Source organism: Bradyrhizobium sp. 190, assembly GCF_023073415.1.
Taxonomy (GTDB): Bacteria; Pseudomonadota; Alphaproteobacteria; order Rhizobiales; family Xanthobacteraceae; genus Bradyrhizobium.
Map to the genome: position 1 here is coordinate 1 of NZ_JADPJL010000036.1, position 115,343 is coordinate 115,343.

90 protein-coding genes and 24 pseudogenes are annotated in these 115,343 nt (G+C 58.4%); 43 read left to right on the plus strand and 71 right to left on the minus strand.

Annotation, left to right across the window (positions count from 1 at the left end; genetic code table 11):
- Positions 1–123 precede the first annotated feature (123 nt).
- The 3 genes and pseudogenes from IVB22_RS21485 to IVB22_RS21495 form a co-directional block, all read right to left on the minus strand.
- A pseudogene (locus tag IVB22_RS21485) lies at positions 124–381 on the minus strand (transposase); the annotation flags it as partial.
- 914 nt (positions 382–1,295) lie between these two features.
- Positions 1,296–2,723: an MATE family efflux transporter gene (locus IVB22_RS21490; RefSeq protein ID WP_247519277.1), complete on the minus strand. Its 1,428-nt coding sequence runs from the start codon at positions 2,721–2,723 to the stop codon at positions 1,296–1,298.
- A 205-nt stretch (positions 2,724–2,928) separates the two neighbouring features.
- Positions 2,929–3,104, minus strand: a pseudogene (locus IVB22_RS21495) (aminotransferase class V-fold PLP-dependent enzyme); the annotation flags it as partial.
- A gap of 385 nt (positions 3,105–3,489) precedes the next feature.
- Between IVB22_RS21495 and IVB22_RS21500 the strand changes: the two are divergent.
- The 5 genes and pseudogenes from IVB22_RS21500 to IVB22_RS21520 all read left to right on the plus strand — a co-directional run.
- Positions 3,490–3,751, plus strand: a pseudogene (locus IVB22_RS21500) (chorismate-binding protein); the annotation flags it as partial.
- Positions 3,752–3,877: 126 nt separating this feature from the next.
- The gene (locus IVB22_RS21505; protein WP_247519278.1) at positions 3,878–4,402 is read left to right on the plus strand and encodes a hypothetical protein; all 525 of its coding nucleotides are present in this window, start codon (positions 3,878–3,880) and stop codon (positions 4,400–4,402) included.
- 363 nt (positions 4,403–4,765) lie between these two features.
- Positions 4,766–4,945, plus strand: a complete 180-nt coding sequence (locus tag IVB22_RS21510; RefSeq protein WP_247519279.1) for a terminase small subunit — start codon at positions 4,766–4,768, stop codon at positions 4,943–4,945.
- Complete coding sequence (locus IVB22_RS21515; protein ID WP_247519280.1) at positions 4,926–5,474, plus strand: hypothetical protein; 549 nt, start codon at positions 4,926–4,928, stop codon at positions 5,472–5,474. The genes IVB22_RS21510 and IVB22_RS21515 overlap by 20 nt, the downstream gene beginning before the upstream one ends.
- A 394-nt stretch (positions 5,475–5,868) precedes the next feature.
- Positions 5,869–6,174, plus strand: a pseudogene (locus IVB22_RS21520) (MFS transporter); the annotation flags it as partial.
- Positions 6,175–6,196: 22 nt separating this feature from the next.
- On the opposite strand, the gene IVB22_RS21525 reads toward IVB22_RS21520, so the two are convergent.
- Entirely contained in the window at positions 6,197–6,727 is a 531-nt protein-coding gene (locus tag IVB22_RS21525) for an ImmA/IrrE family metallo-endopeptidase (protein ID WP_247519281.1), read from the minus strand.
- Between the two features lie 15 nt (positions 6,728–6,742).
- A complete protein-coding gene (locus IVB22_RS21530; protein ID WP_247519282.1) occupies positions 6,743–7,138 on the minus strand; it encodes a helix-turn-helix domain-containing protein in 396 nt (131 codons plus the stop codon).
- A gap of 95 nt (positions 7,139–7,233) precedes the next feature.
- On the opposite strand from IVB22_RS21530, the gene IVB22_RS21535 reads away from it, so the two are divergent.
- The 7 genes and pseudogenes from IVB22_RS21535 to IVB22_RS21565 form a co-directional block, all read left to right on the plus strand.
- Positions 7,234–7,497, plus strand: coding sequence for a hypothetical protein (locus IVB22_RS21535; RefSeq protein ID WP_247519283.1), 264 nt, complete (start codon positions 7,234–7,236; stop codon positions 7,495–7,497).
- Positions 7,497–7,904, plus strand: a complete 408-nt coding sequence (locus tag IVB22_RS21540; RefSeq protein ID WP_247519284.1) for a hypothetical protein — start codon at positions 7,497–7,499, stop codon at positions 7,902–7,904. The genes IVB22_RS21535 and IVB22_RS21540 overlap by 1 nt, the downstream gene beginning before the upstream one ends.
- A gap of 14 nt (positions 7,905–7,918) precedes the next feature.
- Positions 7,919–8,416, plus strand: coding sequence for a Mov34/MPN/PAD-1 family protein (locus tag IVB22_RS21545; protein WP_247519285.1), 498 nt, complete (start codon positions 7,919–7,921; stop codon positions 8,414–8,416).
- Complete coding sequence (locus IVB22_RS21550) at positions 8,413–9,297, plus strand: ThiF family adenylyltransferase (protein ID WP_247519286.1); 885 nt, start codon at positions 8,413–8,415, stop codon at positions 9,295–9,297. The genes IVB22_RS21545 and IVB22_RS21550 overlap by 4 nt, the downstream gene beginning before the upstream one ends.
- Positions 9,298–9,558: 261 nt before the next feature.
- On the plus strand, positions 9,559–10,713 hold the full coding sequence (locus IVB22_RS21555; protein WP_247519287.1) for a Fic family protein: 1,155 nt from the start codon (positions 9,559–9,561) through the stop codon (positions 10,711–10,713).
- A gap of 67 nt (positions 10,714–10,780) precedes the next feature.
- Positions 10,781–11,263: an SAM-dependent methyltransferase gene (locus IVB22_RS21560; protein ID WP_247519288.1), complete on the plus strand. Its 483-nt coding sequence runs from the start codon at positions 10,781–10,783 to the stop codon at positions 11,261–11,263.
- A gap of 235 nt (positions 11,264–11,498) precedes the next feature.
- A pseudogene (locus tag IVB22_RS21565) lies at positions 11,499–12,535 on the plus strand (IS256 family transposase); the annotation flags it as partial.
- An 856-nt stretch (positions 12,536–13,391) separates the two neighbouring features.
- Here IVB22_RS21565 and IVB22_RS21570 read toward each other — a convergent pair.
- A complete protein-coding gene (locus IVB22_RS21570) occupies positions 13,392–13,964 on the minus strand; it encodes a hypothetical protein (RefSeq protein ID WP_247519289.1) in 573 nt (190 codons plus the stop codon).
- Here IVB22_RS21570 and IVB22_RS21575 point away from each other — a divergent pair.
- Positions 13,963–14,136, plus strand: coding sequence for a hypothetical protein (locus IVB22_RS21575; protein WP_247519290.1), 174 nt, complete (start codon positions 13,963–13,965; stop codon positions 14,134–14,136). The genes IVB22_RS21570 and IVB22_RS21575 overlap by 2 nt on opposite strands.
- A gap of 975 nt (positions 14,137–15,111) precedes the next feature.
- Here the strand turns inward: IVB22_RS21575 and IVB22_RS21580 are convergent.
- The 3 genes and pseudogenes from IVB22_RS21580 to IVB22_RS21590 form a co-directional block, all read right to left on the minus strand.
- Positions 15,112–16,072: pseudogene (locus tag IVB22_RS21580) on the minus strand (IS1595 family transposase).
- Positions 16,073–16,095: 23 nt separating this feature from the next.
- Positions 16,096–16,500: a GTP cyclohydrolase I gene (locus IVB22_RS21585; RefSeq protein ID WP_247519291.1), complete on the minus strand. Its 405-nt coding sequence runs from the start codon at positions 16,498–16,500 to the stop codon at positions 16,096–16,098.
- Between the two features lie 40 nt (positions 16,501–16,540).
- Positions 16,541–16,675: pseudogene (locus tag IVB22_RS21590) on the minus strand (Flp family type IVb pilin); the annotation flags it as partial.
- A 502-nt stretch (positions 16,676–17,177) separates the two neighbouring features.
- On the opposite strand from IVB22_RS21590, the gene IVB22_RS21595 reads away from it, so the two are divergent.
- Positions 17,178–18,296, plus strand: coding sequence for a branched-chain amino acid ABC transporter substrate-binding protein (locus tag IVB22_RS21595; protein WP_247519292.1), 1,119 nt, complete (start codon positions 17,178–17,180; stop codon positions 18,294–18,296).
- A gap of 117 nt (positions 18,297–18,413) precedes the next feature.
- On the opposite strand, the gene IVB22_RS21600 is transcribed toward IVB22_RS21595, so the two are convergent.
- A complete protein-coding gene (locus IVB22_RS21600) occupies positions 18,414–18,707 on the minus strand; it encodes a hypothetical protein (protein WP_247519293.1) in 294 nt (97 codons plus the stop codon).
- 806 nt (positions 18,708–19,513) lie between these two features.
- Between IVB22_RS21600 and IVB22_RS21605 the strand changes: the two genes are divergently transcribed.
- Positions 19,514–21,301 carry a ThiF family adenylyltransferase gene (locus tag IVB22_RS21605; RefSeq protein WP_247519294.1) on the plus strand — a complete coding sequence of 596 codons (1,788 nt, stop codon included), beginning with the start codon at positions 19,514–19,516 and terminating at the stop codon, positions 21,299–21,301.
- Positions 21,298–21,774, plus strand: a complete 477-nt coding sequence (locus IVB22_RS21610) for a Mov34/MPN/PAD-1 family protein (protein WP_247519295.1) — start codon at positions 21,298–21,300, stop codon at positions 21,772–21,774. Before IVB22_RS21605 ends, IVB22_RS21610 begins: the two co-directional genes overlap by 4 nt.
- A 40-nt stretch (positions 21,775–21,814) precedes the next feature.
- On the opposite strand, the gene IVB22_RS21615 is transcribed toward IVB22_RS21610, so the two are convergent.
- A complete protein-coding gene (locus IVB22_RS21615; protein WP_247519296.1) occupies positions 21,815–22,021 on the minus strand; it encodes a hypothetical protein in 207 nt (68 codons plus the stop codon).
- Position 22,022: 1 nt separating this feature from the next.
- Here IVB22_RS21615 and IVB22_RS21620 point away from each other — a divergent pair, with 1 nt between their 5' ends.
- Positions 22,023–22,502: a HipA domain-containing protein gene (locus IVB22_RS21620; RefSeq protein ID WP_247519297.1), complete on the plus strand. Its 480-nt coding sequence runs from the start codon at positions 22,023–22,025 to the stop codon at positions 22,500–22,502.
- A 413-nt stretch (positions 22,503–22,915) separates the two neighbouring features.
- On the opposite strand, the gene IVB22_RS21625 is transcribed toward IVB22_RS21620, so the two are convergent.
- Both IVB22_RS21625 and IVB22_RS21635 read right to left on the minus strand, forming a co-directional pair.
- Complete coding sequence (locus tag IVB22_RS21625) at positions 22,916–23,341, minus strand: hypothetical protein (protein WP_247519298.1); 426 nt, start codon at positions 23,339–23,341, stop codon at positions 22,916–22,918.
- Between the two features lie 760 nt (positions 23,342–24,101).
- Positions 24,102–24,389: a hypothetical protein gene (locus IVB22_RS21635; RefSeq protein ID WP_247519299.1), complete on the minus strand. Its 288-nt coding sequence runs from the start codon at positions 24,387–24,389 to the stop codon at positions 24,102–24,104.
- Between the two features lie 807 nt (positions 24,390–25,196).
- Here IVB22_RS21635 and IVB22_RS21640 point away from each other — a divergent pair.
- The gene (locus IVB22_RS21640; RefSeq protein ID WP_374207602.1) at positions 25,197–25,433 is read left to right on the plus strand and encodes a DUF3551 domain-containing protein; all 237 of its coding nucleotides are present in this window, start codon (positions 25,197–25,199) and stop codon (positions 25,431–25,433) included.
- A gap of 121 nt (positions 25,434–25,554) precedes the next feature.
- Positions 25,555–26,267 (plus strand): annotated as a pseudogene (locus IVB22_RS21645) (IS5 family transposase).
- Positions 26,268–26,361: 94 nt separating this feature from the next.
- Here the strand turns inward: IVB22_RS21645 and IVB22_RS21650 are convergent.
- From IVB22_RS21650 to IVB22_RS21730, 17 genes and pseudogenes are all read right to left on the minus strand, one after another.
- Complete coding sequence (locus IVB22_RS21650; RefSeq protein ID WP_247509319.1) at positions 26,362–26,565, minus strand: cold-shock protein; 204 nt, start codon at positions 26,563–26,565, stop codon at positions 26,362–26,364.
- A 485-nt stretch (positions 26,566–27,050) separates the two neighbouring features.
- Entirely contained in the window at positions 27,051–27,500 is a 450-nt protein-coding gene (locus IVB22_RS21655; protein WP_247519356.1) for a Rieske 2Fe-2S domain-containing protein, read from the minus strand.
- 581 nt (positions 27,501–28,081) lie between these two features.
- The gene (locus IVB22_RS21660) at positions 28,082–29,278 is read right to left on the minus strand and encodes a DegT/DnrJ/EryC1/StrS aminotransferase family protein (RefSeq protein WP_247519301.1); all 1,197 of its coding nucleotides are present in this window, start codon (positions 29,276–29,278) and stop codon (positions 28,082–28,084) included.
- Between the two features lie 2 nt (positions 29,279–29,280).
- Entirely contained in the window at positions 29,281–29,544 is a 264-nt protein-coding gene (locus tag IVB22_RS21665) for a hypothetical protein (RefSeq protein WP_247519302.1), read from the minus strand.
- Between the two features lie 34 nt (positions 29,545–29,578).
- Positions 29,579–29,938 carry a DUF3024 domain-containing protein gene (locus IVB22_RS21670; protein WP_247519303.1) on the minus strand — a complete coding sequence of 120 codons (360 nt, stop codon included), beginning with the start codon at positions 29,936–29,938 and terminating at the stop codon, positions 29,579–29,581.
- A gap of 13 nt (positions 29,939–29,951) precedes the next feature.
- Positions 29,952–30,191, minus strand: a complete 240-nt coding sequence (locus IVB22_RS21675) for a nitrogen fixation protein NifZ (protein ID WP_247519304.1) — start codon at positions 30,189–30,191, stop codon at positions 29,952–29,954.
- Positions 30,188–30,508, minus strand: a complete 321-nt coding sequence (locus IVB22_RS21680) for a nitrogen fixation protein NifZ (RefSeq protein ID WP_247519305.1) — start codon at positions 30,506–30,508, stop codon at positions 30,188–30,190. The genes IVB22_RS21675 and IVB22_RS21680 overlap by 4 nt, the downstream gene beginning before the upstream one ends.
- 2 nt (positions 30,509–30,510) lie before the next feature.
- Positions 30,511–31,131, minus strand: a complete 621-nt coding sequence (locus tag IVB22_RS21685) for a 4Fe4S-binding leucine-rich repeat protein (protein WP_247519306.1) — start codon at positions 31,129–31,131, stop codon at positions 30,511–30,513.
- Positions 31,128–31,656, minus strand: a pseudogene (locus IVB22_RS21690) (hypothetical protein). The gene IVB22_RS21685 and the pseudogene IVB22_RS21690 overlap by 4 nt, the downstream one beginning before the upstream one ends.
- Entirely contained in the window at positions 31,641–31,991 is a 351-nt protein-coding gene (locus tag IVB22_RS21695) for an iron-sulfur cluster assembly accessory protein (RefSeq protein WP_247519307.1), read from the minus strand. Before IVB22_RS21695 ends, IVB22_RS21690 begins: the two are co-directional and overlap by 16 nt.
- Positions 31,992–32,005: 14 nt before the next feature.
- Positions 32,006–32,230 (minus strand): 4Fe-4S binding protein, encoded by a 225-nt coding sequence (locus tag IVB22_RS21700; RefSeq protein WP_247509326.1) that lies wholly within the window; start codon positions 32,228–32,230, stop codon positions 32,006–32,008.
- 10 nt (positions 32,231–32,240) lie between these two features.
- Positions 32,241–33,803, minus strand: coding sequence for a nitrogenase cofactor biosynthesis protein NifB (gene nifB / locus IVB22_RS21705; RefSeq protein ID WP_247519308.1), 1,563 nt, complete (start codon positions 33,801–33,803; stop codon positions 32,241–32,243).
- Positions 33,804–34,055: 252 nt separating this feature from the next.
- Complete coding sequence (locus IVB22_RS21710; protein WP_247519309.1) at positions 34,056–34,919, minus strand: SIR2 family protein; 864 nt, start codon at positions 34,917–34,919, stop codon at positions 34,056–34,058.
- On the minus strand, positions 34,916–35,140 hold the full coding sequence (gene nifT / locus IVB22_RS21715) for a putative nitrogen fixation protein NifT (protein ID WP_247509329.1): 225 nt from the start codon (positions 35,138–35,140) through the stop codon (positions 34,916–34,918). The genes IVB22_RS21710 and nifT overlap by 4 nt, the downstream gene beginning before the upstream one ends.
- Before the next feature lie 4 nt (positions 35,141–35,144).
- On the minus strand, positions 35,145–36,329 hold the full coding sequence (gene nifS / locus IVB22_RS21720; protein ID WP_308200442.1) for a cysteine desulfurase NifS: 1,185 nt from the start codon (positions 36,327–36,329) through the stop codon (positions 35,145–35,147).
- 11 nt (positions 36,330–36,340) lie between these two features.
- The gene (locus IVB22_RS21725; RefSeq protein ID WP_247509330.1) at positions 36,341–36,631 is read right to left on the minus strand and encodes a NifU family protein; all 291 of its coding nucleotides are present in this window, start codon (positions 36,629–36,631) and stop codon (positions 36,341–36,343) included.
- Between the two features lie 19 nt (positions 36,632–36,650).
- Positions 36,651–36,971: an iron-sulfur cluster assembly accessory protein gene (locus IVB22_RS21730; protein ID WP_247519310.1), complete on the minus strand. Its 321-nt coding sequence runs from the start codon at positions 36,969–36,971 to the stop codon at positions 36,651–36,653.
- A gap of 281 nt (positions 36,972–37,252) precedes the next feature.
- On the opposite strand from IVB22_RS21730, the gene IVB22_RS21735 reads away from it, so the two are divergent.
- Positions 37,253–37,843 carry a hypothetical protein gene (locus IVB22_RS21735; RefSeq protein WP_247519311.1) on the plus strand — a complete coding sequence of 197 codons (591 nt, stop codon included), beginning with the start codon at positions 37,253–37,255 and terminating at the stop codon, positions 37,841–37,843.
- A 9-nt stretch (positions 37,844–37,852) separates the two neighbouring features.
- Here IVB22_RS21735 and IVB22_RS21740 read toward each other — a convergent pair whose 3' ends face one another.
- Positions 37,853–38,251: a Rieske 2Fe-2S domain-containing protein gene (locus tag IVB22_RS21740; protein WP_247519358.1), complete on the minus strand. Its 399-nt coding sequence runs from the start codon at positions 38,249–38,251 to the stop codon at positions 37,853–37,855.
- A 349-nt stretch (positions 38,252–38,600) separates the two neighbouring features.
- Here IVB22_RS21740 and IVB22_RS21745 point away from each other — a divergent pair, with 349 nt between their 5' ends.
- Complete coding sequence (locus IVB22_RS21745) at positions 38,601–38,816, plus strand: hypothetical protein (protein WP_247519312.1); 216 nt, start codon at positions 38,601–38,603, stop codon at positions 38,814–38,816.
- A gap of 230 nt (positions 38,817–39,046) precedes the next feature.
- On the opposite strand, the gene fdxB is transcribed toward IVB22_RS21745, so the two are convergent.
- The 11 genes and pseudogenes from fdxB to IVB22_RS21805 all read right to left on the minus strand — a co-directional run bounded on the left by fdxB (position 39,047) and on the right by IVB22_RS21805 (position 51,602).
- Positions 39,047–39,343, minus strand: a complete 297-nt coding sequence (fdxB, locus tag IVB22_RS21750; RefSeq protein ID WP_247519313.1) for a ferredoxin III, nif-specific — start codon at positions 39,341–39,343, stop codon at positions 39,047–39,049.
- 12 nt (positions 39,344–39,355) lie between these two features.
- Complete coding sequence (locus IVB22_RS21755; protein ID WP_247519314.1) at positions 39,356–39,556, minus strand: CCE_0567 family metalloprotein; 201 nt, start codon at positions 39,554–39,556, stop codon at positions 39,356–39,358.
- A gap of 10 nt (positions 39,557–39,566) precedes the next feature.
- Positions 39,567–40,040: a NifX-associated nitrogen fixation protein gene (locus tag IVB22_RS21760; protein ID WP_247509336.1), complete on the minus strand. Its 474-nt coding sequence runs from the start codon at positions 40,038–40,040 to the stop codon at positions 39,567–39,569.
- Between the two features lie 7 nt (positions 40,041–40,047).
- A complete protein-coding gene (gene nifX / locus IVB22_RS21765) occupies positions 40,048–40,443 on the minus strand; it encodes a nitrogen fixation protein NifX (protein WP_247519315.1) in 396 nt (131 codons plus the stop codon).
- A 21-nt stretch (positions 40,444–40,464) separates the two neighbouring features.
- Entirely contained in the window at positions 40,465–41,847 is a 1,383-nt protein-coding gene (gene nifN, locus IVB22_RS21770) for a nitrogenase iron-molybdenum cofactor biosynthesis protein NifN (RefSeq protein ID WP_247519316.1), read from the minus strand.
- Positions 41,848–41,856: 9 nt separating this feature from the next.
- Entirely contained in the window at positions 41,857–43,530 is a 1,674-nt protein-coding gene (gene nifE / locus IVB22_RS21775; RefSeq protein WP_247519317.1) for a nitrogenase iron-molybdenum cofactor biosynthesis protein NifE, read from the minus strand.
- 101 nt (positions 43,531–43,631) lie between these two features.
- Positions 43,632–45,191: a nitrogenase molybdenum-iron protein subunit beta gene (gene nifK / locus IVB22_RS21780; RefSeq protein WP_247519318.1), complete on the minus strand. Its 1,560-nt coding sequence runs from the start codon at positions 45,189–45,191 to the stop codon at positions 43,632–43,634.
- 67 nt (positions 45,192–45,258) lie between these two features.
- A complete protein-coding gene (nifD, locus tag IVB22_RS21785; protein WP_247519319.1) occupies positions 45,259–46,761 on the minus strand; it encodes a nitrogenase molybdenum-iron protein alpha chain in 1,503 nt (500 codons plus the stop codon).
- Between the two features lie 990 nt (positions 46,762–47,751).
- Positions 47,752–47,946, minus strand: a complete 195-nt coding sequence (locus IVB22_RS21795; RefSeq protein WP_247509395.1) for a 4Fe-4S dicluster domain-containing protein — start codon at positions 47,944–47,946, stop codon at positions 47,752–47,754.
- A gap of 1,661 nt (positions 47,947–49,607) precedes the next feature.
- Positions 49,608–50,942 (minus strand): annotated as a pseudogene (locus tag IVB22_RS21800) (dicarboxylate/amino acid:cation symporter); the annotation flags it as partial.
- A gap of 333 nt (positions 50,943–51,275) precedes the next feature.
- The gene (locus IVB22_RS21805; RefSeq protein ID WP_247519320.1) at positions 51,276–51,602 is read right to left on the minus strand and encodes a hypothetical protein; all 327 of its coding nucleotides are present in this window, start codon (positions 51,600–51,602) and stop codon (positions 51,276–51,278) included.
- A gap of 194 nt (positions 51,603–51,796) precedes the next feature.
- On the opposite strand from IVB22_RS21805, the gene IVB22_RS21810 reads away from it, so the two are divergent.
- Together IVB22_RS21810 and IVB22_RS21815 are read left to right on the plus strand one after the other, a co-directional pair.
- Entirely contained in the window at positions 51,797–51,982 is a 186-nt protein-coding gene (locus IVB22_RS21810; RefSeq protein ID WP_247509342.1) for a hypothetical protein, read from the plus strand.
- A 173-nt stretch (positions 51,983–52,155) separates the two neighbouring features.
- On the plus strand, positions 52,156–52,440 hold the full coding sequence (locus IVB22_RS21815) for a hypothetical protein (RefSeq protein WP_247519321.1): 285 nt from the start codon (positions 52,156–52,158) through the stop codon (positions 52,438–52,440).
- Here IVB22_RS21815 and IVB22_RS21820 read toward each other — a convergent pair.
- Positions 52,427–52,699 (minus strand): hypothetical protein, encoded by a 273-nt coding sequence (locus tag IVB22_RS21820; protein WP_247509344.1) that lies wholly within the window; start codon positions 52,697–52,699, stop codon positions 52,427–52,429. The genes IVB22_RS21815 and IVB22_RS21820 overlap by 14 nt on opposite strands.
- A gap of 116 nt (positions 52,700–52,815) precedes the next feature.
- Here IVB22_RS21820 and IVB22_RS21825 point away from each other — a divergent pair, with 116 nt between their 5' ends.
- From IVB22_RS21825 to IVB22_RS21835, 3 genes and pseudogenes are all read left to right on the plus strand, one after another.
- Positions 52,816–53,121 carry a histidine phosphatase family protein gene (locus tag IVB22_RS21825; RefSeq protein ID WP_308200443.1) on the plus strand — a complete coding sequence of 102 codons (306 nt, stop codon included), beginning with the start codon at positions 52,816–52,818 and terminating at the stop codon, positions 53,119–53,121.
- Positions 53,064–53,369, plus strand: a pseudogene (locus IVB22_RS21830) (cob(I)yrinic acid a,c-diamide adenosyltransferase); the annotation flags it as partial. The gene IVB22_RS21825 and the pseudogene IVB22_RS21830, both read left to right, overlap by 58 nt.
- Positions 53,370–53,392: 23 nt before the next feature.
- Positions 53,393–54,839, plus strand: a pseudogene (locus IVB22_RS21835) (cobyric acid synthase).
- Between the two features lie 10 nt (positions 54,840–54,849).
- On the opposite strand, the gene cobD reads toward IVB22_RS21835, so the two are convergent.
- Together cobD and cbiB are read right to left on the minus strand one after the other, a co-directional pair.
- Positions 54,850–55,809, minus strand: coding sequence for a threonine-phosphate decarboxylase CobD (gene cobD / locus IVB22_RS21840; RefSeq protein ID WP_247519322.1), 960 nt, complete (start codon positions 55,807–55,809; stop codon positions 54,850–54,852).
- A gap of 11 nt (positions 55,810–55,820) precedes the next feature.
- Positions 55,821–56,758: pseudogene (gene cbiB / locus IVB22_RS21845) on the minus strand (adenosylcobinamide-phosphate synthase CbiB).
- 122 nt (positions 56,759–56,880) lie between these two features.
- Between cbiB and cobU the strand changes: the two are divergent.
- The 3 genes and pseudogenes from cobU to bluB all read left to right on the plus strand — a co-directional run bounded on the left by cobU (position 56,881) and on the right by bluB (position 58,861).
- A complete protein-coding gene (gene cobU / locus IVB22_RS21850) occupies positions 56,881–57,384 on the plus strand; it encodes a bifunctional adenosylcobinamide kinase/adenosylcobinamide-phosphate guanylyltransferase (RefSeq protein WP_247519323.1) in 504 nt (167 codons plus the stop codon).
- 69 nt (positions 57,385–57,453) lie between these two features.
- Positions 57,454–58,243 (plus strand): annotated as a pseudogene (cobS, locus tag IVB22_RS21855) (adenosylcobinamide-GDP ribazoletransferase).
- A pseudogene (gene bluB / locus IVB22_RS21860) lies at positions 58,243–58,861 on the plus strand (5,6-dimethylbenzimidazole synthase). Before cobS ends, bluB begins: the two co-directional pseudogenes overlap by 1 nt.
- A 247-nt stretch (positions 58,862–59,108) precedes the next feature.
- Here the strand turns inward: bluB and IVB22_RS21865 are convergent.
- The 6 genes and pseudogenes from IVB22_RS21865 to IVB22_RS41985 form a co-directional block, all read right to left on the minus strand.
- The gene (locus IVB22_RS21865; RefSeq protein ID WP_247519325.1) at positions 59,109–59,489 is read right to left on the minus strand and encodes a type II toxin-antitoxin system PemK/MazF family toxin; all 381 of its coding nucleotides are present in this window, start codon (positions 59,487–59,489) and stop codon (positions 59,109–59,111) included.
- Complete coding sequence (locus IVB22_RS21870) at positions 59,443–59,685, minus strand: AbrB/MazE/SpoVT family DNA-binding domain-containing protein (protein WP_247519326.1); 243 nt, start codon at positions 59,683–59,685, stop codon at positions 59,443–59,445. Before IVB22_RS21870 ends, IVB22_RS21865 begins: the two co-directional genes overlap by 47 nt.
- 212 nt (positions 59,686–59,897) lie before the next feature.
- Positions 59,898–61,000, minus strand: a pseudogene (locus IVB22_RS21875) (IS30 family transposase); the annotation flags it as partial.
- Between the two features lie 49 nt (positions 61,001–61,049).
- A pseudogene (locus IVB22_RS21880) lies at positions 61,050–61,309 on the minus strand (HipA domain-containing protein); the annotation flags it as partial.
- A gap of 374 nt (positions 61,310–61,683) precedes the next feature.
- Positions 61,684–61,791: pseudogene (locus tag IVB22_RS41980) on the minus strand (SDR family oxidoreductase); the annotation flags it as partial.
- A 22-nt stretch (positions 61,792–61,813) separates the two neighbouring features.
- Positions 61,814–62,044 (minus strand): SDR family NAD(P)-dependent oxidoreductase, encoded by a 231-nt coding sequence (locus IVB22_RS41985; protein ID WP_374207604.1) that lies wholly within the window; start codon positions 62,042–62,044, stop codon positions 61,814–61,816.
- 41 nt (positions 62,045–62,085) lie between these two features.
- On the opposite strand from IVB22_RS41985, the gene IVB22_RS21885 reads away from it, so the two are divergent.
- Positions 62,086–62,823: a hypothetical protein gene (locus IVB22_RS21885; RefSeq protein WP_256467441.1), complete on the plus strand. Its 738-nt coding sequence runs from the start codon at positions 62,086–62,088 to the stop codon at positions 62,821–62,823.
- A gap of 615 nt (positions 62,824–63,438) precedes the next feature.
- Here IVB22_RS21885 and speD read toward each other — a convergent pair.
- Together speD and IVB22_RS21895 are read right to left on the minus strand one after the other, a co-directional pair.
- Positions 63,439–63,831: an adenosylmethionine decarboxylase gene (gene speD / locus IVB22_RS21890; RefSeq protein WP_247519328.1), complete on the minus strand. Its 393-nt coding sequence runs from the start codon at positions 63,829–63,831 to the stop codon at positions 63,439–63,441.
- Between the two features lie 99 nt (positions 63,832–63,930).
- Positions 63,931–64,441, minus strand: a pseudogene (locus tag IVB22_RS21895) (transposase); the annotation flags it as partial.
- Between the two features lie 1,868 nt (positions 64,442–66,309).
- On the opposite strand from IVB22_RS21895, the gene IVB22_RS21900 reads away from it, so the two are divergent.
- Entirely contained in the window at positions 66,310–72,777 is a 6,468-nt protein-coding gene (locus IVB22_RS21900; protein WP_247519329.1) for a non-ribosomal peptide synthetase, read from the plus strand.
- Positions 72,770–74,185 carry an MATE family efflux transporter gene (locus tag IVB22_RS21905; RefSeq protein WP_247519330.1) on the plus strand — a complete coding sequence of 472 codons (1,416 nt, stop codon included), beginning with the start codon at positions 72,770–72,772 and terminating at the stop codon, positions 74,183–74,185. The genes IVB22_RS21900 and IVB22_RS21905 overlap by 8 nt, the downstream gene beginning before the upstream one ends.
- Here IVB22_RS21905 and IVB22_RS21910 read toward each other — a convergent pair.
- Positions 74,166–74,560 (minus strand): annotated as a pseudogene (locus IVB22_RS21910) (YbgC/FadM family acyl-CoA thioesterase). The gene IVB22_RS21905 and the pseudogene IVB22_RS21910 sit on opposite strands and share 20 nt — an antisense overlap.
- 1,646 nt (positions 74,561–76,206) lie before the next feature.
- Between IVB22_RS21910 and IVB22_RS21915 the strand changes: the two are divergent.
- From IVB22_RS21915 to IVB22_RS21930, 4 genes and pseudogenes are all read left to right on the plus strand, one after another.
- Positions 76,207–77,682, plus strand: coding sequence for a coproporphyrinogen-III oxidase family protein (locus tag IVB22_RS21915; RefSeq protein ID WP_247519331.1), 1,476 nt, complete (start codon positions 76,207–76,209; stop codon positions 77,680–77,682).
- Positions 77,679–78,857, plus strand: a complete 1,179-nt coding sequence (locus tag IVB22_RS21920; RefSeq protein WP_247519332.1) for a hypothetical protein — start codon at positions 77,679–77,681, stop codon at positions 78,855–78,857. Before IVB22_RS21915 ends, IVB22_RS21920 begins: the two co-directional genes overlap by 4 nt.
- A gap of 84 nt (positions 78,858–78,941) precedes the next feature.
- Positions 78,942–79,433 (plus strand): GNAT family N-acetyltransferase, encoded by a 492-nt coding sequence (locus IVB22_RS21925; protein WP_247519333.1) that lies wholly within the window; start codon positions 78,942–78,944, stop codon positions 79,431–79,433.
- 923 nt (positions 79,434–80,356) lie between these two features.
- Positions 80,357–80,734 (plus strand): annotated as a pseudogene (locus IVB22_RS21930) (transposase); the annotation flags it as partial.
- A gap of 920 nt (positions 80,735–81,654) precedes the next feature.
- Here IVB22_RS21930 and IVB22_RS21935 read toward each other — a convergent pair.
- The 5 genes from IVB22_RS21935 to IVB22_RS21955 all read right to left on the minus strand — a co-directional run bounded on the left by IVB22_RS21935 (position 81,655) and on the right by IVB22_RS21955 (position 88,442).
- On the minus strand, positions 81,655–82,791 hold the full coding sequence (locus IVB22_RS21935) for an MFS transporter (RefSeq protein WP_247519359.1): 1,137 nt from the start codon (positions 82,789–82,791) through the stop codon (positions 81,655–81,657).
- Positions 82,792–84,096: 1,305 nt separating this feature from the next.
- Positions 84,097–84,948: a pantoate--beta-alanine ligase gene (gene panC / locus IVB22_RS21940; protein WP_247519334.1), complete on the minus strand. Its 852-nt coding sequence runs from the start codon at positions 84,946–84,948 to the stop codon at positions 84,097–84,099.
- Between the two features lie 14 nt (positions 84,949–84,962).
- Positions 84,963–85,835, minus strand: a complete 873-nt coding sequence (gene panB / locus IVB22_RS21945) for a 3-methyl-2-oxobutanoate hydroxymethyltransferase (protein WP_247519335.1) — start codon at positions 85,833–85,835, stop codon at positions 84,963–84,965.
- A gap of 1,427 nt (positions 85,836–87,262) precedes the next feature.
- Positions 87,263–88,342, minus strand: a complete 1,080-nt coding sequence (locus IVB22_RS21950) for an IS630 family transposase (RefSeq protein WP_247519336.1) — start codon at positions 88,340–88,342, stop codon at positions 87,263–87,265.
- A complete protein-coding gene (locus IVB22_RS21955; RefSeq protein ID WP_247519337.1) occupies positions 88,305–88,442 on the minus strand; it encodes a hypothetical protein in 138 nt (45 codons plus the stop codon). The genes IVB22_RS21950 and IVB22_RS21955 overlap by 38 nt, the downstream gene beginning before the upstream one ends.
- Before the next feature lie 907 nt (positions 88,443–89,349).
- Here IVB22_RS21955 and IVB22_RS21960 point away from each other — a divergent pair.
- Positions 89,350–89,640, plus strand: a pseudogene (locus IVB22_RS21960) (Dabb family protein); the annotation flags it as partial.
- A gap of 130 nt (positions 89,641–89,770) precedes the next feature.
- On the opposite strand, the gene IVB22_RS21965 reads toward IVB22_RS21960, so the two are convergent.
- The 5 genes from IVB22_RS21965 to IVB22_RS21985 are packed head-to-tail and all read right to left on the minus strand — an operon-like array spanning position 89,771 to position 92,492.
- On the minus strand, positions 89,771–90,583 hold the full coding sequence (locus IVB22_RS21965; RefSeq protein ID WP_247519338.1) for a hypothetical protein: 813 nt from the start codon (positions 90,581–90,583) through the stop codon (positions 89,771–89,773).
- Complete coding sequence (locus tag IVB22_RS21970) at positions 90,580–90,975, minus strand: phage holin family protein (RefSeq protein ID WP_247519339.1); 396 nt, start codon at positions 90,973–90,975, stop codon at positions 90,580–90,582. Before IVB22_RS21970 ends, IVB22_RS21965 begins: the two co-directional genes overlap by 4 nt.
- On the minus strand, positions 90,972–91,514 hold the full coding sequence (locus tag IVB22_RS21975; protein ID WP_247519340.1) for a hypothetical protein: 543 nt from the start codon (positions 91,512–91,514) through the stop codon (positions 90,972–90,974). Before IVB22_RS21975 ends, IVB22_RS21970 begins: the two co-directional genes overlap by 4 nt.
- Positions 91,511–92,158 carry a hypothetical protein gene (locus IVB22_RS21980; protein ID WP_247519341.1) on the minus strand — a complete coding sequence of 216 codons (648 nt, stop codon included), beginning with the start codon at positions 92,156–92,158 and terminating at the stop codon, positions 91,511–91,513. The genes IVB22_RS21975 and IVB22_RS21980 overlap by 4 nt, the downstream gene beginning before the upstream one ends.
- Entirely contained in the window at positions 92,094–92,492 is a 399-nt protein-coding gene (locus IVB22_RS21985; protein WP_247519342.1) for a DUF3618 domain-containing protein, read from the minus strand. Before IVB22_RS21985 ends, IVB22_RS21980 begins: the two co-directional genes overlap by 65 nt.
- Positions 92,493–93,874: 1,382 nt before the next feature.
- Between IVB22_RS21985 and IVB22_RS21990 the strand changes: the two are divergent.
- Positions 93,875–94,576 (plus strand): annotated as a pseudogene (locus tag IVB22_RS21990) (IS3 family transposase); the annotation flags it as partial.
- A 367-nt stretch (positions 94,577–94,943) separates the two neighbouring features.
- On the opposite strand, the gene IVB22_RS22000 reads toward IVB22_RS21990, so the two are convergent.
- Positions 94,944–97,778: a shikimate kinase gene (locus IVB22_RS22000; protein WP_247519343.1), complete on the minus strand. Its 2,835-nt coding sequence runs from the start codon at positions 97,776–97,778 to the stop codon at positions 94,944–94,946.
- Here IVB22_RS22000 and IVB22_RS22005 point away from each other — a divergent pair.
- The 3 genes and pseudogenes from IVB22_RS22005 to IVB22_RS22015 form a co-directional block, all read left to right on the plus strand.
- Positions 97,778–98,497, plus strand: a pseudogene (locus IVB22_RS22005) (coproporphyrinogen III oxidase); the annotation flags it as partial. The gene IVB22_RS22000 and the pseudogene IVB22_RS22005 sit on opposite strands and share 1 nt — an antisense overlap.
- A 231-nt stretch (positions 98,498–98,728) precedes the next feature.
- Positions 98,729–98,878: a hypothetical protein gene (locus tag IVB22_RS22010; protein WP_247519344.1), complete on the plus strand. Its 150-nt coding sequence runs from the start codon at positions 98,729–98,731 to the stop codon at positions 98,876–98,878.
- A gap of 1,277 nt (positions 98,879–100,155) precedes the next feature.
- Complete coding sequence (locus IVB22_RS22015) at positions 100,156–101,709, plus strand: carbohydrate porin (RefSeq protein ID WP_247519345.1); 1,554 nt, start codon at positions 100,156–100,158, stop codon at positions 101,707–101,709.
- 778 nt (positions 101,710–102,487) lie between these two features.
- Here the strand turns inward: IVB22_RS22015 and IVB22_RS22020 are convergent.
- The 3 genes from IVB22_RS22020 to IVB22_RS22030 form a co-directional block, all read right to left on the minus strand.
- Positions 102,488–103,417 (minus strand): TauD/TfdA family dioxygenase, encoded by a 930-nt coding sequence (locus tag IVB22_RS22020; RefSeq protein WP_247448929.1) that lies wholly within the window; start codon positions 103,415–103,417, stop codon positions 102,488–102,490.
- Positions 103,418–103,865: 448 nt separating this feature from the next.
- Positions 103,866–104,702 carry a right-handed parallel beta-helix repeat-containing protein gene (locus IVB22_RS22025; RefSeq protein WP_247519346.1) on the minus strand — a complete coding sequence of 279 codons (837 nt, stop codon included), beginning with the start codon at positions 104,700–104,702 and terminating at the stop codon, positions 103,866–103,868.
- Between the two features lie 118 nt (positions 104,703–104,820).
- The gene (locus tag IVB22_RS22030) at positions 104,821–105,162 is read right to left on the minus strand and encodes a hypothetical protein (protein ID WP_247519347.1); all 342 of its coding nucleotides are present in this window, start codon (positions 105,160–105,162) and stop codon (positions 104,821–104,823) included.
- A gap of 925 nt (positions 105,163–106,087) precedes the next feature.
- Between IVB22_RS22030 and IVB22_RS22035 the strand changes: the two genes are divergently transcribed.
- Complete coding sequence (locus tag IVB22_RS22035; protein ID WP_247519348.1) at positions 106,088–106,714, plus strand: FMN-binding negative transcriptional regulator; 627 nt, start codon at positions 106,088–106,090, stop codon at positions 106,712–106,714.
- A gap of 488 nt (positions 106,715–107,202) precedes the next feature.
- On the opposite strand, the gene IVB22_RS22040 is transcribed toward IVB22_RS22035, so the two are convergent.
- The 3 genes from IVB22_RS22040 to IVB22_RS22050 form a co-directional block, all read right to left on the minus strand.
- Complete coding sequence (locus tag IVB22_RS22040) at positions 107,203–112,752, minus strand: AAA family ATPase (RefSeq protein ID WP_247519349.1); 5,550 nt, start codon at positions 112,750–112,752, stop codon at positions 107,203–107,205.
- Between the two features lie 1,116 nt (positions 112,753–113,868).
- On the minus strand, positions 113,869–114,180 hold the full coding sequence (locus IVB22_RS22045) for a hypothetical protein (RefSeq protein WP_247519350.1): 312 nt from the start codon (positions 114,178–114,180) through the stop codon (positions 113,869–113,871).
- Complete coding sequence (locus IVB22_RS22050; protein WP_247519351.1) at positions 114,173–114,310, minus strand: hypothetical protein; 138 nt, start codon at positions 114,308–114,310, stop codon at positions 114,173–114,175. The genes IVB22_RS22045 and IVB22_RS22050 overlap by 8 nt, the downstream gene beginning before the upstream one ends.
- 161 nt (positions 114,311–114,471) lie before the next feature.
- Between IVB22_RS22050 and IVB22_RS22055 the strand changes: the two genes are divergently transcribed.
- Entirely contained in the window at positions 114,472–114,696 is a 225-nt protein-coding gene (locus IVB22_RS22055) for a hypothetical protein (RefSeq protein ID WP_247519352.1), read from the plus strand.
- Positions 114,697–115,343 lie beyond the last annotated feature (647 nt).

Below are 115,343 nucleotides of genomic sequence, written 5' to 3' on the forward strand. Positions count from 1 at the left end.
GCCTCGTCCTACGAGACGCGTTACCGGACGCGAGTGGTCAACAATTTGCATCGGCGTGCCAAGGCATTCGGCTTTGTTCTCCAGCCCTTGGAGCCGAAAAGTAGGTGCTGCCGTTTCTTAGGAATCATTCTCCAGCGTCAGCTCCCCGGTCTTGGCATGCAGCGACTTCACATCGGTCGCAGGCGTGGCCGGCACAGCGCTCCCATGTCCAAAAACTCCGGAAGCGCCACCCTCCAGCTGCGCCGTCCACGCCGTAATCTGATCGGGGTGCACTCGAACTGCTCGGCAAGCTGGGCTATCGTCTGCCGCCCTTGACGGCGGCAAGCGCCACCTTCGTCTTGAAGGCCGGTGAGTGGTTCCGGCGCGTGCTCGTCTGCTCATCGTCGCTCCTGATTCGCAGGCACTAGCGCGCCCGCTGCCAGGCAGAAACTCCACTCATCGACCTGTTCAAATTTGCGGACCCGGCTCTGTTGGTTGTGTCTGGGGTAGTCGCGCGCCGGATTAGGCCATTCGATTCGGATGTGGTTGGTCCGGGCCAAGAACCCGCAATCGAGATCGTGTAGGCCGCTTAACGAACAAGCCTCCTGTGAGCCTGCAAACGAGGGGTGTCTTACTTTTCGAGAACGGTCGTTTCGACGACTGCCGAGACCCTGAGGATTAGGCCCTTCACCGTTGTGGACCTCGACCACAATGCGTCCCTCTGACCCTCGGTACGTCAAGTCCTTAACTGCTTGACCGACCGAGCGCTTCCTTCCATGCGATGGTAGTGCTTGGCAGTTCCTCGCCAGCGCGTCTCTAAGGATGCCACTGGCATCGTGGAAATCGAAATAGAACCTTACATCAGCCGATCCACTTATCAGAGCGGCCAGACAATGAACGTATTTGGAGGTCCGTCTGTCAATTGGCCGACCAAGAACACGAACTAAGATGCCGAAAAACCCGACACGAATGCCGGGCTGATCGCAAATATACTTCGAGGATCGATAATGCGGATAGCAGATCAGCATCTGCTCGCGCCGTCTTCGCACCTATGAGGGCGAGATCATAAATCCACTGTGTACCGGTGGCCCAGAGGAAGCGGCAATCGGTGATCCACTCTAGAAACCACGCTTCAAAGTCAGCGCGGCCACAATGAGATTGGAACAGGATCGATGCGTGTGACAAGTAAGCTTAGCCAAAATGATGAGATTACCCGACAGCAGCATCGTCTTCCGAATCGAACGGGAAGGCGGAGCGAACCCTTAAGTAGCCTCGCATTACTGGATTCTCGCTCGCCAAAAACTGTGATTTACGGATCAAGTGACGGCTCTGAGGGCAAGCCTGCTCGCCAGCAGTTGGAAACGCAGGACGAGGAGCCCCGCGTAGATGGCTGTCCCGATTGACAAGCCAATCCAGATACCAATCGCGCCAAGCCCGATCTTCAGGCCGAGCACGTAGCCAAGTGAGAAGCCGATCAGCCAATAAGCAATACCGACGAACAGAAGCGGCACCCGAGTGTCCTTCAGTCCCCGCAGACCACCCGCCGCAATGCTCTGCGCGGCATCAGTGACAAAAAAGCTCGCGGCGACCATAAGGAGCTTTGTAGTCAGTCCGATCGTCGCGTCGGCATCTCCGGCCGATTTGTCCAGAAATACCTCGGCGATCTCAGAACGCGCGGCGATCACCGCAACCGTCAGCAATGCAGCGATTACGATACCGAGCAGCATCGCGACCAGACCTGCCCGCTTGATGCCGGGACCGTCGTTGCGGCCGACTGCATGGCCAACGCGCACGGCCGCCGCCATGCTGATGCCGAAAGGGATCATGGATATAATCACGGTGATCTGAAGCGCGATTTGATGGGCAGCGAGTGCGCTTGTGCTGATCAGGCCTGCCAGGAGCGCGGCAGCCGACAAAACTCCGTACTGCATCAGGGAGGCGATTGAGATCGGAGTTCCGATCACGATCAGCTGTCGCAAGAAGGGCCAATCGAATTGCCAGAGATCTGCAAGCACGTGGTAGTCACGGAAAGGGCGACGCATTGTGGCGAACCACAAACCGGCCAGGAACATCGCACAGTTCACCAGCGTGCTCGCAAGCGCCGCCCCGAACAGCTCAAGTCGCGGCAGCCCGAGCTTCCCATAGACCAGCAGATACACGAGAAGGGCGTTGAGGGGGATGGCCGCCAGCGTGATCCACAAGATCGGCTCCGGCCGGTTGATCGCGCCCATGAAGTTACGGATGACCTGAAGCCATAGCGCCGGCACCACGCCCAAGGCCAGTCCGAACAGATATTGCTGGGCGAGCCGCGCCGCGTCTGGGGCCTGACCGAAAGCGAGCAGTAGTTGCTCTCCGCGAAACGCAAACGCTATGATCGGGAACGATAGCATCAGCGCCGCCCACAGCCCCGTGCGCACCGCGCGCCGTACCATAGCAAGGTTCGCGGCCCCATACGCCTGCGCCGCCAAAGGTGCGATCGGCGCCAGCAGGCCCGCGCCGAAGGTGAAGCTGACGAGATAGAGCGTGACGGCCAGCGCGGCCGCGGCGAGCGCCTCAGGCCCGATGTGCCCGATAAAGGCAAGATCTGTCGTCATCATCGCGACCTGCGCAAGCTGGGTCAACACCATCGGCCACGCGAGCTTCGCAGTTTCGCTGAGCTCGATAGTGAGGTGATGGCCAGCCGCCCGTCTCGTCATTCCGTGCCGCAAAGCTGATACCGGTTTTGTTTCGGCTATTTTGTCCATGGAAATCATGCTGCTCGGTTTGCCTCGGCCGCAAACGACGTTTTGTTCCACCGAGAAGATGCTCTTCCCCGCCCTGAATTCGCGATAGCCTGCCGATGCGGACTCACGCGCACCCCTTGGGCAGCTCCGCGTCACAGACAAGGCGCGCCATCGGCTTGGATTGCCGTTGACCTTGGGGTCTGGCGGCCTGCTCGCCCGCTGATGAGGCCTTGATCAGTGCCTCCACCAGCGCATCGACTTTTTGGCGCGTGTTAGCGCAAAGAAGACGCGGCAGGTAGCTGGCACGCCGAAACGGTCGGTCATCGGCATCGCGCGATCGGTGCCGGCGCGAACCGCGATCGCGTCGTGGTCGATCACGGTGGCGAAATCGTGCGCGAGCGCGGCACTGAGACGGATACTGGCGTTGGGGCAGCCGAATTCATACGCGACGCATACGTGAACTGAGAGGCGACAATCTTATGAGCCATCAACTGCGATTCCTTCAGCATGCGATGCTGGGTGACATCTCCTTTTCAAGACTTATGCCAGCTGCGAGAGCTTGATTTGTAAAGGCTATTTGCTCAATCGGACGTGTCCTGGGCCCGACGGCATGTCGCAAATCCCACAGTCGGCGTCAGAGACGCGCCCAAAGCGCGCAGAAATTCGGCATTTTGCACCGCAGGAATCCCAACAGGCGGACGTCGACAAGATCGATATGACATCCTCCCCGAGCTCACCAACGCAGAAGCAGCTAAACTGAACTTTCGCATCGAATGGCATTGAAATACGTACTGCCATCCGGCTCCTGCAGCGCGCGCTCGACCGTGCTGAGAACATTATGATTGTCGACCTCCTGCGTAACGATCTCTCACGCGTTTGCGCTCCGCATATTCGGTCGAGGTTCCAGCGTTGTGCCACGTCGTATCCTATGCCTCAGTGCACCACCTCGTCTCGATCGTTACGAGTGACCTTGCAGGAGACAAGTCATCGTTACCTTACTTCGAGGATGCTTTCCCGGCGGCTCCAGTACGGGTTTGCCAAAGGTGCGATGAAATTATTATGGAAATCGACAATGTGTGCCACTGACTAAGAACTCAAAAGACCACAGATGAGAACGTCAGCAATTTCGAAAGAGATCTCCGCGACCTTGTCATCGCGGCCGACGACGAAGCTATTTGGATGAGGGAGCGGCTCCCAATCAGCGCGGCCTGCGAGTCACCTCCAAGGTGATGAAGAACCTCGGCTACGGTGGATACGTCCTATTCGGTAGCGGCGCTCATCCGATGGTCGCCGAAATCCTTTCCGTCCACTCCTCCAAGTATCGCCAGAAGGATCTAGGGATGGGCGGGGTGCACGGCGGCATCTTTATGTTCCGTGATGTATTCGCCCGCATCTACATTCCGTTTGCGTACGGAACGGTGAAGCTTGATCCGTTCACTCTGACCGACTTAACGAAAAACCAGCTCGCGTGGTTGGCTATCAGACCCGCTGACTATCAGAGCTTTTTGGATCAGTTTTCGGACACCATGTATTTTGCTGGGACACCTCGCAGCTATAAACGTCCACCCGACACAGCACTCGAGCTCTTCTGGCTTGCGGCCGTCCAACTCCAGGCTGCCGCCGCTACCTTGAGCGCCGCCTTCGACTTTAGAGGCGCAATCCAATCAGCCTTAATCGGAGCCGAACGGTCTCTTGGCTGACGGTGCCACGGAAAAGGAATATAGGCGACACGGACACGACCTCGGAGCGGCGGAGAGCCAATTCAAGGAGCAGCACAGCGCGTTCGATAGCGAACCGCGTATCGCAAATGATTGCGACCCTTCCCCGCTACGTTGAGAATCGTATTCCGCCGACCAGCCTGGACGAGTTGAAACCGGCCACATTGTGATGGGCTGTCAGTACATTGCCGGCGAAGTAATGCGACAGGTCACCGGATACACGATTCGTAGTGCATGGCCGGAGCAATTGCCCCGCGCGTACCCTCCGCGGGCTTGATGAATCCGCCCATCCCATCAATTCCCATGTAGGGAAATGCAGTAGTTGTTTGTGCGACAACTATTCGCGTGCCACGTCTCGCCGCCTGGCGGCTGACCGTAAAACAGCAGCGATTTGTCCAGGAATTTCTACTGGATTTGAACGCCACTCAGGCGGCGATATTTGGGAAGGCACATATCCCTCTGCGCTCGGCAAGCTGCAGCGAACAACAACTAGCTGCAGGCATTGTTGGGAAAAGACGTCGATGACCCTATGCCGCGGGATGTTTTTCTGCAGCTGAGCAACGAACTGCATCCCCACCTTTCTGAGTACATCATGCTGGTCGAGGGAAAGACCGCACTGAAGGGCACATTTCAAGACGAGACGAAGAGCCATTCAACTCCCCACCAAACTCCCAAGCAGTCTCTCCTCCATTTTCCAACACTTAATGAAGATCCGGAGGGTTACCTGAGGGAGCTGCGCAACCGTTCACTTTCGTTTGTAAAAGCGGCATTTTCCAGAAAGGCTAAAATAACGCAGTGTGAAAGCCGATTGATAGGAGCAGATATGGAATGGATGGTGTCCTGGGCCTCGTCAGATGATAGGTATGGTCGCTGTAGAATTGCTCCACGAAAGGCGCTTTTCTGGTCTTGGTCAGACAGCGAATGTCATTTTTGCGAATTGAGCCTTCTGGGCAATGCGCCGCCATATCGGCAGCGGCTGGAATCAGCAGCTTTGCATTTCCACTGTTGTCGCCCTGGCATCTTCTTTGTCCGACTTTCGCCGGGATCGTTCTGATTATCGCGGCGCGATCGACGATGGCGGGTATACGAATGGGCGATTGCTTCCCGCTTCTATTTTCGCGAGAAATTCGTCGGCCAGTAACTTTCGAGGTTTGCAACACAATCCGCCCGGGACCGGACACGTTCAGCGCAGTCGCGACGCGTCCGCTACTTGCCACTAATGGAGTCCCGCTAGGTCGACCTGGAGCCCGTTCGCCTTCAAGAACCGAATTAGGAAGATGTTCAAAGTAATCGGGATAGACAATCTTAGGATCACGCCGTGCGAAGGCTTCACGAAATTCGACCTCAAACGCCGGCAGCAATTTCGCCATAGACGTGAAAATGATCGGACGACATACCGACGTGAGCGCTTGCTGGTACCGGCCCTAGGTCAGGTAGGCCCGCTCGTCATCATCACTGCCGGCTACGCCGTATTCCAGACCGCCAACAACACAGTCGTCATGGCCGATATCCGCGCCAAAGAAAGAGGTGTGATTTCAGGGATGCTTTACATGTCCCGCAATCTCGGCCTCATCACCGGCGCATCGGTCATGGGCGCAGTATTCGCACTCGCATCCCAAACTTCTGACATCGCTGCAGCCGATCCGGCAGCCATAGCCAGCGGCATGCGCACAAGCTTCGCGGTCGCGGCCGCGCTGATTGCAGTTGCATTCGGCGCGAAAGCAGCGAGTCGCGTCCGGGTGACGGACCGCTAATGCGGCTGGGGGTTGATTGAGATCAGAAGAGGTCGTCGAGCACGTTCGTAATGCGGTGTGTCAGCGCCTGGACGCTGACCTGATACTTGTCCGCAAGCTCCTTCAGCTGCCCCTCATCTTCAATGTCGATATGGTAGTCTACGAGGTCCTTCACAATCATATCGTAAGGCATAAGCAATTCAGCCGCAAAACGGTTGGCTTCAATCTCTTCGGGGTCAATAGCTTGAGACGATTTCTCGTCCCGCTTGTTCACACGGAAAGAACGGTCGATATGGACATCTATGCCCTTGTGGAGCAACAGGTGCCCGCATTCATGCGCAATCGTGAAGCGCTGCCTGTTCATGTGGTGAAGTGAATTTACGCCGATGACGGTGCCTTCATCGCTGCGAATGAGCATCCCTGCAAGTTCACCGTCAAAAGGAGAATATTTTAGCCGCGCGCCCAGCGAGGTGGCGATCTTCTCGACGGGCACAGGCGGTTTCTTCACTCCGAATTCTTCGAGTATATTTGTCGCCTCATGTCGAAGTGTCTTCGCTGATTTGGCGCGTCGCATCAATCCTCCATATTGTTATTCGCCGACGAGCTTCTGAGCCCAGGCGGCTATTTTTTGATCAGTACCGGGCGGCAGCTTCATCTTAGCCCGCGCTCCCGCAGCGTCCTTGACTGCCGGAAGCAGAAGGCTCGGCGCAACCTCCAGCGCTTCGGCTATTGCGAATAACTGATGCAGCGAAACGTGCTGCCTACCCTTTTCGATGTTTGTGATTGAAGTACGGGAGAGGCCTACAAGTATGCCCAGCTTCTCCTGCGTCATTCCATCAAGTCGCTCACGGTGTTTGCGCACCAGCTTTCCGAATGCCTGGCAGAGGCCGTCAAGTGCTCCGTCCGTCATAGAATCATTGTAGCCCCGCAAACGCGGTAATGTCAACCTCTCAAACTGTTTATAATACAAACGTGTATACGTCATTAATTTTGACTTGTCACGCCGCTTGTGGTTTAATGGTGCACGATTGGCGCTGCTCAGAAGGCATCGCCAAAAGGCAAAGGCGAAAGGAAATGAACATGGAGATCGGAGCGACAGGTCAGGCGAAGGCCAAGCCGGAAAAGGGGCCGAAATACATACTCAACATCGAAGGGGAGGAATTTCCCTGGGACGAGGACACGATCACGACCGAGCAGATCGCCGAGCTGGTCGGCTGGGACATCTCGCAGGGCGTGATCGAGGTCGACCAGCACAACGTCGAACGGACGCTTGCGCCGGGCGAGGTCATCACGATCAAGCCGGGCCAGGGATTCGGCAAGAAGCACCGCTGGAAGCGCGGCTGATGCGCACGCGTATCAGCGATGAGCTGGCCCTGCTGCGCCGCCATTTCGGCGACGTCGAGCACGCGGAATCGAACGGGGAAGACTGGTTCAGGATTCCCCGTTACGTGCTGCCTGACGGCTGGCGAATTGGGGAAAAGGCGGTGAGTGAGCTGCCGGTCTGTTTTCTGGTGAAGGGCAACTACCCCGGCGATGCGCCTTACGGATTTCTCACGCCAGCCGGCCTGAATTTCAAAGGCGCCGCCTCGAATAACACGGGCGCTCCACCCTCGCCGCCGCCCTTCTCCGGCGAGTGGCTGCATTTCTCGTGGTCGGTGGAGAATTGGTCGGCAACCGCCGACGTGGGCAAGGGCTCGAACCTGCTCGCGTGGGTGCGGAGTTTCATGGTGCGATTGCAGGAGGGGGCATGAAGGCATTCTTGAAGTTGGAAAACGGCGCGCTGGACGATTTGATGACGCACCTGCTGCAGTCTGGCTCCGAAGAAGAGCAAGCAGCGTTCCTGTTCGCCCGCGCACTGCGCATCGATCATCAGCTCACTTTCGAGGTCGCGGAAACGAAGAAGCTCGGTCCCGGCGACTTCATCGTCCAGCAGGACGACTATCTGGAACTGGCCGATGAAACGCGCGCCGCGCTGATCAAGCGGGCGCATGATCTCGATACGTCCCTCGTGGAATTGCACTCGCATCCCGGCCCGTGGCCCGCCGGGTTCTCTTACGCCGATCGCCTCGGCCTGCAGGAGACGGTGCCGCACATGTGGTGGCGGCTCAAGAAGCGCCCCTATCTCGCCATCGTCGTCGCGAAGTCCGGGTTCGATGCGCTGCTCTGGCTGGACAATCCGAAGATCCCGCGCCCGCTGGATGGAATTGTCGAGGGCAGTCGCGTGCTCAAACCGACCAACTTTTCTCTGGGAGGCTGGGGATGAGTGATCTTCCTGCCCGTTACGACCGCAACATCCGCCTCTTCGGCGAGGAAGGCCAGCGAAAGCTGCGAGCGACGAACGTCGCGGTCATCGGCGTCGGTGGCCTCGGCAGTCCGCTCGTCCAGCACCTCGCCCTGCTCGGGGTCGGCGGCATCACGCCGGTCGACGACGAGGAGCTGGACGACACGAATCGCAACCGCTTCGTCGGCGCAAGACATGACGATCCTGTGCCTGGCAGTCCGAAAGTCGAACTGGCCGCGCGTCTCGTGCGCGAGATCGATCCCACCATTCGCGTCACGCCGGTGAGGGCAAGCCTGATTAGCAAGGAAGCGTTCGCTGCCGTGAGTCAGGCCGATTGGGTGTTTGGCTGCTTTGATGAGGATGGCCCGCGATCAATCCTGAACGAGCTCTGCGCGGCCTATGCAAAGGACTATGTCGATATCGCATCAGACGTGCCGGAAGCAGGCGTATACGGCGGGCGCATCTGCGTCGCGTGGCAGGGCGGCGGCTGCCTGCACTGCCTCGACGTGCTCGATCCTCGCGATGTCGAGGCATATCTGAGCACGGACACCGAGAAGGCGGGCCGCGCTGCGATCTATGGCGTGCCGGTGGATGCGCTGCGCGAGACCGGGCCTTCAGTGTCCCCCATCAATGGCGTCGTCGCCGCGCTCGCCGCAACCGAGTTCATGGTCGCAGTCACCGGTATGAGAGAGCCGCAGCGCCTTATCAACTACTACGGCCACGTACCCAAACTCACCACGGCGAAGCCGAAGCCGGACTGCTATTATTGCACCGCTATTCGCGGCAAGCCGGAAGATGCCGATGCCGAGCGTTTCCTGCGCATGCCGCAGCTTCGTGAGCAGCGGCTGAAGAAGGTGCGGTAGTGCAGCTCTGTGGGCTTCGCCCACGGGGCGCAAGATGATGATATTCACCGCGACTTATGCGGAGAATAGCGCCATATTCGCTGCATCACATGCGGAGAATGCCAAGGCAACAAGCGGCCAATTATCCGGCCAATATCAGATCTGTAAGAGGCCTGGAACTTGGCGTAAATTGCTGCTATCGTTGTAAAAATGAGCGGCATAAAACAGGACAAAGAACCGGCCAAATCACCGGTCCCAGACCGGGGCGAGAGCACCGGCCTGATGGAACCAATGCTGGTATCGGAGAGTTCCAGCCGCCGGACCCAGCTCGCAGACTTGACGGTAGAGCTGGCGGCAAAGTCAGCCGCTTTCAAGCACAGCCTGCCGAACGGCGTCATCACCTCGCTGGCCAAGTTGGTGCGCTCGATGAATTGCTACTACAGCAACCTGATCGAGGGCCACGATACGCATCCGGTCGACATCGAACGAGCCCTCAACAACGACTATAGCGCCGACCCCAAGAAACGCGACCTGCAGAAGGAAGCTATCGCGCATATCGCTGTGCAGGAGTGGATCGATGAAGGAGGCCTGAACGGGCGCGCCACAACGCAGGAAGGCATCATCGAAGTTCACCGCCGCTTCTGCGAGCTGCTTCCCGAAGAACTGCTGTGGGTCGAAAATCCAGACACCAAGGAACGCATCCAGGTCATCGCCGGCAAACTGCGCGACCGCGACGTGGCGGTAGGCTGCCATGTGCCGGTCAGTCCTGGCGCGCTCCCACGCTTCCTGACGCGCTGCGAAGAAGCCTACGCAAAGCTCGGCAAGACCGACGCGATCATTGCCTCGGCCTGCGCTCACCACCGCCTGCTCTGGATTCACCCGTTCCTTGACGGCAATGGCCGTGTCGCCCGGCTCATGTCCTATGCCATGCAGCGGGAAACGCTCGATACCGGCGGCATATGGTCGATTGCGCGCGGCCTTGCCCGCAACGAGGCGGCCTACAAGCAACACCTTACTGCGTGCGACATGCAGCGCCGCAATGATCTCGACGGACGCGGCACGCTGAGTGAAGAAGCGTTGGCGGAATTCGCGATCTTCTTCCTGCAGACCTGCATCGATCAGGTAGCCTTCATGCAAGGCCTCGTGCAGCCTGATCAGCTGCGCAACCGCATCCTGATCTGGGCCGAAGAAGAAACGCGCGCCAACCGCCTGCCCCAAAAATCCGGTGCGGTGCTGGAAGCGCTTTTATTCCGGGGTGAGTTGCCACGCGGCGATGTCACAACGCTGCTGCAAACAAGCGAGCGCAGTGCCCGCAGGGTCACATCGGCCTTGCTTGATGCCGAAGTGCTGACCTCCGAAAGCCCGCGCGCGCCGCTCTATCTTGCCTTCCCTGCTCGCCTCGCGTCCCGCTGGATGCCGGGGCTATTTCCGGGATAAGCGTTAAGTTAAAGCGACATGACGAAGGATTTTTTTGCATACATACGTAGAGAACGGAAAAAGATACTTGCCAAACATGGTGGCTCAATTTGCTTTTTGCGGAAAATTGGCGACCGAAATTGAGCAGCTCTCTTTGCTGGAGAAGATTGCTCATGACTTTGCAACGGCAGAGCCCGACGAGCGCGACTACGCCATAGCAAGCGCATACTCGTTGCTCATCGGCGAAAAGAAACGGCAGCAACTCTCAGCTTATTTCACACCTCCTGTTCTGTCGCAGGCTGTGATGGAAGCCAGCGCACACATACTGGGTCGATTTGACCATCCAATAGTATTGGACCCAGCCTGCGGCGGCGGGTCGTTTATCACACCTATCGTACGCCATCTGGTTAGTAAGAGTATTGAGCGTGGTTGTTCGGTGGAAAACGCCTGCAAAGCGCACTCAAGAGCGTGCATGGAATTGAGATCGATGCAGGTCTCGCGACGTTGTCGCACGCATTGCTTCGCAAAATGCTGGCTCGCGAATACGGGTTCAAGATTAGAGGGCGGCTAGGCGTAGTGCATTGTGGGACGCGCTGAATGAAATCCCCAATAATCGTTTTATCTGTAGCGCAGCCGGTCGTGTCCCAGAGAGTGGTGTAGCTGATTAGCAAAGCCGCTCGCGACGCGCGCCCCACATAGCGCCGTAGCGAGCGAGCGGCTTTGCGGGTGGTCACCGATGATTCGTCGGTAAGGTTTGGGTTGCGACACCAACCTGATTCGAGGAACCACCGATGACCGACGACATGATGAACCTGCGCGCGCTCGTGGAGAAGGCCCCTGATGCCGATCTGTTGCGCGAGATGATCGGCTTTGCCGCCCACCGGCTGATGGAGCTGGAAGTCGAAGGCCTGACCGGAGCGGGTTACGGGGAGAAGAGCCAGGAGCGCTTGGCTCAGCGCAACGGCTACCGCGACCGGAGCTGGGAGACCCGGGCCGGTACGGTCGAACTTCGCATCCCCAAGCTGCGCAAGGGCTCCTACTTCCCTGGCTTTTTGGAGCCGCGCCGTATGGCCGAGAAAGCGCTGACCGCCGTTGTGCAGGAAGCCTATGTGCAGGGCGTCTCCACCCGCTCGGTCGACGATCTGGTGCAGGCGATGGGCATGACCGGCATCTCCAAGAGCCAGGTGAGCCGGCTTTGCGGTGAGATCGACGACAAGGTGAAGGCCTTCCTCAATCGCCCGATCGAGGGCGACTGGCCCTATCTGTGGATCGACGCCACCTACGTGAAGGGGCGGCAGAACGGGCGCATCGTCTCGGTCGCCGTGATCATCGCGGTCGGGGTCAACAGCGATGGTCGGCGCGAGGTGCTCGGCATGGACATCGGTCCGTCCGAGGCTGAGACGTTCTGGACCGCGTTCCTGCGCAAACTTGCCCGCCGCGGCCTGCGCGGCGTCAAGCTCGTCGTCTCCGACGCCCATGAGGGGATCAAAGCCACGGTCGGAAAGGTGCTCAACGCCACCTGGCAGCGCTGCCGCGTGCACTTCATGCGCAACGCACTGGCGCACGCCGGCAAGAGCGGGCGGCGCGTTGTCTCCGCCTTCATCGCCACCGCCTTTGCTCAGGACGATGCCGAGGCGGCGCGGGCACAATGGCGACGTATCGCCGATCAGTTGCGCCCCAAACTGCCGAAGCTCGCAGCCTTCCTCGACGAAGCCGAGACCGACGTGCTGGCCTACATGAGCTTCCCGACCGCGCAGGCGCCAAGTTGCATTCGACCAATCCGCTCGAACGGCTCAACGGCGAGATCAAGCGGCGAACCGAGGTGGTCGGCATCTTCCCCAACGAGGATGCCATCACCCGTCTGGTCGGTGCCATCCTGCTTGAACAGAACGACGAGTGGGCCGTCCAGCGCGGCCGCTACATGACACTGGAAACGATCGCCCCGTTGGGCGATGATCCCGCCGTCAGCTTCCCGGCTATCGCCAGCTGACCGATCCGGCCCATGCCGGCGAACGTGGTGACCCGCACTCAGCTACACCACGCCACGGGGCACGATCGCGCAGCCTTGATGCGGTTGCCTCACAACATCTCTCCTATCTCGTGACCGAGTTCGGCAAGGCGCACACGGCAAGCGGCTTTGGCAACAAGTTCAAGGACTAGTGCCGTCAGGCCGATCTGCCCCACTGCTCGGCACATGATCTGCGCAAGGCGGCGCCTGCCGTCTTGCCGAACGCGGCGCAACCGCGCACGAGATCATGGCGATCACTGGCCACCAGAGTCTTGAAGAGGTCGAGCGCTACACACGCGCCGCGCAGCGCCGCAGGCTCGCCGACTCCGGAATGGAAAAGCTCAGAAAGTGAACATCATTGTCCCCCCAACGGCGAGTGGGACAATTTCCGGCGAATTCTTCAGGAAAACCAGATCAGATTTTGAAGGATGGCGCTCGCTAAGAACTTATAACCTCATAGATTCAAGTCCTTCTCTGCCAGGTGGGACAATTTCCTTCTTTGTATGGCCGTCCACGCCCGCCAGCCGTGGCGCCGTCGACCCAGCCCGCCAAGAGCCCGGCAGCCCCCGTTATGCGCCAGCTCCGATAACCTCATTTTATGCGTTCTAGCTAGCGCACATTATAACCTAGATCAGTAGTTCAGAGGCCGCCCCGGCAACTTCTGGGGGATGGCGCGCCCGGACAAACGGAACTACTTACCGATTCTGTGAAAAACGACCTGGAGACCGCGAGTATGTCCGCTCATGACGTGCATGAAGAACTCGGGTTTCGGCATGATCTTGACCTCTTCAATGGTTTCAACTGGGAAGCCTTGAAGAAAGTTTTTCATAGCCCCTTCGACCATTATTTTGGGGTTGTGGATAGTAAGCCAGATTAGGAAGGCCTTTTCTTCTCCTCCCAGCTTGAGGCCCATTGTCTCAATTCCAAGAGATGAAAAGAGGAAAAACATCTCCGAAAGCTGCGGCACGAATTCCACGGTCCCGATTGGGTCCTTATCGGCGTGTTTAAAGAAGTTTGGCGCCCTCTTTACGAGCTTGTTGAAGTCAGAACGAAATTCGTCCTTGATCGAATCACTATCGAAAATCAGCTTGTCTTGCCTGTTTGCCTGTCTGCTCAGGACGTGAATGACTTCGTAAGCAGCGTAGCTAAGGGTATGTATTGATACGGGGTCGCCATCTGCAAACCAAAGCCGAATTGCTGTAGAAAGGTGTCTCCGAGCGGCATCCAGTTTGGTAACGGTCATAAGTTCAGATGAGCTAATCATGGCAAAAGCCCCAGAGAGGGAAATTGAGTTTCACCCCGACGCGATGCAGCGCTTTGAGCGCGCCGTGAAGGTGGTGGCGAAAAGCCCGCCGCAGCATCGAGTTTCAAAGAAGACGGCAACGCAGAAGCGTCGCGCCACAAAGAAGCCTAAAACTGCAAAAGAGAAGATCTGACTCTTTACAGAATCAATACGAATCGTAGTGTCTAGTCTCACTACAAAAAAGCCTCCCCCGAAGGGGAGGCAGTCTTGGCAGAGACAGTTGTTAGGGGCTTGTTTCGCTAAAAGCGGGGCAAGCCCCGACAATGTTCGCGAACAGTTTGCCATTTTCCAAACCTGAAACGACGATACTCGCGTACCGCGACGGGTTGGTTTATCGGACACCACAGTTTCATTGCACTTCTCCATGCCGGGAATGGTCCCGGTGCCCGAGGCACCCTTGTGCCCCGTGGCCCTAAACAGGGCTGCCGGGTGAAGGGCGGAGAAGGCGCGAATCGGGTGCGCCGATTCGTATTTCTACCACAGAGGGCGCGGACTCCCGAATCCGTTCCCGGTCTGTGCACACCTGTGAACAGGTCAGCGCGTTCGCCAGTATTTAACGAATCGCGGCTTGGGCTACGGCTACGAAATCCAAACCAGGAAGAAGCCCGGCAAGTAGGCCGGGCTTCTGATTACCTACTCGGCTTCTTAGGTGGCGACGGGGATCTTACCCTAACGCGTTCGGTCTCCGTAGTCCTTGGATGGGTCTCCGCGTATCGCTTCGTGACAAATTGCCCATCCTCGGAATCGCGCCGGACGGTTTTCTTCGGTTCCTTGTCTTTAGAACTCATGGGTTTCTCCAATGGGAATAATTGATTTTGCGGCACATAGACGTGCAGAGCCGGACGTGTGGCAATGCCGGTGCGGCAGTCACGCATTCTGGCTCTACTCAAATGGGGTTGTTTGTTGCTTGGAATGCGAAATGGACGCCGCAAGCATGCATGGCTTTTGCGCATCCCCAGCCCCAGAGAAGGTATAGAACAACCCCCGGCTGAAATATTAGCTTTCCGCGCGCGAGAGTCCACATGGACTTTAACTTGTCCGCCAGTATTTGACGAATTTCGGCTTGGGTTTCGCCAGCTTTGAGCGCCAGCGCAGGAAGCGCAGCGCCTTAAGCTTGAACGTTTTTGCTGTTAGGCCGTCGATAGGTCAGGCGCTTGCCAACGATGCCCTTGGCGAGTTCGTTGGCGCGGTCGGTATCGTTGACGCCGAGGGCAACGCGGTTGTTGTGGCGGAAATCGAACTCCGCCAGATAACGGTGCAGATGCTTCTCAGCGCAGTGCTGATAGGTGCCGCGCATGCCGCGCTTGAAAACTGAGAAGTAGCTTTCGATGGTGTTCGTCGTGATGACGGTCTCACCCTCGCGGCGAACGTATTCGTCTTTTTGGTGGTTGACCGTATCGTGGCGCGCAAACTCAGTGCCAAGCTTTTTGTAAATCTTCGCTTGGTCTGTCACCAGGTGCGCTTCCTTGGAAATGTTGGCGCGAACGATGGGCGCAACTTCGTCAACGGAAGCCATGGCAACATGAAAGCTGCGGACTTTGCCGGTCTGACGATCAAGCAACGAAAGCACAGTGTTTTTATGGGCCGGCGCCAGCGCGTTTCTTGGCAACGCCTTTCAAGCGGCCAATGTAAGTTTCGTCGGCTTCTACCGCGCCGCCATTCTCGCCCATCGGCGGCTGCAAGCCACCAACACGCATTGCTTCACGCAAGCGATGCATCAAGAACCACGTCGATTTGTAGCTGATACCGAGCATACGATGCAGCTGATGGGCGCTAATGCCTTTCTTGGAGGCGGTCATAAGGAACAGCGCAGCAAGCCACTTGGTCAGCGGGATTTTGGAGCGCTCAAATACCGTGTTCACAGTGACGGTGAACTGCTGACGGCACGCAGGTTCATTGCACTGGTACACGCCGGGACGGTGCGCCTTGCCTTCAAGCTTGGTGATCTTCTCTTGGTCTGCGTTGCCGCAATGCGGGCAAACCCGACCGTTCGCCCAGACGCGGATTTCAAGCCACTCGCGGGCTGCGGTTTCGTCTTGGAAGATCGGGTTCTTGAGAAGGTCGGTCATAGGGTTGCTCCAATGTTGGAACCCTACCTATGGTCGTTTGCTTTGTCAAGGTTATAATATGCCGTTTTCGAATTCGGGATTTTCGGCGCCGCGTCGTAACGGCCGCGCAGCACTTCCTCAACGAACATCCTGGCAACTCGCCGCGGCGTATCGCGGGTGTTGCGATCGTTGATATGATCGATACGCAGAACGTCGAATAGCTCCTCTAATTTCTGCGACGCTTCCGCGATCATCGCGGCTTTCGCCGCTCGATCGTCAAATCCTTCAATGGCTTCGTTGCAAAGTGCGGCGCCGTGCGGCGCCGGCCGCAATTTCTTGGCACTGTTATTCATGCCATCCCCTGCTGCGTTCCGTCCCATCCCCGGCTGGCGAGGAATGTCGCTCGCGTAATCTGGCCGAACCCCCTTACGGTTCAGTTTACGACGCATCGGTTGATTCGGCGCGAGCGAGCCGGCGAGCGCCACCGGTCAGAGAGCTGTTGATCGAAGCGAACTTCGTACTGAGTTTAGTTCCTCGCCTATTCACGGCTGCAATGGTAGCAAGTGAGATTCTCGCCGTTATCAGCCCATATTCTATGGCGATAGCTCGCGACTCATCGCGTAAAAGCGAACTAGCCTTTTCACAGTGCGCACCCTTCCAACGTTAAGGCTCGGGACCTTACCGGCAATTTGTTAAAGCTAGTAGAATCTCATTCGAGATTTCGTTCGTCATCGGCGTGCAAACTTTGTACGGAGCGGACCGATGCTCGCAGGAGCAAGCAGATGAAACAGCTGGTACGCTTCGGACGAGAGTGAAGCATCAGAATTAAAGGCGCGTTCTGTACGTTACGGACATACCTATTGCTTCCATACCCACCTGATTCAGCTAAGTTCACGAGCTTTCTGACGACACCTCCCCGACTAGAAGCTCGGTCTTTCGGCAGAAGCGGGTTGTTTTCTCATCGAGCCAAGGCGGGGCTGCTCCTCTCTTCTGCGAAGCAATCGACGGTGTTTCATGCGCAATCATGACCTTGTCTCCAACGGCTTCGTGGCGCTGACGGCGACGGGGCTCGTGCTGCTCTGCTCGAGCCTGCCCGCCTTTGCCTTCACTTTGTGAGGACCACTCCATGAAATCACTTAGGCTCTTCGGCTTGGCACTTGGTGCATCCCTCGCGTTCTCCACAGCGGCATTCGCGGAGGACCTCCCTATCGCTGTTGCGGGACCGATAACGGGCGGCGAATCCGCATTCGGCCGGCAGATGAAGAACGGCGCCGAACAGGCGGTGGCCGACATCAACGCCGCCGGCGGCGTGCTCGGCAAGAAGCTGGCGCTGCAGGTCGGCGACGATGCCTGCGATCCCAAGCAGGCGCGCTCGGTGGCGGAAAAGTTCGCCAGCGCCAAGATTCCGTTCGTCGCCGGTCACTTCTGCTCGTCCTCGTCGATCCCGGCGTCGGAAGCCTATGCCGACGGCAACGTGCTGCAGATTACGCCAGCCTCGACCAACCCGCTGTTCACCGAGCGCAAGCTGTGGAACGTGGCGCGCGTCTGCGGCCGGGACGACCAGCAGGGCCTGGTTGCCGCCGACTACATCGTCAAGAACTACAAGGGCAAGAACATCGCCATCCTCAACGACAAGACCACCTACGGCAAAGGCCTTGCCGACGAAACCAAGAAGGCGCTCAACAAGGCCGGCATCACCGAGAAGATGTTCGAATCCTACAACAAGGGCGACAAGGACTTTAACTCGATCGTGTCGCGGCTCAAGCGCGATAACATCGATCTCGTCTTTGTCGGCGGCTACCATCAGGAAGCCGGCCTGATCCTGCGCCAGATGCGCGACCAGGGCCTGAAGACCGTGCTGATGTCGGGCGACGCCTTGGCCGACAAGGAATATGCCTCGATCACCGGCGCCGCCGGCGCAGGCACGCTCTTCACCTTCGGACCCGACCCACGCAAGAAGCCGACGGCGGCTGCGATCGTCGAAAAGTTCAGGGCCAAGGACATCGACCCCGAAGGCTACACGCTCTACACTTACGCTGCGGTACAGGTGTGGACGCAGGCTGTGGCCAAGGCCGGCACCACGGATCCGAAGAAGGTGATGGATACGATCAAAGCGGGCTCCTGGGATACTGCGATCGGCAAGCTGGAATATGACGCCAAGGGCGACATCAAGCAGATCGACTATGTCGTTTATAAATGGGACGACAAGGGCGGCTATGCCGAGGTAAACGAAAAGGGTTCCTGACGCATCTCAACCCGAAAGAAAGCCCTGACGATCGCCGGAGCGTTTTCTTTTCAGAGCCCGCCATTTGGTGGCTCGGCGGGAGTTAGGGCGGTGATCATCAGTCGACAGGGCAGCAAACTAGAACCGGAAGTAATTGAGCGTCTGAACTCGGCCTACAGATAGGCCCTGCGCTCGCTTTGCTTGGTTGATCGTAACGACCCTATCGCCGAAATCGTCGCAAAGAAGACCATCGAGATCGGCGCAACGGGCGTTCGCGATCCGGCAGAGATTTCCAAGCTCGCCATCGAGCAGCTTGGCATCGGCAGACCGCCATTGGTCTAAAGCCAGCACGGCGTACTCACGCGAATGTTTGGGTTTCTCCGGGACCGGGCACCTAGCGAAAACTTCCAGGCGGCCGATTTCACCTTCCAATCGCTGTCTTCGCTTCTGGCCATCGACAAGCCGAATTCGTCGGGCGCATCTGCGATCGCGCCCTGAGCAGCGAGTCGAATCCGCAGCGGAAGATCGGCGTCGCGAGCCATGTCCAGGAGTGAAAGCGCGTCCTCGCGGGCGACGCTGATATGCCGAAGAAAATCCGCTAGGCCGTCGACACGTCTGCGTGAACGTGCACGGCTGGCGGCCTTCACCACTACCTAGGGGGCGATGGCCTGGAGAGCATCTTCGATATCGCAAGCTCATGAATGGACTGAGCTCGCCAGCGAGCAGTTGATCGACGACTCCGCGCGTACCCTCGCGCTCGCCTTGCGTCATCTGGAAATCGCGCCGAATCGGCTACTGGTTTAGAAGTGAGTCTAAAGTCCGGCCTCCGGCAATAAGCGAGAATCGAACCTCCTTGGCTGCGTTTCCCGCGGGCACGCAATTTTTCCCGTGGATTGCGGAGGCATTTGCTTGAGTTGTGACAACCGCGGGTCCACAAGCGGGTCGTCTCGATTTTGCCGACTGGTGTGAGGAGTGCAGCGACGGGCAAAGTTGGTCACCTACAAGTTGGTCCCCTAATCGGGGCAAAGTGGGTCCCCTACTCGGCGCCTCCGGCGCCGAGGTGTTCAGATAGAGACAAAAACAGAGAAGGATCAGGTGTCATGGGTAAACCGCCCCATCCAACCCACCCGGAGCACCCGCAGCATCCGGACGTGCCTCCGGGCCCTCCCAGCGAAACACCAGGCAAGGGCCCGCCGCGCCCCACCACGCCGCCTGATCATCGTCCTGTGGGCTAATAGTTGGCCAAGCACAAAGAACCCCGCGCAGACCACGATTGGTGGACGCTCTGGCCGACGGTTCTCAACGACGAACTAGCGGCCTTCGCACGTCTGGGGATTACTCCCCGCACGATCCATAAACGGAATGGGGTGCTGATTCTCGAAGCGGACTGGCCGGTGCAAGGCCTGTCCGCTTCGATGTTGTTGCGGATCGGATATTCCCCGCTCCACCCCTTTTTCCGCCCAGCGGTGGCCGCTCCAAACGCGAATTTCGACCGTCATCAAAATCCGTTGACGCGCGAGTTGTGCCTGCTCACGCAGGAAGCGGGTCAATGGAATTCGAACCAGCTTGTGGCCGATTTCATTCAGGAGCGGCTGGACCAGCTTCTGCGCACCCTTGCAGCAAGAAATGAAGGGCGTTGGGATGATGCGGCCAAGCTCGAGGAGCAGGTTCCCGACCCCCTAATGCCTTACTTCACGGGCCTCGCCGAAGATGACTCGGTTATCCTCTTTGACGGACAGGCCACGCTGCCGGCTGCGCGGCACGGTCTGATGGAGGTCGTCTACACTGGTCGCGAAACCTGGAGGAGCCCCGCTGCGTTCGAAGGTGTGGTGCGACAGCTGAAGGACAGCCAGGGCGCGTCTATTGGCAAACGGTTCGGATTTCCGAACGAACCGAAAGACGCGCAGGTGATTACCGGACGGTGGGTCAAGTTCACGCCGCCCCCGATCACGGACGTCGGAGAATTGCTGCGCTTGGCCGAGGAAGAGCTTGGACGCCACGCGGTGCTGCAGCCCGGCAGCGTGCAAAAACTCAACGAAACGAAGCAAGGCCCGTTCTCGATCACGGGCATCGCGTTTCCAGACGAAGCCGAATACGGCTCGCAGAAAAACGGCGCGGGGTGGTTGTTTCTGGTGACAAGGCGCGGTCCCACGGGAGACGCGGAAACTAGGTTGATTCTCGGGGAGCGGGCCGGGAAGGACGATGTGTTTTCGCGGCTCCCCGTCGCGAGATCTCTTCTCACGAAGAAGGTGCTCGTCGTCGGTTGCGGTGCCATCGGCGGTTTCGCTGGCCTCGAACTGGCCCGCGCTGGGGTCGGGGAAATTGAGATCCTCGACTTCGACACCGTTCAGCCCGGCAACAGCCTGCGCTGGCCTCTAGGCCGTTCCGCTTGGGGAAGCGCGAAATCAATCGCTCTCGCCAACTTCATCGCCGCAAACTATCCGTGGACAAAGGCCATTGCCGTCGGCACCAAAATCGGAGCGGCTGAAACCGATCCGGACCGCCTCCCCGGCGACCAGAAAGGCCATGTTCTGGCGCCGATATTCGATCTACTGCGTGCCGCCCATGTCGTAGTCGACGCCTCGGCCTCACCGGAGGTCCACCTTGCGCTGTCGCACTACTGCCGGCGGTTCCGTGTACCGTATGTGATAGGCTACGCCACACTCGGCCTGGCGGGCGGTATCGTTGCCCGCCACGTTCCCGATTCCGAAGGTTGCTTTGTGTGTCTCCAAGAACACTTGAAGGACAACCAGGAAATACCAAGGCCCCGCGTCGATGATGCAGGTATCGTAATCCCAGTCGGATGCAATGCACCGACGTTCACCGGGGGCGGCTTCGACCTGCAGGAGATCTCGCTGGAAATTGTGCGCACCGCAGTAGGGCTGCTCTCGGATGGGACCTACGATCCTGGCGGTTGGGAGGTAGCCGTACTGACGCTGAAGGGCGATGGAGGCGTGCGAATGCTGCCTCACTGGGAAGGCTACCAGTGCCCGGCACATCCGAGATGCTGCGGAGCCACTCTGTGATCGTCTGGCTCTCTTCACATGTTTTGCAGTCAATGTGCAGATACGCGCGAGATCTGTCCCCACTTGAGAACGGCGGGATCCTTCTGGGGTGGCGGTCAGGCGAGGACCGCATCGTTGCGGATATGCGCGGCCCCGGGCCGCACGCGCTCCATGGCAGGCATTGCTTTGTTCCGGATCACGGCTGGCAAGTAGCGGAAATCAACCGTGCGTTCCATGCGAGCCGCGGCGATCTCGATTATCTCGGTGATTGGCACTCGCATCCGGACGGCGTCGCCGAAATGAGCGATCTCGATTCGGCAACGCTCCTTCGGATAGCCCGACGGGTGAGTGCACCGCTGATGCTCATCGTGGCCGGGAACGAAACGGAGTGGACCCCGCAATGCTGGAAGGGACAGGTCGTCCGTCCGTTAATTCGGCAACGATTGATTGCGACGCCGCAGGAGCTCAAAATTTTTGATCCTCCCTCCGTATAGCCGCGGTCGTGACCACGACTGCCGTCCCTGGATCTGCCTCCTACCGTTTCAGCTCATAGATGCCGTCCAGCCAGCCTTGGAGCAATTCCTCGACCACCGCCGACACGCTCGTCTTTTCCCGGATCACCCTGACTTTAGCGTCTTCGATCGTCTTCTCGGCTACGAGGACCTGCAACGGAGCCTTGCCCTCGGGTGCGCGAGGTCCGCTCCTGACGCGCAAATACCAGAGCGATGGCGGTCCCGGCATAGTGAAGCTCCTCGACCTGCTCAAAGGCAGCGACACGCCCGGCGAAGATCAGGCCATGCTGCTGAAAGCCCAAATTTTCTTCTGGCTGATTGGTGCAACCGATGGCCACGCAAAGAACTTCAGCATCTTCCTGGCGCCCGGCGGACGCTATCACTTGACGCCGCTCTACGACGTACTCACCGCGCAGCCCAGTCTCGACACCGGCCAAATTCAGCGCAAGCAGATGGAACTCGCAATGTCGGTCGGAACAAACAACCACTACCGGATTGCCGAAGTGCAAGGCAGGCATTTCGTGCAGACGGGGGAAGCGGCAGGCGTACCGAAAAAGCTGGTACAGGAGTCAATCGAAGCTGTCGCCGCTACAGCTGAAGCTGCCCTCGTCAAAATAGAAAACGAATTGCCAATGGGTTTTCCCGAGGCCATTCACACGTCAGTCCAAACTGCCGCTATGCAGCGCCTGCGTTCATTGAAATTCCAGTAGCGGCAGATCAAGGATGCTGGAGGCCCGGCAGCATCAGTCGCAAGGCTGGCCGCTAATCGCTCGACGAGTCAAAGACATTCGCGAACCGCGCTCTCCTGTTATCGACCGTGTTCCCCTTTTTTGCCGTGCGCTCGTTCTCCAGCGTGATAGCCTGGCGCAGCCGCTGATGCGCAACACGTCCTTCCGCTATCCGTTCAGGGCGACCGGGGGGTGTGCAATGATCCACCGGCCTCGTTGCCTTGATCGGGCGGTTCTTCGTCATTGCGTGGAGGTGGCACGCGCGCAAAGCTAAGGGCGATGCGGTGCACCCAAAAAGTCTGCCTCGCCGTGGCAACCTCGCAGAGTAAAGTCAGGCACCGCACTTGCAGGTGCCAAAAGCGCGTTGTGCCGATCATGAATCGTCCTACCACGGATTACGCTTCTTTCGCGCGGGAAGTGTTGTGTTCAAAGTCAAAGTCGGGAAACCTTGTAACAAGCGCGGTCTTCAAAAACTTGATGTGCCCGATCGTCACTCCTAGCTCGTTCAATCGCCGCTGCCCTTCTGCGATCTCAGTGCCGAGCAAATTCTGATAATGATTGTCCTGCGGGTCGCGCGTCAGGTACTCATCCGAATCATTGCCCAACGTTACTGCGGCGCGGGCTAAGGCATCATCGATACGTGATTTCAGGCCAGCTTGCTCAGCCTTTGCCCCCTCCAGCGCATCCTCTATCGACCGAAAAATGCGTGTAGCGCGAGCGCGATCAGTTTTGCAGTCTCGGCCTGCCGACCGCAACTTGAAGTAGTGATTAGCACGCACCTTTAAGGATGATTGAAACATCTTCAAGTATGATTGAAACATCTTCGCACTTCTCCAGGGTGGTTAGCGGGATCAATAACGCCGATCTCTCACTTCGGATCCCCGGAGCGGCCATTTGGCTGTGAGTGATTTTTGTCAGAATTGGGCGCGATGCAGCGGCGACAAAAGATTACCCTGGGGGAAATGCGTCATTAGTGCGTCAGTCCGGCCTCACTGGGTCCTAGTCTATTACGGTGACTACGGTGGTGCCTCAGCTCGAATTTGTCGCCCCTTCCGGGCCTCAGCGTCTTCGGCCATTTGCAGCCAGTCACCCGCAACCTTTGCCTTTTGGGTGGGCCGCCTTCTTGGAATGCTGGCGACAATTTGCTGGGGTCGTTTAGACACTCGCTGGATCGGTGGAATGGCCCTGCACTTCAGCCGCATTGCTCCCGTGACAGAGGAGCTAGAGATTTGGAGCGCGTGCGAGCGCGACTTCTCATTCGTCATCAGCAATGAGAGTAGGAGCGGTCCTGGCCTCCACGGACAGCCGGGCTTTGTAGCTTCTTGGCGCCCCATCAACCTCAACAGGCCGGCCAGCAGGGTGGGCGGATCACCCTTTAAGACGTTCGCCGAAGCCGAGCAGGCCTGTGAGGCCATGCTGGTGCACCTGACCAACTAGACAGAGACAAGGCCAGCTGAGATTCGCGACCACCTCGGACCAGAGCCTGTTGGCTCTTCCGCGTGGACCACCCTCACAATCAGCTGATCTCTGCTGTGGGTCTTGGTTGTATGAAAACGCCCTGATTACCCGCGATTTCAGCTGTCAATCGGCGTCCAAAATTGCATTTCGATCCCAATCGATGGCTTTCACGTCGCGCGCGGTTTCATCTTTCATCACGAAGCCAAGGCTCGCCTCCAAGATAGGGCCATGATCATCGCGAACTTCAACTGCCATGCGGTGCTGCGGCCCGCCTCTGACCCATTCGCGGGCCATCTCCGAGAGCGCAGTGGTCGCCTCTTGCCGCGCAGACTCGATGTTCGGCAGCTCCACACCTTCATCATCGTGGATGAATTGGCTGCCGTCGCGGACATCAAAATAGTACCTCTTCATCGAGCACACTGTCGAACAGTTCTTGCGGCTCCAGATCGATCTTGTTGCCGCCCTTGAGGTGCTGCTGCATGGCCCACCGCCTCAAATCGAAACAGCCAGCGGCGGTCTCGTTCCCGGCGTGCCCTGAAGTGGTCCAGGCACTTCTTTAAGCACAGCGCCGCCCGCCATGAGTAGTACCTGATCGGGCCAAACTTTCCGCCACATGCGGCGCAGCTTGTCGCTGCTGGGCGACACTCAAACCGTTCGCGGCAATCGTACATCTTCATCTTCTTTGGGCCCAACCCTGGAAGTGGAACTCCGGAGTCGCTGACTCACTGTGCGTACACAGGTGAACTTCGGCTCCAGGATCGTAGTGATCCGCCAATCTTACCGCAGGTAAGGGCGGCGGGCGCAGAGTTAGACTCTCATGTGCAGCATCCCGAGCAACGTCGCGCTCGCATCCGACAGAAAGCTGTTGAGAAAGCTGTTGCTGCGTGCGCTCATTCAGCTTGAGCCTTCATCCGGCCGACCGGACCCGGGCTCTCGACCGGGTACCGCGCACAAACAAAAACTTACCTCGTCATAAAGAAGAAAATTAGCCAACTTCTGCTTGGTACCGCATATATCGGGCGAATTTTCTTACTTCGAGCTGAAATTCTTCGAAGAAATCGAGATTGGCTCGGCCTCGGGGCAAGCCGACGTGCAACCAGTGAGTCGAGCTGAGGCCAGCCGGTCTGAGTGAGGGACAAGAACAAATTCGCCGACGAGAACCGAACTTCAGGAGATGAAGATGACCCGCCTGCTTTTCGCCATTGCATAGGCTAGTTAATTTTAGTGTTGGCGGCTTCGAGCTCGCCTGCGACCGCACGGCAGTATCGCCATAGCGACGTCTCCCCGAGCGGACCGTATGATCGCTACTGCTTGGAGAGACGGATCTGGGGCTACCCAGGCAATTGCCAATTCGCAACCCGCGGACAGTGCGTGGCAAGTGCTTCAGGTACTGACGCCTATTGCGGCATCAACCCGGCCTACGCCTTCGCGCGGCGACCGCGCCTATCGCGATGAATGGTCTCCGTACTAGGGTCTGTTGAGATTCAGGATTCACAGATTGGAATGTCCGTGATTCAAGCTCCGAAAGGAGCTTGGCATGCACCGATTCGTTTTGACGGACGCCCAGTGGGCGAAGATGGAGTCGCTTTGTTTGGGCAAGGCCACGAACCCCGGCCGCACAGGGGGTGACAACCGTTTGTTTCTCGAAGCTGTGCTTTGGATCGCGCGCACGGGCAGCCCATGGAGGGATCTGCCGCCGACGTTCGGCAACTGGAATACGGTGTTCAAGCGCTATCGTGATTGGGTGAAGGCCGGCGTTTTCAAGCGGATTTTCGATGCTGTATCGGATGATCCAGACATGGAGTTTGCGATGGTCGACGCGACAATCGTCAAAGTTCATCGTCACGCGCAGGGAGCAAAAGGGGGACCAAAAATCAGGCCATCGGCAAATCGAAGGGCGGCTGGACCACCAAAATCCTCGCGCTGACCGACGCGCTTGGGAACTTGGTGCGGTTCATCCTGCTCCCTGGCCATCGCTTTGACACAGTCGGCGTCGCGCCTCTGATCAAAGACATCGAATTCGGCGGCTTGATCGCCGACAAGGCTTTTGATTCCAACTGGATCATCGAAGACCTGAACGCACGCAAGGCCAAGATCGTCATCTCGCAGCATCAAAGGCGCGCCCAGCCTCTCAACATCGACAAGGACATTTACAAATGGCGCCACCTGATCGAGAATTTCTTCGGCAAGCTGAAGGAATTCAAACGCATAGCGATGCGATGCGACAAGACAGACGGCAGCTTCGAAGCGATGATCTACCTCGCTACCGCCGTCATCCATTCCAGGTGAATCTCAACAGACCCTAGGCTGCGGGATCTGGCGCAGACCAGATGGGAGATGTGCGCGCATTGAGAGCCCGCCGGTCGGACCGGCGGGCTTGAACTCATCCGACCCTTAGATTTTCCGCAGACGTTTTGCCCCGGGTGCTCATTTCTTCGTAGCTCACCTTGGCGCCCTCATTAAGGTTGCTCAGGCCCGCTTTTTCAACGGCCGAGATGTGCACGAAGACATCCTTGCCGCCGTTGTCAGGTTGAATAAACCCATATCCCTTAGTCGCGTTGAACCACTTTACCGTACCTGTCGCCACTATCCGTTCTCCCGTGAAGTAAGAGCCGCATCCTACAGCGGTAACGCAATCCCCGGCAAGGCAAACCCCGCCGGCGTGAACCGGCGGGCTTGTTTCCTTCAACCCAGGCCCGCCTGATGGAAGTCTTGCGGACCGACTTGCTCGGTCAGGCCGTCATAGTCGCCGATTCCGGACTCCGCATAGTCTTGCTCAGCGTCGGGCCGGCCACCCGCAGCCCATTGCTTGAGTTGTCATACTGGTCGAGCCAGCCACTCGTCGTCGGCTCTGTCAAAAAAGCGATTCCTATCGCTGAGTTCGGCTCCGCGCGGTCTCCAACATTGCCGTTGTGGGGGAATCGGCCGCTTGAACGATCCGGATGATCCGGCACGCAATTCGAGGAATCGATCGAAAGGTCCGCGCGAGATGCACGGACAATCCTGGTGAAATAAAAGATTGCGACCTGACAGTTCTTCTTAACGGAGCGCATGATCATGAAATAATGCCCGTTAATCCGGATGAATCATGATGTCCATGGTATCGTCACTATCCTCGAACGGATCGGGAAACCGATTTTCCTCTACCAGCTTCACACCGCACAGGCAGACGTCGCCGCCGATCACGGCTAGCGCGACCGGCTCAAGGGCTTTCCTATTGCAGGGGCCATCGATGCAAAACCCGCTGCCGATCTCGAAAGTCGCCCCGTGCCGGCCACATCTGAGAAAGGAGCGGTCCGGCGAGAAAAACTTGCCGGAGCCGATGTTGAGCCAGACGCCGTCATGCGGGCAGCAGTTGACATAACCGAGATAGTCGTTGCCGAAGGTCCGCACCACGACAATCGGAAACGGCCGGCTCTCGCCGCTGTCATCGATCCGCGACAGGCTGAAACCCTTAGCGTCACCCCGCTCGATGGCCTCGGCGGGACAGACGGCGAAGACCACGATCTCTTGGCTGGCCATATCGCGGATACTTTCTTTGGTCATGCTATCGTCGCGAATGTATGGATTGCGACCCGGGTCAGCCGAGACACGCCGTGATCATTAGATAGCGGCCGATAGGAATCGCCTGCGCTTTCGCTGACAAAATCATGCCGATGGTACGGCAACAGCTCTGCCGGGCTCCGGCCGGAAGCTCGACCACTCCCGTTCGAAGAACAATGATTTGTTAGGGATCCTTGTGCCTTCCCACCCGCTAAGCTCAAGCTTGAAAAAACCCGAGCCGAAGCCCCAAGAGCTCAATGATCATGTTTCCTGATCCGAGCACCTTGCAGGGCCGGCGTGCCGAAACTTAGAGCCAACGTCCACGATCGTTGAGCTTTCTCATTCTCTTTGCGCGGGTTCCCTTGCGGCCTTGCTGGACCAAGAATGGCAGGAGTCCGAATTTGGCCTGTCCTTGCATGACTGTTGAAGGGCAATCTCGGGGCCCAGCGCCGCCGCCAAGAGTGACGTGGCCTTAATAACCTCGATCATTTTGCCATACGGCAAGATTCTGACTTTCGACATTCGCTCCTCCTTTTGGGCGTAATGAGGGCGCCGGGGCTCTAATAGATGGCTGCGCCCGCGCCGATATTGATGGACGCGTCCTTCATCGTCTCCACAATGAACTCGATCTGGTTGTCGGTGAGATGGGTGTGAAACGGCAGCGCCACGGCACGATCGGCGATCTTTTCCGTGACCAGTAAATCGCCATATCGATAGCCAATCTCAAAATAGTGACGCTGCAAATGCATCGGATGGCAATAGGCGGCGGCCTCGACATGCTCAATGCGCAGATCATCGACAATGGCGTCACGGCTGGAGCGCGTGAAGCGCGTTCCAAGATGGACGAGATAGAGGAACCAGTTCACCTCGGTCACATCGGGACCGATATAGGGCGGCTTGATGCCCTCGAATGATTGGATATGTGCATTGTAGAGCTGCTCGATGAGCCGGCGCCGCTCCAGGATTTCATCGAGGCGCTTCAGCTGCGCAAGGCCCAACGCGGCTGTAAGATCGCTCATGCCGGCCTGGTAAGGCGCTGCGCTACTGACGACGACGGAGGAGCGGTTATCCAGCCGATGCGCGCGATGGCGAAGCAAGCCAACGGCAATGTCGATATCGTCGGTCACCACCATGCCGCCCTCGCCGCAGGTCAGGGCCAGAGGCTGGGCAAAGTCGAACACGGCGATATCGCCAAAGCGGCCGACGAGTTCGCCCTTGTATCTCGATCCGATCGCCTCGGTGGAATCCTCCAGTAGCATCAGCTGATGGCGCTGCGCGATCGCGCGCAGCTCCGACCATGGCGCCGGATGGCCATTGGGATTGCCGGCAACAATCGCCCGTGTGTTGGCCGTGATCCGCTCTTCGACCTTCGCCGGAACCAATGCTCCCGACCAATAGTCGACGTCGGCAAATACGGTGCGCGCGCCCGTGAGACTGATAGCATGCACCGTCTCGCGAAACGAATACGGTGAGGCGATCACATCCTGCCCCGGCCCGATGCCGAGGGCCTTTAGCGCAAGCAGAAGCCCGATGGTGCCGCTCGGGACGGCAACGGCATATTTCCGGCCGAGATAGGCGGCAAAGGCTTTCTCGAAGGTCTCAGTCACCGGTCCGTTCGAGACCCGCGGCGAACACAGCAGCGTTTCCACGGCAGAGAGCTCGGCGAAGGTGACATCCGGATCGGACATCCGAATGAAAGATACGTCCGCGTTGACCGCGTTCGCATCGTGATCCTTTGCGAGAGCAACGCTAGTCATCGTCAAGTACTCCTTGCCGCCAGCACGATGCCAGTCGCGCGCGCTGGATCGGCGGTGATCTGCACACAATGAGCGGAGCCATCGATCAGATGCAGGTCGAATCGTGGAAAACTGCGGAACGGTGGCTCCGTCATGTCGGACGCGTCACAGCGCGTGCAGGCGAGCTGTGGAAAGCGGCGCCGCACCTCGGCGAACGCGCTTGCATCGGCATCAGCTGCCGCAAGCAGCCGTTCGATTTCGATAAGTTCGTCGGTGCCGAGCGCCATCGCGACTCCTATATGATTAGTTCCAAAAGCAACGTTATTGCCAGAACACCCGCTCCGGATCTGTGTTCAATTCGTCGATCGCTGCGGTCAGCCGCTGGTAGATGCTGTAAAACTCCCAGAGCCCCCGCGCGTGATCTTTACGAAACAGCTTCCATGTCGCGCTCCTCGAGTCATGATGGATCAGCGCTACTTCAATCAAGCCGCCATCTTTGTCGATATTGCCCGAGCAGCAGGGACTCTCGATGAGATAGCCACTCCGTACCGGTTTCACATTCGGCGAGACATAACGATAGCGTTTGCGCGAGCTCAAGCCACGCTCGATCCGCTTGCGATCGAGCTCGTTCGGATGAGCGATAAGTCCGTTCACTACCTTTCTCATCACCGCGGCGTTCATCGCGAAAGCCCCCTCAAAGCATTGTGATCTCTTCTTCAAGACAACCGACGACCAGCCGCTCACCAAACTCGACAACATAAATCGGCAAGTTCGCTTCGGTTTGCATGCCGACCTTCACGATCTCGCCGATGCCGCCGGCGCCCACCAAGAGCCCGTTAGCCGGCGCATCGGGAAAGGAGCCATCGTTAACAAGGTCGACAGCGGCTTTAACTCGCTGGCCCCATTGATATTTCGGGAGGCGCGGCTCGATCATGACGCGATCTCTTCCGGCAACGGCAGGTCGTCGGGTTCGTCGCGCGCTTCCACCAGATCGAGCTCCTTGCGCTTCATGCCGACGCGGTGGCCGCTTTCAAGAAACTCGACGCCATAGATATAGAATTGCTGCAGGAAAGTCCCGATGGAGACGACGTAACCCACCTCGCCTTTCTTGGCCAGGATATCGCCGATCTCCTTGCCGGCATAGGTGCCGTCGTTGCGAATGGTGCGCTTGGCCCGTACCTTTTCGCCAAGGTTGAAGAACGGTGGCCCAGTTAGCTCGACTACATCACTGTCGCGGACGATGTTGCTCATTATCACCTCCTTGCGGACTTGCAGGCCAGACGGCCACGCGCGACCTCCTGCACCATACTGTCCTCATTTTCGGTGAGACGTGCCAACTCAAAAGCCGCAACGCGGGTCACCACTTCCCGGCGGACACGCCAATCGGGATCGCACCGCAGAGCGGCAGGAACTTCGGCGACAGTCGCTGCGCGGCGAGCCACGATCTGGCGGACGCAATAGTTCTGGTCAGACAGCATCGGCACCAATTCCTCACCATCGAGCAGAGTCGCGACCAGTATCTTCACCTCGCGATGCGAATCGTTGCGCAGCGTCAGGATATTGCTCTTGAGCAGTCGCCGAGCTGCATTCGCGCGCACGGCTTCTTCGGCGCCATCTAGCAGCGGTAGCAATAGAAAGAGATTGACGTGCTTGGCCGCGATGGCTCGCACCTCGAAATGCGGATGCGCAGTGTAGGCATTGGCGAGCGCGGGACTCCAGTTGAAAAAACGGTCGTTGTGCCGGGCATAATGGTCGTTGACACAGGCATGCATCAGCCGGCGGCCGCCCGTTTTCTTCAGCGACAGATGAGTGCAGGCGCTGCAATTGACCTCATGGCCCTGCCAGTAGCGGGCCTCGTCGATGTCATCCGTCATCGTCGCCCTATCCGCTTCAGCACGTCCAGAAGGAGCCTGACACCGATCTTGTCGGTCGGGTCGAGTTCGAGCAGCTTTTTCGTGGCCACGCGCCCTTCGTCCAGATTGCCGAGGCGCATCTGCAAGTAGGCATAGCCCGTTCAGCGAAAACAGATAGAAGCGCGGCAGGATGCTTTCGTAGCTGCCGAACGCGGCATCGGCCGCTTTGACCTGCCTCCAATCGTACGAGAGTCCGTTTTCAAGCGCGGCCTGGGTGATGTAACGCCTGGCGATCTCCAGCGCCTCCGACAATCGGCCCTTGTAGAAATAGAAACGGTGGAGGCCGATCAGGACGGCGGCGTGGCCCGGTGCCAGGGCCTGCGCTTGGTGCAGGTGCTTTTCTGCGATCGCGTCCAGGTGATAGGAGAGCCCGGCCTGCCACATATGATCCTCGGCTTCGCGCGGCAGGCCTTTGCTGAGAAGCGTGTGCGCGATCAGTGCCCTCGCGCTCCCGGAAAGCGGATTGCCTGCTACATCCAGGTCCATCGGCAGCTTTCCTCTTCGATTGGGCGGCCTTTGTGGCCTTGCTCGAGCAGCACACCTGCTTCGGGGAAGATCAGACCGGTCTGCGCAGCGGTATCGGTTGAGACAATCGTCACACCGCCGACTAGCGGCCTGCCCCCGGCATAGAGAGAGTTTAGGTCGTTGCGTTCGCCGACTTGCTCACCGGACTCCGGTGCCCGCGCAACACGGATATCGGCCGACAATCCCGAGCAACCGCAGGCCGTAACGGCGAGCCGGAAGCCGGTTTCAGCGGCGCCATGGGCGCGCACCTCAAAACTCATGAATTTTTCCGCAGCCGGCGTCAGCGTGGAATTCACGATCCCTTACTCCCTTATGCCCGCGCCTGATAGCGCGGCAATGAGGGATCGAGCACACAGGTATTGTCGACCGGACAGACCGCCACGCATTGCGGCTCGTCGAAATGGCCGATGCATTCGGTGCATTTCTTAGGCTCAATCACGAACGTCCCGCCCTTCTCCGAGATTGCAACATTCGGGCATTCGAGTTCGCAAGCCGAGCAGCCCGTGCATTGTGAGGCGATGATCTTGAACGGCATCGATATGTCCTTACGCCGCCGAAATCAGCGCGCCCTGCCGAATCGCCGCGTTGCCGCGTTCGACATGCTGGATCTCACCGCTTTGCACCTTGTCGAGATAACGCTTGAACCAGGCGATCGCTGATTTCTCGATGAACTCGTGCGCGTATTGATCAAGTGGCTCGATGCCGGCCTTGATCAGCTCGCTCTTGGGGCACCCGCCGATCTTGGCCACGAACACCGCATGGCAGTCATCGATGGCGCGGATGATGGTCGCAAGGCTGCCCTCCTCAGCATAACCGCCCTGGCAGTAGGGATCGGCGCGACGGTGGCCGACGAATTTGGCGCCCGATGTCGAGAGTTCGTACACCTGGAACTCCTTGGCATGTCCAAAATGCTCGTTGATCAGGCCCGAGCCCTTGGTTGCTACCGCGACCAGGAGATTGATATCACTCGTCTCGCCCGCGAGGTCGGCCAGTTTCTGCTGTTTGGCCGCTACCTTGGCCACGCGCTCCTCCTCAACTTTGGCCTGATAGGCTTTACGCGTCTCGAGGTCGTACTTGACATCCATCGCCATGATCTTCTCCGTGGTGAACTCCGCGCCGCGATCCTCGCCGAGCAGGCCGACAGCATCGGCGCGACACTGCCGGCAATGCCGCATCATGTTCATCTCGCCTTCACAAGCGTCCTGCAGCGCCTTCAATTCCTGCACCGCCGGGCCGCGCTGACCGTTGAGACCGAACACGGTGCCGTGCTGGGGCGCGGAGATCAGCGGCATGATGTTGTGCAGGAACGCGCCGCGCGACTTGACGGCCTTGTTAACGTCGACCAGGTGCTGGTCGTTGATGCCCGGGATCATGACCGAATTGATCTTGCACAAGATCTCGCGCTCCGCGAGCATCTCAAGGCCTTGCAGCTGTCGATTGATCAGCATCTTTGCGGCTTTGACGCCGGTGTAGCGCCTGTGGCCATAGAAAATCCACGGATAGATCTTGGCACCTATTTCGGGATCGATCATGTTGATGGTGATGGTGACGTGGTCGACGTTCAAGCGGGCGATGGTGTCGACGTGATCGGGCAAGGCCAGCCCGTTGGTCGACAGGCACAGCTTGATGTCCGGCGCGGCTTTGGCTACCAGCTCGAACGTCTTGAATGTTTTTTCCGGATTGGCCAGGGGATCGCCGGGGCCCGCGATGCCAAGCACGGTCATCTGCGGAATAGTGGAAGCAACGGCGAGCACTTTCTTCGCCGCCTGCTCAGGGGTGAGCTTCTCACTTACCACACCCGGGCGCGATTCATTGGCGCAGTCATATTTGCGATTGCAGTAATTGCACTGGATATTGCACGCCGGCGCGACCGCGACATGCATGCGGGCGTAATGGTGATGCGCCTCTTCGCTGTAGCAGGGATGGTTCTTCACCTTTTCCCAGATCGCCTGTGGCAGATCGCCTTGGCGGGCCTGCGATCCGCAGCTCGCCTTGTCCCTGCCGCCAAAGGTGCCGCAGCCCTTATGCCGGGTGTGGGCTTGCTTGATCTCGCCGAGACCAGCGGCGCCGCCAAAAGAGCTTGCCTCATTACATTCCGACACATCCATTTGCCATTCTCTCTGCAGGCGGAAACTTCAATTGAGAGTTAGCAACTCGCGTGCCATTAACGGCGCCTCGGAAATTTCTGTCCGATGTCAGGATGTTAGCGATGCCCTCTCGCACGCGACAGATCTTTCGCGGTTGTTGCAAACGTGACAGAAGGCGCAGTGTCGACACTGGAATCCGATCAGGCGCATATCAACGCGTCAAACGACGCTCGCGTTTTACGCTATCCAAGCTCCGCTGAAGGCAAGATCCCATCAGGCAGAGATCAAGATCTCGACCGCGCGCGAAAGCGCAATCGCGAGCGGCGTCAGGGACTGCTCGGCCAGGAAGCGCAGCTCGTTGCGCGAGAGCGCGTCAGGCTCCACAATTGCGTAATGGCTATTGGCTGAGCGTTTGCTGATCTGCCGCGCGTAGGTGCGCAACAGCTGGTCGTTGAACTGACAGCCGATGAAGAGGAAGCTTCGCCCGGTCCTCCGCTCCTTGACGATTTCGGGAATCGGCGTCTGGATGTCGATCTCGGTCAGCACCTCGACATAATCTGCGTCGGAGACCAGGAAGTTCTCGGCGGGCAGCGCGCCGCCGTGCGGTTTGTAGAGGACTGTCGTCCAACTGCCAGCCGCAGCGCGATCGATCTCGTTGCCTTCTGCATCATAGAAGCGATACCAGCGGTTTTCGCCGATGCTTGCGCGGGTGATGCCCTGCACCTCGCCCCATCCCTCGTGCTTGCAAAGCGCAGCACGCATTGCGCCGTCATACCAAGCGTCGACGACGACAGGCAGGGATAGTGAGGCGAGATGATGATGCAGCGGCGTCGGATCGACCGGCGCGGCGAAGGCCTGCGCCATCAATGCCGTCACGGTGGAGCGATGCTTATTGCTCTCGATGTGCTGCGCCGACGCCCAGGGATTGCCCTTGACCCGGCGCGGCAGCGCGACCTTGCTGGCGAAAAAGGCGGCTAGCGCCTCCGGCGTCATCGGGACATCCGGCTTGGACAACTCGGCGACGCCAGGTCCGAGATAGGGAACAATGCTGCCGGCACGCAGCCTAGCTGCGACGTTAGTGAGAATCGCCTCAGCATCGGCCGCGTTTACAAAATCGATTTGTCGGATCGCCTTCATCGCTCGTCCCCGTTCTCGCCACGCTTCCTGGCATTGATGGTGATCGGCAGCGGCGTGTCGCTCGCCATGTCGGGCAGATCGAGCACCCAGCCATTGGCTATTCTGATCCAACCGCCCCACAGCGTCTCGTGCTCGGACTCCACGATCGGCTCTTCAAGATCCTTTTTCGGCACGTAAATCGATAGGCCCGCCTCCGGAGAGCGGCGGATCATGATTTTCATGAGATCAACTCCGTGAATGGGCCGGATCGCTGATGGGATTGGCGCGCTCCCGCGACATGGCGCGCAAGTGAGCTACGATGTCGGACAGAGTGCGGATGACCAGATCTATTTCTTCGACAGCGGTTTCATGCGACAGCGAAAAGCGCACCGCGCCACGTAGGCTCCTCGCCGGCAGGTTCATGGCGCTCAGCACATGAGATGGCTCCATCGAGCCGGAGCTGCACGCTGATCCGAGCGAAGCGGCAATGCCGGCGCGATTGAGATGGTGGACGATCGCTTCGCCTTCGAGATGCTCGAAGGCGATATTAGCCGTGTTCGGCAGCCGGCAGCTGACATCGCCGAGGACCATGCAGTGGCCGTTCTGTAACATCGCTTGTTCCAGGCGATCGCGCAACGCACCAACGCGAACGCGTTCGGCCTCGAGGCGCTCTGCCGCAAGTTTTGCAGCTTTTCCAAGACCGACGATGCCGGGAACGTTCTCGGTTCCGCCGCGGCGCCGTCGCTCCTGTGCTCCGCCCCAAATCAGCGGCCTGAATTTTGTGCCTTTGCGCAAATAGAGCGCGCCAACTCCCTTGGGTCCGTGCAGCTTGTGCGCGGACATCGACAGCATGTCGATATCACTAACCTTTAGGTCAATCGGCACCCTGCCTATGGCCTGCACCGCATCGGTGTGAAACAGCGCGCCGGACGCGCGCGCCATCCTGGCCAGATCTTCAACCGGGAAAATGTTTCCGGTTTCGTTGTTGGCCCACATGACAGACGCTACCGCCGTGCGTGGTCCAAGCGCCCAGCGAAAAGCCTCGACATCAAGTCTGCCGCGCGAATCCACCGGGATCAGATGGGTCTTGACACCCCTTGTCGCCAACTCTTTGACCAGCGCCAGGATCGCCTGGTGCTCGACGGAGGTGGTGACGATCTCGTCCCGCCCCTCCTGGGTCACAAGCGCGGAGAGAATGGCGGCGTTGTTGGATTCGGTGCCGCCAGATGTGAAGACGATCTCATGATCGTAGGCAGCCCCTAACAAGGCCTTCAGGCTGCGGCGCGCCTGCTTCACGGCGCCCGCGATCTTGTTCCCGAAGGCATGAGCGGAGGAGGCATTGCCAAACTGCTCGGTGAAGAACGGCAACATGGCTTCGACAACGCAGGGATCCGTCCGCGTTGTCGCATTGTTGTCGAGATAAACCGACACAAACGCCTCGTTCAATGCCGCGCTTTGGCGGCGCCGGCGACCGGGATCAGGCGAACGAATTCGCCGAGCCTTTCGACCAGTCGCGTCTGAATACCTTCCAGCGTAAAGCTCGAAAGCTTGCAGAACGCGCAGGCACCGGTCAGCTTGACCATGATTTTGTTGCCGTCGATCTCGACAAGCTGACAGTCGCCGCCGTCGCGCTGCAGATTGGGACGGATCTCCTCGATCACAGCGCGAATGATTTGCGCCCGATCGGTCTCAGTCACCGGCGGTTGCTTCAGTTGTTTGGACTCGACCAGCATGCTTCGAGTTCTCTTGTCATCAGCCGAAGGATTTGCCACAGGAGCAGCTCGACCTTGCGTTCGGATTGTCGAACCTGAAGCCCGAACCCTCCAGCGCCACCACGAAATCGATGGTCGTGCCGGCGAGGTGCTCATGGCTTCTATTGTCGACGAACAACTTGACCCCATCGTGCTCGATCACGGTGTCGTCGGGCTTCGGCTCGTCGGCCAGGCCCATCATGTATTTGAATCCGGCGCAGCCGCCGGCCTCGACCGTAATGCGCAGGCCGCTCGCCGGCTGCGGCGACGTTGAAATCGCGCCCTTGACCGCATTCACTGCGCTATTCGTCAGATTAATCATGGATCACCCTTGATTTGCCTCGGTCGGTTGCCTGCGAATTGGCAAGTCGCATGCCAGCGAGCACGCAGTTGAAAATGCTCGCCTTTTCGAATCGCGCCTGTTGACCTTGCGACGCTTGTCCGGTTCCTGACAACGGTCTTCCAACGATCGCGGCGCGCTTGCCTGTTTTCTTTATGGATTCCGCCGATAAAGCGTGGCGTACGCGGCGGCAAACAACTTGCATTGCGTGTCGCGCCGGCCGAGGTGTCCGGCGATTGTCTTAGATCGAGGAACGATTTTTCATGACAGCAATTGAGAACACCGCGCTCGGCCGGCTGGAGAAGGAGGGGCGCCTGCTCAACGCCGTATTCAAGGGCGCGACCATCAGGCCGGGCCGGTTCGGCTTTCGCGGCGATATCGCGCTGAAATTCCAGGCCCAGGTCGCGGACGAGAAACGGCCGCCCGACATTTCGATCGAGCAGGTGCTGACGGTCGCCGAGGAAGGCGAAAACACCATTCCGGTGCTGGCCGGCTACCTGCACTCCTTCGCCTATCTCGCTGACGTCGCCAAGGTTCTTGACGGCGCGCTAAGCCCTGACGGCAGCTACTTCATTTTCTGCAACAACATAGACCTGTTGGCGAAATACCGAACCAAGCTCGGCGATATCACCTTCCACGTGCTGCCGTGCGATCAATCCACCGTCTGGAAGGAAATGATGTACCTGGTCGGCGTCGACAAGAACGATATCAAGAGGCTCGATGCGGGTGGCAGGCTCGATTATCTAATCGACGCGGCCAAGCATGTCGATGCGTCCTTTGACGATGTCTCTTACGAATACGGGCTGAAGAAGATGGAGCCTGTGAAAAACCGCAACGAGAACCGGCCGGTCTGAGCGCTGGCTTCAGCTCTTGCCGGAGGGGTCCTCGTCCTCGAGGAGCCGCACGCCGGTGACGCAGATGTCGCCTTCCAACACCGTCAACGTGATGGGCGTGAGTCCGCTACCCTTGCACGGGCCATCAACGCAGCGGCCGGTGCCGAGCTCGAAGGCCGAGCCGTGCTTGCCGCACATCAGTCGGATGCCGCTGGGATCGAGGAACTGGTTGCGATCCCAGTCGAGATTGACGCCTTTGTGCGGGCATCTGTTGAGATAGCCAAACACCTGCTTACCCCAGCGCACGACAATAATGGGCCACGGCCTGTGGCTGCCGTCTTCGTCTAGTATTACGAGGTGGAAGCCCATGGCGCGCCGACTTGGAATGTCGTTGAAGCCGCAGATCGCATAGGCGGAATTCGGCGGCATCCGTTGCTCGTTCATGACAAGACCCCTGTCATTGATCACCCTGCGATCAGCCCTGCAAAAATCGCGCAAGTGGCGGATCTCCTCACCTTTTGGGGAACCCGATGCGCGACGTCGACCTCATTTCGATGAGCGAGATATTTGATCTGAGGCCGCGTCGACCGCAGCTCCTTCGTGTTGCTGTCCAGGACTGACCATTTTGTCGCATCTTGCAGGCGCGACAGAGGCCGCTTCGATGCCTACTACACGGCCTTGCGCCGGCAGCTTCCGGCGTTGCGTGCTAACCAGGCATTGGCGCGGCTCTGGAATCAGGGCGGCTAGCCAGTATGCGGACCAATATTTGGATCACCCGATGGCGACGCTGATCAAGACCACACTGGACGGACACAAGCTCGAGGTTATTGGGCTTGCCATCTGTCTCGACGACAAGCTCGAAGCAATTGAATTGATCGTGATGCTAGCGCACCCGAATCGGCGCGCCATCCTGGCCGCTGTCCCGCAGGCCACCGATATGTCCGGCGGCGTGCTGTTGACGCGAGAGGGGCGGACATCGCGTTCGCCTCCTTAAGCAAGCCGAAGCGACGACGCTGGCCAATCCCGGCGCCAGCAACGAACGTTTCCGCATCGCCGCGATGTGGAAGGCGCGCGCGCGAACAGAGGATCGAGTGATCCTCCCTCCCCCTCCGCGGAGGGTCGGGCGAGGGGCTCATCCGCGAGCGCAGCGCATGGAGAGTCCCCTCGCCCGATGCTTGGTGTCGACCTCGCTCCGCTCCATAGGAGAAGTAAACAGAGGCGTCGCTAAGCCGCTTCCGCCGAGGCGGGCGCGTGAGTCTGGCAGTCGGTCGGACAGACCCGGGCGCAGGCGCCGCAGCCGATGCAGGCGCCCTGATCATTCATCACCATAATCTTCTTCTCGATCTCATCGTCGTCATCATCGAGATCGACAAGCTCGCCCTCCTCGTTGATCCCCTTCAACGTCATGACGTTCCGACCGCAGACCTTGAAGCAGCGGCCACAGCCGATGCAGTGGTTGGGATCGATCGAGATCAGGTAATCCGGCGTCCAGTTGCGACCATCGCGCGTTGCAAATGACATGCTGGGATCCCCTTACGTCCTTTCCAGTGCCTTCAGATCCTCGCGCTTTCGCTCGAGTTCGGCAAAGGCATCGTGCGCCTTCTGAGCCACCGCCATGATCGACGTCCAGTTGGCGGGCAATTCCTCCGAAAGGTCGTGCAGATCCATCTTGGCCTGTGTGGCCTTGGTCGACAGCTTTTTTATCTCTACTTTCAGCGTCTCAAGATCGCTCATGAGCTGCCCCTCAATAGTTCGCCACGTCGGGATATTTCTGGATCATCTTGATGCCGCTTCTGACATATTTGCCACCCTCGGCAGCCAGCTTTGAGAGGCTGTCGAAGCCGAATCGATGCACATCGCGCAGCTGCTTGCTTAATACGATCAGCCGGCCGCCGATCAGCACCATGCGGCCAAAGCCTTCATGGTGCATCTTCAGCATCGGCTGGATCATCACACCCGTCGCCTTCTCGATCGAGAGGGCAACTGCATTGAAGAACAGCTCCAGCCGCCAGACCGTATCCGGATCGGGATCGCCGACGATAGGCAACGCGCGCCGCTTCTCCCTGTCGAGTATGTAGGGCTCGAGCAGATCGAGATCGCTCTTGTCTTCCCAGGCGCCATTTATGTCCTGAGCGCGCCAGATCCTGACCAGCTCTTTTACGAACGGCGCATCGAGAGCGACGCTCGTGGCTTGCAGTATTTCTACTGTCTCAGTCATATCACCCTCACTTTTCGAAATCGAACGTGCGCTCCTGTCCCCTTGCCAGTGCCTTGCGCAGCCAGGGAGGTGGCGTACCCTTCAGCACGCGTTGTAGCTTTTCGAGCAGGTCAAGTATGCTCTCGGGCTTGTTCACCTTGATGGGATGTATACCGTTCGCCACCACTCGCGCGGCGGCAGATCCGCCGATGGCAACGACATAGAGGATGGCGCAATCCTTGATCGCCTCGAGCTTGGGCGCAAGCTTGTCCTCGTTGCCGTCTTCCTTGACATCACCCTCGAACTGGAAGGCTTTCAGAAACACGTGCCCGTCTGGCCAAACATCATAGATGGCAATGTTCTTGGCCCAGCCGAAATGCGCATCAACGCGCCTCAAGTCCTGGGTAGCAAATGCGACCTTCATGCAATCGACCTCTCTGTCGCGTCAATAAAGCTGTGGGCGCCCGGACCTGCAGGCTGGCATTGGTGATCGCCAGGTATCGGGCGTCGGCTGGTGATTTTCCTCGCGGTCGGCGATAATGAGATTGGCGATATCGAAGATCAGATCGCGCGTGCCGCGGTAACCGACGGATAGCTGGTGTCCCGCGCCGATCCGATCGAACATTGGAAATCCCGCGCGATAGAACGGAATGTTTAGCCGTGCGGCGGCTTGGCGACCATGCGAATGGGTGATCAAAAGATCGCATGCGCGCGCCTTCGCGAGTTCCTCCAGATCTTCGAGATCGCCGATCAGCACCTCGTTCGTCTTAACGCGCTCGAGCACTGGCGATTGCGTCGTAGTCACGGCCGCAGTGACCTGCGCGCCCATCTCGTGCAGCATGCTGGAGACATCGAACAACAAGTCGGGCTCCGCGCCGATCGCGAGCCTCCGGCCAGCGATGTGGAAATGCGCATCGAGCATGGCATCGGCGAGCTGGCCTCGCTGCCGCCGATATTTTGATGGTATCGGGCGTTCGCTGATCTCGCTCAGGAACGCGATGAATTGATCGTTGGGGATAAGTCCGCAAAGCCGCTCGAACAGACGGAACGGCACCCCCGCCTTGGCCTGCATGTTTTCCGCTGCCCGCCGCATCTGCGCCCCGATGGCAATGGTCCAGCCGGCCCGGCCCATGCTCACGACTTCGTCGACCCCGATGCCGCCGATGGTCGTCGGTGTGAACTCGTCCGGGATATGACCGTCCAGCGATCCCGCCAGATCAGGCAGGAAGGATGGCTTGAGGCCGAAATCCTCCAAAATGGTCCTGAGTTCGTCGAGATCACCCGGCGTTAGGTGACATCCGGGCAGGACATTCACTTGCGCGGGATCGCGCTCAGTCTCGACCGCCGGCGCCTCCACCAGCACCTCGACCATGCGAGCCACTGTCTTCTCCCAGCCGTCTTGGAATGCGTCCTTGAAATCGGGCGTCGAGAGATAGACTAGAGGAAACTTGGCGAGCTGCGGATGCCTGTCGCGAATCAGCTTGATGTAGGCGTTGACATCATCGCCATTCGTTTCGGTCACCCCGGTCGAGCAGATCCCGATGATCTCCGGCTTGGTCCGGTTGTAGATGTTGAGTATAGACTGCTCGACATTTTCATAGCCGCCGAGCACGGTCGTCACCTCGCTCATCGCAGTGGTCTGCAGCGGCACCGCCTCCTTGAAATGCCGCACGAACAGTGTGAGCCCGAAGGATGTGCAGCCCTGCGAACCGTGCAGAATCGGCATCGCCCCACGCAGCCCTAAGAAGGCAAATGCGCCGCCGATCGGCTGGCTCACCTTCAGCGGGTTGACCGCACAGGCCTTCTTCGGCGCGGTGACGATGGCCATGACGACATCCTACTCCGCGGCCTGCAGCAAGGCAGGCGGCGAGGAGACCGGCATGGCCGCCAAGATGTCTTCGATCCGCCTCTTGCAGCAGCCACCGACCGCGTCGGTGTGCTGTCTGACTGCCTCGACGCTGGTGAGGCCACGCGAGCGGATCGCATCCTCGATCGTACCGAAATCGACTGCCTTGCAAAGGCAGATCTTGTTCGCGCGGCGGGTCGTCTCGGCAAGTGCGTGATCGAGAGCGATTTCGGCGGCGTGCGGGTCCGTCGGCGCAATGGCCTTGAGGTGCCGAATATTGCCTTTATCGTCCCACGGCGCCGTGCGGCGCAACTGCTCCCACATCGGGTTGAACAGTGCTTTGTCGATCTCCTCGATCAGCTTCACCATCCCGAGGTAGCCCATGTAGGCGTGGTAGCGCTCCTGGTTGATGTCGAGCCAGGGCATCGCCGCCTTGAGCGCGACGAATTGCGATTTGCCGCCCGAGAGCATGATGTCCGCTTTCGCGTCCTTCAGCATCCTATATATTTCGCGCGGCATCATGTCCTCGATCATGTGGGCGTGCTCGCCCATCAGCTCCTTGATCCGCTCCTTGTCCTCCTTGGTGGATTTCTTGACGCTGGTGCCGATCAGGTCGAGTCCGGCCTCCTGCAGGGCCGCCACCACGGACCAGGATTTGACGCCGCCGGTGATCAGCAACGCCCTCTTGCCCGCAAAGCGAGGCTTATAGGGTTCGATCGCGGCCCAGGCCCGCGCCTCCTCGCGCGCGATCACCGCCTCGGTGCGCTCGATCAGATCTTCCGGCGCCCCGCGCTCGACTAAAAGTCGCGCAATCTCGCGCAGTGAATCGCTAGAGTCCTGGATGCCGTAGAACGAGCCTTCGAAGAACGGAATGCCGTAACGCTTCTCCATCTTGCGCGCGACATTGATCATCGCCTTCGAACATACCATCATGGCGGCGCGCGCCCGGTGCGACGAGGCGACTTCGCGATATTTGCCATCGCCCGAGATGCAGGAGAGGATGCGGATACCGAGCTCGTCGAACAGCGGCTTGATCTGCCAAAGCTCGCCCGACAGGTTGTATTCACCGATCAGGTTGATATCGTAGGGCGTGGTGTGGTCTGGCTCTTCGGTGCCGATGACGTGCTCAAGCAAGGCCTCCCCGGCAAGCTTGCAGCCGAGGCTTTTTGGACCTACGAAGCCGGGCGAATTGACCGGAATCACCGGCTTGCCGAATTTCCGAGAAGCAGCCTTGCAGACCGCGTTGATATCGTCGCCGATCATGGCCGGAACGCAGGTCTGATAGACAAAGATCGCCGCCGGATTGTACTTTTCTAAGATCTCCCTGATTGCCTTGTAAAGTCGCTTCTCACCGCCAAACACGATGTCGGTTTCGCTCATGTCGGTCGTCAAGCCCGTGCGCCAGATGCTGGGACCAGATGAAGCTGCACCGCGGTTGTCCCAGGAATTACCCTCACAGGCGATCGGCCCGTGCACCAGATGGGCGACGTCGGTAAACGGTTGCAGCGCGATCTTTGCACCGTCGAAGGCGCAGCCGCCCGCGGCGCTTCCCGGCTGCAGCTGCTTGGTGCAGCCCTTCTTGCGCTCGGCCTCCGACTTGTTGGCGTTCTTGGCGCAGCCCGGCTCGTTAAAGATATTCTGAATGGTGGCTGAAAGCGAACCCATTTCTCTCCCCTTAACCGAGGTTTTCGTGCGCAGCCCTTCGGTCGCCGGGCCCATCGCCGGGCGAGGCTTTCGTCCGCCGGCGATGGCGCATGTCGTCGTCATTAACGAATGATATCGAAGCTGTAGTCAGTCTTGCCGGCAATGTTGGTGTTCTTGTCGATTTCCTCGAAGATCTTATCGAGAATCTTCACCAGCACGTTCATGCCGCCCTGATAGCCCCACACTGGATAGCGGTGATGGTGATGCCGATCAAAAATCGGGAAGCCGATTCGGATCAGCGGAGTGCCAGTGTCGCGCTCCAGATACTTGCCATAAGTGTTACCGATCAGGAAATCGACGGGCTCGGTGAACAGCAACGAGCGCATGTGCCAGAGGTCTCGCCCCCGATAGGCGTGGCAGTTCTGCCCAAAAGACGAGCCCGCAAACAGCGCCCGGATTTTCTCCTCCCAGGCCTTGTTGCCGTTGGTGGCGAGCACATGGATCGGTTCGGCGCCAAGTTCTAGCAGGAAGGCAGCTAGCCCATAGCAGAGATCTGGATCGCCATAGATCGCGAATTTCTTGCCATGGATATGCGCGTTGGAGTCAGCCATCGCGTCGACCAGGCGGCCGCGCTCTCGCGTCAGTTCCTCTGGGATATCTTTGCCGCTGATGCGCGACAACGCCATAAGGAACTCATCCGTTGCGGACACGCCCACCGGATAGTTGAAAGCCACGACCTCATGGCCACGATCGGAAATGAACGGGAGCGTCTTTTCCGTGCACCACTGCTGCATTGAGATTGTCGCCTTGGCGTGAACCGCGTTCGCGGCGTCTTCCAGCGTAGTGCCGCCGTCATACATCCGGAATTCGCCGTCAGTCGGCGTATCGAACACATCGGAGTTGTCCGCGAGGATGGTGTACTGGATGCCCATCAGTTCGAAGATGCGCTTGATCTCGCGGAGATTACCGACGGTGTACCCATCAAAGCCGCCGATGAAGTTGATCTTCTCGTTGGGGGCGCGCTCGAGTTTCGGCGCTGTTCCAGCCTTGCCGTCCCAGAAATGCTCCAGTATGCCCTTAAGCGCATTGTCGTAACCGGTGACGTGGCTACCCACAAAGGCTGGCGTGTGCGCGAAAGGCACATCGAACTCCGCCGGAACCGAGCCTTTCTCCTTGGACGTTTTGATAAAGGCGTTGAGGTCGTCACCGATGACCTCAGCCATGCAGGTGGTGGAGACCGCGATCATCCGGGGCTTGTACATGTTGTAGCTGTTGGCGAGCCCATCGATCATGTTGTTCAAACCGCCGAATACCGCAGCATCTTCCGTCATCGACGAGGAGACACAGGAGCTCGGCTCCTTGAAGTGCCGCGACAGATGGCTGCGATAATAGGCCACGCAGCCCTGCGAGCCGTGTACGAAGGGCAGCGTGCCTTCGAAGCCAACGGAGGCGAACACCGCGCCGAGCGGCTGGCAGGCCTTGGCAGGGTTCACCGTCAGCGCTTCCCGCGCAAAGTTTTTTTCACGATATTCGGGCGTCTTAGTCCATTCGCGGATGCGTTCGACCTCCGCGGGATCGCGGGGGTTTTCGAACATCTTCTTCTTGTTGGCCAGCATCTGCTGGTATTCCGGACCGCGGAACAGCTCGAAGTGATCGAGCACGTGTTCTGCATTCTGCGCCATGGTGTCCCTTTCGAATAATCGTGATCAATGTTGGCTTCGGCCTCACGCCGAGAGTCTGACAGGCAGGTTATTCCGCAGCCAGAAGCTTCGGCTTGGCGACGTCCTTCCAGGGCGCCTTGGTCTTCCTCCAGATCGGTGAGTTGATGGCTATGTCCATGTCGCGCGCGAAGATCGCAAACCCGTCATAGCCGTGATACGGACCCGAATAGTCCCAGGAGTGCATCTGCCGGAACGGCACACCCATCTTCTGGAACACATATTTTTCCTTGATGCCGGAGCCGACAAGGTCGGGCTGCATCTTCTCGACGAAATGCTCGAACTCGTATCCGGTGACGTCGTCATAGATCAGCGTTCCGTCTTTCACATAATGCTGGGCGGTACGCTGATAGTCGTCATTGTGCCCGAATTCGTAGCCGGTGCCGACGACCTCCATTCCGAGGTCCTCATAAGCGCCGATCACATGACGCGGACGAAGACCACCGACGAACAGCATCACGGTCTTGCCTTCCAGGCGCGAGCGATATTTTGCGATCACTGCGTCCACCAGTGGCTGATATTTCGCAATCACCCGCTCGGCGCCCTCTTTGATTTTGTCATCGAAATGGTCGGCGATCTTGCGCAGCGACTCCGCGATCTTTGAGGGCCCGAAGAAGTTATATTCGCACCACGGAATTCCGAACTTCTCCTCCATGTGGCGCGAGATGTAGTTCATCGACCGATAGCAGTGCAGCACATTGAGCTTCGCCTTCGGCGTTGCCTCGAGCTCGGCCAGCGACCCGTCGCCGGACCACTGCGCGATCACGCGCAGGCCCATTTCTTCAAGTAGGATGCGGGACGACCAGGCGTCACCGCCGATGTTATAGTCGCCGATGATCGCGACGTCGTAGGGCGTCGACTCAAACTTTGACTTGCTCTCGGGCGCGATCTTGTCGAACACCCAATCCCGCACAGCGTCGTTCGCGATGTGATGCCCGAGCGACTGCGACACACCACGAAAACCCTCGCAGCGAACCGGCACGATGGTCTTGCCGCCATACTCCTTCGACTTCACCCTGGACACCGCCTCGATATCATCGCCGATCAGGCCGATCGGGCATTCCGACTGGATGGTGATGCCGTTGTTGAGCGGGAACAGCTCCTGGATCTCATCGATGATCTTGGCGAGCTTCTTGTCGCCGCCGAACACGATATCCTTTTCCTGGAAATCGGAAGTGAACTGCAACGTCACGAAAGTATCGATGCCCGTCGTGCCGACGTAGTAGTTGCGCCGCGATCCCCACGAGTACTGGCCACAGCCAACCGGACCGTGGCTGATGTGGATCATGTCCTTGATCGGCCCCCAGACCACGCCCTTCGAACCTGCGTAAGCGCAGCCGCGGATCGTCATCACGCCCGGGATGGATTTGAGGTTGGACTTGACGCCACAATCGGACTTGCCGTCCTCGTGCACGTTGAGGTGCTTGGCGCGCCTTTTCGCGGTCTTCTCGGGATAGACCTTGAGCACTTCCTCGATAATCTTTTTATTGCGGGCCTTGATTTCTGCGACACTCCTCGTCGTGACGAGACTCATGCTGATATCCTTCGAAGGTTTCCTGTTTCGAGACGGCTCGGCCAAGAGTTTTGCAACGAGCATGCCAGCAGGGCCTGAACGCAAAACTCATCGCGTTTAGAAGTAGATAGTGCGTTCGCACGGCGAGCTGGACTGTTGTTGCAAACCCGACATCGAAGGGACCTAGAGACGTTTTGGTTTGTTCCTGTTTCAAACAAAACAACGGTGGCTAGGTGGCTTTGCACCTCCGAAGCCGCCGAAGGGTGCGGTAGGCGGCGGGCCTGCTGGCGCAAGCAGCATGTAACCGGGCGAATTTAATGCAGGGCTGCGCCATCCAGGTCCGGCCCGCCACCACCATCCATCGCGAGAAGGCCGATCGGTGCTCACCTTCATCGGCGACGGTGCACATTGTGCGTGCCTCGTCGCCATCCTGATCCTAATGCTATGGGCCAGCCAGCCCACCGCGATGGTCACAGCCGAACCCCCAAGCTGCTGGTCGAGGAGCTCAGCTTGCGCCACGCCGGCCTTCTGCAATTCCTTATGCAAAGTGGTGACAGCGGAGACCGAATCGAACACGGCGTCGACGGGCGATCTTGCGCTGCCCTGACGGCTCTTCGCCGGGCCGGGTGCGACCCCTTCTGGGATCGCCACCTCACGCACGGGGCTGCCGAGCTTCCCGTAGGTCTTGAGATTTCCTGATCAATTTCATCGATCGAAGACAGTTTCTTCGGCAGCCGCGTCGGACTTAATAAACGTCTCGAACCGTATCGATACTGGTCGACGTCGATCCGCTGGACTGGTCGGGAGCGTCTCCTGTACATGCAACCCGGAGCTCGAGGGAGCACAGTCCCGGTTTCCGATGAGGGCTACTGTGTGCCGGCTCTGCCGCATACCCTCCCTTATCCTACCCGCCGCTCCGGGCCGGCGACCACGCCAATCAAGCAGCCGGATCAGAAAGTCCGAAGTCTCGATCTTGTCCCGCGTCGCAAGGCCCACTCACCGGCCGCGCCTCTATGCAGGCACGCAGGTATCGGATATCGGACAGACGGCAGCGCATTGCGGCGTGTCGAAATGCTCATCGCATTCCGTGCACTGCTTCGGATCGATCATGTACGTGTCGTTCTTGAGCGTGATTGCAGCATTGGGACATTCGAACTCACATGCGCCACAGACGCTGCACTGGGAGGCCATAATCTTGTAAGCCATCACTGCGATTCCTTGAGGAGGCGAGCCGGACGTCTTCCTCCCTTTCAAGGCGCGTGCCAAAACTTCGGAACTTGATTTATCTCGGAATTTTTCCTTTGCGTTGTCGTGGGCGCGGCGACATGTCGTAACTCCGACACTCCGCAGCTCAGCGTGAAGCGCCTCCGCTTTTCGGAAGAGTAGGCCATCGGATTTTGAGGAGCAGAGCTGGGCGTTTCGGTCGCCAATCGGTGCCGAAAGCGCAGCAAGAACCCGCTCTCTACAACCAGCCAGACCAAGCGCTGATGAAGAGGTCTGACGAGTGGTCATAACGTGCTTCTCTGAGAACACATGGATTCCAATTTGAGATTGGACCTCAGGCTGGGGAGAGCACTTCTCCCTTCAGGCTTCATACTCGGCACACGAAAAAAGGGCCGCTTGAATGAACAAGCGGCCCAAGTCTAGGGAGGAAAAGCCCAAGGAGGGCAGCGATAGCGCACGGCGCTACCGCTACGCACCAATATGCATTGGCAGTGCACAATGCAAGAGGTTGACGTGCGGATCGACGTCGGAGCACGTCTCTTACCCAGCTTTGTTCACAACCATTCGAACAATTTACGGAACAAATTCGGGCCGCGAGCCCGCATTGACCAAGCACTTGGTGTTGCTGTTGGGCGAACCAATTTCGTTAATCGCGAAACGGCGCGAGTGAGCGCTGATTGAAAAACTACAAAACTTATGCGTATCCACCGTCACCTTACCAGTGGCATCTCTCAAGAGATAAATTGCGCGCTTAACTGAAAAAGCAGAAGTCCGGCCGACCGATGAGAGTGAACAGCGCTCTTGTAAGCCGAGAGTTAAGTATATTTTATTCGGGTCTTAGAGGGGTTTGAATCGTACGTAACGTCAGGCTGTACGACCTTCCTAGCAAAATCGGCGCCCCCGATGGCGCCACAGTATGTTTGGGAAGAAGCAAGCGCCCGCAACCTGAGATGCCCCGATACCCCCATTTCTCATTCTGCTTTCAGTCTACTTTGCTTGCGTCGCGGTGTGTTGCGCCGCGCTCGTAAGGCGTTCTAATAGGCGGCGTGAGCGCTATCGTCCGCACGCGCCTTACGTTCAGACAAGTTCCTGTTCCGAAGAACGCCCCATTCAATTACCAGCGGCGGGCATTCTATGAAACTTGGGAATAGAGTTGGTGTTTCCATGAGGAGAGTTACCAGCGGGGCCCTCTGGGGCCCCTCTATGCTTTGAACTACCGAATTGGCGCCGTGTTCGATATCCGCAACCACAACGACGTACGGCGCTCAGCCAATGCCGGGCGGTAGCTGCTCTGCGCTGTCCGATCTTCCTTTTCTGGCGCACAACGATTAGCATCAGTTGCGGCATGCTGTTTGCCTTCTCGTCCGGTGGCCCGCGAACCACGGCCGGATGGCATCAACGCTCTGTTTGCTCCGAACCAGTTCGATCGCCGCAGTCTTGGGCCCTCACCTGGTCGAGCGATTTCGCGATTTGGGCGAGATTGCTACACCTTGTTGCCACTCGTTCGGCGTTCGTCCGTCGCGGGCAACGCAAATACTAGAATCAGAAGCGACTTGCGAAGAAACGTCAGCGCAGCCGTTGAGCTTGCCCTGACTTCTATCGATTCCCGTGAATTCGTTTGATTGCAGGGTAAACCGATTCAAGTCCGTTACCAGGGCGGTCTCGAGATCGGTTGGATCGATCTGCTTCTTGAGGTTGGCCGTAAGCTTCTCGCGATCGAGTTCACCTTCCCACCAGGCGACGACCACGCAGGCGACGCCATTTCCGCAGAGATTAGTGAGCGCGCGGCATTCGCTCATAAACTTGTCGATGCCGAGCACGATCGCCATGCCCGGCACCAGCCGCGGATCGACTACGGCGAGCGTCGCCGCCAGCGTAACGAAGCCCGCGCCGGTGATGCCGGAGGCGCCCTTTGAGGTCAGCATGGCAACGAACAGGATGGTCAGTTGCTGGCCAAAGGAAATATTGACGCCGAGCGCCTGCGCAATGAACAGCGTCGCCAGCGTCATGTAGATGTTGGTGCCGTCGAGGTTGAACGAATATCCCGTCGGCACGACGAGCCCGACCACCGATTTGGAGCAACCGAGACGCTCAAGCTTCTCCATCAGGGACGGCAGCGCGCTTTCCGAGGAGGAGGTCCCGAGCACGATCAGCAGTTCATCCTTGATATAGGCCAGGAACTTGAAGATCGAGAAGCCGGCTATCCGTGCGATAATGCCGAGCACGACGAACACGAACAGCGCTGCCGTGACATAGAACGTCGCGATCAGCCCGATCAGGTTGAGGATCGCACCGGAGCCGAATTTTCCGATGGTGTAGGCCATGGCGCCGAACGCGCCGATCGGCGCCGCGTGCATCACAATCGAGATCACGCCGAACACGCCATGCGCGGCGTCGTCGATGAAAGAGCGGATGGTTTGACCGCGCTCGCCAAGGCCCATTAGCGCGAAGCCGAACAGGATTGAGAACAACAGCACCTGCAGGATCTCGCCCTGCGCGAACGCGCCGACCACGGTGTCGGGAATGATATGCAGGATGAAGTCGACGGTCTTCTGCGCCTCCGCCTGCTTCGCGTAGTTGGCCACTGCTTGTGCGTTCGCCGCGGCGCTGCCAAATCCTGCGCCGGGCCGCACCAGATTGCCGACGATGAGGCCGATCACCAGAGTGAAAGTGGATACAATCTCGAAATAAACCAGCGCCTTAATGCCGATGCGTCCGACCTTTTTGGCGTCCTGGATGTGCGCTATGCCCGAAACCACCGTGCAGAAGATGATCGGCGCAATCACCATCTTGATCAGCTTGATGAAGCCATCGCCGAGCGCCTTGATCCAGTCATTGGTAGCTAGATTTGGCCAGAGCCAGCCAACGAGGGCACCGAGCATGATCGCGATCAGCACCTGAACGTAGAGGATGCGGTACCACGGTTTAGATGCGGCGGGCGCAGTCGGCGCCTTCTCCATCGCAATCGTTGCCGCCATGACGTTTACTCCCTCTTGTTTTTTTCATGCATTGCCGCTTAGGCGTTGCGCAGCCTATGCGGTGATATGGACCTTCCAAATCTCGCGCTATTGCGCCTTTCACGGCGATGGGTCGATGCAAGCAACCCTTCAGTCCATATTACCTTCCGCAGCGAAGCCGTCGACCGAACCCATTCACCATCGACGCGACCGCGGTGTAGTTTTGATCAGGATTGCATGCTACAACCTGACGCTACGTGAGGTTCAAGGCATTTCAATAGTCCGCTTAACGATATTCTATTCTTGCCCGTCCTCGGCTCTGCGCCATCATACCGATCGCGCCACAATTCGAACTTAGGTTGATCGGCATGAAGATGCCACGACGTCAATTTCTTGACGGGAATTTTGCGCGGCATTGATCTGCTGCCCTGATTGATCTCGGCTGGTGGGATTATGGAAACAGCCGTCCGCAAAGAGGGCTGGAGGATAGCGCCTGGATACGATCCAGTCGTTCGTCTGCCTCGGCCTGCTCCCGGAAATTGGGCTCGGCTGCTCGGCCAAACCGGCAAGCTCCGGATCGACTTCCGAATGAGATCTTTGTTCCGGCGAACTATTTCCGAAGCGCCAAATGAGTAACGCAAGCGGCGTGGATGCGGCGGCATTGAGCTCGGCGTCGCTCAACTGGTCCACCAGACCGAGCACGTGATGCCAGACATACCAGTCGACAAAAAGGAAACGACCCCGCTATGTCTGAGCTTGATCGACCCTAACCACGGCGCCCAGCATCGCCGCGGTCGCGGCAAACACTGAACGCGTACAAACCCCGTTGTCCCAAGCCGGCCTAGTCTCTATTCAGAGATCACCGGGTGGACCCAATGTGCGACGCTCCCCACGAATACTCCACTCTCACTCTGCTGCTGGCGGTCTGCGTGTCCTCCGCGGTCCGGCACCTCCACATGTCCGCGACCGCCGTCGGCGTGACGCTCGGGATGTATGGTCTCGCGGCTACGCGGGTGATGCAGCGGCTCGCCTTCGGCATCGTGATCGACTCGGGCCAGTGACGGGATTCATCTCTCCAGCCGTGATGGCGCTGACCACCATCGTGCCGACGCCGCTCCTCGCGGGGGCCTCAGCTTCTTCCTGCTCAGCGCGGGCGGGATCCGATGGGTGATCTCGCGACGACGCTGCGGCAATCGGTGACGCCGCCTGCTCGGCCGCATCTTCGCGATCACTGATGAGCTATGGCGGCCGCCAGCTCGGCTCCGCGTTAGGAGCCATCGACGGCAGGCTGATGGGACGGAGACTTGCCTCTATCTGGCGGGCCGCGATCTTCGCCGCGCAGGCGCTGCTCATCCTGCTGTCGCCCGCGGTCTCGCTGGCGCGGCAGCCGACATGGTGGGCGCGCCTGCCTGTTGTTGGTGGGCTCGCCCGCCAAACCTCATCGTTATTACGAGCCAACGGTCGCAATGACGGGCTGAGTGCGACGCATTATAGGAAACAGCTCACTACGGCCGCATGAACATAAAATCGGTGGCGGGGTCGCAATTGTCGGCCACAAAGCGCAGCTCCGACTGAACGTCAGCAACGGGCCGGCTCTCGAGATATTTTGTGACCAGCAGACCGAGCAGCGCTCGACAAACGCTGTCAGTCGCGTGGCCGGCGCCTGTACCATCCGCAATAGCGGCAGAGAAATGGCGTGCTGCGATTTCAGTTGCTGACATTCCGTGGCTCCAAATGACCAGATCACCCATTATAATCAGAAAAACCTGCAGCGCCATTGATCTTGATCAACATGGATGGCGCCGTTCGTCCGTCGTGGTACTGAAGGCGGTCTGCTGCTGGCCATTTGCGCCCTACACGCGACGGCCACCGTCACATCTTTGGAGATATTTGAATGCAGGGAGAGACCTTCCTTTGGCTGGTCCGGCATGCGGTTGTCGACTGCCCTGGAGGCACGATTCACCCTTCCGATGCTCCGGCCGATCTTAGTGATCGGACGCATTTGGAAGCCGTGCGTAGGTGCTTGCCGCAGAACGCCCTCAGCTATGCTAGTCCGTCTCAACGAACTCTCGATACAGCGCGTGCCCTCCGGTTTGATCCGATCTCGGTGCCTGAGTTCATGGAGCAGAATTTCGGAGATTGGACCGCGTCCGCGACATCGCCGCTGCCCGCACCGCATGGGAAAAGGCCAAGCAGCTGATCGCTGATGAAGCCTTGCGCATGGTGGTTCTCGACGAGATCAACGTTGCGCTTCGCTACGACTATCTGGAGATCGGAGAGGTCGTTGAGTTCCTGAAGAATTCAAAGCCGCCAATGACGCATGTCGTCCTCACCGGACGCAATGCTAAGCAGGAATTGATCGACGCCGCCGACCTTGTCACGGAGACGACGCTCGTGAAGCATCCCTTCCGATCCGACATCAAGGCCCAGCCCGGCGTTGAGTTCTGACCAAGCGATCGGGATTCGATTCGATGGCGCGCGCATTGATGATCCAGGGAGCGGGTTCGGACGTGGGCAAGTCGCTCATCGTGGCCGGCCTTGCCCGCGCTGCGACCCGGCGCGGCAATCGGGTGCTGCCGTTCAAGCCGCAGAACATGTCGAACAATGCCGCCGTGACGGTCGACGGCGGCGAGATCGGACGCGCGCAGGCATTGCAGGCGCAGGCCGCAGGTGTCGAGCCGCACACCGATATGAATCCGGTCTTGCTGAAGCCGGAAACCGATGTCGGCGCCCAGATCATCGTGCACGGACGCCGCGTGGCGACGCTGCACGCGCGTGCATACGCTGCGATGAAGCCATCGCTGATGGCGCCGGTTCTCGAGAGTTTCGCCCGTCTCAAGGATCGCGCCGATCTTGTTCTGGTCGAGGGCGCCGGCAGTCCCGCCGAGGTCAATCTGAGGAGCGCCGATATCGCCAATATGGGCTTTGCCCGCAAGGCCGACATTCCCGTCGTGCTGGTCGGCGATATTGACCGCGGGTATCATTGCGCAGCTTGTCGGAATCAAGGCCGTGCTCGATCCCCAAGATGCGGCCATGATTCGCGGCTTCGTCATCAACAAGTTCCGCGGCGATCCATCACTGTTTGATGACGGCTACCGGCTGATCGAAGCGCGCACATCGTGGCAGGGATTTGGGGTCCTTCCCTACTTCGCCCGCGCTAGTAAACTTCCGGCCGAAGACGCGCTCGGGCTTGCCGGCGCACGCTAGGCAGGCAAGTGCAAGATTGTCTTTCTCGCGCTGTCGCGGATCGCGAATTTTGACGACCTCGATCCACTGAAGCTCGAACCTGATGTCGACCTTGTGATGGTCCGGCCTGGAGAGGCAATCCCTGGCGATGCAAAGCTCGTGATCCTGCCGGGCTCGAAGTCGACCCGCGGCGATCTCGCCTTCCTGCGCGCCCAAGGGTGGGACATCGACCTTCTTGCGCATCACCGTCGCGGTGGCCATGTGCTCGGCGTCTGCGGCGGTTACCAGATGCTCGGACGCAGTGTGGCGGATCCGGAGGGAATCGAGGGACCGGCGGGAGAAACTCCCGGCCTCGGACTCATCGACGTAACGACGGTGATGACGGCACAAAAGACTCTGACCCGCGTCACGGCGGTCCACGCTACGACGAACCGGCCGATCGAGGCTTACGAGATTCACATCGGGCATACCGACGGGCCGGATCGTGCACGGCCATTTGCTTTGCTTGGCGGAGCGCCGGGAGGCGCGGTATCCAGCGACGGCCGCGTGTATGGCAGCTATCTGCACGGCCTGTTCGCTTCCGACAGTTTCCGCAAGACATTTCTCGCGCAACTGGACATTCCGGCCGCGGACCAGCAGTACCGCGCCAGGGTGGAGAGCGCGCTCGATACGCTTGCCGATTACATGGATACCCATCTCGATGTCGAAGGTCTGCTTGCGCTTGCCCGCTGAGGAGCGGCGATCAAGGCGAGACTGTGGCAGAAAACCGCGCCCATTCCGTCTCGTCACCCGGCAAGCCAAGCCGCAGCCATCCCGGCCTCTTCTCAAATAGGCGCGACCATATCTGGCAGCGCGCGAGCTTCTGCTGCGCGGCGCGTGCGTCGCCAGTTTCATACAGCCGGAACAACGGCGTGCCGCCGGCCAACGTCCAGCCCTGTGATTGCACTTCAGCATCCAGGCGGAGGCAATCGCGTGCCAGACGCGTCGAGGTCGCGTTTGCCCAATCGCGATCAAGCAAGGCGCGCCGTCCGATCACAATCGCTGCACCCGAAATCGGCCACGGGCCGACCCTCGCGGCCAGCGCAGCGACATCGGCCTCGCTGCCGAGCGCGAAACCGAGGCGCAGCCCCGCAAGCCCGTAGAATTTTCCGAACGATCGCAGGACTAACAGCCCCGGCCGTCCCGCCTCAGGTGCCAGCGACAAGCCTAAAATGGCATCAGCGAAGCTCTCGTCGACGACGAGTCGACCGACGCGGGGCAAGAGCGCCAGCAGTTCGGTTGGATCAAAGTGTCGGCCGTCCGGATTGTTGGGGTTGACGACCACGGCGATATCCGCTCCGTGCAGCCCTTCGAGATCAAAAACCTCGACCACGTCCCAGGCTGCCGCGGAAAGAACCGCCGCGTATTCGTTATAGGTCGGCGCAAGAATCCGCGCCCGACCGCGCGATGAAAGACTCGGCAACAACTGGATCGCCGCTTGTACGCCACCAAGCGCCACGATTGGCGCCTTGGTGGCGTAGGCCTCTCGCGCTGCCTGATGGAGGGACTCGATATCGGATCGCGAAGGCAGCGCACTCCAGGACCTGGGCTCGACCTCACCCACCGGATAGGGCTGCCGGTTGATCCCAGTTGAGAGGTCGATCCAGTCCTGCGCGCGCCCGCCGAAGCGGTGCACGGCAAGATCGAGATTTCCACCATGCATTGCCCTCTCCGTCATGCAAAAGCCAAAATCGCAAGCGCACCGCCCAACAGAACCATGGCGCGGACGTAGAGCATCAGCCCTTGCCGGATGTCAGCGGCAAGTGGATCGCGTGCGCCCTCGTTGAGCCAGGGTTCGTCGGCGATGTTTCCGTGATAGATGCGCGGCCCACTGAGCCGCACGCCCAGCGCGCCGGCGATCGCTGCTTCCGGCCAGCCGGCATTGATCGAGCGGTGGCGGTTCGCATCACGCGCCATGCAAGATAACGCGTTCGAGGGCCGCGTCGTCAGCACCATAAACAACAAGCTGGTGAGACGAGCCGGTATGAAATTTGCGAAATCGTCGATGCGCGCGGCAGTCCAACCGAAAGCTTCATGGCGGATCGTGCGATGGCCGATCATGGAATCGAGCGTATTGATTGCCTTGTAACCGATGATGCCTGGCAGCCCGAACAACGCGCCCCAGAGCACGGGCGCCACAATGCCGTCGGAAGCGTTCTCGGCCAGGCTCTCGATGGCCGCGCGCGCAATGCCGGCTTCATCGAGAGCTGCGGGATCGCGTCCCACGATCTGCGCGACCGCCGCACGTGCGGCTACGATATCACCGGATTGCAAGGGGTGAGCAACAGCGGCCACATGTAGAGCGAACGCAGCGCAACGAGTGGCCATGCGAGAATTCCCAGGAGCACGATGCGGCCCCATTCAAAGGCAAGCGCGACTTGGACCGCCCATCCAATGCCGGCCGACAGCCCAATCACGAAAAGAGCTACGGCTGCGCCGGCGATCCGCCGGACTGCAGGCGGGTCGATCGTCCTGTTGAAGCTGATATCGAGGATCTTGATCAGCCTACCCAGCCAGGTGACGGGATGACCAACGCGGGCGAACAGTCCATTGGGCCAGCCCAACACGGCCTCCACCATCATCGCCACCGCCATCGCTCCCGTAAAGCCCATGCATCGTCTCCCTGAGTCCTGATGCACAAGAATTCTGGATCAAGGCAAGCCCATTTCGCCTGATTTCGCCTTTGTCTTTGCCGGAGATTGGTGATTAGTGCTGGCCTCGAGCGGAGGACGTCATGGCCATCATACTCATCACGGGCGGCGCCCGATCGGGCAAAAGCCGACGCGCAGAAGTCCGCGCCCGCGCCTTTCCGGGGCAACCTGTCTATATTGCCACGGCAGAGGCGCTCGATGAAGAAATGAGCGAGCGAATAGCAAAGCATCGGGCGCGACGAGGAAAGAAATGGATCGAGCGCGAGGTTCCGCTCGATCTCGTGCAGGCGCTGGTCGAAACCGATGGAGGCGGTGTAAGGCTGGTCGATTGTCTCACGCTCTGGCTGTCGAACCTGCTCCACGCGGAGCGCAACTGGTCGCATGAGGCTTCGCTGCTCGCTGACGTACTCGCCCGCCAACACAACCCGGTCATCATGGTCACGAACGAGGTTGGGCTCGGTATCGTGCCGGACAATGCGTTGGCGCGCGCATTCCGGGACGCGGCAGGTATCCTGAACCAGACGATTGCCTCCGTTGCGGACGAGGTCGAATTCGTCGTCGCAGGATTGCCGATGAAGCTGAAGTAGCGCCGCGCTTATTGGAATTGCAAACGCGTCGTCCAGTGAGCGAGCTGACAGTTCGAGGGCTGAAGACACATGTATCATTTCGAGCTCCTCAGGGGCATCGTCACTGACCTGAGAAACGCCATTTCGTTCTCCATGATTCTGCCTTTCGGTCCGGCGAAGCCGGTCAGCGATGGCGATGTTGCCCGCGCGGGCTGGGCGTTGCCGATGGCCGGATTGCTGGTGGGCCTTGCCGGAGCGGCGGTCTATTCGATCGCGCGCGAGGTCGGTTTGATGCCTGGCCCCGCCGCCATGCTGGCGCTGGGCGGCCGCGGTCCTTGTCACCGGCGCGGTGCACGAGGACGGTCTTGCCGATACCGCCGACGGGCTCGGCGGCGGCCGGACGCGCGAGCAGAAGCTCGAGATCATGCGCGACAGCCGGATCGGCACTTACGGCGCGTGCGCGCTGATCGGATCGCTTATCTTGCGATGGAGCGCGCTCGAAACGATCGCCGAGCCAAAGTTGATTGCGGCTGCGCTTTCGGTCGCACATGCGGCGGCACGCGCTGGCTTGCCCGCCTTCATGTGGCTGATCCCGCCGGCGCGATCGGACGGGCTTTCCGCCGGAGCCGGACGACCGCCGGGACGAAGCGCGGCCATTGCATTTGTTCTCGGGGCTCTTTGCCTGGTCTCCGGTTTCGGGCCAAGCAAAGCGATGATCGGACTGATTTTGCTGTCGCTGGTTGGGCTGATACTGGCGTGGCTTGCCACAAGACAGGTCGGAGGACAGACAGGTGATATATTGGGCGCGTTTGAGCAGATTGGCGAGATCGCGATTTTGCTGATGGCGGCCGCCCTCCTCCACACGGAACTGCGACCCTGATGGTCTCATTCGACGAAACTTTTCGCAAACAACTGCGCGAGCTGTTCGTGTGGCGCCGCGACGTGCGGCGCTTTCGTACCGATCCTCTGCCAAGCGGTGCCATGGAGCGGCTCATTGAGATCGCCTGCCTTTCTCCTTCGGTTGGCCTGAGTCAGCCTTGGCGGTTCATCATCATCGAAGACAAGGCGAGGCGCAGCGCTGTGGTCGAGGACTTCAAGGCCTGCAACGCCGATGCGCTGCGAACGCGCCGCGCGGTACGCGACCCTCAAGCTCGCCGGCCTCGAAGAGGCGCCGGGTCATCTGGCCGTGTTCGCGGACAAGGCAAGCGATCTCGGTTATGGCCTCGGGCGTGCAACGATGCCGGAAACGATCGAATATTCCGTCGCCGCGGCCATCTGCTGCATGTGGCTCGCCGCACGCGCAGAGGGCATCGGACTTGGCTGGGTGTCGATCCTGAACCCGGATCGCATCCACGAGATTCTCGAAGTGCCGGAGCCCTGGAAATTCATTGGTTATCTCTGCGTGGGCTATCCCCAGGTAGAGTTTGATCGACCCGAACTTGAACGCGCCAACTGGGAACATCGGCGAACGTCGAAGGAATTTACGCTTCGACGCTAACCCATTGCGCGGCAGCGACCGGTCGAGGACAAGAGATTTGTAGTGTCTCAGTTTGCCAAAGTGAACTTTTTGCTTGACTCAGTACGGTTCTACGCCCCCTCGCCTTCAAGCGGGCCAACATCCTATCAATCTGAGCCCGGGGTCCCGGGACGAAATCTTGAAGCGGATGCTCAAGATGAAGCCGAAGCCGCATAAATCTTCATTGGGGAGAAAAAAGAAGCCCCGACCAGTGAAAAGAGGCGGGCGATCAGAGCGGGATTAGAGTTCTGATTTTGGCTACTGTTTCTGCAATTACCGCATCCGTGGCGCGGCCACGATGCTGCGATTCCCTGTCAAACCAAGAGATGCTTTTCACCTGGTCGCTGATTACCCATCCCGTGACTCCGCAGCCATCGGGCAGCTCGACCTGGAAGTTGTTAAGTTTGTCTTGAGACGTGATTGGGCACGCGACGCACAGGCGTGCAAATTGATTGTAGCGCTTTGGACTTAAAACTAAAGCGGGGCGCCAGCCATCTTGCTCGCGTCCCGCCTGTGGATGAAAGTTGAGCCAAATGATATCGCCCCTATCTGGGCAATACGGCTCACCAGATTTCGTTGCCGATTGGTCCGTTAGCGTTGATTTCGCCATACACGTTCTCTGCGGTCATGCCCTCTAGGAGCTCGTCCAACGTGTAGACCGGACGATCCAAGGGTGTCACGACCAAGGAGCCGCCTTTGACCTGAATATCCGCAGCTTTTCCCTCGAAAACTTCGAGTTCTCTGGCTAGGCCAGAAGGAATACGAACGGCTAAGCTATTGCCCCATTTGGAGAAATGCGCGTTCATGGCAGTTCCCTACGGAAAACTATCAGAGCCCCAATGGCTCGTCGATACAATGACGATACACATGTTTGGTTCCTGAAGGTAGTATTAAAATACCGACTGTCCTATAATTTCTGTTACCGTTGATGACCTGTGACCTTTGTCACTTAGGTCGGCTAGATAGCCATCGCAAGAACTTTCGTGGCTTTTGCTTAGATGTAATTCGGCTTTCACTAGGTCCGCGAACGGCGTAGCTCTTGGGACAAGGTGATGATGGTGCGCGTAATCGCGTCGCGCACGGCTTCGGCCCCGTGTCCGGCCAGTGCAGGGCCGTTCTTCATACGCGGCGCTTCGCCGTGCCCTGCCAGGCGGGGAAGGTGCAATAGCATCGTGAAACGCGTCGTCCGTTCGACCAGCGTGCCGATCGCCGAGCTGCCAAGACCGAGGATAAGATCTCCCTCCCAATGTCCCGGCACCGCTCTATCGGCCGCTTCGGCAGGGCGTTGGCTGATCATGATCTCCGCCGAGACAAAGCCTTTCCCTCGTCCGCGTACGCGCGCCCTGGGCACCCGCAATACGCGTCCTGTTCGCAAGCAGGCCGTCAGCTCGCGGCGCAGCGCTCCCCGGCCCTGAACGAAGAGGGACTGATAGATGGCTTCGTGGCTGACGCGCATCGTCTTGTCGTCCGGGAAGTCGATCGGCAGGCGTCGGGCAATCTGCTCCGGGCTCCAGGCCTTGGCCCATCGCCGATCCTTTCGCCGGCCATGCCGGCGGCCCTTCCACGGAACGGCGGGACCAGGAACGGGAGCGCCGCTCGGGGTCACGACAACGCCGGCAAGTCTCTCCTCCACATAAGTGCGCAAGGTTGCGTTGAGCGCAAGCTTGGTTGGTTTAGGCCGACGGGCCGATCGATCGGCATGCCACTGGGCGGTCGTCGCCCGATACTCCAAGCCGCCGCTGCGGGTGGCTGCATTGCGCCGCAGTTCTCGCGAGATTGTCGAGGCGGATCGACCGAGACGGCGCCCAATCTCCCGGATCGAATGGCCCTGCACCTTGAGAAGCGCAATCTCTTCGCGCTCCATCAATGACAAGTATCGCCCGGAGAACGCCTTTGTTGAGGACTTGAACATCGCTGGTCGCATGCCGCCCGCCTTTCGAAACCACTGGTTCCTACAGGCTGTGACACCCCGGCTTCCAGCGCAGCATCTTCACTGCTTTGCCCTGCGGCAATAGCTCGCCAGAAACTTCTCTGTTCATCCCGTCCAGCCACAGGCGGTCGTCCTGGCGATGGTAATGGCGCTCGTCCAGACCGTGCCGATCGCCGCTGTCGAATGCTCATCGCAACCTCCAACTCCAGAGTGTTGCGACGACCGCTTGAATCCGCCATCAGCACCACGGTCGAAGTGGCGGACAAGCAGCACCTTGCCCGTGGACATGGTGTTGATTCTTCCGGAATGCCGGCGAACTCTGTCTTGTCGACAAGTTCACGTGCCGGCACTTCCATCCCCAGCGCCTCCGCCAAAGCTAGAATCGCGAATTCGTTTTCCGAAAGCCCGATATGCGTGAGAGAGGGAAATTTCGCGATATACTGCCCTTGCTCGTCGTCGACGGCGAGCGTGATCCCCCCTTCCTTTCCGGTATTTTTCATTTAGGGCGAGCAAACTCAAGCTTGGAGTCGATGTGCGTACCTTTGGGCCACCTTGGGCGGTCTGCTCCGCCGCGTCGGCGTCGCGCACTCTCTCGTACGTCACAGTGTGCTCCTCGCGGGAGGGGACCGCGTCGGAACCACCTCGGCAACCTCGACACTAAGGAGATAGATAGCTTGCTCGCTTGCTCAGCGAGCCTTTTACGTCTTTAGTTCCGTCAGATTTGGTTTGCTGCCGGAAAGTGAGCAAATCAGTCCTGCTCTCGTAAGCAGATCTCGCCAGTCGTAGGACCTTCCGTGTCGAAATACTCGACGAGAGCATGGCCCCTCGGCTGAATTGCACGAGGGGATTCGGACTGCGTTGCGAGAATCATCCGTCAACGCAATCCTCCGCTCGCCGTAATGATCTCAACCGTCACCCATGCCGCGTCATCCGAGGCGAGAAAAGCAACTACCTTCGCAATATCATCGGGCGTCCGAAGCGCCGCAGTGCGGTACCATTTACTGTCATTTCTTCGAGTTCCGCTGTAAGGACCGGCGCGTCATGTCCGTGTCAGTTGTGCCGGGGGCAACCGCATTCACGCGCACTCTGCGGGGACCGAGTTCGCGCGCTAGCGCAACGGTGATGGCCTCCATCGCAGCCTTGGTTCCCGCGTAGACGGCATAGCCCGCGCCTGGAAGACGAGCACTTATCGAGCTGATGTTGATGATAGCGCCGCCTTTCTTAGACGGGATGATACAGAGCGCAGTCTTAGATCAAGAGCCTACACCACGAACTCTTGGTACAACCGGCGATGCTGGCGCATCCGACACCGAAGCACGCCCTCGTTATTGGCGGAGGTGAAGGCGCTACCATTTGGCAGGCGCTCCGCCACAGGTCCGTGGAATCTTTAACGATGGTCGATATTGACGGCGAACTAATAAGCATATGTCCGGAACACATGAAGGACTGGCATCGAGGAGCATTTGAGGATCCTCGATGTAGAATCATTTTTTCGGACGGCAGAGCGTTCATCGAGAACGACAAAAGTCTGTATGATGTCGTTATTATCGACTTGAGCGATCTGGTCTCTGACAGCCCGGCGCTGGCTCTCTACACGCGCGAATTTTATCTGCGCATCAAAGAGCGGCTGAAACCCGGCGGTATTGTTGGGATTCAGGCATTGAGATTTTCTTTTGCTGACGGTCACGCTCACGCGATGCTGGCACGAACATTGAAAAGCGTCTTTGATCAAGTTCACAGCGCATTTGTTCCCTCATTCTTGCGAGGTTGGGGATTTCTCATCGCGTCTGACTGGTTCGTTCCAGCGGATTTTTCCGCATCTGCGATGGATTCGATTATCTCGAAGCGTATCAATTCGTCATTGTCCCACTTAACAGGTGCGTTCTTCCAGTCGTGCTGCATTCAGTGCGCGCAAGCTCAAAAGCTGCTCGCGTCCAACCGACCAATTTTTGTGGATGGCAAGATGGGTGATCTTGATGCGACACTCGCTCAACTGACTGAGGAGGCACGTTGAATAAGTGCATTTCTGTTCGACTCATTTGTGAAGAAAGACCTTGTTGAGCTATATTCCATGCCTCGGACAATATCTGATTCAGACACTCACTCACTGTTTGTTGATGCGCCCATTTTCAAATTTTGCCGCTTCTGACTTTGGCCGCTTCCACCGAGATGTCCACGCTGCGATGCAATTTCGATGATATGGCAGAGAAATTCGATATCGAAGCATGTTCAGCCGGAACTTACTTGATGAATTCGGTCGCGTGAACGAGCGGCTCGATCAAATCGGTCAAAGCTTTGAGAAGCGACTGATGAGCTTGGGATCAGAGATCCGATAGATCCATCGCCGAAGATCGTCGAAATTTGTTCAAGCTGATGAACGTGATACGATAATGCTTGGCCTGGATCGTCATGTTCTCCTCCGCGCTATCGACCCGTCGGATGCGGGCCCATTAGCGAGGAGGAAAGCGGAGCCTCATAGAGGTGAGTGTTCGGGAAGGAGGGCCTCGCGGTCAAGCTTTTATGCTAGAGGCTAGCCCAAGATGTTTTTCGATTGCGGCAGTGAGCTCGATACCCTCACCCGGGCGGTCGGACACATGACCGGCTACTCCAAGGAGATCGACCATCTGCTTCAACGCGTCGGCTTGATTGACACACCTCTCCGGAAGCTGCGAACGTCAGACTGTTCGGGCTGAAAGGCCTCAACTAGAACCGGCACGGCGCTCGCAGGATCACTGTCGCCGCATACGAAAACATCAGCGGCCGCGTAGGACCTCTCAGGCCAAGTATGTAAGGTGATGTGCGATTCAGCCAACAGGGCTATTGCGGAGACGCCGTGACCCGGACAAAACTTATGAACATGAAGGTGGAGTAATGTCGCACTCGCCGCACGGATGGCTTTTCGGATTGCGTCTTCCGCAATGGCCGGATCGTCGAGGTTCTTCGCTCCCCATAGCTCGATGAGCATATGCGTCGCACCGGTGGACAGAGCCGGTGGGGCTTCCTTCTCGGCATTCATGGTCATTAAGAAATCTCCATTGAATTATCGGCCCAGTAAGCTGAGCTATTCGGGATTGGGGTGACGAGGTGATCCGGCGCTTGGTTTGCTGGCGCTTGGAAGCCCTCAAATGCCGTCGTTGCATCTGACAACTGCGACGATCTTCGGCGGCTGATTTATGCCGTTGAGCTACCCCAAGTCCTTGATGCGGCGATCACCAGCTTGAACACCATCGGCCTGGCGGTGGTTGGCGACAAGGAGCCCTTCGTCCGGACCATCGTGTCTCGCCCTGTGGCGAACATGCTCTCGCTGAGATTGGTGGTGGAAGCGCAAGTGATGCCAATGTTCGGCAAGAAAATCGTAGAAGGCCAGCAGTGCATCGCGATCCTTTACCAGGCATTCGATCGTCCGAGCGTACTTGGCCTAATACTTCTCGGCGAAGACGTCGATCGCCGCTTCGGCGGACGCTCGGTTCGCGCCCAACAGACCTCGCGCAAATCCTTCTTCATAGTGGCCTGCACAGAGAGTGGACCTTGTCCATGCTGTTCATAGTCTTGTGCATCCAGCATGGCTGGTGGCGTGTGCCGGGAACGACCTCGCCGAGCGCCTTGTAGAAGTCGAGCGCGCCGTCGCCGACATTGGCCAACTCGTTGTTATTGATGACCTCGCCTTGATTGTTTTGCCAAGCCACGCCTCGCTTGAGGTAGGCCAGCGTGTGGCCCTGCGCGCCAAAAGCGTAACCGAGGCGACCGGCCCCGGGGACAAGACGTTTGGACTTGCCTTGCAGTTTGCGCTCAGCACTATGCCGGAGGCTGCGAGGCAGGTATTTGTGCCGTTGGAGATAGCACCGCTGGGGTCGAGTTTGAGGCCAAACACCCCAGCTATTCTTCTGCCAGTTGTAGCCGATCTGGCCGCCTGCCAGGAACACAGGACTATCGACGACGCCGCCATAGACTGACGGACCGTGGGGATTACTGAAGGATTTTTGGCCGTAACCAACGCCGACGTGCCCGCCACTATATCCTCCGGACCAGCTCCACAGGGCCCATGGCAGTTGTACTGCTGGCTCACACTCCGCCGAATTGGCTGCACCGCTTGCGACCAGCGCAATCGTTGTCGCTCCCCAAAAACGAACTCCAGATCGCATCAAACACTCCGCGGCGCTTTCCCGATCCACAACCGAGCCTCAAGCTGGCATCAGTGATGGCACCGCGACCGAAGCAAGCACCGTGCCGCTTGGAAATTGAGGGGGCTTCAGTTACTTCGTACTGGGTGCATGCGTCAGGTTGTGGACAATGGTCTTGAAGCTGACAATCGCGCTGTAGCGTCCGACACTATGCTGCGCAGCAGGAAACTGCCTTTCTCGCTGCAGCAGTAGAAGGAGATTCCTGTTCGCCTGAACAGGCTTCCTAACTCACCTATCGGGGCTCACGCGAAACGGTCAAAGCCAATGGATATTACTGACGAGCGGAGCCGGCCTAGACGCCGGACCCGTCTACCCGCACAGGGATCGCACCGGCTACACCGCGCGTTATCGAAGTCCGGCTGGTTGGAACGACTCATCACGAGCGATCAATCACGCAACGCGGCCCGCGCAGGAAAGGCTCATCATCAGCGTCTTCCAGCTTACCACGAATACCCGCGTGATAATAACAGTCCGGCTCCGGCTTCGCCGTACTGCTGAGTGGCTTTGCCGCAACACTATTCTTATCGGCTCTGCTCTAGGAAAAGGAGTTTCCGAGCATACGTCTCGTGGAGACTAAGCAAAGGCGCCATCCGCAATTCAATTCCGGTTCGCAAAGCCGTATCGGTACGGCCTTTTGGATAGACTGGACATTGCCTGCCGTTCACAGCAAATGTTTCTGAGCGCGTTTTTCGTTTGCACCAAGGTGGACGACCGCGAACATCAACAGACCAAGGACCTCGCGGTGATGGTTCTGCACGCCCACGACTCGGCACGCTGCCCATAGCTATCTCGCTATGGCCAAGAGCGTCAAAACGCTTGAGCGCGCAACGACTGCCCTTCAGCGGTTATGCAAACAACGCCGGCCTCGTGGAAAACGCAAACACGCCTCTGTGTTGGTTCTTGCACAATCGATGTTACCGCTTGGTCGCCGCAGGCGACCTGTAGCCCGGCGAGCGCCAAGTCCCCGCTTTCATGAGGAGCGCACCAAATCATTGTCCAGGCGCCTACAAATGCAAGAAATCACAAGCCGGAGCGAGTCTCTGGGCGCGCTTGGTTGCGGGTGCCACGCAGACTACCCGCGTGTCTACTACAAGATCTGGTAGATGCCAACGCCGACTTGAGGCCCTAGCGTCCGGCCGTGTTCCCTTGCCGATCATCGCGGAAACAGTAGTGAACGCAAAGCACGAGAAGTTAAGAAACGGGCAAAACGGCACACTATGACTGGCAGAACCAGGGTGGCTACGCATTGCACACGCTCAATCAGGATCGTTGGTGTTCTGATTTAAGGGTCGCAGAAGGCGACGAATGGCGGGACGCGTATGCCTACGGAAAATCGATCAAGCAAAAATCAGCTTGTGGAACAACAACCGATCGACGCGATCACCGCGATCGATCGCCTTGCTAGATCAGATCCGGAAAGGGTTGCGCTGAGGTACGGCGCAGACGAACTCACCTACAAAGCGCTGCGATTAAGATCGGATGCCCTCGCAAGGACGTTACGAGAGCGGGGCGCTAACGGCATGGTCGTTGGCTATTGGGGTGAGCGGGACCTCGACTGGGCGACGGCGGTAGTTGCAATTTTGAGGGCTGGAGCAACGTACCTGCCGCTCGATCCATCGTTACCGGCTTCGCGTACATCATTCATGATCGAGCAGAGTCGCTGCGCTCTGATTATTGGCCCAGACCAGCTGGATTTGTTCAGCAAATTGCAGGCGAGCAGCAAAGGCACGACGCAATTCATAGCGATAGAGGCGGCGCTGCGCGAGGGCCAGACTTCGCCTGTTGTACCACCATCGTGCGAGGATGGACTCGCCTACATTCTGTTTACGTCGGGTTCGACGGGCAAGCCTAAAGGCGCAATGATCGAGCGCGCAGCCCTAAACAATCATTTGGTGGCAAAGATTGATGCCCTAACCCTCACTCGGACGGATTGCATCGCGCAGACGGCATCGCACTGCTTTGACATCTCGCTGTGGCAGCTTTTGGCAGGGCTTTGCGTCGGAGGCTGTATCGCGATCATTGATGATGCGACACTAAAATCGCCAGTATCCCTTCTCAAAGCAATTCAAGGATACGGCGTGACGGTTGTTCAATTCGTTCCGTCGATGCTTGCAATATTTGTTGAATATTTGCAGTCGCTTGCGGCGGCTGAGCGAGCTCTGGACAGTTTGCGGATTATTTCAACGGTCGGAGAACCTCTAACACCCGGACTGGCGCGTGCGTGGCTGGCCTTATATCCCCGGGTCCCCATTCTCAACCACTACGGGCCGACCGAGTGCGCGGACGGCGTTACGCATCATCTGGTTTCCGTAGCGCCTGCGCTGGCTGCCCCTTATGTGCCGATCGGCAAACAGATTTCTAACCTTGTGGTTTATGTCGCTGACGGACCGAGGCTGTGCAACACGGGAGAGGTCGGCGAAATCTGTGTTAGCGGCGTTGGTGTCGCCGCTGGTTACGTCAATGATGATGTTCGCACCAAGGATGCCTTTGGGCCAAACCCGTTCTCAAACAACCCGTCGTTCCAGCGCCTATACAGGACAGGTGATCTCGGGCGCGTTCGTTCCGATGGCCTTTTGGAATGTCTTGGTCGACGGGACCGTCAGGTCAAAATCCACGGGCACAGAATTGAGCTGGGAGAAATCGAGGCCCGCCTCTCCGCTCATCATTTAGTACGTGGCGCCGTCGCCGTCGCCTCCGTCTGCGCAGGCGTAAAGCTTATGGCGAGAGACATAACCAGGGCCGAAGGGGAAACTGGATCGAGACGACTCATCGCGTATGTGTCAGCTCCGGCTGAAGTGACGGAAGGCGAGCTTCAGAACCTTCTCGCCGAAGCGCTTCCCACCTACATGCTCCCAGAAAGGATCATCCACGTCGGCGGTATTCCACTGACCAGAAACGGAAAGGTCGATTTTGGAGCATTGCCGGACCCGGCCAGTGTTCGTCCTCTGTTGCCGACGCCATTCGAGGAGCCGAAAACAGAGCTCGAAGCCCAGCTGTGTCAAATTTGGTCCCGCGTTCTGCGTATTGAGAACATTGGCGTGATGGACCAGTTCATAAGCCTCGGCGGAGACTCGCTCCGGGCAATGCTCATATTGGGCCAATTGCAGACCCAGCTCGGAGTGAGAACGGATTTCAGGCTGGTCCTGAATGGAACGATCCGATCTCTTGCGGCTTCGATCTCGGCCCGAGTCGACTCCAAACCGTGCACAGCCCCGACGTACGGAAGGCTTATGCGATCGCCTCTGACGCGAGTTCAGGAGCACCTATGGTTTCTCTCGCAGCTCGATCCGTCTGCCAGGAACTACATCATTCAAGGCGGCCTGCGAATAAGGGGCATCATCGATCTGGCGGCGTTCAATCGCGCCTGGACCGATGTCGTTCATTCCCATCAGGCACTTTCGGCACGCTTTATCGACGATGACGGTCCGGTTCAGCTTTTTGATGCTCCGCAATGCGCAAGTCTTGAATTGGCTGATGCATCTCATCTCACGGCGCCGGAAGCTGAGGAGCTGATCGCAGAGTTACGGCGAACAGAGCTGAACGGCAGCTTTGATCTCAGCCAAGGCCATCTGTTTCGCGCGCGCATGATCCGTTTTGGCCCTGACAACCATCTCATACTGATCACCGCTCATGAATTTATCATCGATGCCTGGTCGATCTCTGTTCTACTCAGGGACCTTCGACAAAGGTACGAAGATGCCGCGGCGTTCTTGCCAGAGAACCGCGCCTCACTCTCGACCTACGCGGTCTGGGAAACACAACACCTTACTGCAGAGGCGTTGGCCAACCAACGTAGCTATTGGCGTCGTCAAATTGGTGATGATCCGCCGGTGCTTTCGCTTGGAACGGGACGAGCGCGGCCACAGACAAATTCCTACCGCGGCGCCTCGCATGCAGTGCTGCTTGGCAGCGAGCTCTCCAATCAGGTACGTGAGTTTGCGCGCCGACATCGGTGCACGACGTCGACAACACTCCTCGCCTGCTTCAAGCTGCTGCTGCGCACGTATAGCGGTCAGGACGATATTATAGTTGGCATACCGCACGTCGTACGGGATCAACCTGGCAGCGCCGAAATCGTTGGCTTTTTCCTGAATATGCTGCCAATCCGCACCGCGATCGATGTCGGCGAGTCCTTTGCGGTTCATGCCTTGCGCATCCAGAGCCTGGTCAGCGATGCCATCGCAAATTCGGCGTATCCGTTCGGCTGGATGGTAAGGGATACCCGGCTATATCGCGAAGCGGGACAATCACCGATCTTCCAGGTCATGTTCAACATGTACTCCGAGGCCCCGGAGCCACTTGGCCAGCATGAGTTGGATCTCACATTCCGCGAATATGAGACCGGCTATGTAAAATTCGATCTGACCTTGTATGCACAAGATCAGGGCGATGAAATTGCTCTCCAGCTCGCGTATGCGGAAGACATATTTTCCCGCGATCTGATTGTCCGCATGGCTGACAATCTGGGCTGTCTAATTGCAGCCTGCGTTGAGAAGCCGCTTGTGCCCATTAAAGATCTGAGCTGCCTCAGCGCGTCAGACGTCACTATGCTGGACTCGCTGAATAGCTCGGCGCAGCCGTATGAGGCTGAATGTCCGCTTATCGAAGCGTTCGAGCAAATCAGCGTCTCAAATCCCAGCCAGGTGGCATATTTTGGTGATTTCGGTGAGATCACATTCTGCCAGCTGCGTGAGCGCGTAACAACTATCAGATCGGTACTGCAGGCTTTTGACGTGGGGGCTGGCGATATGGTCGCCATGCTGGTGGACCGGTCGCCTGACGTGGCCACTGTTATTCTTGCGGCCCGAGCCTTGCAGTCCATTGTTGTCCCTATAGCGCCGGATTATCCGCGTGATCGGATCGAACATATCTTGCGAGATAGTCAGGCAAAGCTTTTGGTTCACGCAAATACCTCTGATCTTAGTTTTGACGTGCCGTCGATTTGTCTATTGACCCTTGAAGGGTGCGGCGCGCCCGCGCACGATTTTGAGTGCAGCGACAAACCATCAGACCAGGGAATTGCGAGCCTCATATACACCTCGTCCTCAACCGGAAAGGCGAAGGGGGTTCTTATACCGGAATCGGCAATTCTCAATCGACTGAACTGGACGTGGCGACGCTTTCCCTTCGACCGTACCGACGTGATGGTTGTCCAGAAGTCCGCATCACTTGTTGCGTCGGCATGGGAGTACTTTGGGGGGCTTCTGAGAGGTGTGCCCGCGCTGATCTTGACCCAAGAGCAGTTGCTGGATCCAGATCTGTTGTTGTGCACGTTGGCGAGACGTCGCGTGACACACTTATTTGCCTCGCCGCCGCTCCTATCCGGTCTCATTGCTTCCCAAGAACGGCACCCGCGACCGACCGCCTTGCGGTTGGTCACAAGCAGCGCCGAACCGATGCCTTCCTCGCTCCCGGTCCGCTGGCGTGCGCATTTCCCGGACGTGCCGTTGTGGAACTTCTATGGTGCTACGGAATGTGCATCCAATGCAGCGGTCTACGAAACATCGGATGCCTGCGACGGCTCGTCTCTCGTCCCCATTGGGCGCCCAATCGATAACGTCAAACTCTACGTGCTCGATTCGCAGTTGAAGAGAGTCCCTGTCGGTGTCGCCGGCGAACTCTGCATCGCGGGACGCTGCGTGAGCGCTGGGTACTGGCGGGATCAAGATCGGACCAACCGCTGTTTCGTGCCGAATCCGTATGATGACGGACAATACAGCGTTCTTTATCGTAGTGGCGATATCGCACGCATCTCAACCCGCGGCCTTCTCGAGATTTGCGGCCGATCGGACAACCAGGTCAAAGTACGGGGCTTTCGTATCGAGCTGGAGGAGATCGAAACGGCGCTTGAGTCTCATCCGGCAATTGCAAAAGCCGTGGTCGTCGCAGAAGGCGCGGATGACCATCGTCGCTTGGCTGCTAGCTTGGTTCCGGCTCGCGACGGTCTAAGCTCTGGAGATATCGTCACTCACCTGCGCCACACATTGCCGTCCTACATGATTCCCGCCGCCTTCCGTTTGGTTGATACTATCCCCCTAACGGCGAGCGGAAAGATAGATCGTGCCCGCCTGCCGTCTGTTCCTTACCGCCAGGTCGGCCCTGTTCCATCTGCTGAGCCACGCACCAGGAAGGAGCGTATTCTTGCTGGAATCTGGCAAGATCTATTACGCGCCAAGTGGGTCGGAATCGATCAGAGCTTCTTTGATATCGGCGGAGACTCTCTTCTGAGCGTGCGCTGCGTCACGCTGGCGCGCAAAGCCGGACTGAATCTTACAGTCGACCAAATCTATCGAACCCCGACCATCAGGGAATTGGCGACAGACGGAGCGGCGGTTACACTCCATACCTTCCCTTTCGCAGATGCCTCATTGCCGGTTATCCCCGCAATCTCATCTTGGAACCGTCTCGTCGGCTTCGATGAGCATTTCAACATCGGCGATCTGTTCTTCCTGCCCGGCGCCGTCCTGAATATCCGAGCCCTGGAGCGCGCACTTGCCCATGTCATGGATAGGCACGAAGGCCTCAGACTCCGTATTGCCCGAACAGACAATGATCTACGTCTGACAATCGGATCTTCCGTGGCCGAACGCCTCGTGGAGGAGATGGATCTTGTCGGAATGCCCGGCCTACAGCAGCGTAAGGCAATCGAGAGCGTCTCAGCAAGACGTCAACATATGTTTCGGTTTGACGGCCAGACGCCTCTTGTTAACGTCACCGTGTTCCGCACATCGGAAAGCGGCGATTACTATCTGCTGGTCCTGATGCATCATTTTGTAGCGGACGGGATAGGCTATCGACTGTTTTTGGAAGCATTGGATGCGGCGTACAACGCCCTTGCCTCAGGCCACACCATGAGTGGTCCTGAGAACATACAAATGCTCTCTCCATGGTTGAAGCGCCTTGAGCGCTACGCCAACTGCGAAGCGCCAGCCGAACTCAAATTCTGGGAGAGCATTGACTACCATCAGTTCAATTTTCACGTCAGCGACACTTCATCGGGCGGCGCGAGCTTTTCAAAACTAACCGCGAGAGAGCTTCACTATGCACGCCTTGAAGATCGCTTGGATGAAGCGAATTGCCGACCGCTTTGGGAAGATCAGGCCAAATACCATCTCGAGATTGACAAAGAAGCGACAGCTGATCTGCTCAACATTACAGCCAGATTGGCACATTGTCAGGACTTTGATGTGTTTCTTGCCGCCATATCTGGCGCCTTTGGACGCGTTTTCGGCAACTATTCGCTCTGGATTGATAGCCTTACCTCAACCCGAGGTCGGCTGTTTGACGATCTCGATCCATCTCAGATCATCGGCCATATCAGCGAGCTCGTTCCGCTTCCCTTGAGTCTCACCGGAATGCAGCCCCGTGCCGATCGTGCTCGTTCAATATACAGCCAGCGCAATGCTCTGCCGCGCAGGGGAATAGGCTTTCGAGCCATGAAGTTCCTAAACCGAGATCCAGCCGTGCGGAGCCGGATCGATCGCCTGCCCCTACCCAGAATTGGATTGAATTATCGAGCGGGTTTGCAGCGCAATTTTCCACGCCATCTCTTAGCCAAGGAACCTTCTCCACTCTGGATCGGCGAAGACGTGGACGAAGCGGCCGCGATTCACCTCTTCTGGTTCGATGTCGGATATCAAGCCGGGCAGCTCCAGATCGAAACGAGGTACAATCCAACCGAGGTCGGTTATGAGGTGACCCGCAATCTTTGCACGGTGTTGCAACAGGAGCTGTTGCAGACGATCAGCGAATTCGGAAGAGCTCGGCACACTTTTAGCCATGAATGAGCCGGATGCGGAATTCGCCGTCGAGACCGATAGCGATGTCTTGCCGAATAAAAGGCAGCACATCGATCTCTCGGACTCCAATCTCGTGAGCCTTATCCTGCGGCTCGCCATTCCGTCTGTTGTTGGCTTATCGATCAACGCGTTACAGGAGGTCGTCAACGCAATCTTTGTTGGCGCACTTGGCGCGCAGGCGATCGCAGCTGTCAGCATGACCTTGCCGATCGTGGTCCTGCTCGCGGCAGTCGGACACGGGATCGGTGTTGGAGCAGCGTCCTTCATATCTCGTCATCTTGGCGCCGGTGAGTACCTGGAGGCGAGTCGAGGCGCGAGTACTGCACTCGCGCTAGCCGCTCCGATCGGTATCTTCTTTACCGTCGCTCTTCTTCTAAATCTGCGATGGATCTTCGTAACGCTCGGGGCCACTCCAACCATCATGCCCTTGGCGCTCGACTACGCGGCGACGCTTTTGTTCGGGTACACCCTGATGCTTCTAAACATCGTCAACGGGTTCATCGTCAGAGCCGAAGGCAATACACGATTCAGCATGTGGACGATGATTACCGCCTTCATACTCAATGCCGCGCTTGATCCCGTCTTCATATTCTTACTGGACCTCGGTGTGCGTGGCGCAGCCCTCGCAACGCTGGTGTCTCAGATCGCTGGTATTAGCCTATATATCGCGTATTTTATGAAGCTTCGTGGAATAGTCCTCATTAGGATATCTCACATCTCGTTGCGAGCAGATCGCATCAGACAGCTGGCTTTCATAGGGGCGCCGGCGACCATGACCAGTGTTCTATCTGCTGTTGCCGTTATGCTTTTGTACGGAGCTGCTGCGCCGTTCGGCGACGATTCCATCGCTGCCGTGGGAATAGCTGTGCGAATCTTGACGATCGGCGCACTACCTATCACCGGCTTCTGTGTGGGCCCTCAAGCTGTCCTGGGTTTCGGTTGGGGCGCACGCGACTTTGCTCGTGTATTGAAGACTGCGAAGTTCATGCTCTCCGTGACTGTCGCTCTTTCCGTTGCTTATTCAGCGGCCGTTGTGATCTTTGCCCGGCCTTTGGTCAGGCTGTTCAGCGATAGCGATAAGGTCACGGAAATTGCCGTCTCGACCTGCATCGTCTTCCATCTCTTCTTTGGACTTTATGGTATTGAGTGTTTCGTGACGACGATGCTTCAGTCGTTCGGAAGAGCGCGCCTCAGTGCGGTTGTATCCTTGGCGAGGCAAGGCTATCTCTTCATACCGGCCGTACTGTTATTCCCGGTCATGTGGGGTTTCAACGGACTGTTGGCCAGTCAAGCAATCGCTGAACTGGGCGCCGGAGTAATCGCGCTGTTCATCATGTTCCACCAGTTCGCTGAGCTCAGACGATCGCTCCGGCATCCTACTTCAAGAGCGAAATAAACGCCACGCGTACACGCGCCGTGGCTATGAGATCGTCTCCGCGCCTGCATTCCTGCAGCAAGGCAATCGACGCTCCCTCACCTCTTGCGGGACTGTCACGACATCAAGCAGGTCATCCAAGACCGCCGGTTTTAGAAAATCGATCGTCATGGAGCGGACAACGAAGGCAAAGCCGGGCGCATCGTTCTTGGCTTCTTTGAGTAGCGCTTGCTGAGTGGTTCCGAGCAGGCGCAAGTAGTTCGTTCTACCGCATTCCATGAAGCGCAAAAAATTTGCGTGATAAACAATCTGACCGGAGTCAGTATCTTCGAAATAGACGCGGACCTGCATATGATGGCCGCCGTCGCGAAGTTCGCCATCAAGAGAAGCTGTCACAATGCGGTTCCCTTACTGCCCTTCTGGGACGAATTGTCTTGCACAGACGCGCGTTTCCGCAGCAAGTGCCAATGGGCTTGGTGCGTGCAGGTGGAGGCTCCCGGCGCAAGGCCGCTCGGAGACCGGTTGCTGTTGCGAGAAGCCGGAACCCCCTATCCAGATTTCGGGCAAGTCCCGCACGCACGGATGGTTTGCAGAGCTCTTATCGCTGCTCAGCAATCCCTGAGGACCGAAGTCGCCCCACCGGCAAGTGCCTTGATCTCCGCGTAATCTGCGCTTCGCAGGCCAAAGTTGGGATTGCCCGGCAGTGCGGATTGTTCAGCAAGCAGTCCTGTTCCGCGGAATCCTACCATTCATAGCAGTTGTTAAACTCCGGCCGGTCAGCCATCGCGGCTGGATATTCCAGGTGAGATGGTCATGGAGATCGATGAAACCGGGCAGAATGATCCACGGCACTTTGACTGGAGAGTCGGCCGCGCCGACGCGCTGCGGCCGGGCCTCGTCGCTCGGTACGACGCGCACCGCGCCTGGGAAGTCCGCGCCGAGCGCCGCCACGAGATCGAAGCCGCTCCGTGGCCACCCCGCCGCAAGAAAGCGACGAGTTCATTTGCATATCCGTCACGTGCCGGGACGCTGCCTTTATCAGCCGGGCGATTCGGTCGTAAGGTCGCCGTTGGAGCAGATGTTCGAGTTCGGCATGAGAGGCCGCCATCGTCATTCAACATTCCGCGTTGTCGTGTTCAGCCGTGTCCGGCTGAAGACGTTAATGTCCGGGGCCAGACACTGAGGCGCGAGTAATCCGTCGGTGGACGCGAAGCACATGGTTCTGCCCTCTTCAAGCGAGGCTCGCAAATGTCTTTTGTGGCACGTGGATTGCTGGGACACCGTAAAGGATCCGCACGACCATGACGGTCTCGCATTCGCCGGCCCAGGAGTTCAAATGAAACTTGCTCGATTGATCCAAATCAATGCCATGGACGCTGCGCTGTTGAGTGCGGTCCCGCCTAAAGCTTTGCCGCGTCCCTCGCGGGTGCCGCTGTCGTTCTTCGCGTTGGATAACTCTCAAGACCACCAGACGCGACTAGCATTCAGCGCGCTTACTCCCGAGCAAATCCAAACCAGTGTGACACGTTTGGGCGGCCGTGTGGCGAATGCATGCAGCGGCATGCGAATGTCGGCGTCGGATCGGAAGGAAACCAAATCAAGCTTGGTCTCGGGCAATGGCCGCCTCCTTTCGAAGAGGGGAGCGGACCGAAGTTGTTCAATGGCACGCTGGAGCAGATCGAGCTCGGCGCCCGACTCGGCGCTGGTCACACTCGGAGGTGGAGCACCACGAGCAGTATTCGCACTCCTCGGCGCCTGAAGCCTTCCTCGGTGCCGTTTCGCAACGCCGAAGGACATTCGGCCTCGGCCACGGCATCTGTCTTCCTCGCGGAACCATAATCATCCCGCGCGTGTCGCCGAGCGGATGGCGACACTCGTTCTGATCTACGGTGGTTACCTCGAGTGGGAGCCGACAAATCCGCGCCTTTGATCGAAATGCACGACTTCGGTATCGAGCCCGAGCTGAAGAGCGCGATGTGACACGAGGAACGGAGCTGCCATCGCGGCTTGCCTTCACACGAAAGCTAGAGGAGTTTAGAAAAATGCGCGCGCCGACCTATTCCGAGGCCTTGGAATTCGCGATCGACCGCTCGTACGACATCAACCTTGACATGTTGAGGTCACGGAATTTGCACCTTGACACGCACAACGATTATCTTGTCGGCACATATCCGCCTCTCAAGGCAATGGGCGACCTGAACGCCGAAAAGTTGTTGCTCCAGGTTACGTCGTCAATTGATCTCTATTTTCACATCCCCTTCTGCAATCAGTATTGCACCTTTTGCCACTTCGCCAAGGAAATCAATCCATCTTCCGGGCGAGTGGAGCGCTATCTGGCGGCTTTAGATAAAGAGATGAGTTGGTCGGACGCGGCGCTGGCTGGCAGAGCTGTTGAGACTGCTTTTTTTGGAGGCGGCACTCCCTCGTTCTTGACCAACCGTCAACTCGAAACGCTATTTGGTATGATTAGCCGGCGCTTTGATTTGTCTAAGTCGGAGGTGAGTTTCGAATTGCATCCCTCTCTTGCAAAGGAAGTGGACGCTGCAGATCGCATATCCACACTGCTTAGAGCCGGCGTAAACCGCTTCGTATTGGGCGTTCAGAGTCTAGATCCTAGCATTTTACGCATATTGAACCGCGGGCACCACGTGGACGAGGTAGTACAACTCGTAAAGTTACTGAATGAGATGGGCGTTGAGAATCTGTCGCTTGACCTCATGTATGGGTTGCCGCAGCAAACGCTCCGGAGCTGGTACGACTCACTTATCGGCTTACTGGATATGGGAATAGAGAAGTTCAATGTATTCCCATTGATGTTTAAATCCACAGACCCCGTAGCCCGCCATTTGGCTCGGGGACGATATCAATTTGCCGGGGCTAAGGAGCGCATTATCATGCATTTTATGGCCGAGCACATCCTCACGAAACTCGGCTATCGCCATGGGCCGATTTTCTATTGGAGTAAGCAGCCGCAGCCACACTCGGTTCAACAGAGCCGCAAATACGATTCCTGGAACGACAATAATCTGGTCCCGTTTGGGGTTGCCGGATTTGGTTACATGAGCCAGTGCCAGTTCTATAACGAGGCAGATTTGGATCGCTACCTGTATAGGGTTGAGGCGGGCGAGAAGCCAGTGTGGAAGGGTGTTGTCCTGTCGCAAGATGATCTCATGCGCAGAACGGTAATGTTTGCCCTGCGAAGCAGCGGGGTGTTGCTCTCCCGCTTCGAGCGGGAGTTTGGGGTGTCCATCGAGAAATGCTTTGGCCGCGAGCTTGAACTCTTGAATGAGGCAGGACTCATCTGCATTTCAAACGATGGCCTGCTTTCGTTAACCGCCGCCGGCACCATCAATTCGGGCGCCGTATCGCTGCTATTTTTCTCGAACAGTATACTTGAGCGGGTCGCGTACAACGACAGTAGGATAGTAGACAAACGAACTGATCTGCTCGAAAAACATGATTACTCACCGGCCGGACGATACGGGTCAAGTGCCGAAATGCAAGTTGCTTTTCGATGAAGTCGCGGGCGCCGCAAGGGTCGCCCTGCCAGGCGGAGGACATATTTTCGCATCTGACCGATAGCATTGATCGCCGGCAGCGAGAACGCCCGCTTGGGCCGGTCAGCAATTTTGTCGCCGATCAACTGCCGCACTGCATTGCGGAGATCAAATGCAGTGAACGACCAGATGAAGCGGTTAAGGCTCTTGGGCGTAGCATCAACGCGATGATTGCGGAGACGGACTATGATGCGCAGCTGCTCAGTCTGCCGCAGCCGGACTTCGAGATCGCTAAGACAGACATCCAATATCTCGTAAATTGTGCTTATCAGATGTCTGCGTTTGCCGGCCTTCATCCCGTGGACGCCGAGCTGACGGTGGGAGAGGCACTGAGCCGCCTTGCGCGCTCAAGTTGTCAACGGCAGCCTGGCATTGAGGTCCTCTCCTATGAAGATATGATCCTTACGAATCCATTGCAGAACGATCCACGCGTATACTGCCTCGGGGCGGCCGGGGTCGAGGAGCGAGATTTTTGCTTGGGCCATCAGATCATCGAGAGCGAATTGCAGTCAGCAATGGACGCTCTGCTTAAGTTGCGTGATGTGGCCGACGTGGATGCGGGGCAATGTCTCGCGCTATGCCTGGAGCGCCTTGAGTCAGCAAACTATGTTCTGACGCGCTTTTATGAACATATGTCGCCGGACTTATTTGGCCAATTTCGTGTGTTTTACGGAAAGAATCCTTACAAGAATACGCTTGGTCCAAGCGGCCGCTTCTCGGCCCGTATCGTGGCGGTCTCGGTGCTACTGGTCGGTGAAGAACTCTTCCACCAGAAACCGCAATTTTATAGGGATCTGTATCGGCTGTCCGAATATTATCCGCAGAGATGCATTCACGAGGTATTCCGCTGGCTGTCGTCAGGCAAAGGGAGTGCACCGCTCAAGCCGACTTGGCTAAAGGGGAAAGCGGACTTTCCCAGGGTTGCGACCATTTCGCCAGTCATGGAGCATCACGGCGGCGAAATCGGAACGCTGCGCACGTCCTGTGTTTGTGCACTAGATCGGTTTACCCGGATGCACCGTAGTACGGCCTTAAAATATACGGTTGAGCCGGGTCGTCCAGTTGTCGGAGTTGAGGTATCGGAAAGTGTTGAGGCTGTCCTTTCTCAGCGGCTGTTGACAGAGGCGCGCCGGTAAGCTGACGGTGGTCTCTGGGTGGCGAAAAGCAGACAACGATGCCAGAGGCGCAGGCGTCCGACACCGGTCGAGAGGTGATAGTCGATGTCTCAAGACGAACTGATCCTTCGTCGGTTCGAGTCTGGGGATAGCGATGATGTATGGCATCTGCACAGAAGCGCATCGCAGGATGTTGGTGTGTGTGGCCCGGAAGGGGCCTGGGAGGATGATTTACGCAATATCGGGGAAGTATACATCGCCTCGGGCGGAGACTTCGTAGTTGCGCATATTGGTCCCCGACTCGCTGCCATGGGTGGGCTGAACCCTTTTGATGATGATGTCGCAGAACTTAAACGTATGCGGGTCGACCCCGTCTTTCAGCGACGAGGGTTTGGAAGGAGGGTTCTTCGTGAATTGGAGTCGCGAGCTCTTGCTCTCGGTTTCAAATGGATAATGCTCGACACAACAACGATCCAAGTAGGGGCCCAAAGACTTTATGAGAGCTCTGGCTATGTTCGCCGCAGGGAAGGGATGTTGCACGGATATGCAGTGATCTTTTACGAGAAGCGGCTCATTGGCCAGGATGACCCCGCATGAGCAAATGAGGTTGTGAGACCGGATAATCCAGTGAAGCTCTACGGACGCGCAACGAGCACAAATTCAATCACTGCCCCTGACTAGCCCAAACGCCCAAACTCGCTCCTTGGGAATGATGTCGAATGCGCTCAGATAAAACCGTAACATCCGCGAGCACTTTCTCGTTGAGTCCCGCGAGATCTGCGATCGGAATGAATCGTGTCACTGTAGCTGACAAGGACGTGAAGGTTTTGCGACCGATAGGCGTCGAACGCACGCACAAACTCACGCCTGGCCGAACCAGCGTTGAATTCAAAACGAGAGCTGACACGGTGCGCCAGCGGCGGATAGGCGAAGACGCTCTGGAGCGTCGTCGGCTCGCGACGTGAGCGGATGGCGCGAAGCGTCGAAAGTCAGCGGAAGTCGGGGCCGCCTGTTCAGACGGACGGTCGCAACCTGCATAGCGTGGGACAGACTTAAAGCGTCCCCCGTGAAGATGCGATAGCCCAGCCGCTTGAAATGCCTGGACACGGTGCATGTGCCGGCGAACGGATCGTAGAGCGAGTGGCCCCGGCGCCATGCGCGCGGCAAAACTCTCCAGCCAGGGCAACGTCGCGGTCTTCGAGACGATATAGCGCATCAGGTCTACCGCCTTGTCCGAACCGCGTCGTCGACCTCGAATGCCTCAACTGCACGCAGCAACAAACGCAACAGATTTCATGCATATGCGCCATCACGACAGCCGACCGCTCCGACCGAGAGTCGTCCCAATCCAATCATGAGACGCGCTGCATCAGTCTCTGTGATAGGCCTATCGTTCATCGCTCGCCAAACCAGCGTCCGCTCCAGCTTCAGCTCACTGGCAAGCTGCGCAGCACTCCAGCCGAAGTTCTGCGATAACTCGCGCAAGCCCCTGGCTGTGTCCCGATCTGGCTTGCCAGCCGGCAACCGCATTTGCCCAGGACGATGCCGAGGCCGCTAAAATGCAGTGGCGCAAGGTCTCCGACCAGCTCCGTCCCAAGCTGCCCAAGCTTGCCGGCTTCCTCGACGAGGCCGAGACCGACGTGCTCGCCTACATGACGTTCCCACCGCAGCACCGGACCAAGCTGCACTCGATCGAGCGGCTCAACGGTGAGATCAAGCGGCGCACCGAGGTGATCGGCATCTTCCCCAATGAGGACGCCATCGTCCGGCTCATCGGCGCGATCCTGCTCGAGCAGAACGACGAATGGGCCGTCCAGCGCGCCCGCTACATGACGCTGGAAACTATCGCTCCGTTGAGCGATGATCCAACCGTCAGCCTCCCGGCTATCGCCAGCTGACCAGTCCGGCTCTTGCCGGCGAACGCGGTGTCCCACCGCCAGTTACACCACGCTTAGGGACACGATCCGGTTCGACTAATGGCCGGACACACGTCCGCCTTGCGAGGAGCGATTCATCTGCAGGGTTTGCAATAAGCGCGGCACCATTCTAAGGGAGCGAAGTGACCCAACCATGCCCATGAGAAAGCGTACGGACTAAGAACTGCAACTCATCTCCACATCGTGTACGCGTCTGTAGCGCATCACTGCGCGCTCAGTAGCTAACCTGGTTCTGGCCATTAATTGAGCTTTCCATCGGGTGCCGACTTCGAGACTCTTCCAAGCGATATCGCTACTAAGGCCGATCTCGTGGTTTCTCATCTGTCGCAGACCTTATCGAGCACCGCCCGCACCCGCGGCGTTGTCTCGGCTTCGAACGTCGGGCGAGTCCCGAGAAAGAATGGATGTCAAATCGACTAGGCTTGCAGAATTCGAAAGGTTAAGGCCACCGCACAAACCTGTCCATCGGCTGCGAGATACCAGATGCCGGTGTTTCCAAGTCCCTTAGGCATCAACGCCTGCTCGGCGAACATCCGCTTTGCGCAATCGGGTTGAAAACTCGAGCTTGCGAACAGCCGAAAGCGCGGATTCACTCAGGTATAGAAGCCTGGGATGAAGCAGTGATTGGGCGAACAGCAAGCGCATCAAGCGACCCATCGTAGGCATGAAGGCAGATCTCTGGAAGAGCGCGGACTACCAATCGCCGGGCCTGAAGCACTTCCGGAGAAGCGCACCGCTTTGGGACCAGCAAAAAGTAGCCGATCATCGGCGCCAGGCAGATATCAGCTAGCCAACTCATTGCCGTCTGCTCGATCAGAGACAAGCCACGATCGAAGCTTCTCTTGCGCGCGAGGTGCCGCTCTGTCACGTTTCAAACGCATTCACCGTGTGTTCGCCGTCACGATGGGCGCCAAGAGCACGACGAGGCACATGAGCCCGGCTAGGACCCCAAATGCGGCCGGCAGTCCCACGTACTTGGCCAGTAACCCTATACCAGCCGGTCCAATGAGAATTCCGGCATAACCAACCGTCATGATCGCGGCAATCGCCGGACCAACGGGCATCGCCTCCTGCGTGCCGGCGCGCCGGAACAGAATCGGGGCGACATTCGATAGGCCAAGACCAATGAGCAGCAAGCCGGCCATGGCGATGACGGCTACCGGTGCGGCCAGCAGAGCTCCGAAACCGGCCAAGGCCAGTAGACTTCCGAACATAAGTGTCGCGCGGTCCCCCGCGCGTTCGACGACGGCGTCGCCAGCAAGGCGTCCCACCGTCATGGCTATGGAGAACAGTACATACGCTAAGCCGCCCTGCGTCTTTGGAGCAAGACCAGCGCCGACGACCAACAAGGCAGCCCAATCGAGCATCGCGCCTTCGATAAGGAAGGCGATCGCCGCAATCGCGGCTAGAAGGAGCACGATGGAACGCGGCAGAACGAACGACGGTCCCTGGTCCGCCTGCGCCGTTGGTACCAATCGCGGCCACGCCAGCATGATCGCGATCACTATCAATCCCGAGCAGACCACAGTCGAAACAAATGCGTCAATCTGCAGCGAGAGAAAAGCGGTCATGGCTGCAGACCCCACAAGTCCCCCGATGCTGAATTGAGCGTGGAAGCTGGACATCAGCGGGCACTCCGCCGTGCGCTCCACCTCGATCGCATGAATGTTCGCGGCCACGCTAATCGAGCCTATCGAGGCGCCTAAGGCGAATAGCGCGACGCCGAGCGACAACTTGCTAGCTGTCGTGAGGCACGGCAGGACGATCGCGAGACTAAGCCCACCCACAAGAATGATCAGCCTGACGCCGTAGCGGGCGCTCAAAACACTGGTCAGAAGCATCGCGATGATGGATCCAGCACCCAGGCAGAGCAGTAGTAGGCCAAGCACGCCATCATCCACCGCCAGCCGGTCTTTCGCAAATGGTACGAGCGGGGCCCAGGCCCCGAAGCCGACCCCGGGAACGAAGAATGCAAGACGCGTTGCTAACCGAGAGGATGGTTGACCAGCAGACGCCATGACAGGGACCTTATTGATAGACGACCCGCGGGCGCTGTACCAGCGACGGACTCCCGCGCGACAGAGAGTGCGCAGGTTCGGCGGTCGAGAGGACATCGTTTGTTGGCGCAATCGCCATGCCGGACGGTTCAGCGCGTGATATCGGATCGCGTCGATCGTCACTCTTCTAGTTCGATCCGCGACGACATCTTTGATTGCAAATACGATGCCACCGCGAAAACTCACGTGACGTCTCGATCCGAACTCGATACGATCGGCAACTGTGCCGGCTAGGCATGGAGCGTTGGGGGCTCTCAACAAGCTTGTTACTTGCTGATTGATGAGTGCGGTCGCGCACTGAAGGAGCACGAAGCACCCGAGTGCGCCTCGAGACCGCGCATTACGATTCCGTGGCGCCCTTCAGCGCGCCAACGCGGCCTCGCCTTCCGTAGTCATATCCGCGACAAATCAATATGGCTCAGTCGCAAAGCTGACAACGAGATGAAATTCCATCTTGCCGATCGCAATCGGTCTCAATGCGAGGCGATGGGCTTGCAACCCGGTTACTCTGGGCTTGCGTAGCCTGCCAAAGCTTGTGGCAACCGACATCGCGGTGTAGACGCCGACATAAACACTTTGATCATGGAAGCCACGCAGAGGCTTATGTGCCTGCTAGACTCATGGTCTTGGTCAGCGCCCCCGCCACGGCTCGCGATTGACGACTTCTTCATCGAATTGGCTGTGCACATGGACCGGCATTGATGCTTCTCCTTGTGAGGGATGCGCGGCTCGTTGCCCCAACGTCCATCGAGAAACTGCCCCGCCGAGATCGCGATCCGCTCCTGCGTAAACAGCGGACGAATCCGTTGCTTGGCCTGCCGCAACAAAGAAGCCCACAGCGTCGCGTATCTTCGACCGACGCTCCACCAATCATCAAATCCCGAATCATGGTCGCCCATAGATTCAGAACTACCCGAAAATTGCAACTGTAGTGCTAGACACGGTCGCCAAATGCATCGAACTCCGTCCGGATCGCTTGTCGGACTTCGGTTACGCGCATATTGCCTCCTTCAAGAAGCATCAGTGCAAGATCGGCGAATACGCCCTGCCCCAGAAGTCGTGCGTCATCTTCAGTCGGAATTGCGGAAGCCCTGGTCGACGCGGGCTACGTGCGCATTAGTTTCGACCACTTCGCCCTACCCGGCGACAATCTTGCCGCGGCGAAGCGCGAGGGGCGGCTGCGTCGGAACTTCCAGGGTTACACCGACGACGCCGGCGAAACGGATAAAAAGAACACAGTTTATCAATTTTTGGTTCTGAATTGCGCTACAGATTTGGCAACGCCAGCAGTACGTTATCGATCAGCCGGGTCGAACCGACGTAGGCTGCGGCACAGAGCGCCGCCGGAAGCCGCAGCGGACTCTCGGCACGCTTGAGCGTATCACCATCGACAAGTTCAAGGTATTGCAGCCGATCAACTGTCTCAAGATGCCGCTCGGCGATCGCAATCAGCTTATCCACCTCGCGCACTCCTGAGCGGAACTCATCCGCCGCGGCGAACAGCCCACGACTGATGGCAACGGCTCGCCGACGTTCTTCCTCGCTGAGATATCGATTGCGACTGCTCATCGCGAGCCCGTCCGGTTCCCGAACGGTTGGCACGGTGACGATCTCGATGGGAAGATTGAGATCAGTTGCCATGCGACGAACGACCGCGCATTGCTGAAAATCCTTTTGCCCGAAAAACACGACGTCCGGATGCACCATGTTGAACAGCTTGCATACGACGGTTGCGACGCCGCGAAAATGCCCACGCCTGAAAGCCCCGCATAGTGGCTTCGCCAATTCGCCCGGTTCGACGAAGGTCTCGAATTGAGCCGGATAGACTTCCTGTGCACCCGGCGCGAAGACAATCGCAACACCGGCATCGCGGCACAATTTTTCATCGCGCAGGAAATCGCGAGGATAGCTGCTGAGATCCTCGTTTGGTCCGAACTGAGTCGGATTGACGAAGATGCTAACGACGGTGACGTCGCATTGCGCTCGGCTCGTCTTGACCAGGGCCAGATGGCCATCGTGCAAATAGCCCATTGTCGGCACGAGCCCGACGCGTTTGCCCGCGCTGCAAGCCTTCGCGAGCTCACGACGAAGCTCAGCGACCGTGGTAATCGTCTGCATCGTAGCACCTTACATCAGGTTGGGTTGGGAGGAGCCCAGTTTGCGATGATGTTACCCAGGCTTTCAGGAAGCCGATAGGACTCTTGCGGCGCCGGGAACGCTCCACTGCGGACATCGGTAGCCCAGCGCGACAGCGCCTCCTGCAACAGCTGAAAACCATCAGCATAGGCGCGAACGAATTTGGGCCGATGACCTTCGATCAGCCCCAGCACGTCATGGAATACGAGCACTTGGCCCGAGCACCCGGGACCCGCGCCGATTCCAATAGTTGGTATCGACAGCGATTCGGTCGCTCGCTGGGCTAGCTCGGCCGGAATGCCTTCAAGCACCAACGCGAAGCATCCGGCCTCCTGCAGACGGTGAGCGTCATCAAGCAGCCGCAAAGCGTCATCGGCTTTCCGGCCCTGCACCTTGAATCCGCCCATGATATTGACGCTCTGCGGGGTGAGGCCGAGATGGCCCATGACGGGAATTTCGCAATCGACCAGGGCACGCACCATCTCCACGCGCTTGGCTCCGCCCTCGAGTTTCACTGCATCTGCGCCTCGCTGCAGGAACCCTCCGGCGTTGCGTATCGTCTCCTCCGGACTAAGGTGAAAGCTAAGAAACGGCATATCGGCCACGAGCAGGGCACGGGGCCTTGTGCGCGCAACAGCTTCGAGATGATGATTCATCATCGCCATGCTGACTGGCAACGTGTTGTCGAATCCGAGGCAGACATTGCCAACACTGTCGCCGACAAGAATGATGTCGACGATGGGGTCAGCGATGCCTGCCGTAACCGCATCGTAGGCGGTGGTCATGGCGACACGCCGCCGCTCCTGCTTCCACCGCTGCAGGATTGGAATCGTGATCCGCTCAACTGACACTTCCGAAGCGTGGCTCATTTTCGATCCGTTCCGTCAGATGGCCTCAGGTCGATTTCGCAGCTCGAATTTGATCTCACCTGGTCGCCTACGATTTTGAAGCCACGGCCCTCCGCACCGAATAAGCTAGGCGAACGGTAATCCGATTCTTGCGACCGAAGCCGTTGAGTATTGCGCGCATCCCCGGGGACCACCCTTTTTCTATGGCGGACGAGTGAAAACTGTCAACCATGAAAGGGAAACATACGTCTCCAAAGTAGCAGGCGCGTGCATAAAAAATCCAATGGTCGCCCGACCATCAAGCAAGAACTCCCCAGATTCAAATTGTCATTTGGAAGCGCCTTGCGTCACGCTGGGCCTCAGGGCGCGCCGATCCGATCATTCTGACGCAATTTGCGTGCGGCGGTGTCTTAACCGCATCTCCTGCATGTCGGACTGGCTGGCTCTGCCCCGGAGGCAATACTCTACCCGAGCGAGTTCGTTTCCGAGCCTCATCAAGTTCAACTGCAGCCAGAGGATTTGTTGCCGCTCACACCTGCTGCGCTGAATTAACGCTCCGGCATACTTCCCCATACGGAGCTGATAGAAATTGCGTACCATGCCCTGCTCCAATCCCTTCTCCAGGATACTTGGCATTTTCCAGCTCCCGAAACAGGCCTCGCGCTCACCCTCTGTTGTAGCGGCATATCGCGATCGATTGGTTCGATGAACCCCTGCCTGTCGGCCGAAAATTGCGTTTGGGCGTAATTCCGCGATGAAATCCTTCAAACGAGCTCGGAGTGACCGCCCCCGCCTTCGTCAAATGCAAGCATGGGAGTGCTTTCCAGCGCAGCAGACCGTGAAAGCTATGCAGACGCGCGTCTGCCGCCGCTAATTCGATGGCGTGTGGATAACCCGGGCGTACAGACTTGTCAGGCGAGCCGCTTAGAGGCGTCGCTGACCTGAGGCGCCGGTGCGCTTGCCGTCCGCTTGCTGCTCAATTCGCAGCAGCCATGGCAGCCCAAGCGTCAGGCCATCGAAGAGTCGACGGTTTGACACGGCCAGCCAAGTCATGCGATGCAAAAAGGGCTAAGCGGGGTTAAGGCGCAGTAGTGCGGTCGCAACCTAACGGCGGCCGCCATTGCGGGGTCAGCAGCTTCTGCTGCACATGTTCAAAGACCACTACTATTCGTCGAAGACACGATTTTTCGTAACAACACTCCGCATTCCCCTTGTGCGTCTTTTCGTGGCGTCTTGTACTGGTTGTCAGCGCGATCGTTCTACCCGCCGCGCTAATGCGTAGGTCAGGTCGATACCGCAATAGGCGTCCGTGCCCGATGCAGTGGCCATGCACTGACAAATGACGAGAACTGGCAGTTGCCAGGATGCCCCAGATACGGTCTTTGCAGACAATGAGCGTCCTGCCAAGCGGGTCGTAGGACGTACACTCGAAGGCGAGACAAAGCCAACTAGTGTTGTGACTCTAACGCTTGTTTCGCCCGGGCGACTTTTTCGAGGATTTGGCTCGCAGACTTGGTCCAGACGAAGGGTTTGGGATTGGCATTGTGGTTTTCCAAGTATTGCATGATGGCACCTTTCAACTCGGCGACGCTCTTGAAGGCGCCGCGGCGGATGCGGTTTCGGGTGATCTCGGCAAAGAAGCGCTCGACCATGTTGAGCCAGGACGCCGAGGTGGGCGTAAAGTGCAGGTGGAAGCGCGGGTGTGCCTTGAGCCAGCGTTTCACAGCCGGGGTCTTATGCGTCGCATAGTTGTCGACGATGAGGTGAAGGTCGAGACCCTCGGCGATCTGTTGGTCAATCAGCTTGAGAAAGCGCAGAAACTCCCGGTGCCGATGGCGTGGCATGCAGGTCCCGATGACCTTGCCGTCCAGCATGTTGAGCGCTGCAAACAGCGTCGTGGTGCCGTTGCGCTTATAGTCGTGGGTCATCGTTCCGGCGCGGCCCTTCTTCATCGGCAGGCCGGGCTGGGTGCGGTCGAGGGCTTGAATTTGGCTCTTTTCATCGACGCAAAGAACCAGCGCCTTGTCCGGCGGATCGAGATAGAGCCCGACCACATCCTCGACCTTCGCGGCGAAGTGCTTATCGCGCGAGACCCTGAACGTCTTGACCAGATGCGGCTTCAGCCCATGCGCACGCCAGATCCGTTGGACGCTGCTGTAGGAAATGCCCGCCGCCGCCGCCATGCTGCGCCCGCTCCAATGCGTTGCCTTCGGAGGCTTCTCGTGCAGCGTCATATGCACCACTTGCTTGATCTTCTCAGGGCTCAACGGCTTAACGCGCGAAGGCCGGGTTGCGTCCTTCAAAAGCCCGTCCACTCCCTTGGCCACATAGCGGCGGCGCCAGCGGCGTACCGTCAGAAGGCTCTTGCCCACGGCCGCCGCAATCGCTTCCGCCGTCAGCCCGTCGCTGGCCAAAAGCACGATCCGCGCTCTCCAAACCACCTTCTGGGGCGTGTTCCGATTTCGGACCAGCCCCTCCAATCCTTCACGATCAGCGCTGCTGATCGAAATCCGTTCGATCGTCCTCATCGGCCCAAACTCGCAGGTCTGAGCCGATTTGTGAATCGTTCGTCAGCATCGGAACACTAGCATGGGAAGTGCTAGCAGCGACAAACAGCAGATTGCGCATGACTTGCCTCCGCTAGGCTTTGCTTAAGGATAGACCATCGAATTATATCTATTGATGTTGATCAAGCAAATGGCAGCCGCGCTTCCCTGGGCGATCGCATCCACCGATGTACTAGCGCGTTGGGCTCTCACGCGCATGCAAGCAACGCGGTTCAAGTGAAGGCAGTCTAAGAGTGCTCGATCAGAACCGCGGCACCTGGGGCGGCCATTTTGCCAAAACTTCGGCGAAGGCGGAGCAGCATTTCAGCGACTTTCCGGAAGGGAGCGCAGCCTTCCGGTGCGATGCAGCTGCGCGCTGAAAGCGCCTCCAGGCAAGCATGTGCACCAGGTACTACCTTTCTTCGTTGCTTCGCGACGAGCAGCGCCGAAACGATAAGCTCCTCCCAGGCGCCATGTATGGCTGAGACTATCGCCACGTTCCGCGATGAAAGAGTTTCACGATCGATCTCTCTGCGGTGATCAGCCGAAGAGCGGATTCAACCTTGAGGTCACGTGCCGATGTCAACGCTTCGGGGCTGGCGGCGGCCTTCTCCTTCTGTTTTATGACCCAGCCTGTATTCAACGAAAGAGCGCATTTTGCTGCAGTTCTTATGCGGCGATCCTGCAAGTGAGACCGTTTCATGCACGAGATCCGCGCGAAGCTAATGACCATCGACGGAAGCATCTACTGAAAGTTGTCCTAGCGACTGATGATCAGGCGGTTCCTTACTTCGATGCAGAAATTCGTCTCAGAGATTGTCTACCTTGCGTAATAGCGGACGAAGAATCGAGCTAAACACCCGCCAGCGCGATCGTGCAGGGAGCCTGCCGTGCAGTGGCATCTGAGCGGCTGCCCGAGCCTTGCAGACTTTGCGATGAGGCTTCTGTCGCTTTGGGCGAAGTCAAACCGCAATGACCGACGGTCATCTATGATTCGACACATCGTATTCTTCACCGCAAAAGATAAGGCGCATGTCGACAAAATAGTCGACGGCCTTTCCGTTCTCGCCAAAATCCCGCACGCACGCCGGCTTGAGGTCGCTCGTAACCGCAAGAGTGACCGGCTTGGCAACGAAATTGACGTGATCGTCTACGGTGAATTCGACGACGAAGTCGAACTCGAAGCCTATAAAGCGCACGAGCTTTATCAGGAGTCGATCCGGCAGGTCAGACCGCTCCGAGAGCTACGTCTCGCGGCCGATTACAGCATGTCAACAGATGCGGAGCCATTTGGCAGGCCCTACCCGCGGGCGCAATTAACCTGGCAGGCACGTAGGGGTTTTTGGGTGCCCGTGAGGCTCGCCTTCGCCGGGCGGGATTACAATCAGCCATGTATCGCTGAGCGACAGACTAATGCATGTATTGGAACTGCAGTGGATTGAGCCCGTCACAGCCATGCGACGCCTCTCGCATCGTGCCGCTCGGTTCGAGGTGGTTCGACGCTACGCTCACCTTCTCCTGGGCTGCATCCATAGCGTTACGGCCTGTCTCCTGCAGACGCTCTAAGGCTTCGGATCCGACGTCATCGAGTTCGGCTTTAAGCGTGTCGGAAGCCTCGCGGATGCTTTGTGAGACCGCTCCGGCGCGCGCGTTGAGATCCTCTTTCACTTTGTCGCTGACTTCGCCGACCCATTCGCCTTCGAGATCCGACCTGGCGAATGCGCCAGCGACGGCTGCACCGACGGCTAAACCTATGGCGCCGAGCACCAATGGTTGTCTCTCGAGCAGGTCGGAAAAAGACGATTGTACTTGTGCAATGGTCTCCTTCCGAGGCAGCGCCTCACTCACCTTGCTGAAATTCTCCCGCGCGTAAGCGACGCCTTCGCCGAACCGGTCCTTGATCGTGTCTGCAGCGCCCGATACAGCGTCGGAAGCGGTGCTCGCGGTCTCGCGCAGGGTGTCGCCGACGTGCTGTGACAATCCGTGATCCATCTCAGGAGCGGTTGGCGGACTGTTCATGAATTTGGGTGCGTTCGACCGCAGATTGGCGCTGACGTCGGCGAGCGGTGCAGTCGCCGCATTGACCGAAGTTGCCGCGCTCTTCAGCCTCTCGTTGCCGAGCAACAGCCACAGCGCACCGCCGCCGATCAGGGCGGCAGCCAGCGGATTCTCGCGAACCGCTTCCCTCAGGTTTTGCATAAAACTGACTTCGGTGGCGCTCATCGGACCATTTCCTTCACGGTGTCCTTGTCCTTTTCGAGCTGGCGCATCGTTTCGCGGGGCGCCAGCTTCCGGGCGTCAAGGCGGTTTATGCCGACCGCAAACAGGACGCCCGCCAACACCGCGGCAACCACCGCTGAGACAAGGTAGGAGATCGGTTGCGACCAGCCACCGGCAACCAAGGCGGCCGACAGCGCGAATAGGGCCATGACGAGCGCAGGAACAACCAGGACCGCTCCGGCTCCGAAGAAGCCGACCGCCCAACCAACCTGCTGAACCTTCTCGCCGAGCTCGGCCTTCGCGAGATCGACCTCGTTCTGGAATAGCTTTGCAAATTGAGAAAGCACGTCACCCAGGAGGGCTGAGATGGTCCGAAGATCGGATTGGGTGTTCATGACGCATCCTCGTCTTGTGAGGATGAGGTCTGTTTGCCAGAGGCTCGAAAGAAACGTACGGCTGCGAAGCCGGCCAGGACCGACAGTCCAAGGAAAGCGGCGGGCTGGCGCTTCGCAAAATCGGAGGTCCCATCGACGAGATCGCGGAGGGTTCCGTTGCGAATCTTCTCGGCGGCGTCTTCGACGTAGCCGGCGGCGGAATTGATGCCACGCGCGGCAAAGGGCGCATCGTTGTCAAATGCATGGGCGGCTTGCCGGAGATTTCCCGCGAGCCGGCCTACGAAATCCGCTCCGGAGCGCTGCTGCTCCTCGGCCTTGTCCTGGAAACGATCCGCGGCTCCCTCGGCCACGTCCGAGGCAGAGTCGGCTGCCTCCTTGAACCTTTCGCGCGCGGCGTCCGTTGACACCCGCAGCGCATCGCCGGCGCGTTGCCTGACATCGGCGCCTGCATCGGAGATTTGGTCCTTGAGCGTTTGCGGGGAGGTCTTGTCCTGCCCCTGAGAAGCGGCTTGCCCGATTTGGGTATCAAATTCGCTCATGAGGATTTCTCTTCGGTTCGAGAAGGATTGAACACCGCCGTTACGATGTCGTCGGCCGCTTCCTTCAATGTTTCGGACATATCCTGGGTCATGCGACTGGCGTGTTTGCCGAGATCCGCCTGGGACACGCTCTTTGCGGCAGCATCGGCCGCCGACAGCGCGGCATCCTTGACTGTCTCGAATCCGGACTGGGCGGCCTTACCGGCAGCGCGCTTGGCACTATCGCTTGCCTTACCGACTGCGGCAGCTTCCGCCTTGGTGTCAGGAAGGGACGCTGCGATGGTTGCGCCGATCGCAACTCCGAGGCCAGCGATCAGGGCGGCGTTGTCACTAATCGTCCGCCGGGCGGTTTCCGGGGCCGCGGTAGCCTTGTCGCGAACGGTCGAGCCAATGAGCTCGATCTTGTCTTTGGCGGTTTCCGCGGCGGCATCTATGCCGGCCTTCACTTTGTCCGTGGTCCGCGCCGCCCGATCCTTCAGGTCGTCGGCCATTCCGGCCGCTCCGGCTTGAGCCTCGCCCGCCATGTCGGTGGTCCTGCGCCCTGTCTGCTCGCCAAGGAACTGGACACGCTCGGCAGCATCAGCCGCCACTTCCTTGACCGTTTCGACCGTCGGAGCCGCTGCCTCCGCTGTGCGGGCCCGCACGGTCTTTCGAAGTTAGAGCGAGGCCTGCGCCGATCATTAAGAGGGGAAGTGGGAAGCCCCGTGCCAGCCGCAGGGCGGGCACCGCAACCGCAGTCCCAGCCGCGATCGCCTGCATCGGATTTTCCATGGCTCGCTGCTTGAGCGTGTCGAGCCAGCCTTGGGTTTTGCGGCCGACGAACTCGGAGACTTCCGACTTGATGGCTTGGGGCGACACCTTGTAGCGGAGGTCTTCTGTGGTGTCGGTGATCTGCGCCCTCAACCGATCGACGGTCGCTGCAAGCTGCGCCCGGCTCCGCTCGGACTCGCGCCTTAACTCCTCAACCGATCGTGGCATGGCCGTAACCGCCTATCGTTCTTATTTGAAAGCGAACTCACGCTTTGTTGAATCGTTCCTCCGCGGATTTGGGGCCCCGGTTTCCCGTCGGACCTGAAGACTCGTTCCTATTCCCGAGCCCGGCGTACAGCCCCTCCAGCTTCTCCTTCTGCTTCTCTCAACGAGCCTCTTCGGCTTGAGAGCGATTTTCGACCACCGCGCGTTCGGCTTCGATGGTGCTCGCCACTTGATCATGCTCCCGCTCGGATTTCTCGAGTGCTGCTTGCGCCTTCACGACTGCCTGTTGGCGCCGCTCGCGCGCCTTCTCCCTGGCTCCGCGTTTCAGCCTTCGCTTCAACCTTCTCCTCCCTTTCGAAAGCCAGGGAGGCTTGCCCGCCGCTTTAACGGGTGAAGGAACGGACGGCGGAAGCAGACCGGCACATCGGATGGTGGTCGCGCGGACAACCGCGGCTAGTGGATATTTTCATCACCACCTATACGAAATATTCCTGAAACCCGCTGCTTCTATCCTCGGGCCGGCACAGGGGGTGAATTTGATCATCTGGTCTTTATCCGCCTTGTGCAGACTTCAGGGTCGCCGACAGGCGGCCCTTTCTTCGTTCCCTATCGCGGCGTCCTAACGAGGACGGCCATTATGCCAAAGGAAAATTGCCTGATCGTTCTTGCTGCCGGAAGACAATTGGATTTGTACGGGGCGAAGCCTCTCGCGTCGCAAAAGAAAGCGGTGCTGATTGGTGGAGCGATCGCCTCGAGATAGGCACGCGGTTTTGTTTTGTTGAGGATAAGCCAAAGCGGCGTTCGCGCTAACCTGCGACAGCTTCGGCATTGCCTGCCGAGACGGCTAGCTCAAACAGACCCAAGCACCGAAACGCGCAGCGTGAATCGGCGAGCCTTGAGGAGCAACGGGTCTCACTGAGCTGGGGCTTTTTTGTCATCGAAGTCGGCGGCTTCGGCGTTCCGCTTTTCGGGGAGCCATCGCGCCGTATTTCTTCCGCTTGGCTTGCCACCCATTTTATTGGCGCAGGCCGGGACCCGCCAGAAATCCCGCGGCGATTACGACGCCGCCCGAATGCGACGATTGCGAAGTTGGGCAATAGCTCTTAGGACTGACATTTGCTGCTCCTACTATGCTTATCCAAAACCGCCACGTAAATATGCGCGTGGCTTGGAGAGCCTATTCCAAACCGACTTCTGCAAACCGACTTCGGATTGCGAGCGATTTCCTCTAGCCAGAGGCCCGCCAGCGTGAACCGGCGGGCCTCTGGTCTCAGCGTTTCAGCCGTCGGATGCGTCCTCAGCAGGCGGTTCGTCTGGAACACGTGCCGGCAGAACAGTGCAGGCGCTCTGCCCTAACGAATTAATGCGCCGAGTGTTACCGATTGTATAACTGGAAGGCCAAGTATGGCAGGACGGACGTCTCCGACGCCAAGCGCCTGAAGGCCTTGGAAGACGAGAACGCCAAGCTGAAGAAGCTGCTCGCCGACCAGATGCTCGAAGCCTCGGCATTACGCGAGCTTCTGTCAAAAAAATAGTAGGACCCGCCGCCAGGCGCGAAGCCGTCGCGCATCTGCAGGCCGTCATGGGCCTATCGGAGCGTCGGGCCTGTTCCTTCGTCTGCGCCGATCGCAAAGCAGTCTCGCCGACCGCCAGAGACGGAGTTGCACGGCAGGTTGCGTGACCTCGCCAACGAGCGCCGACGCTTCGGCTATCGGCCGTTGGTTCATCCTGCTCAGGCGCGAGGGCGAGGCATCCGGGTCAACCGTATCTACCGTCTCTATCGCGAGGAAGGTCTGACGGTTCGCAAGCGTCGGGCGCGACGACGAGCCGTCGGCACGCGGGCGCCGATCCTGTCGAGGCAAAGCCGAATGCGCGCTGGTTGGATTTCGTGCATGACCAGTTTGCCGGCGGCTGACGCTTCCGTGTGCTCAACATCGTCGACGACGTGACGCGCGAATGCCGCGATCCCGGACACCTCGATTTCCGGCCATCGGGTTGCTCGCGAGCTGATCGTCAGCCCCTTGTGCCAGCGATGCTCGACTTGCGGCATCTGGGTCTTTGCCGCGCCCGCAATTTGTCGGTGGTCATGCGCCTGGGCCCGCAGCCCCGCTTCTTCAGCAACCGGGTCGGCAGGCGCTTGGCAGCCTTGGCCTTGCGGGCAGTTGGACGATCTCGTCGAGCACATAGGATGTGCTCGAGGTACCCGAGCGCGAGGTTGGTTGGCATAACCTGCTGCGGATAAGCCGGAGCTCGCTCAAACCACCACCTATCAGGGCAGCGAATTAGACCTTTTCCGCTTTGGGAATCTCAAGTGAGTCAGCCAACAAGCTCGTTGGTATTGGAGGCTGGCTGAGTGGCGGCCGCCTCGCCGCGAAGATAGGCGTGCAGCGCCTTCACGCAGGGATCCGCATTCTTTTTGTCTTGTTTGCGGGGCGGCACGAACGTGATATCGGCTTATGCATAAAGCGGCGTGCGCTCGCGCATCAGTCGGCTGATTGTCTGATCCCGGTCGGGGCCTTGCAGCAGCGGGCGGTTGATACCTTTCCTAAGACGATGTTGGATCACGTCGAAGTCGGTGTTGAGCCAGATCGAGACGGCTTTCTCCCCGACGAGACGCCGGGTCGACTCATGCATGATCGAGCCGCCACCAGTCGCGATCACCGCGGGCCCTTCATTGAGCACACGCGCGATTACCCTCGCTTCGAGCTCCCTGAACCACTCCTCGCCATGGGTATCGAAAATCTGCGGTATCTCTTTACCGGCATCTTTTTGGATCTTTTGGTCGGTATCGATGAAGGGCAGCCGCAGTCGCTCGGCGATGGCCGGGCCAATGGTGGATTTTCCGGCGCTCGGCATGCCGACAAGCACGATCGGCCGCACACCGAGGGCGGCGATAATCTCGCTTGCCTCCGTTGACCTGGCGATCTCGGGCATTCTTGATTGTTCGAAAGCTCGCAATCCAAATGCCGCAGCGGCGCCGCCCTTACGATCTCCTTCGGCTCCCCAGTGGTGTATGCCCAGGGCGCCGTCGGGGATCGCAATCTGTGTGCAGACCTCTCTCGTCCGCTGCACCAGTTTCTCGGCCTTAGCTTGCTCCAAAGCATCCTCGCTTGATTGCCGCCGCAGCCTGCCGAGAATTTTATAGGTGTCGTGATTGGCAAGCTTGGCTTGATAGCTGCCTGGCGTGTGGAACTCCACTTCGAAGCGATAAGCTTCCGACGTGGTGAGCACTGTCTTGATGCCGACGAAAGTCGGACTGCGCATTCTGAACCAGTTGGTTGTCTGGCGTTCGGTGTAGTCCCGCTCCTCAAAGGCCAGCATGGCTTTCTTGAAGGCACGTGTAAAATCCTTGTCAGGAATTTCTAAGACGTGGCGTACGGCGTTGCTGAAGAGCTGTGGGGCGCTGCCGGGCGGGATGCTCATGCCGGTGAGCTGATCTGTCATGGAGGCATGCGATTTCAAGCGGCGCTCCAGATGGGGCATCTTCACCTCAATGCCGGCTTCCGCAAGGATTCCGGCAATCTCGCGTGCCGCTGCGGTGATTTTCCTCTCTTCGGCTATAGCTCGGTCAGCCTCATTTTGGGCGCGTTCTGAGGCCTCCTCGCGGGTCAGCGTGATCATGTCAGCATCGTCGGCGGCGGGCCGGAGGCCGGAGGGTTTGCGCAAAATGCCCTGCTCCGCAGCGAGTTTGATCGAGGTCTCCATGATTGAAGCCGCCAGAGTGGGGTTGTCCCTCAGATCCTCCAAGGTCGCATCGACATCAAACCTTCCGTGGGCGAGGGTCGCCGCCACGCCCTTGACGTAGGGCACGGACTTCAAGCCCGGCGTCTCGTAGAGGAGCCGCTGAAGGTGACTGCTCTTCTGGAAAAAGAGGTTGGCGCCAGTATCGGATTTATAGGCATCAGTGCCGACCTTGATGCCGAGGCTCAGCAAGTTGTTTGCGCTTTTTACGAGGTCGTCCGCATTGTAACCATCCGGGCGGGGATCGATGCGGGGAGGATAGTGGTCGAGTAAAAGCTGGATGCGGTCTCGTGGCTGAGGCGTTGCCGGATAGGTCTCCGCCAGATCCGGGAAAAGATTGCAGAGCCTTGCGCTGAGGCTCGGGTTTGCGGCGTTCGAGCTTTCGATTGTTTCGGGCAGGGGTTGCTCATTCGGCTTCACTGCCCATGCCGCTAGGTCGTCGACGAGCAACTCGGCCATTTCGCGAGCAACCAGATGTTTGGCGACCTCAATCTCGCTCCTCGCTCTCGCAAACGTGTTCTGGATATCCTGGCTACTCACCTCTTCCTGGCCCAACAGCTGACGGATCTCTCGCCTGAGCTCGTGGTGAACGCCCTCATAGGTGCCAAAGACAGCACGCTCGGCAAACCAGCGTTGTGCTTCATGGGATTGAGCCAGAAAGTTTCGCTGCAGGCAGCTATAGGTTTCCAGGACATCCTGCGTGGCGGCGAGGATCTGGCGGGCGCGACCGAACTGGTAATTGTCGCCCTCAAGCGCCGGGGTATGCGACTTTGGCGGCTTCAGCGACGGAAGTCCGAGAGCTTGCTCCTTGCGATCGAACTGGCGCACATGCTCATAAAGCTGCGGCCGGTCGCCGACGATGACGACGGTGTCCCCGTCGAAGTCCCCGTCAAGTTTTTTCTGTTCACCGATCGGGACGGCAACCAACGAGCCCGGAGCGAACACCTCGGTAGCCTGCAGGATGCCGACGCACTCGAGCGGCGTGTCCACCTTGGCGCGGTCCTTGCTCGAGGTCCAACTCGAATGGCATTTGACGTCCTCGGCAGACATCACCAGCCCACGGTCGGCGTAGCCGGCCGGCCACATCTTATCCGGCACAACCATCAGAATGCCTTTGGCAAAAAAAGTCGGATCGTCGCCCGCCAGTTCCTTCCCCGACTTCTGGGCGACATTGAAGCTGTATTGGATGGCTGTGCAGTTTTCGAGGAACACAGCGGTCGGGTCCCCCTTAACGGCCGACTTGACTCGCTCGGCGGCAAACGGGCGCAGATTGGGCTTGTCGTAGGGCGAGCGCCCGATCAGCACGCCGCTCGCCCCCATCAACGTCTCGCTCTTGAGCGTCGGCACATGGAGACAGTCATCGCTGGACGGTACGGCAACCGCGCCGGGACCGTCGATGTGTCCGGCCGTCACGGTGCGAAACAACTCTTCAGACGTCAACTCTCGCCCTTGTCTGCTCTCGAGCCAGGTTTTGGCCTTCTCCCGCGCCTCATCGGTCACCGGCTCGCTTCGGGGATAGTGTTGCAGCGCCGATGCGGGAACGGACATTCTTCTTCCCTCACCAAAATCAGACGGTGCAGTCCTGCGTTCAGACCGCGACTACGGCGGTGGCCATGCGACCAGACCGGCTTGCGGTATTCGGCTACGCGCACGTTCCTTCCTTTAAGAAGAATCAGCGCCTGATCGACGAGGCAGCGCTGCCAGACACTCCTGCCCGTGCGGAACAGGCGGCGGCGATGGCCAATACACTGATTGCTGCGGGCTACCGCCAAATCGGACTCGACCATTTCGCCTTGCCGGACGATGAGCTCGCGCTGGCGCAGAAAACCGGTCGCCTGCGGCGGAACTCACTGGGTTACTCGGCCGACACCTGCCATAAAGTCATCGGCTTCGGCCCGTCGGCCATCGGCCGCCTTGGCGACGGTTACGTCCAGAACGAAGTTGCAGCGGGTTCTTACAGCGACCAAATCAATGCCGGCCGTCTGGCGACGTCAAAGGGCTACTGTCTCAGCCTCGAAGACCGCGTCCGGGCTGCAATCATCGAGCGGCTGATGTGCGATTTCGAGGTCGACGTTGCGGCAATTTGCATTACACATGGATTTGACCCGGTCCCTTTCCTCGGTTCACCCGAACGCTTGGCAATGCTCGCCGAGGATGGGATCGTGGAGGTGGAAAAGGGATTCATCCGCGTGAGGCAGGAGCATCGTTTTCTAACTCGCGCTGTGGCGTCCGCATTCGATGCATATCTTGGCACGCCGCTCTGTTAAGACCAGCCAAGGAGCGGTGATCGTATGAATGCATTATCTTCCGTTACGCGCCAGAAGCCCGGGTAACGAGTTTCGCTAACCTGGTGCACTCACGTACAGCGCCAAATTCGTAAAGGACGCCGTGCGCAGCTGCGCGACGAGAGCCGCCCCGGCCCTAGCCGCGAAGACGGCTGGGCGAGTTGCTGCCGGGAATTGGACGCCCCCAACTGCAACGCAGTCCGCTCAAGCGGCGTGACCGACAAAGTTCATCACATCACCACCATTGCCCGTATGGCCGCGGACTTCGACCAGGATGACGACTGGCTGCGGGACGTCGCCAACAAAATGGCGATCGAGGACGGCTTCATCTGGGTCTACCGCGTCGGAGAAGATGAGATCTAGGCGTTCAGCGACTTCGGTATCGAAAACCTGATCGAGCTCGTCCGGATGTACGAAGATATTCGAGCTGACTCAAGCGCTGGCGGCCCGGGATACCGCAATCAGCCCGCGGTCTACGCTGGATACGAACTCCCAGCAAAGCGGAGCGCTTCGTGGTGATGCACGACGGATCCTATTGATGTGCATGGTCGCCGCTCGAGCGGGATCGCCACGGACCGCCGCGTGCAATCCAGAGCAGCAACTCGTCGACGCGATGAGCGCTAGACCAAAGAGCACAAAAGGACCAGCGCCGGCGCGACACGGCGCCAACGGTAATCCAGCACGAAAGTTAGAACCGGATCCCGCGGGATCACGGCCTCGAAACAATCATTTCCCGTAAGAGCCTCGCGAAACCGGAACCGAAGCGACCTTCCAGAATGGCGCCCCTCGATGCTGCCATACCGGAGTTCGTCCCTGACGCCGGGACGGTCTCGCGCCGAGCGGCACGATACCTGCGATTCGCGCAGCGAGGCCGACGTCCCGCGCCCGGTCAACCTACCAAACCTAGCAATTGATGGAGATGACGGACACATGCCAGTCAGTGCCGGTGAAACTCGCTCGGGCCACATCAAGGACGAAGTCGCGATGCGATATAGATCCGGTAAATCCAATCGAGCTGATGGATGTTCTGTCTCGTCCCGCAGCTATCAAAACGCCTCCAATCGCGCTCTCCATCTTCCCATGAGAGCCAATCAAGGCCTCATGCCGGCCTCAGCGAGCTTACGGACGTCAAAAAATGTTAGCCCCTTCTGCCCGCCTGTGCTTCATCCCATGGACCGAGCTGCGGGCGGCGTTTCTAGGGTCTGGCGTGTTGTTATGCGAGCTCAGCTACTGGCCTACTGGCGCGGCTCTGTGTTGAAGAACATCCTCGTGGCAGCGGATTTGTCGCGAGAATCCCTGGGCTCCGTGCGCTGGCCGCCAATCTGTTGCTAGCGAACGCTCACATCGAGCAGGCCACTCTCCGTGTCGACACGGTGCAGCAGATTCTTGCATTCGATTAGCGATGGAGCGGCTGGGTTGCGTCGCGCTGGCTACCCGCCACGTTGGCCAGCAGTGGTGATAGCGCGGAAGGCTGAGCGGGTCTCGTTGGCATAGAGATGCCGCCTGGCCTCAAGCGTCACCTAGACCGCCTTGAGCCCAAAGGATCGAGAACGGCTCTAGGCCGTCAGGTGGAAGTGCACCTTATTCAAATCACGGACGTGGAAATCACGATGCATTGTTGCGGAATAGCGCCAGTATCCATGCGGGCATACTCGGCTGGCGTAGTTGCTTTCATCTCTCGACCAAGTGCGAAGCCAAGAGGGCGTATTCTCCTTTCCCTGATAGCTAGTCTTGCCGGCAGTTCGGCGGCGGCACAACCTGGCGATGTCTCTGGCCCTAGAAGTCAGAGCCCCGATGAGCTCGCCAAAGCAAGAAGCCAAACAATTTCTAATCCGGCCATAACCTTCCGAAGCGGCCGGCCCAAAGGAGCAGCGCGCCTTGCTGGGAACTCGCTGCCAAAAGCAGCTAGGTCTACCACAAAGCGCGATAGTGCGGAGGACATCGCCAAGAGCAGGGGTCAAAAGCAGATTGACCCATTCGCAAAATTCGAGAATCTCCGCGAAAAAGGTGCGGCGTTCACTGGGCCTGGTCCTGCGGACACGATAGATCAGGATACAGCTTCTGTCAGATCCGAGCTTTCGGATCTCGGGATTGGATTCGCTGGCTGGACCCTAAACACGTTTGTCAACAATCAACTCGGTAATGCCGCCAGAAGCACCATCGCCAATCAACAATATGTCGGCCAGAATCCGACATTTAGTACGGTCAACTCTATGATCGTCACCTATGACCTCGCTCGGTTTGGAATTCCCGACGGTCAGATCGTCGTGGGAGCCGAGCATCAATATTGGACATGGAAGAGCGCCGGGCCAGACCGACTGGGAATCAATGCAGTTTCTTACTATCAAACGTTCTTCGACAGGAAGATCGAACTCAAAGTGGGTTACCTCAGGAACCAACATGAGTTTGCGGGTGCCGGAGAAAAAGTTTTTGGACCCTCGTCGAAGATGCTGTTCCAAGCGGGCATGAGCAACAATTGGGCGCCAACGCCGGCCCTTAATCTGAAGTACAATTTTGACGATCGCTTATATAATAAGCTCTCAATCCAGCGCTCGCTCAGTCCAGCCGGTCAATATACGCATGTAAGCGAAAATCCCACTGGCTTGAACTGGAGCACGCGCGACGCGGGCATTCTTTTACTTGATGAAGTTTGCTATAAGAACAAGCCTACTCCCGGGGTACCCGAGACTTGGCTGCGGGCTGGCGCGGGCTTTAACAACAGCAGCTACACGGACCTACAGCATCCGACGCAACCGACAGCCAAGGCGAACAGCGTCTACTATGTAGCTGCGGACAGGCAATTCTGGCAGTCTGCCGTCCACGGCTCGGCATCTCGCGGAATCTATGGCGGGTTCTCTGCGATGTACGCTCCGCCTGACCTAAATAGGGCTAGTCAGTACTACGAGCTTCGCCTGTATGCGAAGGGCCTGTTTGACAGCCGGCCCACTGATCAGATGAGTCTTGTTGTCAACAACACGATCTGGAGCCATTTCGCGGTGGACGCTGCACTGGGGAAAGAGCAGCTGGCGCACCGGGACAGCACAGCAATTTCGGGACTGTATACGGCGCATCTGGCGCCCGGGATATATACAACCGTAGGACTGACGTACATCAATCACCCGACAAGCATTACCTACACGCCGCAAACAGGACACGCCCTGAATATATTGGTATCTACGTCGGTATTCTTCTAGGCTCTCAGGACTGCGCGTGAATTCACCGTCATGTAGTCGATATGACAATCGCCCTTTTCAACGGCTTGGGCCACGCATCACGGCGATTTTGGTATCCGCTGTGCTCCTGACGCGAAGCCGGTTACCGCGTAAATTGAGCCGTGATGTCCAACGTAGCATGCTGTTGGGAATGGTAGGTTAGAGCCTTTGCTGCTTCGGTCTACGAGCGATAGGCCGACGTCGTACTTGCGCAAGAGCTATACCCTCCGGCCGCGGAATGATCTCCGATGCTCATTTGTTTAATCGAGTGCTAAGCTTGCGGCAGCGACATTGCTTTTGGATGGTTGCTCGTGCTGCTCGTCAGACTCGCGTCCGAGCTCGTACTCTGCCATGACAAGCCGAAATCGTGCCCTCGGAGCTTAAGTCACCGCGAAGAGGTGTGGTAAGCGGAACCGCGACACAGATGCCAAAGCTAGCCAACTACGGCAATCGCTATATCTGTCCGACGGTCGTGGCGCTGGCCGAAAGGCGATGCGCAAGGTCGGCGGAAACGTGCCCCCCCTTCCGCGGCAAATCGACCGGACGCGGCCGGATGACTTGCGCCACTCGAATGCTGACTCATTTTCGCCGGGTCGAGATGAGCTTTAGCATCTTGCTTCAGCAAGGCCTCCCGAGTCTGCGGCGCGTTAGCCCTCCCATCCAATTGCGCGTGGCGTTCTGCTGGGTTCACTTCTCTTCTCAAACATCTATTCGCGCGAAGATAAGAGCAGTGCATTATCGGTGAATCTGCCGAGCCTTGCTAGGCAACCTTCGTGGACGGGTGCTTCGTCGTCTTGAGGCGCGTTACACTGCATCGACCGTCGACGCTGACGGGCGCGTCACCATCGATTGTGGCACGATGAACGACGCGATGCTGGTCACCGTAATCGTTGACCGCATAATGCTGCGTTGCGCGGTTATCCCAGATCGCGACATCGCCTTCTTTCCAGCTCCAGCGTACGGTGTTTTCGGGTGCCGTGATATGAGACTGGAATAGATCAAACAGCTTCTGACCGTCGCGTTTTGGGATATCAATAAACCTTTGCACCAGATCGCCGAGCACCAGCGCGCGCTCGCTGGTCTCGGGATGTACACGGACCACCGGGTGCTCCGTCTCATAGATCGTTTTCGTAAAGACCTCATCAAAATGCTTCTGGTCGATTTCGCGAACACGGCAGGTCCCGGCGTAGTCAAAGGCGTTGCTGTGAACGGTCCAGAGTTCGTCGGCAAGCCGTTGGAGCGGCCGCGGCAGATCCAGATAGGCGGCCACAGCGTTCGACCAAATCGTATCGCCACCGGACGATGGGACCACAATGGCCCGCAGCACCGCAAGTCTAGGATACGCCGCGAGAAAGGTTCCATCGGCGTGCCATACATCAGCCCGGCTACCTCCGCGCGCGGAATCAAGCTCGATGATCGAGGTCGTTCCATTGATCGTACCGAGTGTCGGATGCGGCACCAGCCTTCCCAAACAGGCAGCAAAACGCTCCTGCTCCGCGTCATCAAGATGCCCCTGATCGCGGAAGAAGATCACCTTGTGTTCGAGCAGCAAGCTGTTGATCCCAGCGATGGTTTGGCTCGGTAAATCACCCGAGAGCTTGATATTTCTAATTTCAACACCGATGCGCGCTGCGCGCTTGACGACGTCGGTCAGTGGAATGACACTCTCGGTCGAAGCCGTTTGTTTCATTGCGAATTTTTCCAAGTTTTGCGGATTCTTCAAGCGGACAAGGGCGCGTGTCACTCGGTTTCGAAGGCGAGCCTCGCGCTACGGGTACTCTCGAGCAAGCACCATGCCATTCGGAAAGCCGAGCTGTGAACGTCCGTCAGGTACCGGATCGGATTTGAATCGAACAGTTTGCCAGGAACTCGATGCCACCTCCCATCCTCTTTCCAACGCCACCCGGGTCGGCGGCGAAAGGCATAGGGCGCATAATCGACAGGAAATGTACCGCTCGGCACCCGAAGAGAAAGGCCATACGGTCCTCGTGCAACGTCGAGTAGCCAGCTGTGCGTGCTGTTCTCGTCCAGTATGCGCCCTCCGCTTAACAGTTTGCGGCAATCGGCCAGTCTCGAGCCGCCTCTGCGAACGGGCCATCACCGGCTCTCAAGGTGTTCGGGACCTGCCCTGGCCGTGATCACTGCCGAAACATCATCGACTGGAAATGGAAGAGGAATAGATGACCTTGGAAGAGCTCCAAACGATTGAACACGGCATTATCCAGGCGAAAGCCATTGATCCGCGGCACTGGGATCGCGATGTTCTCGATGCACCGACGTCCGAGCACGGTGAGGCAGATGTTCTGCACGGTCCCGCTGGGTTTGCCCAAGAAGCCAAAGATATGTCCACTACCAGTCTTTATAGGTGTTTCAATGTTGTCAAAGTAGTTGCCCTCGATCAGTGCTTGCACAGATGGTCCAGCATCCACTGCATGGAAGAATCCGCCGCTCTGTTGCGCATGCGTGTTGTGGAAGTAATTGTTAAGGAGATGAATAATAGCCTGCGCACCGTCAATGTGCGGCGCCCGCCCTGAGATCTCATGGAAATAGTTATTTGCGATGGTGATCGTCTGCGGGACACCAAGAAACAGGAGATTCCAATAGTGCTCCCCGTTACAATAGGAGGAATAGGTATCGCTGCCATCGAAGTCGTTCCAGGAAATCGTAATATTCGTCGTAGGGCCAGAGCCGCCGGCAATCATCTGCCGCCCGATATTATGAAATCGGTTGTGACCGATCCAAACCAGGTCGGCTCGTGCAATTGCAATAGCATCGCCGGCAAATATCGCGCCTTGATTGATATCACTGATGGTCAGGTTGCGAATAACGACGTTGCTGACCCCATTTAGGCGCAGCCCCTTCCCTTTGATTGTAGCGCTCGGGCCAACGCCGATCACCGTCTTGTTTGAGCCAATCTCCGGGCGCGGCCCTGTCGAAGCCGACCAATGTCTTCTCCTTGCCATCGCAATGCGCATCGTTGCCATCCATAAGGAGAAGGGACTCACGGTTGTAAGGTGCCGAACAAGCACGGCCGTATTGGCAACCCTGCCCCTCGCCTTTGCCCTTTCGTACCGGTAAAGTCTATGGTTCCGGCTACCTGGATCTCGCGCGGACTATTGTCATTGCAGTGCCGAAGCTGTACGAACGACACAACTCATACTTCAGAGCTTTGGTTGATCTGACCTGAACTACCTCGCCTCCGCGGCCGCCCGTCGCTGCAGAGCCAAAGCCCTTGAGGGCTTCCGATCGCACATTGTTCGATCCGAGCACGGAAGAGACGCCGACGACGACAGCAAGTCCACCGAGCACGCGCAACGACCGCTTGATGTGCTTCATCGTTTCCTTCATAGGCATGTGCTCTCTCTTACCCAGAAAATCCGCACGAGGACTTGAACTCTCGAACTCAAATGCTGAACTGAAATAGGCCATCAGCATGCGGCGTTAACGCCATCAGATCGTCCTCAATAAGGCAGGATCGGAATATCGGAACCATGCTACGCAACAGCCGAAGTGTGCAGCCGCAGGCTCCGCACCTGCTGCGATGGATCTGGGTAGCCATTGAGCCAATCACGGCCGATGAAAGCAGCGCTCGATGCTTCGAGACCCCGTCAGAGGAATACTGTAGGGTGCAACACGTCTGGCCTGGGCGGATTGGCCGTCCCTCCTGACGTTTTGCTGGACCGGCGGGAGGCGCTCGAGCTCTTCGGCATTTTCGACCAGCACCAGAACGCGTGGTGCATGATAATTCGCATCCCGCGGGAAACAGATACGCGGCGCGGCTGGGATCCTCGTCTTCCTGGATTGCACGTCGGATGTCAGGCCCCTTCTTCTGCGATATAGATGGGCGAGATTGGGCCCGTATGTCGCGTGCCAGACACATCACACGGACGGACGCCTCCTATCGACTTCATGACCGGCAATCATCACGCCGCCGGAATGGCTACGATTTCCTTGTTTTTGATATGTCCGTCCAGTGCCAGGGGCGGATCTAGCACAGCCAGTCACCGCCAACCTGCGACTCGCGGCGCGGCGAGCTGATGCGGCAAGGGCTCAGCCACAATTCTGGTCGTCCCACTCATAGCCCTAAGGTGAAGCTGCTCATGTGCTGCAGTCATCGCCACGAAGAGCGGAATTCGTCTGCAAGCGGCGCGTGGAAGGCAACGGCTGGCCAGCGTGCAAACGCACCCTCCGATCTGCACCTTCGACGCATCATAGGTTTACCGCCCCCAGGGGCCTAGCGCGCGCGGAGGAATGAAACTACCCACCAAAACTGATTGTTTTTGTGATCCAGCATGAGGCGTACCCCAGTCCGAATCATGAGTCGCCCGGCTTTCCGTCGGGCTGCCGGGGAGCTCCGCCGATGTACACGCCGCCCTCCTTCCAAGTTGTCGATATCACCGACGTTCATCGGACGATGCGCGAGGCACGCTCGGCGACACTGATCACCGCTACTCACGAAGGGCTTGTTGGAACGATGCTGCCCGTAGTACTCGACGAGAGCGAAGGCTCCATGGGCACGATTTACGCCCACGTGGCGCGTGCGAATCCGCAGTGGAAGCTGACACCGACTGGCGAGGCGATGGCCATTTTCGCTGGGGCGGAGGCCTATGTCAGGCCCTCCTGGTACGTGACCAAGCACGAGAGAGGCGAGGCCGTACCGACGTGGAACTATGTCGCTGTGCATGCCTACGGGCCGGTCGAATTCTTCGATGATGCCGATCGGTTGCGAAAGGTGGTCACGCGACTGACCGATGTGCATGAGCGCTCGGGCAAAGACCGCTGGGCGGTGTCTGACGCCCCTGCCGATTTCATCAAAACGGAGCTTAAGGGGATTGTCGGTCTGCGATTGCAGATTACACGGCTCAATGGCACGCGGAAGATGAGCCAGAACCGCAACGCGGCGGATCGCGCCGGTGTCATCGAGGGGCTATCGAAGAGCGACCGTGACGAAGACCGTCGTGTGGCTCACCTCATTGCGAAAGGATGACGAACCCGAACGACGTATTGTGAACGACGCGGTATCACCGGATTTTCTCCATATCCTCGACTGCTCTCCTTCTGGACAGCGATGCGCCGGCGGCGGTCGGTTCCTGCTCGCGTCAGGTGCTTTTACAGAGCACAGAAAACCATACACGACGCCTCGCCTGTTCGTCACCTATTGCGAGCGGCAGCAGCGGCGCGAGGCCCCGAGGCCAGTCCGGAGAAGAAGAGCGGTACACCGGTTGCAATCCGGGGGCTGCTTCGGGGCGCATGACAGGAATGCTCTGCATTGAGATCGGATTCAAGGGGGCTGCGCCGGCTCCACTGTTGTCAAAGCAAACCAGTTTAGCACGGAATCTTGCGACTGGCGCTAACTGATCCGCCACACTGAAACTCTGCGCAGCCACAAGCGAAGGTTGCATGCAATTAAAGTAAATCTCCGCATTGATATCGCCCTTCCGACTCAAACAAAGATGCTTTGGAAGGCGATTGCCGTCATTCTCTCGAACACTGCGTATGCGCAGCCGGCATGCTGAACTGAAAGACGGCCCCGCGAGGATCATTGGCGCCCGCCCACATCCGGCCCCCGTGCGCCTCAATAATAGAATGGCAAATGGCCAGCCCCATGCCCATGCCTTCAGACTTGGTGGTGTAAAACGCCTCGAACACGCGGTCAGCACTGTTCGGATCGAGTCCTGGACCCGTATCCCGAAAAGTAACCAATACGTTATTCGAGCCATCTGTCCGCGCACTAATCAGTAACTCGCGGTCACCTTCGTTGATCTCGCTCATGGCCTCGATGGCGTTCGTGATCAAATTGAGAAGCACCTGCCGGACCTGGACGCGATCTGCCCAGACAAGCGGCAACGCCTCAGGCCGTCGCGTTTGCACCCATACATCATTTTTTGCAAGTTCCGCGCGAACTAGGGCCAGCACCTCTAAGATCAATTCGTCAATTGCGAGAAGCTCCGTTTGCATAGGAGCCTTATTCATAAGAGCGCGGATCCGACGGATCACGTTCCCTGCGCGCATACTGTCACGGATAATCAAACCGAAGGTCTGCCGAACTTCTTCCAGATTTGGCGGTTGAGCACCGAGCCAATTTAGCCCCGCCCCCGCATTACTGCTGATGGCGGCAATCGGCTGGTTGACCTCATGGGCGATTGAGGCGGCCAGCTGTCCCATTGTCGTGAGCCGATTGGCGTGTGCCAGCCCCATCAGAGTCTCGCGATACCGTCGTTCGCTTTCACGGGCTTCCGCTTCCGCTCTCTTTCGCTCTGTCAGGTCGAGGACGAAGCCAACACCTTGGTCGTCTCGCGCGTCGAATACGGCGAGGCCAATTAACACCGGCACGCGGCTGCCATCCTTGCGGACATACTCTTTCTCGAACTGCTGAACAGCTCCGGTCCGTTTTGCTTCTGTTCCAGCATCCAGTGTGCGCTCGCGCCATTCTGGCGGTGTCAGGTCGAGACCGTTCACTCGCCCCGCGACGAGATCCTCTCGGTCGTATCCAACCATCGTGAGGAAGGTTTGATTTGCCTCGATGATCTCGCCTCCTTCGCGAATGATAAATATTCCGATGATGTTAGCGTCGAGTAAGCGCCGGATTTTCGACTCCCGTTGCTGAACTTCGCTGTACAACCGGCTGTTTTCCAGCGCTGTTGCAGCTTGCGAGGCAAGCATTTTCAGCACCGAGTTGCGGGCAGCCGAGAATATGCGCGCGGCGAGATTATTCTCCAGATAAAGTACGCCGATCAGCTTGCCCTGTGTGATCAGTGGCAGGCAAAGAATAGAACGCGCTTTGCGCTCGCGGATATACGCATCTTCCGCAAATGAAGGCTCGGCGGCAGCATCATCGAGAATGACGTTTTCGCGGACACGTAGGACGAAATGCAGCACGGACTCGGGAAGCGCCCTCGGAGTTACGGGCTGTTCATTCACCTTTACAAGCAGCGCATCCGCTACCGTTGTGGCTTCCGCCTCGATCCGTGGCTCGCCTCCATGCAGCAGAATTAACAAACCTCGTTCGGCGCCGGCCTGCTCAATGGCAGTCCGCATAAGCGTGTCGATTAGTTTTTGAAGAACAATCTCGCCGGAAATCGCCTGCGACACTTTTGTCACCGTCGCGAGGTCAAGATGCTCAACCGGAGCTCCGATCCTCATTCCATTCACGGCAGGAGTGGTCTCCTCATGGCTGAGATGGGGATTCAGCTCGTCGAGCTGACGCACTTTGCCATCTGCTCCCCAACGAAGGTAGCCGCGCCGCGCGTCCTGCAGGTAAACCCGGGAGATTCTGTCAAAACCGCGCGCAGCATAAAAGCGCGCTGCAAGTTCGCAAGCGATTCCCTCGTGGTGGGCGAAACCGTTACGTGCTGCGGTCTGGATTGAGTGTTCATACAGTCGCATTGCGTCTGCATCCCGGTATTCCCGCCTTGCAATTTCAGCGCCGACCAAGGCAACCCGATTCTCAAAATTTTCGGGGCAATTCGTCGCCCATATCTGCAGCTGTCTGTAATGGGCATCAATGATATCCCGATGTTGCTGTTGTTCGCTTTCGCCTGGCTTGTCGCAATAACATGAGTGAGACAGCGCACCATAGAAGTGAAACTCCGCGATCAAGGACTCTGTCGGCATGGTCCATAATTTGGGCACCGCCTTGGAGCGAGCATCAACAGCCGCAGCATAATCGCCGGCTAGAAATCGCGCCTGAAGTTTGCGGATCCAGTAGACGGTTTCGCTAGGTGACAGCTCCGGACTCCGAGCCAACGATCGCTCGACGTCTAGCTCGTCAAATTGTTGGTCATCGAAGCAACCGAATGAGCGCGTGAGGCCGCGCATGCTTCTAATGATTGCGAGCTGAGCGGCTACGGCATCAGCAGCAAACTGAACCTTTCTATTCCGAATCGTAGCAAGGCTTTTCTCTATCTCGTTCTGCACCTCTTTCAGGGGATCTCCGGCCATCATCATATTTGAGGTTAGATGAAGCAAGCTGTACGCTTCATAGATGACATCGCCGCTGCTGACCGCAGCTGCGAGCGCTCGCCGGATCAAAACTCGGCCACCTCTTAGGGGCTTCGTCCACGGGATCACGTTGCATCCGAAGGCCAAATAGACGGGAGCCCGAAAACGGGAGAACTCACCGCGATCAACCAGGTCGCAAGCAAGACGACCAAATTTATCAGCTGCTTGGTAGTCACCGAAGCGCCCGGCCAAGATTCGGCCTAGCCATGCGTAATGGGCGCAAGAAGCATCAGTGTTGCCGTATTCGAGGCTGATGATGACAGCTCTGCAGATGACCAAAGCGGATAAATTGGCGTCCGTGAAACCTGCGGGCGGAAGAATCCGCGTCAAGACGGCAAGCGTGGCAAGCGAGGTCTGATCTGTCATTCCAGGCAAACTAGCAAGATCCTCGATTGCGTCGGGCAGCTGTGACCACATCCGCCGATATTCGGCTAATGTTTCCTGGTCCGTCGGATGCTGCGACCACTCGATCCCGACATCGTGAAGATATTCGAGGCCTGTGAGAACTGCCCGCCCGTGCTGACCGAGCGTCAAGTAAAGATCGACCCGCAAACATGCGACCGTTGCTCGTTGGGGCGCGTTCAAGGCGCGCTTCGACAGTGCGGACAGGAGGCTCTCTGCAATCTCCAGCTGGCCTACCAAGAATTCGCATTCGGCCCTGCTTGTCTCCAGTGCGAACGCGAGTTCGTGGCGCCTTCGCCAAGAGTGCTCCGCGAGCAGCGCAGCACCGACGGTGAAATATGTGAGTGCCGAGGCGTAGGCCGCCGACGCCCTGGCCCGCTGCCCTGCGACCAAATTCAGCTCTGCGAGCTGCTCACGCTCCTGACCGGAGGCAATTAGCGCGACACCTCGATTGAGTTGACTGACGACGTCGAAGATAGCCTCTCCGCGTTTGTGCGCAGGGATGTGTGCGGCGAGCATCCGACCGATCCGCAGATGGGCAGGAGCGCGCGAGGATTCCGGCACCAGCAAGTAGGCCGCCTCTTGAACGCGATCGTGGAGGAAGCGGTAGGCTGTTCCGTGGCGCGCGATCATTTCCTGCCGGATCGCCGGCCACAGGGTCGCATGCACCTGCTCCTGCGAAATTTCGAGCACGATCGCAAGCTCCGCCGTCCCGGCGACGTTGCCGAAACAGGCCAGCTGCTGCAGCGCGTCCTGCGTTTCCTCGGGCAGGCGGATGAGCTTGCCGAGCATTAGATCCACGACGTTCTCGGTGTATGCTTTTGCGTGAATGCGCTCGAGATCCCATCGCCAGCGCGCCGGCTCGTGATCGAACGTCAACAGCTGCTCTTCGGCCAGTTCAGAAAGGAATTGAATGGCGAAGAACGGATTACCCATCGTCTTCTGATGCACCAACTTTGCAAGCGGGGCAGCGCGTTTTGGTCCGCAGCGAAGGGTATCCGCGACCAACTGCGCGACATCGTCTGCAGTGAGCGGCGAGAGCGTGATCTCCTCGAAATTTACGTCGGCTCTCCTGATGGAGTCGAGCTTGCGTTTGAGTGGATGGCCTGCATCAAGTTCGTTGCTGCGGTAAGCTCCAATGAGCAGCAGGTGCAGATCCGACTGGGTCAGGAGATCCTCGATCAAGTCGAGCGTTGCGGCATCATGCCACTGCAAATCGTCGAGGAAGAGCACCAATGGATGGGTTCGCCGGGCGAACACACCAATAAAGCGGCGAAGCACCAGCTGGAAACGGATTTGCGCTTGCCGGGCTGGAAGCTCAGCAACCGCGGGCTGCTCGCCAATGATCACGCTCAGATCGGGGATCAATTCGACCATCAGTCGTCCATTCGCGCCGAGCGCCTCCCGGAGCGCTTGCCGCCAGATGGCGAGTTCGCCCTCACTTTTGCTGAGAAGAGGACGGACAAGACTCTGAAACGTCTGCACTAGCGTCGCATAGGGAACGTCCCGCTTCAGTTGGTCGAATTTGCCTGACACCAACTGCCCGCGCGAGGGCACCAGTACTTTGTGTAGCTCCTGGACAAGCGAAGACTTACCGACACCGGAGTAACCGGCGACGAGCACCAACCTCGGCGCGCCGCTCCTCACCGCGCGATCGAAAGAGGCAAGCAAAGTCTCGATCTGAAGGGCTCTGCCATAGAGCTTCTCGGGGATGAGCAACCGATCAGGTGTGTCCTCTGTGCCGAGCTCAAACGGGTCGATGCGACCGTGGTTGGCCCATGCTGCGAGACAGTGTTGCAGATCGTGCTCAAGGCCAGCGGCAGTCTGGTAGCGTTCCTCGGCGGTTTTCGCGAGGAGTTTCATCACAATCTGAGAGATTGGCTCCGGGAGTTTTTGCGATTTCTCGACGGGCGGTATTGCTTTTCTTGCAATATGACAATGAATCCACTCCAAGGGATCAGAGCCCGTGAACGGCAGCGCGCCGGTCAGCATCTGGTAGAATGTCACGCCAAGTGAATAGAGATCACTGCGACAATCGACCGAGCGATTCATTCGTCCGGTCTGTTCGGGCGCCATGTAGGGCAGCGAGCCGGCGATGAACTCGGCAGGCTCAGGCGGCACGCGCTCGCGGGAAAGACGGGAGGCCAGACCAAACCCAGTGAGTCGCACCTGTTCGTCAGGACAATTGACCAGAATGTGAGCGGGTTTCAGGTCCTTGTGGACCAAGCCGTGCCGGTGAAGCTTGCCCACGGCCCTCGCGATACCAACAGCGAGGCGCAGGAAGCGCTTGGGCTCCATGCGGATCCCGAGTAAATTTAGCAGTGGCTCGCCGCATGGATCCTCCAGGACCAGCATAGTCCGACCAGCTTCCCGGACGAGTTCCAACGGCCGCACCGCCCATGCCTCGTCTAGCTCCTCCCTCAACTCACACTCATGGGCGAGGCGGTCGAGCGTCGCTGGGTGTTCCGCGATGGGCCGCACGACAAGCACGACAGCCCTGCTGCCGTGGATTTGCCGGCGCCACGCACGGCAGAACGCGCGATCACCGTCCTCCCACAGGGGTTGGATGTCACTGTCGACATTTGAGCCGAACAGAGTTCGGCTGAGGGGGTCCCGCGGCATTTGCCCGCCCGGTCAATAAGGACTGAGCCAAACCTGACACATATGGGGCGAGCTTGTGAAGGGAATTCGCAAAACGGCGCGAGTACCGATCCAGGCCGCCAAAGAGTGGACCGCGGCACGCCAAGATGCGACTTACACACCCAATACGTCACAGCCCGATCGATCCAGCCCACTCCTGCGCGCCGGCCGGGCCTGCACAGCATCGGCGGCGGCGCTCCCGACTAGCTCAGTGTGTGGACGAAGGAATTGTATTTGATAGAGCGGCTCGTGGCCCGTTACCCGACCACCAGCGGCCCACTGCCCGACGTGCAGCAGGGCCCAGATTGCTGCTACCGCTCAAGCAGACAATGACATGTGAAAGCTGATCGGTTTGCCCATGATCGGCACAACGCGCGAGGCCATTGGAGGCCGGCTTCTGACGACTGCATCGGCCTGAGCGTCCGGGGCGCGATGCGCAATGCCATCCCATGAGCCAATTGCGAGATCTCCTGGCGCGAACTGAAGCCCCGAGGGCCACAACTTGCTTCGCACAACGTCGTCCGAGTATGTCTTTCGAGCAAGCGACCATACCATCGACGCGCTCAGTCTTCAGCACCAAACTAACATGGCATGTTGGGCCGAGAAAAGTGTCTAGTTTCGAAGCCGTCCCGGCGCGCACTGTCAGGGCCTTAGCGTGCGCCCGGTCCGTCCCGGCGTTATCTGTGAAATGTTGATCATGCTGTCCCCGTGAAGCAAGCAGCGCGGCGACACTGATGTCGCCGTACCGAGCTAAGGAAGCACAGAGCCTGTGTATCCGATACGATATTGAAGGAGCTCGCCCTACACAATTTTGCAGTTGAGCTCGAACGAAACGAATCCAATGATGCGGCGGCGCGTTTGGACATTGACCGATCAATAAGCACAACGCGTGATCGAGCGACTTGAGCCAAAGAACTGAAGCAGCTTCTTGGTAAGGATGAGCTCCTCGAAATCGGATGTACTAAGGCTCGGAGCGAGCGGTCCATTGCAGCAAATCGAACAGCTGGACCTTTCCGCCGCTTCGATGGCTAGCCCCGCGGACATAAGCGCGGCCAATATTGCTTTTTCGAGCTGAAACCGCACTGGCGCAGTATTAGCTCAGCCTGTTCCCTTTGAGGCCTGCACCAAGCTGTCGATCTCCGGGCAGGCCCTACATCTGAGGTCGATGCCGGCCGAGGAATACCGAACGGCGGGGCACGATGCCTCTTCACGCTGACCGGCGGAAATGTCGCTTCCCTGGTTGACTATGGTGCGAACCGCTCTGAATGCGATCAGACGATCAGTGAGCTCGGCGATCGCCTTGCTGATATCTGGCATGTCGAACGACCCTTTCTCACAGAAGCCGGTCCCGAGAATTCGCCCACCGTTAACAGCACGGCCGCCAAAGAAGCTTGCTCCACAATCAGCCATGAAGGCGTGCTTCTAAGGCCCGAGGAGAAGCAAGATGCTCGGTCGAGTCGCTGAACATAAACGCCGCAAGGGCGCTCAGGCTAGAAATCCCGCTGACACGCGCGGTGCTGTTTTCGAGATCGACGTTCACTCCTGGCTCCATTGTTGGAAGGCGCCATGCAGTCATCGACTCTGAACCACAGCATCAAGGACAGATCTGCGAGCCACTGTGAGCGAAACCGCGCCTAGAACTATTCTCTTCATTCCTGCTCCCATTGATGGAGCAACTGACCCGCGACAAAGGCACCCCTGATGCTCACCGAGCGTCCGTACAGGCCCTCGCTGATCGGAATGCCGCTCGCTGCGGTTCGCAGGAGAGCCATTGCCGGCCATGCGAAGCCGATAGATCCGAGAGAGTTCTCGCTGCTTGAACCGCTGTTCAAGCAAGGCGTAAGCTACCCCAAACTGGTGAAGAGAATTGCAATTAAAATGAAGAACAGCGGAACGCCTTCTTTGCCAATTTTGCCAATTCGATAGATCTACACCGGCATCGTACAACCTGACGCTACGAACGATTCAAGCCCTTCCTGGCCGGTGCGAAGTAGCAGGGAGTCACTACCTACTCTGCCTTGCTGAGCGAGCCTCAGTTTTGCCGCGCTGGTTGTTCATGGAGGCAGCGTCACCACGGATGTACTGGCGATGTGGGCGAACCCGACGCACTTTCTGCTCAACGGAGTGCGTCGGGCCGTCTGTAACGACCCCATCTGGACCGTAGGCCCTTAGCGGATCGATGAGCTACTGGCAGGTCTGACAACAGCTTCAGGTTGACCGCTCGGGGCGCGTTTTGTCGTTCCTATGTAGGTCAAAGAGCGAACCTTCAAGGTGCCGGCACGGACCTATGATGTCCGCCAATTCTGGTAGGAGAATGATTCTTTCGCTGGATCAGCGGTTGTTTGGCTGATGCAGGAGAGCAAATGCAACTGCCTTTTGGCGAACTGGTCCGCACCTGGACACCGAATGGAGTGTGTCCTGCCTCTCCATTCAGATTACGCCGCCTCATCTTGGGGTGCGAGCCTCGTGAAGGAAGCAACGACACGAACGCACGTGAGCGCCCCTGCAGCAGCTCAAGTTCGAGCATCTTTCCTACAAACTTGACGGAAAGGACTTGAATCGCACCTTGCGTC

What these genes read in the sequence shown, in the direction of transcription:
- IVB22_RS21490 (WP_247519277.1), bottom strand. Translation starts at nt 2,723, where the DNA reads ATGGACAAAATAGCCGAAACAAAACCGGTATCAGCTTTGCGGCACGGA.
- IVB22_RS21525 (WP_247519281.1), bottom strand. Translation starts at nt 6,727, where the DNA reads ATGCGACGCGCCAAATCAGCGAAGACACTTCGACATGAGGCGACAAAT.
- IVB22_RS21530 (WP_247519282.1), bottom strand. Translation starts at nt 7,138, where the DNA reads ATGACGTATACACGTTTGTATTATAAACAGTTTGAGAGGTTGACATTA.
- IVB22_RS21535 (WP_247519283.1), top strand. Translation starts at nt 7,234, where the DNA reads ATGGAGATCGGAGCGACAGGTCAGGCGAAGGCCAAGCCGGAAAAGGGG.
- IVB22_RS21540 (WP_247519284.1), top strand. Translation starts at nt 7,497, where the DNA reads ATGCGCACGCGTATCAGCGATGAGCTGGCCCTGCTGCGCCGCCATTTC.
- IVB22_RS21550 (WP_247519286.1), top strand. Translation starts at nt 8,413, where the DNA reads ATGAGTGATCTTCCTGCCCGTTACGACCGCAACATCCGCCTCTTCGGC.
- IVB22_RS21555 (WP_247519287.1), top strand. Translation starts at nt 9,559, where the DNA reads ATGGAACCAATGCTGGTATCGGAGAGTTCCAGCCGCCGGACCCAGCTC.
- IVB22_RS21575 (WP_247519290.1), top strand. Translation starts at nt 13,963, where the DNA reads ATGGCAAAAGCCCCAGAGAGGGAAATTGAGTTTCACCCCGACGCGATG.
- IVB22_RS21570 (WP_247519289.1), bottom strand. Translation starts at nt 13,964, where the DNA reads ATGATTAGCTCATCTGAACTTATGACCGTTACCAAACTGGATGCCGCT.
- IVB22_RS21585 (WP_247519291.1), bottom strand. Translation starts at nt 16,500, where the DNA reads ATGCGTCGTAAACTGAACCGTAAGGGGGTTCGGCCAGATTACGCGAGC.
- IVB22_RS21595 (WP_247519292.1), top strand. Translation starts at nt 17,178, where the DNA reads ATGAAATCACTTAGGCTCTTCGGCTTGGCACTTGGTGCATCCCTCGCG.
- IVB22_RS21615 (WP_247519296.1), bottom strand. Translation starts at nt 22,021, where the DNA reads ATGCCGGGACCGCCATCGCTCTGGTATTTGCGCGTCAGGAGCGGACCT.
- IVB22_RS21625 (WP_247519298.1), bottom strand. Translation starts at nt 23,341, where the DNA reads ATGTTTCAATCATACTTGAAGATGTTTCAATCATCCTTAAAGGTGCGT.
- IVB22_RS21635 (WP_247519299.1), bottom strand. Translation starts at nt 24,389, where the DNA reads ATGAAGAGGTACTATTTTGATGTCCGCGACGGCAGCCAATTCATCCAC.
- IVB22_RS21655 (WP_247519356.1), bottom strand. Translation starts at nt 27,500, where the DNA reads ATGGCCAGCCAAGAGATCGTGGTCTTCGCCGTCTGTCCCGCCGAGGCC.
- IVB22_RS21660 (WP_247519301.1), bottom strand. Translation starts at nt 29,278, where the DNA reads ATGACTAGCGTTGCTCTCGCAAAGGATCACGATGCGAACGCGGTCAAC.
- IVB22_RS21665 (WP_247519302.1), bottom strand. Translation starts at nt 29,544, where the DNA reads ATGGCGCTCGGCACCGACGAACTTATCGAAATCGAACGGCTGCTTGCG.
- IVB22_RS21670 (WP_247519303.1), bottom strand. Translation starts at nt 29,938, where the DNA reads ATGAACGCCGCGGTGATGAGAAAGGTAGTGAACGGACTTATCGCTCAT.
- IVB22_RS21675 (WP_247519304.1), bottom strand. Translation starts at nt 30,191, where the DNA reads ATGATCGAGCCGCGCCTCCCGAAATATCAATGGGGCCAGCGAGTTAAA.
- IVB22_RS21680 (WP_247519305.1), bottom strand. Translation starts at nt 30,508, where the DNA reads ATGAGCAACATCGTCCGCGACAGTGATGTAGTCGAGCTAACTGGGCCA.
- IVB22_RS21685 (WP_247519306.1), bottom strand. Translation starts at nt 31,131, where the DNA reads ATGACGGATGACATCGACGAGGCCCGCTACTGGCAGGGCCATGAGGTC.
- IVB22_RS21700 (WP_247509326.1), bottom strand. Translation starts at nt 32,230, where the DNA reads ATGCCGTTCAAGATCATCGCCTCACAATGCACGGGCTGCTCGGCTTGC.
- nifB (WP_247519308.1), bottom strand. Translation starts at nt 33,803, where the DNA reads ATGGATGTGTCGGAATGTAATGAGGCAAGCTCTTTTGGCGGCGCCGCT.
- IVB22_RS21710 (WP_247519309.1), bottom strand. Translation starts at nt 34,919, where the DNA reads ATGAAGGCGATCCGACAAATCGATTTTGTAAACGCGGCCGATGCTGAG.
- nifT (WP_247509329.1), bottom strand. Translation starts at nt 35,140, where the DNA reads ATGAAAATCATGATCCGCCGCTCTCCGGAGGCGGGCCTATCGATTTAC.
- IVB22_RS21725 (WP_247509330.1), bottom strand. Translation starts at nt 36,631, where the DNA reads ATGCTGGTCGAGTCCAAACAACTGAAGCAACCGCCGGTGACTGAGACC.
- IVB22_RS21730 (WP_247519310.1), bottom strand. Translation starts at nt 36,971, where the DNA reads ATGATTAATCTGACGAATAGCGCAGTGAATGCGGTCAAGGGCGCGATT.
- IVB22_RS21735 (WP_247519311.1), top strand. Translation starts at nt 37,253, where the DNA reads ATGACAGCAATTGAGAACACCGCGCTCGGCCGGCTGGAGAAGGAGGGG.
- IVB22_RS21740 (WP_247519358.1), bottom strand. Translation starts at nt 38,251, where the DNA reads ATGCCGCCGAATTCCGCCTATGCGATCTGCGGCTTCAACGACATTCCA.
- IVB22_RS21745 (WP_247519312.1), top strand. Translation starts at nt 38,601, where the DNA reads ATGGCGACGCTGATCAAGACCACACTGGACGGACACAAGCTCGAGGTT.
- fdxB (WP_247519313.1), bottom strand. Translation starts at nt 39,343, where the DNA reads ATGTCATTTGCAACGCGCGATGGTCGCAACTGGACGCCGGATTACCTG.
- IVB22_RS21755 (WP_247519314.1), bottom strand. Translation starts at nt 39,556, where the DNA reads ATGAGCGATCTTGAGACGCTGAAAGTAGAGATAAAAAAGCTGTCGACC.
- IVB22_RS21760 (WP_247509336.1), bottom strand. Translation starts at nt 40,040, where the DNA reads ATGACTGAGACAGTAGAAATACTGCAAGCCACGAGCGTCGCTCTCGAT.
- nifX (WP_247519315.1), bottom strand. Translation starts at nt 40,443, where the DNA reads ATGAAGGTCGCATTTGCTACCCAGGACTTGAGGCGCGTTGATGCGCAT.
- nifN (WP_247519316.1), bottom strand. Translation starts at nt 41,847, where the DNA reads ATGGCCATCGTCACCGCGCCGAAGAAGGCCTGTGCGGTCAACCCGCTG.
- nifE (WP_247519317.1), bottom strand. Translation starts at nt 43,530, where the DNA reads ATGGGTTCGCTTTCAGCCACCATTCAGAATATCTTTAACGAGCCGGGC.
- nifK (WP_247519318.1), bottom strand. Translation starts at nt 45,191, where the DNA reads ATGGCGCAGAATGCAGAACACGTGCTCGATCACTTCGAGCTGTTCCGC.
- nifD (WP_247519319.1), bottom strand. Translation starts at nt 46,761, where the DNA reads ATGAGTCTCGTCACGACGAGGAGTGTCGCAGAAATCAAGGCCCGCAAT.
- IVB22_RS21795 (WP_247509395.1), bottom strand. Translation starts at nt 47,946, where the DNA reads ATGGCTTACAAGATTATGGCCTCCCAGTGCAGCGTCTGTGGCGCATGT.
- IVB22_RS21810 (WP_247509342.1), top strand. Translation starts at nt 51,797, where the DNA reads ATGTGCGACGCTCCCCACGAATACTCCACTCTCACTCTGCTGCTGGCG.
- IVB22_RS21815 (WP_247519321.1), top strand. Translation starts at nt 52,156, where the DNA reads ATGAGCTATGGCGGCCGCCAGCTCGGCTCCGCGTTAGGAGCCATCGAC.
- IVB22_RS21820 (WP_247509344.1), bottom strand. Translation starts at nt 52,699, where the DNA reads ATGGCGCTGCAGGTTTTTCTGATTATAATGGGTGATCTGGTCATTTGG.
- IVB22_RS21825 (WP_308200443.1), top strand. Translation starts at nt 52,816, where the DNA reads ATGCAGGGAGAGACCTTCCTTTGGCTGGTCCGGCATGCGGTTGTCGAC.
- cobD (WP_247519322.1), bottom strand. Translation starts at nt 55,809, where the DNA reads ATGCATGGTGGAAATCTCGATCTTGCCGTGCACCGCTTCGGCGGGCGC.
- cobU (WP_247519323.1), top strand. Translation starts at nt 56,881, where the DNA reads ATGGCCATCATACTCATCACGGGCGGCGCCCGATCGGGCAAAAGCCGA.
- IVB22_RS21865 (WP_247519325.1), bottom strand. Translation starts at nt 59,489, where the DNA reads ATGGCGAAATCAACGCTAACGGACCAATCGGCAACGAAATCTGGTGAG.
- IVB22_RS21870 (WP_247519326.1), bottom strand. Translation starts at nt 59,685, where the DNA reads ATGAACGCGCATTTCTCCAAATGGGGCAATAGCTTAGCCGTTCGTATT.
- speD (WP_247519328.1), bottom strand. Translation starts at nt 63,831, where the DNA reads ATGACCATGAATGCCGAGAAGGAAGCCCCACCGGCTCTGTCCACCGGT.
- IVB22_RS21900 (WP_247519329.1), top strand. Translation starts at nt 66,310, where the DNA reads ATGCCTACGGAAAATCGATCAAGCAAAAATCAGCTTGTGGAACAACAA.
- IVB22_RS21905 (WP_247519330.1), top strand. Translation starts at nt 72,770, where the DNA reads ATGAATGAGCCGGATGCGGAATTCGCCGTCGAGACCGATAGCGATGTC.
- IVB22_RS21915 (WP_247519331.1), top strand. Translation starts at nt 76,207, where the DNA reads ATGCGCGCGCCGACCTATTCCGAGGCCTTGGAATTCGCGATCGACCGC.
- IVB22_RS21920 (WP_247519332.1), top strand. Translation starts at nt 77,679, where the DNA reads ATGAAGTCGCGGGCGCCGCAAGGGTCGCCCTGCCAGGCGGAGGACATA.
- IVB22_RS21925 (WP_247519333.1), top strand. Translation starts at nt 78,942, where the DNA reads ATGTCTCAAGACGAACTGATCCTTCGTCGGTTCGAGTCTGGGGATAGC.
- IVB22_RS21935 (WP_247519359.1), bottom strand. Translation starts at nt 82,791, where the DNA reads ATGGCGTCTGCTGGTCAACCATCCTCTCGGTTAGCAACGCGTCTTGCA.
- panC (WP_247519334.1), bottom strand. Translation starts at nt 84,948, where the DNA reads ATGCAGACGATTACCACGGTCGCTGAGCTTCGTCGTGAGCTCGCGAAG.
- panB (WP_247519335.1), bottom strand. Translation starts at nt 85,835, where the DNA reads ATGAGCCACGCTTCGGAAGTGTCAGTTGAGCGGATCACGATTCCAATC.
- IVB22_RS21950 (WP_247519336.1), bottom strand. Translation starts at nt 88,342, where the DNA reads ATGAGGACGATCGAACGGATTTCGATCAGCAGCGCTGATCGTGAAGGA.
- IVB22_RS21955 (WP_247519337.1), bottom strand. Translation starts at nt 88,442, where the DNA reads ATGCGCAATCTGCTGTTTGTCGCTGCTAGCACTTCCCATGCTAGTGTT.
- IVB22_RS21965 (WP_247519338.1), bottom strand. Translation starts at nt 90,583, where the DNA reads ATGAGCGCCACCGAAGTCAGTTTTATGCAAAACCTGAGGGAAGCGGTT.
- IVB22_RS21970 (WP_247519339.1), bottom strand. Translation starts at nt 90,975, where the DNA reads ATGAACACCCAATCCGATCTTCGGACCATCTCAGCCCTCCTGGGTGAC.
- IVB22_RS21975 (WP_247519340.1), bottom strand. Translation starts at nt 91,514, where the DNA reads ATGAGCGAATTTGATACCCAAATCGGGCAAGCCGCTTCTCAGGGGCAG.
- IVB22_RS21985 (WP_247519342.1), bottom strand. Translation starts at nt 92,492, where the DNA reads ATGCCACGATCGGTTGAGGAGTTAAGGCGCGAGTCCGAGCGGAGCCGG.
- IVB22_RS22000 (WP_247519343.1), bottom strand. Translation starts at nt 97,778, where the DNA reads ATGTCCGTTCCCGCATCGGCGCTGCAACACTATCCCCGAAGCGAGCCG.
- IVB22_RS22015 (WP_247519345.1), top strand. Translation starts at nt 100,156, where the DNA reads ATGCGGGCATACTCGGCTGGCGTAGTTGCTTTCATCTCTCGACCAAGT.
- IVB22_RS22020 (WP_247448929.1), bottom strand. Translation starts at nt 103,417, where the DNA reads ATGAAACAAACGGCTTCGACCGAGAGTGTCATTCCACTGACCGACGTC.
- IVB22_RS22025 (WP_247519346.1), bottom strand. Translation starts at nt 104,702, where the DNA reads ATGCGCATTGCGATGGCAAGGAGAAGACATTGGTCGGCTTCGACAGGG.
- IVB22_RS22030 (WP_247519347.1), bottom strand. Translation starts at nt 105,162, where the DNA reads ATGCTGATGGCCTATTTCAGTTCAGCATTTGAGTTCGAGAGTTCAAGT.
- IVB22_RS22035 (WP_247519348.1), top strand. Translation starts at nt 106,088, where the DNA reads ATGTACACGCCGCCCTCCTTCCAAGTTGTCGATATCACCGACGTTCAT.
- IVB22_RS22040 (WP_247519349.1), bottom strand. Translation starts at nt 112,752, where the DNA reads ATGCCGCGGGACCCCCTCAGCCGAACTCTGTTCGGCTCAAATGTCGAC.
- IVB22_RS22045 (WP_247519350.1), bottom strand. Translation starts at nt 114,180, where the DNA reads ATGGCTGATTGTGGAGCAAGCTTCTTTGGCGGCCGTGCTGTTAACGGT.
- IVB22_RS22055 (WP_247519352.1), top strand. Translation starts at nt 114,472, where the DNA reads ATGCTCACCGAGCGTCCGTACAGGCCCTCGCTGATCGGAATGCCGCTC.